General features: G+C 72.3%; 112 protein-coding genes, 2 rRNA genes and 1 pseudogene (1 of these 115 cut by a window edge). 58 read left to right on the top strand and 57 right to left on the bottom strand.

Translation table 11 applies throughout. The features are described 5' to 3' along the window. The 11 genes from DTB53_RS07415 to DTB53_RS07365 form a co-directional block, all read right to left on the bottom strand. On the bottom strand, positions 1 to 741 hold the 5' end (the start) of the coding sequence (locus DTB53_RS07415; RefSeq protein ID WP_012380311.1) for a DoxX family membrane protein. 903 nt of this gene lie to the left of the window's left edge; only the first 741 of its 1644 coding nucleotides appear in the window; it begins with the start codon at positions 739 to 741; its stop codon lies beyond the left edge, outside the window. A gap of 211 nt (positions 742 to 952) precedes the next feature. Next, positions 953 to 1909: a 23S rRNA (guanosine(2251)-2'-O)-methyltransferase RlmB gene (gene rlmB, locus DTB53_RS07410; protein ID WP_003968193.1), complete on the bottom strand. Its 957-nt coding sequence runs from the start codon at positions 1907 to 1909 to the stop codon at positions 953 to 955. Between the two features lie 95 nt (positions 1910 to 2004). Beyond that, entirely contained in the window at positions 2005 to 3405 is a 1401-nt protein-coding gene (gene cysS / locus DTB53_RS07405; RefSeq protein ID WP_012380310.1) for a cysteine--tRNA ligase, read from the bottom strand. Between the two features lie 135 nt (positions 3406 to 3540). Continuing rightward, complete coding sequence (locus tag DTB53_RS07400) at positions 3541 to 3945, bottom strand: PPOX class F420-dependent oxidoreductase (RefSeq protein WP_003968191.1); 405 nt, start codon at positions 3943 to 3945, stop codon at positions 3541 to 3543. Between the two features lie 50 nt (positions 3946 to 3995). Then, positions 3996 to 5366 (bottom strand): MFS transporter, encoded by a 1371-nt coding sequence (locus DTB53_RS07395; protein ID WP_106431776.1) that lies wholly within the window; start codon positions 5364 to 5366, stop codon positions 3996 to 3998. 107 nt (positions 5367 to 5473) lie between these two features. Continuing rightward, positions 5474 to 7195, bottom strand: coding sequence for an ABC transporter permease subunit (locus DTB53_RS07390; protein ID WP_012380308.1), 1722 nt, complete (start codon positions 7193 to 7195; stop codon positions 5474 to 5476). 4 nt (positions 7196 to 7199) lie between these two features. Further along, positions 7200 to 8726, bottom strand: coding sequence for an ABC transporter substrate-binding protein (locus DTB53_RS07385; RefSeq protein ID WP_012380307.1), 1527 nt, complete (start codon positions 8724 to 8726; stop codon positions 7200 to 7202). A 30-nt stretch (positions 8727 to 8756) separates the two neighbouring features. Next, positions 8757 to 9338 carry a GNAT family N-acetyltransferase gene (locus DTB53_RS07380; RefSeq protein WP_042498595.1) on the bottom strand — a complete coding sequence of 194 codons (582 nt, stop codon included), beginning with the start codon at positions 9336 to 9338 and terminating at the stop codon, positions 8757 to 8759. 305 nt (positions 9339 to 9643) lie between these two features. Next, a complete protein-coding gene (gene ispF, locus DTB53_RS07375) occupies positions 9644 to 10162 on the bottom strand; it encodes a 2-C-methyl-D-erythritol 2,4-cyclodiphosphate synthase (protein WP_012380305.1) in 519 nt (172 codons plus the stop codon). Next, complete coding sequence (gene ispD / locus DTB53_RS07370; protein WP_003968185.1) at positions 10152 to 10919, bottom strand: 2-C-methyl-D-erythritol 4-phosphate cytidylyltransferase; 768 nt, start codon at positions 10917 to 10919, stop codon at positions 10152 to 10154. Before ispD ends, ispF begins: the two co-directional genes overlap by 11 nt. 378 nt (positions 10920 to 11297) lie before the next feature. Continuing rightward, positions 11298 to 11780, bottom strand: coding sequence for a CarD family transcriptional regulator (locus tag DTB53_RS07365; protein ID WP_003953493.1), 483 nt, complete (start codon positions 11778 to 11780; stop codon positions 11298 to 11300). A 677-nt stretch (positions 11781 to 12457) separates the two neighbouring features. On the opposite strand from DTB53_RS07365, the gene DTB53_RS07355 reads away from it, so the two are divergent. Further along, positions 12458 to 13141 (top strand): hypothetical protein, encoded by a 684-nt coding sequence (locus DTB53_RS07355; protein ID WP_012380304.1) that lies wholly within the window; start codon positions 12458 to 12460, stop codon positions 13139 to 13141. Between the two features lie 105 nt (positions 13142 to 13246). Here DTB53_RS07355 and phoP read toward each other — a convergent pair whose 3' ends face one another. Together phoP and phoR are read right to left on the bottom strand one after the other, a co-directional pair. Beyond that, positions 13247 to 13918: a two-component system response regulator PhoP gene (gene phoP / locus DTB53_RS07350; protein WP_007446453.1), complete on the bottom strand. Its 672-nt coding sequence runs from the start codon at positions 13916 to 13918 to the stop codon at positions 13247 to 13249. 5 nt (positions 13919 to 13923) lie between these two features. Continuing rightward, positions 13924 to 15186: a two-component system sensor histidine kinase PhoR gene (phoR, locus tag DTB53_RS07345; protein WP_003968182.1), complete on the bottom strand. Its 1263-nt coding sequence runs from the start codon at positions 15184 to 15186 to the stop codon at positions 13924 to 13926. A 199-nt stretch (positions 15187 to 15385) separates the two neighbouring features. Between phoR and phoU the strand changes: the two genes are divergently transcribed. Both phoU and DTB53_RS36810 read left to right on the top strand, forming a co-directional pair. Beyond that, positions 15386 to 16063 (top strand): phosphate signaling complex protein PhoU, encoded by a 678-nt coding sequence (phoU, locus tag DTB53_RS07340; protein ID WP_003968181.1) that lies wholly within the window; start codon positions 15386 to 15388, stop codon positions 16061 to 16063. A 226-nt stretch (positions 16064 to 16289) separates the two neighbouring features. Beyond that, positions 16290 to 16439, top strand: coding sequence for a hypothetical protein (locus DTB53_RS36810; protein WP_003968180.1), 150 nt, complete (start codon positions 16290 to 16292; stop codon positions 16437 to 16439). Between the two features lie 78 nt (positions 16440 to 16517). Here the strand turns inward: DTB53_RS36810 and DTB53_RS07335 are convergent, their stop codons facing one another. Beyond that, entirely contained in the window at positions 16518 to 17846 is a 1329-nt protein-coding gene (locus DTB53_RS07335) for an MDR family MFS transporter (RefSeq protein WP_003968179.1), read from the bottom strand. 207 nt (positions 17847 to 18053) lie between these two features. Here DTB53_RS07335 and DTB53_RS07330 point away from each other — a divergent pair, with 207 nt between their 5' ends. The 3 genes from DTB53_RS07330 to DTB53_RS36805 all read left to right on the top strand — a co-directional run bounded on the left by DTB53_RS07330 (position 18054) and on the right by DTB53_RS36805 (position 20756). After that, positions 18054 to 18815, top strand: a complete 762-nt coding sequence (locus DTB53_RS07330) for a phosphoglyceromutase (protein WP_003968178.1) — start codon at positions 18054 to 18056, stop codon at positions 18813 to 18815. Between the two features lie 550 nt (positions 18816 to 19365). Next, positions 19366 to 20598 (top strand): class I SAM-dependent methyltransferase, encoded by a 1233-nt coding sequence (locus DTB53_RS07325; RefSeq protein WP_106431710.1) that lies wholly within the window; start codon positions 19366 to 19368, stop codon positions 20596 to 20598. 2 nt (positions 20599 to 20600) lie between these two features. After that, the gene (locus tag DTB53_RS36805; RefSeq protein ID WP_012380302.1) at positions 20601 to 20756 is read left to right on the top strand and encodes a hypothetical protein; all 156 of its coding nucleotides are present in this window, start codon (positions 20601 to 20603) and stop codon (positions 20754 to 20756) included. Between the two features lie 222 nt (positions 20757 to 20978). Here DTB53_RS36805 and DTB53_RS07320 read toward each other — a convergent pair whose 3' ends face one another. Together DTB53_RS07320 and DTB53_RS07315 are read right to left on the bottom strand one after the other, a co-directional pair. After that, positions 20979 to 21671: a hypothetical protein gene (locus tag DTB53_RS07320; RefSeq protein ID WP_236586345.1), complete on the bottom strand. Its 693-nt coding sequence runs from the start codon at positions 21669 to 21671 to the stop codon at positions 20979 to 20981. 73 nt (positions 21672 to 21744) lie between these two features. After that, complete coding sequence (locus DTB53_RS07315; RefSeq protein ID WP_042496826.1) at positions 21745 to 22488, bottom strand: class I SAM-dependent DNA methyltransferase; 744 nt, start codon at positions 22486 to 22488, stop codon at positions 21745 to 21747. A gap of 106 nt (positions 22489 to 22594) precedes the next feature. Here DTB53_RS07315 and DTB53_RS07310 point away from each other — a divergent pair, with 106 nt between their 5' ends. The 4 genes from DTB53_RS07310 to DTB53_RS07295 all read left to right on the top strand — a co-directional run bounded on the left by DTB53_RS07310 (position 22595) and on the right by DTB53_RS07295 (position 24006). After that, positions 22595 to 22837, top strand: coding sequence for a hypothetical protein (locus tag DTB53_RS07310; RefSeq protein ID WP_042496823.1), 243 nt, complete (start codon positions 22595 to 22597; stop codon positions 22835 to 22837). A 52-nt stretch (positions 22838 to 22889) separates the two neighbouring features. After that, positions 22890 to 23381 carry a YunG family protein gene (locus DTB53_RS07305; protein ID WP_236586346.1) on the top strand — a complete coding sequence of 164 codons (492 nt, stop codon included), beginning with the start codon at positions 22890 to 22892 and terminating at the stop codon, positions 23379 to 23381. 137 nt (positions 23382 to 23518) lie between these two features. Beyond that, positions 23519 to 23767 carry a hypothetical protein gene (locus DTB53_RS07300; RefSeq protein ID WP_003968171.1) on the top strand — a complete coding sequence of 83 codons (249 nt, stop codon included), beginning with the start codon at positions 23519 to 23521 and terminating at the stop codon, positions 23765 to 23767. Continuing rightward, complete coding sequence (locus DTB53_RS07295) at positions 23764 to 24006, top strand: hypothetical protein (RefSeq protein ID WP_003968170.1); 243 nt, start codon at positions 23764 to 23766, stop codon at positions 24004 to 24006. Before DTB53_RS07300 ends, DTB53_RS07295 begins: the two co-directional genes overlap by 4 nt. Before the next feature lie 45 nt (positions 24007 to 24051). On the opposite strand, the gene DTB53_RS07290 is transcribed toward DTB53_RS07295, so the two are convergent. Continuing rightward, complete coding sequence (locus DTB53_RS07290; protein ID WP_012380296.1) at positions 24052 to 24858, bottom strand: hypothetical protein; 807 nt, start codon at positions 24856 to 24858, stop codon at positions 24052 to 24054. A 243-nt stretch (positions 24859 to 25101) separates the two neighbouring features. Between DTB53_RS07290 and DTB53_RS07285 the strand changes: the two genes are divergently transcribed. Next, positions 25102 to 26136, top strand: coding sequence for a phosphotransferase family protein (locus DTB53_RS07285; protein ID WP_012380295.1), 1035 nt, complete (start codon positions 25102 to 25104; stop codon positions 26134 to 26136). A 54-nt stretch (positions 26137 to 26190) separates the two neighbouring features. On the opposite strand, the gene DTB53_RS07280 is transcribed toward DTB53_RS07285, so the two are convergent. Together DTB53_RS07280 and mshA are read right to left on the bottom strand one after the other, a co-directional pair. Beyond that, positions 26191 to 26703 carry a type III secretion system chaperone family protein gene (locus DTB53_RS07280; RefSeq protein WP_003968167.1) on the bottom strand — a complete coding sequence of 171 codons (513 nt, stop codon included), beginning with the start codon at positions 26701 to 26703 and terminating at the stop codon, positions 26191 to 26193. 42 nt (positions 26704 to 26745) lie between these two features. Next, entirely contained in the window at positions 26746 to 28137 is a 1392-nt protein-coding gene (gene mshA, locus DTB53_RS07275) for a D-inositol-3-phosphate glycosyltransferase (protein WP_042496821.1), read from the bottom strand. Positions 28138 to 28327: 190 nt separating this feature from the next. Between mshA and DTB53_RS07270 the strand changes: the two genes are divergently transcribed. The 3 genes from DTB53_RS07270 to DTB53_RS07260 all read left to right on the top strand — a co-directional run bounded on the left by DTB53_RS07270 (position 28328) and on the right by DTB53_RS07260 (position 32214). Further along, on the top strand, positions 28328 to 29113 hold the full coding sequence (locus DTB53_RS07270) for a methylase (RefSeq protein WP_012380293.1): 786 nt from the start codon (positions 28328 to 28330) through the stop codon (positions 29111 to 29113). A gap of 290 nt (positions 29114 to 29403) precedes the next feature. Continuing rightward, a complete protein-coding gene (locus DTB53_RS07265; protein ID WP_012380292.1) occupies positions 29404 to 30483 on the top strand; it encodes a C40 family peptidase in 1080 nt (359 codons plus the stop codon). Positions 30484 to 30807: 324 nt separating this feature from the next. Further along, positions 30808 to 32214: a PP2C family protein-serine/threonine phosphatase gene (locus DTB53_RS07260; protein ID WP_012380291.1), complete on the top strand. Its 1407-nt coding sequence runs from the start codon at positions 30808 to 30810 to the stop codon at positions 32212 to 32214. Here the strand turns inward: DTB53_RS07260 and DTB53_RS07255 are convergent. The 3 genes from DTB53_RS07255 to DTB53_RS07245 form a co-directional block, all read right to left on the bottom strand. Next, positions 32196 to 32531 (bottom strand): DUF2516 family protein, encoded by a 336-nt coding sequence (locus tag DTB53_RS07255; protein ID WP_003968161.1) that lies wholly within the window; start codon positions 32529 to 32531, stop codon positions 32196 to 32198. The two genes, DTB53_RS07260 and DTB53_RS07255, sit on opposite strands and share 19 nt — an antisense overlap. A 142-nt stretch (positions 32532 to 32673) precedes the next feature. Beyond that, entirely contained in the window at positions 32674 to 33372 is a 699-nt protein-coding gene (locus DTB53_RS07250) for a hypothetical protein (RefSeq protein WP_012380290.1), read from the bottom strand. A 35-nt stretch (positions 33373 to 33407) separates the two neighbouring features. Further along, entirely contained in the window at positions 33408 to 33896 is a 489-nt protein-coding gene (locus DTB53_RS07245) for a helix-turn-helix domain-containing protein (RefSeq protein ID WP_003968159.1), read from the bottom strand. 165 nt (positions 33897 to 34061) lie between these two features. Here DTB53_RS07245 and DTB53_RS07240 point away from each other — a divergent pair, with 165 nt between their 5' ends. The 5 genes and pseudogenes from DTB53_RS07240 to DTB53_RS07220 all read left to right on the top strand — a co-directional run bounded on the left by DTB53_RS07240 (position 34062) and on the right by DTB53_RS07220 (position 38987). Then, the gene (locus tag DTB53_RS07240; RefSeq protein ID WP_012380289.1) at positions 34062 to 34859 is read left to right on the top strand and encodes a hypothetical protein; all 798 of its coding nucleotides are present in this window, start codon (positions 34062 to 34064) and stop codon (positions 34857 to 34859) included. A 136-nt stretch (positions 34860 to 34995) separates the two neighbouring features. Further along, positions 34996 to 35850: an alpha/beta fold hydrolase gene (locus DTB53_RS07235; RefSeq protein ID WP_012380288.1), complete on the top strand. Its 855-nt coding sequence runs from the start codon at positions 34996 to 34998 to the stop codon at positions 35848 to 35850. A gap of 309 nt (positions 35851 to 36159) precedes the next feature. Further along, positions 36160 to 37181: pseudogene (locus DTB53_RS07230) on the top strand (peptidoglycan-binding protein). 190 nt (positions 37182 to 37371) lie between these two features. Further along, the gene (locus tag DTB53_RS07225; RefSeq protein ID WP_042496819.1) at positions 37372 to 38190 is read left to right on the top strand and encodes an HAD-IA family hydrolase; all 819 of its coding nucleotides are present in this window, start codon (positions 37372 to 37374) and stop codon (positions 38188 to 38190) included. Further along, positions 38187 to 38987: a phosphotransferase gene (locus DTB53_RS07220; protein ID WP_012380284.1), complete on the top strand. Its 801-nt coding sequence runs from the start codon at positions 38187 to 38189 to the stop codon at positions 38985 to 38987. Before DTB53_RS07225 ends, DTB53_RS07220 begins: the two co-directional genes overlap by 4 nt. 127 nt (positions 38988 to 39114) lie before the next feature. On the opposite strand, the gene DTB53_RS07215 is transcribed toward DTB53_RS07220, so the two are convergent. Both DTB53_RS07215 and DTB53_RS07210 read right to left on the bottom strand, forming a co-directional pair. Then, positions 39115 to 39750, bottom strand: a complete 636-nt coding sequence (locus DTB53_RS07215) for a TetR family transcriptional regulator (protein WP_003968152.1) — start codon at positions 39748 to 39750, stop codon at positions 39115 to 39117. Between the two features lie 19 nt (positions 39751 to 39769). Continuing rightward, entirely contained in the window at positions 39770 to 40555 is a 786-nt protein-coding gene (locus DTB53_RS07210) for a TetR/AcrR family transcriptional regulator C-terminal domain-containing protein (protein WP_012380283.1), read from the bottom strand. Positions 40556 to 40699: 144 nt separating this feature from the next. On the opposite strand from DTB53_RS07210, the gene DTB53_RS07205 reads away from it, so the two are divergent. Continuing rightward, on the top strand, positions 40700 to 41707 hold the full coding sequence (locus DTB53_RS07205) for an ATP-binding cassette domain-containing protein (protein ID WP_012380282.1): 1008 nt from the start codon (positions 40700 to 40702) through the stop codon (positions 41705 to 41707). Continuing rightward, entirely contained in the window at positions 41700 to 42536 is an 837-nt protein-coding gene (locus DTB53_RS07200) for an ABC transporter permease (protein ID WP_042496817.1), read from the top strand. Before DTB53_RS07205 ends, DTB53_RS07200 begins: the two co-directional genes overlap by 8 nt. 52 nt (positions 42537 to 42588) lie before the next feature. Here the strand turns inward: DTB53_RS07200 and DTB53_RS07195 are convergent, their stop codons facing one another. The 3 genes from DTB53_RS07195 to DTB53_RS07185 are packed head-to-tail and all read right to left on the bottom strand — an operon-like array spanning position 42589 to position 45557. Then, positions 42589 to 43839 (bottom strand): GNAT family N-acetyltransferase, encoded by a 1251-nt coding sequence (locus DTB53_RS07195; RefSeq protein ID WP_012380280.1) that lies wholly within the window; start codon positions 43837 to 43839, stop codon positions 42589 to 42591. Between the two features lie 24 nt (positions 43840 to 43863). Then, positions 43864 to 44850 (bottom strand): asparaginase, encoded by a 987-nt coding sequence (locus DTB53_RS07190; RefSeq protein WP_012380279.1) that lies wholly within the window; start codon positions 44848 to 44850, stop codon positions 43864 to 43866. Between the two features lie 50 nt (positions 44851 to 44900). Next, entirely contained in the window at positions 44901 to 45557 is a 657-nt protein-coding gene (locus DTB53_RS07185) for an RsiG family protein (protein ID WP_012380278.1), read from the bottom strand. Between the two features lie 115 nt (positions 45558 to 45672). Between DTB53_RS07185 and dtd the strand changes: the two genes are divergently transcribed. Further along, positions 45673 to 46122 carry a D-aminoacyl-tRNA deacylase gene (gene dtd, locus DTB53_RS07180; RefSeq protein ID WP_012380277.1) on the top strand — a complete coding sequence of 150 codons (450 nt, stop codon included), beginning with the start codon at positions 45673 to 45675 and terminating at the stop codon, positions 46120 to 46122. A 24-nt stretch (positions 46123 to 46146) separates the two neighbouring features. Here the strand turns inward: dtd and ygfZ are convergent, their stop codons facing one another. From ygfZ to DTB53_RS07165, 3 genes are all read right to left on the bottom strand, one after another. After that, on the bottom strand, positions 46147 to 47112 hold the full coding sequence (gene ygfZ / locus DTB53_RS07175) for a CAF17-like 4Fe-4S cluster assembly/insertion protein YgfZ (RefSeq protein ID WP_003968144.1): 966 nt from the start codon (positions 47110 to 47112) through the stop codon (positions 46147 to 46149). A 9-nt stretch (positions 47113 to 47121) separates the two neighbouring features. Further along, positions 47122 to 47643 (bottom strand): Fur family transcriptional regulator, encoded by a 522-nt coding sequence (locus DTB53_RS07170; protein WP_012380276.1) that lies wholly within the window; start codon positions 47641 to 47643, stop codon positions 47122 to 47124. 109 nt (positions 47644 to 47752) lie between these two features. Further along, positions 47753 to 48325, bottom strand: a complete 573-nt coding sequence (locus DTB53_RS07165; RefSeq protein ID WP_003968141.1) for a heme-binding beta-barrel domain-containing protein — start codon at positions 48323 to 48325, stop codon at positions 47753 to 47755. A gap of 337 nt (positions 48326 to 48662) precedes the next feature. On the opposite strand from DTB53_RS07165, the gene DTB53_RS07155 reads away from it, so the two are divergent. After that, positions 48663 to 49025: a DsrE family protein gene (locus DTB53_RS07155; protein ID WP_012380275.1), complete on the top strand. Its 363-nt coding sequence runs from the start codon at positions 48663 to 48665 to the stop codon at positions 49023 to 49025. Between the two features lie 22 nt (positions 49026 to 49047). On the opposite strand, the gene DTB53_RS07150 is transcribed toward DTB53_RS07155, so the two are convergent. From DTB53_RS07150 to DTB53_RS07120, 8 genes are all read right to left on the bottom strand, one after another. Next, positions 49048 to 49305 carry a DUF3099 domain-containing protein gene (locus DTB53_RS07150; RefSeq protein ID WP_030705814.1) on the bottom strand — a complete coding sequence of 86 codons (258 nt, stop codon included), beginning with the start codon at positions 49303 to 49305 and terminating at the stop codon, positions 49048 to 49050. Between the two features lie 172 nt (positions 49306 to 49477). Further along, entirely contained in the window at positions 49478 to 49765 is a 288-nt protein-coding gene (locus tag DTB53_RS07145) for a DUF1416 domain-containing protein (protein WP_003968135.1), read from the bottom strand. A gap of 51 nt (positions 49766 to 49816) precedes the next feature. After that, entirely contained in the window at positions 49817 to 50656 is an 840-nt protein-coding gene (locus DTB53_RS07140) for a sulfurtransferase (RefSeq protein ID WP_012380273.1), read from the bottom strand. A gap of 177 nt (positions 50657 to 50833) precedes the next feature. Beyond that, positions 50834 to 50914 (bottom strand): Ms5788A family Cys-rich leader peptide, encoded by an 81-nt coding sequence (locus DTB53_RS37945; protein WP_350751515.1) that lies wholly within the window; start codon positions 50912 to 50914, stop codon positions 50834 to 50836. Between the two features lie 267 nt (positions 50915 to 51181). Next, entirely contained in the window at positions 51182 to 51871 is a 690-nt protein-coding gene (locus tag DTB53_RS07135) for an LmeA family phospholipid-binding protein (protein WP_012380272.1), read from the bottom strand. Between the two features lie 200 nt (positions 51872 to 52071). Beyond that, positions 52072 to 53637, bottom strand: coding sequence for a hypothetical protein (locus tag DTB53_RS07130; protein ID WP_012380271.1), 1566 nt, complete (start codon positions 53635 to 53637; stop codon positions 52072 to 52074). A gap of 10 nt (positions 53638 to 53647) precedes the next feature. Beyond that, positions 53648 to 53902, bottom strand: coding sequence for a MoaD/ThiS family protein (locus DTB53_RS07125; RefSeq protein WP_003968131.1), 255 nt, complete (start codon positions 53900 to 53902; stop codon positions 53648 to 53650). Positions 53903 to 53976: 74 nt separating this feature from the next. Further along, positions 53977 to 54918 carry an alpha/beta hydrolase gene (locus DTB53_RS07120; RefSeq protein ID WP_012380270.1) on the bottom strand — a complete coding sequence of 314 codons (942 nt, stop codon included), beginning with the start codon at positions 54916 to 54918 and terminating at the stop codon, positions 53977 to 53979. 283 nt (positions 54919 to 55201) lie between these two features. On the opposite strand from DTB53_RS07120, the gene DTB53_RS07115 reads away from it, so the two are divergent. The 5 genes from DTB53_RS07115 to DTB53_RS07095 all read left to right on the top strand — a co-directional run bounded on the left by DTB53_RS07115 (position 55202) and on the right by DTB53_RS07095 (position 60550). Next, positions 55202 to 56008 (top strand): response regulator transcription factor, encoded by an 807-nt coding sequence (locus DTB53_RS07115; protein WP_069456016.1) that lies wholly within the window; start codon positions 55202 to 55204, stop codon positions 56006 to 56008. 24 nt (positions 56009 to 56032) lie between these two features. Further along, entirely contained in the window at positions 56033 to 57055 is a 1023-nt protein-coding gene (locus tag DTB53_RS07110; protein WP_012380268.1) for a LacI family DNA-binding transcriptional regulator, read from the top strand. 125 nt (positions 57056 to 57180) lie between these two features. Then, positions 57181 to 58284 carry a S1C family serine protease gene (locus DTB53_RS07105; RefSeq protein WP_012380267.1) on the top strand — a complete coding sequence of 368 codons (1104 nt, stop codon included), beginning with the start codon at positions 57181 to 57183 and terminating at the stop codon, positions 58282 to 58284. Between the two features lie 77 nt (positions 58285 to 58361). Next, entirely contained in the window at positions 58362 to 59099 is a 738-nt protein-coding gene (locus DTB53_RS07100; RefSeq protein WP_012380266.1) for a response regulator transcription factor, read from the top strand. Further along, on the top strand, positions 59096 to 60550 hold the full coding sequence (locus DTB53_RS07095) for a HAMP domain-containing sensor histidine kinase (protein ID WP_003968125.1): 1455 nt from the start codon (positions 59096 to 59098) through the stop codon (positions 60548 to 60550). Before DTB53_RS07100 ends, DTB53_RS07095 begins: the two co-directional genes overlap by 4 nt. Positions 60551 to 60672: 122 nt before the next feature. On the opposite strand, the gene DTB53_RS07085 is transcribed toward DTB53_RS07095, so the two are convergent. Further along, positions 60673 to 61605, bottom strand: coding sequence for a phosphatidylinositol-specific phospholipase C (locus tag DTB53_RS07085; protein ID WP_012380265.1), 933 nt, complete (start codon positions 61603 to 61605; stop codon positions 60673 to 60675). Between the two features lie 722 nt (positions 61606 to 62327). On the opposite strand from DTB53_RS07085, the gene DTB53_RS07080 reads away from it, so the two are divergent. Continuing rightward, the gene (locus DTB53_RS07080) at positions 62328 to 63002 is read left to right on the top strand and encodes a fascin domain-containing protein (RefSeq protein ID WP_042496814.1); all 675 of its coding nucleotides are present in this window, start codon (positions 62328 to 62330) and stop codon (positions 63000 to 63002) included. A 91-nt stretch (positions 63003 to 63093) separates the two neighbouring features. Here the strand turns inward: DTB53_RS07080 and DTB53_RS07075 are convergent, their stop codons facing one another. Next, entirely contained in the window at positions 63094 to 64203 is a 1110-nt protein-coding gene (locus DTB53_RS07075) for a PP2C family protein-serine/threonine phosphatase (protein ID WP_042496812.1), read from the bottom strand. A 230-nt stretch (positions 64204 to 64433) separates the two neighbouring features. Then, complete coding sequence (locus tag DTB53_RS07070) at positions 64434 to 65072, bottom strand: maleylpyruvate isomerase family mycothiol-dependent enzyme (protein ID WP_106431708.1); 639 nt, start codon at positions 65070 to 65072, stop codon at positions 64434 to 64436. A gap of 268 nt (positions 65073 to 65340) precedes the next feature. Between DTB53_RS07070 and DTB53_RS07065 the strand changes: the two genes are divergently transcribed. Beyond that, positions 65341 to 65802 (top strand): hypothetical protein, encoded by a 462-nt coding sequence (locus tag DTB53_RS07065; RefSeq protein WP_012380261.1) that lies wholly within the window; start codon positions 65341 to 65343, stop codon positions 65800 to 65802. A 21-nt stretch (positions 65803 to 65823) separates the two neighbouring features. Here DTB53_RS07065 and DTB53_RS07060 read toward each other — a convergent pair whose 3' ends face one another. From DTB53_RS07060 to DTB53_RS07050, 3 genes are all read right to left on the bottom strand, one after another. Then, positions 65824 to 66237 carry a hypothetical protein gene (locus tag DTB53_RS07060; protein WP_012380260.1) on the bottom strand — a complete coding sequence of 138 codons (414 nt, stop codon included), beginning with the start codon at positions 66235 to 66237 and terminating at the stop codon, positions 65824 to 65826. A 287-nt stretch (positions 66238 to 66524) separates the two neighbouring features. After that, on the bottom strand, positions 66525 to 66719 hold the full coding sequence (locus DTB53_RS07055; protein ID WP_042496810.1) for a DUF397 domain-containing protein: 195 nt from the start codon (positions 66717 to 66719) through the stop codon (positions 66525 to 66527). Between the two features lie 13 nt (positions 66720 to 66732). Next, positions 66733 to 67584 (bottom strand): DUF5753 domain-containing protein, encoded by an 852-nt coding sequence (locus DTB53_RS07050; RefSeq protein WP_012380258.1) that lies wholly within the window; start codon positions 67582 to 67584, stop codon positions 66733 to 66735. A 216-nt stretch (positions 67585 to 67800) separates the two neighbouring features. Between DTB53_RS07050 and DTB53_RS07045 the strand changes: the two genes are divergently transcribed. The 3 genes from DTB53_RS07045 (at position 67801) to DTB53_RS07040 (ending at position 70012) form a co-directional block, all read left to right on the top strand. Then, positions 67801 to 68253 carry an ATP-binding protein gene (locus DTB53_RS07045; protein ID WP_012380257.1) on the top strand — a complete coding sequence of 151 codons (453 nt, stop codon included), beginning with the start codon at positions 67801 to 67803 and terminating at the stop codon, positions 68251 to 68253. Then, a complete protein-coding gene (locus DTB53_RS36800; RefSeq protein ID WP_172595248.1) occupies positions 68250 to 68405 on the top strand; it encodes a hypothetical protein in 156 nt (51 codons plus the stop codon). The genes DTB53_RS07045 and DTB53_RS36800 overlap by 4 nt, the downstream gene beginning before the upstream one ends. A gap of 290 nt (positions 68406 to 68695) precedes the next feature. After that, on the top strand, positions 68696 to 70012 hold the full coding sequence (locus DTB53_RS07040) for an LAETG motif-containing sortase-dependent surface protein (RefSeq protein ID WP_069455799.1): 1317 nt from the start codon (positions 68696 to 68698) through the stop codon (positions 70010 to 70012). A 72-nt stretch (positions 70013 to 70084) separates the two neighbouring features. Here DTB53_RS07040 and DTB53_RS07035 read toward each other — a convergent pair whose 3' ends face one another. Beyond that, the gene (locus tag DTB53_RS07035; protein WP_012380254.1) at positions 70085 to 71080 is read right to left on the bottom strand and encodes a GlxA family transcriptional regulator; all 996 of its coding nucleotides are present in this window, start codon (positions 71078 to 71080) and stop codon (positions 70085 to 70087) included. A gap of 181 nt (positions 71081 to 71261) precedes the next feature. Here DTB53_RS07035 and DTB53_RS07030 point away from each other — a divergent pair, with 181 nt between their 5' ends. Both DTB53_RS07030 and DTB53_RS07025 read left to right on the top strand, forming a co-directional pair. Continuing rightward, a complete protein-coding gene (locus DTB53_RS07030) occupies positions 71262 to 71846 on the top strand; it encodes an isochorismatase family protein (RefSeq protein WP_012380253.1) in 585 nt (194 codons plus the stop codon). 184 nt (positions 71847 to 72030) lie between these two features. Then, complete coding sequence (locus DTB53_RS07025; RefSeq protein WP_042496807.1) at positions 72031 to 72534, top strand: GNAT family N-acetyltransferase; 504 nt, start codon at positions 72031 to 72033, stop codon at positions 72532 to 72534. Positions 72535 to 72649: 115 nt separating this feature from the next. Here the strand turns inward: DTB53_RS07025 and DTB53_RS07020 are convergent, their stop codons facing one another. Beyond that, the gene (locus DTB53_RS07020; RefSeq protein WP_012380251.1) at positions 72650 to 74473 is read right to left on the bottom strand and encodes a bifunctional metallophosphatase/5'-nucleotidase; all 1824 of its coding nucleotides are present in this window, start codon (positions 74471 to 74473) and stop codon (positions 72650 to 72652) included. A 256-nt stretch (positions 74474 to 74729) separates the two neighbouring features. Between DTB53_RS07020 and mshD the strand changes: the two genes are divergently transcribed. The 11 genes from mshD to pstB all read left to right on the top strand — a co-directional run bounded on the left by mshD (position 74730) and on the right by pstB (position 87049). Continuing rightward, positions 74730 to 75653, top strand: a complete 924-nt coding sequence (mshD, locus tag DTB53_RS07015) for a mycothiol synthase (protein ID WP_012380250.1) — start codon at positions 74730 to 74732, stop codon at positions 75651 to 75653. Between the two features lie 97 nt (positions 75654 to 75750). Then, complete coding sequence (locus DTB53_RS07010) at positions 75751 to 76170, top strand: GntR family transcriptional regulator (protein ID WP_042498583.1); 420 nt, start codon at positions 75751 to 75753, stop codon at positions 76168 to 76170. Beyond that, positions 76167 to 77078 (top strand): ABC transporter ATP-binding protein, encoded by a 912-nt coding sequence (locus tag DTB53_RS07005; protein ID WP_012380248.1) that lies wholly within the window; start codon positions 76167 to 76169, stop codon positions 77076 to 77078. Before DTB53_RS07010 ends, DTB53_RS07005 begins: the two co-directional genes overlap by 4 nt. Further along, positions 77075 to 78079 (top strand): ABC-2 membrane transporter-related protein, encoded by a 1005-nt coding sequence (locus tag DTB53_RS07000; RefSeq protein WP_012380247.1) that lies wholly within the window; start codon positions 77075 to 77077, stop codon positions 78077 to 78079. Before DTB53_RS07005 ends, DTB53_RS07000 begins: the two co-directional genes overlap by 4 nt. Positions 78080 to 78454: 375 nt before the next feature. Next, the gene (locus DTB53_RS06995; protein ID WP_012380246.1) at positions 78455 to 80704 is read left to right on the top strand and encodes an RNA degradosome polyphosphate kinase; all 2250 of its coding nucleotides are present in this window, start codon (positions 78455 to 78457) and stop codon (positions 80702 to 80704) included. Then, a complete protein-coding gene (locus DTB53_RS06990; RefSeq protein ID WP_012380245.1) occupies positions 80691 to 81995 on the top strand; it encodes a CHAD domain-containing protein in 1305 nt (434 codons plus the stop codon). Before DTB53_RS06995 ends, DTB53_RS06990 begins: the two co-directional genes overlap by 14 nt. Continuing rightward, positions 81992 to 82441, top strand: a complete 450-nt coding sequence (locus DTB53_RS06985) for an NUDIX hydrolase (protein ID WP_003968100.1) — start codon at positions 81992 to 81994, stop codon at positions 82439 to 82441. Before DTB53_RS06990 ends, DTB53_RS06985 begins: the two co-directional genes overlap by 4 nt. Before the next feature lie 384 nt (positions 82442 to 82825). After that, positions 82826 to 83962, top strand: coding sequence for a phosphate ABC transporter substrate-binding protein PstS (pstS, locus tag DTB53_RS06980; protein WP_003968099.1), 1137 nt, complete (start codon positions 82826 to 82828; stop codon positions 83960 to 83962). 199 nt (positions 83963 to 84161) lie between these two features. Further along, positions 84162 to 85154, top strand: a complete 993-nt coding sequence (pstC, locus tag DTB53_RS06975) for a phosphate ABC transporter permease subunit PstC (RefSeq protein WP_003968098.1) — start codon at positions 84162 to 84164, stop codon at positions 85152 to 85154. Then, positions 85151 to 86233: a phosphate ABC transporter permease PstA gene (gene pstA, locus DTB53_RS06970; RefSeq protein ID WP_003968097.1), complete on the top strand. Its 1083-nt coding sequence runs from the start codon at positions 85151 to 85153 to the stop codon at positions 86231 to 86233. The genes pstC and pstA overlap by 4 nt, the downstream gene beginning before the upstream one ends. Before the next feature lie 39 nt (positions 86234 to 86272). Beyond that, positions 86273 to 87049, top strand: a complete 777-nt coding sequence (gene pstB, locus DTB53_RS06965; protein WP_003968096.1) for a phosphate ABC transporter ATP-binding protein PstB — start codon at positions 86273 to 86275, stop codon at positions 87047 to 87049. 136 nt (positions 87050 to 87185) lie between these two features. On the opposite strand, the gene DTB53_RS06960 is transcribed toward pstB, so the two are convergent. Next, positions 87186 to 88184, bottom strand: coding sequence for an inorganic phosphate transporter (locus tag DTB53_RS06960; RefSeq protein ID WP_003968095.1), 999 nt, complete (start codon positions 88182 to 88184; stop codon positions 87186 to 87188). Between the two features lie 5 nt (positions 88185 to 88189). After that, entirely contained in the window at positions 88190 to 88810 is a 621-nt protein-coding gene (locus DTB53_RS06955) for a DUF47 domain-containing protein (RefSeq protein ID WP_003968094.1), read from the bottom strand. 320 nt (positions 88811 to 89130) lie between these two features. Here DTB53_RS06955 and DTB53_RS06950 point away from each other — a divergent pair, with 320 nt between their 5' ends. Beyond that, entirely contained in the window at positions 89131 to 89514 is a 384-nt protein-coding gene (locus DTB53_RS06950) for a metal-sensitive transcriptional regulator (protein WP_003968093.1), read from the top strand. Positions 89515 to 89556: 42 nt separating this feature from the next. Here DTB53_RS06950 and DTB53_RS06945 read toward each other — a convergent pair whose 3' ends face one another. Together DTB53_RS06945 and DTB53_RS06940 are read right to left on the bottom strand one after the other, a co-directional pair. Next, on the bottom strand, positions 89557 to 89760 hold the full coding sequence (locus DTB53_RS06945; RefSeq protein ID WP_012380244.1) for a hypothetical protein: 204 nt from the start codon (positions 89758 to 89760) through the stop codon (positions 89557 to 89559). A gap of 287 nt (positions 89761 to 90047) precedes the next feature. Then, positions 90048 to 90926 carry an SCO4651 family lipoprotein gene (locus DTB53_RS06940; protein WP_003968091.1) on the bottom strand — a complete coding sequence of 293 codons (879 nt, stop codon included), beginning with the start codon at positions 90924 to 90926 and terminating at the stop codon, positions 90048 to 90050. Positions 90927 to 91127: 201 nt separating this feature from the next. Between DTB53_RS06940 and DTB53_RS06935 the strand changes: the two genes are divergently transcribed. Continuing rightward, positions 91128 to 91418: a hypothetical protein gene (locus DTB53_RS06935; protein WP_030705857.1), complete on the top strand. Its 291-nt coding sequence runs from the start codon at positions 91128 to 91130 to the stop codon at positions 91416 to 91418. A 272-nt stretch (positions 91419 to 91690) separates the two neighbouring features. Here DTB53_RS06935 and DTB53_RS06930 read toward each other — a convergent pair whose 3' ends face one another. The 4 genes from DTB53_RS06930 to DTB53_RS06915 form a co-directional block, all read right to left on the bottom strand. Beyond that, positions 91691 to 92422 (bottom strand): phosphatase PAP2 family protein, encoded by a 732-nt coding sequence (locus DTB53_RS06930; RefSeq protein ID WP_012380242.1) that lies wholly within the window; start codon positions 92420 to 92422, stop codon positions 91691 to 91693. 455 nt (positions 92423 to 92877) lie between these two features. Then, on the bottom strand, positions 92878 to 93873 hold the full coding sequence (locus DTB53_RS06925; protein WP_030705859.1) for a C40 family peptidase: 996 nt from the start codon (positions 93871 to 93873) through the stop codon (positions 92878 to 92880). Positions 93874 to 94024: 151 nt separating this feature from the next. After that, positions 94025 to 94609: a hypothetical protein gene (locus DTB53_RS06920; protein ID WP_012380241.1), complete on the bottom strand. Its 585-nt coding sequence runs from the start codon at positions 94607 to 94609 to the stop codon at positions 94025 to 94027. Beyond that, a complete protein-coding gene (locus DTB53_RS06915; protein ID WP_042496801.1) occupies positions 94606 to 97038 on the bottom strand; it encodes an alpha/beta hydrolase in 2433 nt (810 codons plus the stop codon). Before DTB53_RS06915 ends, DTB53_RS06920 begins: the two co-directional genes overlap by 4 nt. A 718-nt stretch (positions 97039 to 97756) precedes the next feature. Here DTB53_RS06915 and DTB53_RS06910 point away from each other — a divergent pair. From DTB53_RS06910 to DTB53_RS06885, 6 genes are all read left to right on the top strand, one after another. After that, positions 97757 to 98065, top strand: coding sequence for a DUF8827 family protein (locus tag DTB53_RS06910; protein WP_003968086.1), 309 nt, complete (start codon positions 97757 to 97759; stop codon positions 98063 to 98065). A gap of 181 nt (positions 98066 to 98246) precedes the next feature. Continuing rightward, complete coding sequence (locus DTB53_RS06905; protein ID WP_012380239.1) at positions 98247 to 99116, top strand: DUF8175 domain-containg protein; 870 nt, start codon at positions 98247 to 98249, stop codon at positions 99114 to 99116. A 61-nt stretch (positions 99117 to 99177) separates the two neighbouring features. After that, complete coding sequence (locus DTB53_RS06900) at positions 99178 to 100437, top strand: hypothetical protein (protein WP_012380238.1); 1260 nt, start codon at positions 99178 to 99180, stop codon at positions 100435 to 100437. Beyond that, positions 100434 to 101984 carry an SCO6880 family protein gene (locus DTB53_RS06895; protein ID WP_003968083.1) on the top strand — a complete coding sequence of 517 codons (1551 nt, stop codon included), beginning with the start codon at positions 100434 to 100436 and terminating at the stop codon, positions 101982 to 101984. The genes DTB53_RS06900 and DTB53_RS06895 overlap by 4 nt, the downstream gene beginning before the upstream one ends. A gap of 186 nt (positions 101985 to 102170) precedes the next feature. Beyond that, entirely contained in the window at positions 102171 to 103598 is a 1428-nt protein-coding gene (locus DTB53_RS06890; protein WP_003968082.1) for an ATP-binding protein, read from the top strand. 1 nt (position 103599) lies between these two features. After that, the gene (locus tag DTB53_RS06885; RefSeq protein ID WP_012380237.1) at positions 103600 to 105216 is read left to right on the top strand and encodes a type IV secretory system conjugative DNA transfer family protein; all 1617 of its coding nucleotides are present in this window, start codon (positions 103600 to 103602) and stop codon (positions 105214 to 105216) included. Positions 105217 to 105331: 115 nt separating this feature from the next. Here the strand turns inward: DTB53_RS06885 and DTB53_RS06880 are convergent, their stop codons facing one another. Beyond that, positions 105332 to 105892 carry a GNAT family N-acetyltransferase gene (locus DTB53_RS06880; RefSeq protein ID WP_012380236.1) on the bottom strand — a complete coding sequence of 187 codons (561 nt, stop codon included), beginning with the start codon at positions 105890 to 105892 and terminating at the stop codon, positions 105332 to 105334. Between the two features lie 171 nt (positions 105893 to 106063). Between DTB53_RS06880 and DTB53_RS06875 the strand changes: the two genes are divergently transcribed. From DTB53_RS06875 to DTB53_RS06860, 4 genes are read left to right on the top strand one after another with little or no spacing between them, the layout of a single operon-like run. Beyond that, positions 106064 to 107038: an ABC transporter ATP-binding protein gene (locus DTB53_RS06875; RefSeq protein ID WP_012380235.1), complete on the top strand. Its 975-nt coding sequence runs from the start codon at positions 106064 to 106066 to the stop codon at positions 107036 to 107038. Further along, positions 107035 to 107901: an ABC transporter permease gene (locus DTB53_RS06870; RefSeq protein ID WP_012380234.1), complete on the top strand. Its 867-nt coding sequence runs from the start codon at positions 107035 to 107037 to the stop codon at positions 107899 to 107901. Before DTB53_RS06875 ends, DTB53_RS06870 begins: the two co-directional genes overlap by 4 nt. A gap of 18 nt (positions 107902 to 107919) precedes the next feature. After that, complete coding sequence (locus DTB53_RS06865; protein ID WP_012380233.1) at positions 107920 to 109239, top strand: sensor histidine kinase; 1320 nt, start codon at positions 107920 to 107922, stop codon at positions 109237 to 109239. After that, positions 109236 to 109901 carry a response regulator gene (locus DTB53_RS06860; protein ID WP_003968076.1) on the top strand — a complete coding sequence of 222 codons (666 nt, stop codon included), beginning with the start codon at positions 109236 to 109238 and terminating at the stop codon, positions 109899 to 109901. The genes DTB53_RS06865 and DTB53_RS06860 overlap by 4 nt, the downstream gene beginning before the upstream one ends. A 110-nt stretch (positions 109902 to 110011) precedes the next feature. On the opposite strand, the gene rrf is transcribed toward DTB53_RS06860, so the two are convergent. Further along, positions 110012 to 110128 (bottom strand): 5S ribosomal RNA (rrf, locus tag DTB53_RS06855). Between the two features lie 79 nt (positions 110129 to 110207). Beyond that, a 23S ribosomal RNA gene (locus DTB53_RS06850) occupies positions 110208 to 110812 on the bottom strand; the annotation flags it as partial.

Raw genomic sequence — 110812 nt, 5'->3', positions numbered from 1 at the left:
GGTGACCATCGAGCCGCGCTCGCCGCCGTCGAAGTAGACGGGGTCGCTGAGCTTGCCCATGCCGGCGTAGATGGAGATGAAGCCGAGGAGCACCCGCATGGGGAGCAGGACGACGCCCAGGTTCATCCGGTGGCCGGGGTAGTAGGCGTGCCGGACGGGGTCGCCCGTGCCGCGCCGGGCGCGGGATTCGGCGCTCTCGTCGGTTTCGTCGTGGTCGTCGGCGTCGCCGGGGGCGCGGGCCCCGTCGAAGTCGTCGGGCCCGTCGACCGGGTCGTACGCGCCGACGGCCTGTCGCATGGGCGGCAGCAGCGGGCCGGTGTGTCCCGGCTGGTGGGGGGCGGTCAGTACGGGGTTGGGCTGCGTCTCCTCCAGGAGCGGGATGACCTGCGTCGCGCCTGCTCCGTGCCCGCCTGGGGTCGCCCCGCCGAGTCCGGCGTCGAGGTGTCCCGCGGTGGAGTTGCGCACGGCCTGGAGGAGGCCTGTCGCGCCGGGGTCGCCGGGAGCGGACTTCCCGCTCCAGACGACCGGTGCCCGCCTGCGGCCTCCGCCGGCACCGCTCATGGCGGGGATGCGGGCCGTGTGCGCGGGGGCGCCGCGCAGCCGTGCGCGCTGGCCCGGGGCGAGCTGCACCCGGAAGCTGGCGTGGTTGACGATGACCTGCGCGGGGTCGCTGTCCACCTTGGTCATGCTCAGGGCGGTGGGTTGCTCGTCGTACCGCGGCGTTCTGGTGTCCACACTCATCTAACCGAGTGATGGGTGGTTAGGACACTGCCTTGACCGCACCGGATGTGTCCGAGACCCGTCAAGATCGGGCCAAACTCGGGCAACCTGGAACTGTGTTCGGCGTTCGTGTGTCGACTCGCCCGGCGGCCGGGCCGGTCACCGGGCGGATCGACGGGGTGCGGGGGCCGGTGCGGGGCCCGGACCGGTGCGCCGGTGGGGCCCCGTGCGGCTATCCGCGGCGGCGCGCCACCTCGTACAGCACGATGCCGGCCGCGACACCGGCGTTGAGCGACTCCGCGCCGCCGGGCATCGAGATCCGCACCCGGTAGTCGCAGGTCTCGCCGACGAGACGGCCGAGGCCCTTGCCCTCGCTGCCGATGACGATGACGACCGGGCCGGCCAGCTCCTCCAGGTCCTCCACCGTGTGCTCGCCGTCGGCGGCCAGGCCGACGACCGTGAGGCCCGCCTTCTGGTAGCCCTCCAGCGCGCGGGTGAGGTTGGTGACCCGGGAGACCGGCGTGCGGGCCGCCGTGCCGGCCGAGGACTTCCACGCACCGGCGGTCATGCCGGCCGCGCGGCGCTCGGGGACGACCACGCCGTGGCCGCCGAAGGCGGAGACCGAGCGGACGATGGCGCCGAGGTTGCGCGGGTCGGTCACCCCGTCGAGGGCGACGATCAGCGGGTCCTCGTTGTTGTCGTACGCGGCTGCGGTGAGGTCCTCCGGGTGCGCGTACTCGTACGGCGGGACCTGGAGGACGAGGCCCTGGTGGTTCAGGCCGTTCGTCATCCGGTCCAGCTCGGGGCGCGGGGCCTCCATCAGGTTGATGTTGCCGCGCTCGCCCGCGAGCTTGAGGGCGTCGCGGACGCGCTCGTCGTTGTCGATGTACTGCTGGACGTAGAGGGTGGTGGCGGGGACGCCGTCGCGCAGGGCCTCGTAGACCGGGTTGCGGCCGACGACCATCTCCGAGGTGCCCTTGACGCCGCCGCGCCGGGGTGCGGGGCGGCGGGCCGCGGCCTGCTTGGCCTGGGCGTTGGCGACCCGGTTCTTCTTGTGTCCCTTGCGGGCGGAGGCGGGCGGCGTCGGTCCCTTGCCTTCGAGACCACGGCGTCGCTGGCCACCGCTGCCGACCTGCATGCCCTTCTTGTTGGACGTGCGGCGGTTCCTGCGCTGGCTGTTCCCGGCCATGATCTACCTGTTTCGTTGCTTTCAGACGTACGTATGTATGGGGAAAGTGTGCCGCCCGGATCGCCGGGCGGCACATCCGCACTGCTCGGCGGTGCTCAGCGCGGTCCCAGCGTCCACCGGGGGCCGGCGGGGCTGTCCTCGATGACGAGGCCGGACTGGTTGAGCTGGTCGCGGATGGCGTCGGCCGCGGCCCAGTCCTTGCGGGCGCGGGCCGACTGCCGCTGGTCGAGGACGAGGCGCACGAGGGTGTCGACGACGCCGTGCAGGTCCTCGCCCCGGTCGCCCTCGCCCGCCCAGTGCGGGTCGAGCGGGTCCAGGCCGAGGACGCCGAGCATGGCCCGGACCTCGGCCAGGCGGTCGGCGGCGGCTTCCTTGTCGTCGGCGGCCAGCGCGCTGTTGCCCTGGCGGACGGTGGTGTGGATGATCGCCAGCGCCTGCGGCACGCCCAGGTCCTCGTCCATCGCCTCGGCGAAGGCGGGCGGCACCTCGTCTGCCGGGGGGACGACCTCCCCGGTCTTCTCGGTGACGCGCTGGACGAAGCCCTCGATCCGCGCGAACGCGGACTCGGCCTCGCGCAGAGCCTCCTCGCTGTACTCGATCATCGACCGGTAGTGCGGGGTGCCGAGGTAGTAGCGCAGGACGATCGGGCGCCAGTGCTTGACCATCTCGCTGACGAGGACGGAGTTGCCCAGCGACTTCGACATCTTCTCGCCGGACATGGTGACCCAGCCGTTGTGCACCCAGTACTTCGCGAACTCGTCGCCGTAGGCCGTGGCCTGGGCGATCTCGTTCTCGTGGTGGGGGAAGATCAGGTCGATGCCGCCGCCGTGGATGTCGAAGGCGGAGCCCAGGTACTTGTGGGCCATCGCGGAGCACTCCAGGTGCCAGCCGGGCCGGCCGCGGCCCCAGGGCGTCTCCCAGCTGGGCTCGCCCGGCTTCGTCGCCTTCCACATGGCGAAGTCGCGCTGGTCGCGCTTGCCGGTCTCGCCCTCGCCGGAGGGCTGGCGCAGATCGTCCAGCTCCTGGTTGGAGAGGGTCAGATAGCCGGGCAGCGAGCGCACGTCGAAGTAGACGTTGCCGTCGGCCTCGTAGGCGTGACCGCGCTCGATCAGGCCGCGCATCATCTCGATCATCTCGGGGATGTGGCCGGTGGCGCGGGGCTCGTAGGTGGGCGGCAGGCAGCCCAGGGCGTCGTAGCCGTCGTTGAACGCGCGCTCGTTCTCGTAGCCGATCGACCACCACGGGCGGCCCTGTTCGGCGGACTTCGCGATGATCTTGTCGTCGATGTCGGTGACGTTGCGGATGAACGTGACGTCGTAGCCGCGGTACGCGAACCAGCGGCGCATGATGTCGAAGTTCAGGCCCGAGCGGATGTGGCCGATGTGCGGCGCTGCCTGGACAGTGGCGCCACAGAGGTAGATCGAGACGCAGCCCGCGGTGAGCGGGACGAAGTCACGGATCTGCCGGGCGTTGGTGTCGTGCAGGCGAATAGTCACGCCTCAAGGGTAGTAGGCCCGCACCAGTGCCCCGCGACCCTTGGGGATCGCGGGGACAACTTTCTGGTACCGGGATGCCCCGGAACGGCCCTGGAGGGGCCCGGAGAGCGTTCTCGCGCCCCAGATGCCGTCGGCCTAGATGCTGCCGACGATCTTCCGCGGGGAGATGCGGACGACGACGCGGGGGTCGTCGGTGGCGGAGTTCGGGTTGAACTCCGCGTACGGCTTGCCGGTGTACTTCACCGACAGCTCGTCGATCAGCTCCTGCCCGCCGTCCGTCGTCAGCGTCGCCTCGCCGCGGATCTCGGCGTAGCTGTACGGGGCGTCGAAGGGCTGGACGACCACGGTGACGCGCGGGTCGCGGCGGAGGTTCTTCTCCTTGCGGCGGCCGACGGTGGTGGAGATCAGGACGTCGTCGCCGTCGCGCTTGACCCAGACCGGGGAGACCTGGGGGCTGCCGTCGGGCTGGATGGTGGCGATGTTCACGAACACGGGGCTGTCCAGCAGGTTCTTGAGCTCGGCGGAGAGTGCGGCGGTCATCGTTACGGCCTCCTGTGCGCTGCGGGTCGGTCCTTCGTCCAGTGCTGCTCCTACCCGGCAACCGCGCGCGTTCCCCGATCCTTCCCGCCCCGGCCCGCCGGAAGGGTGAAAGCCAGTGCCGCGCCCGCCAGCGGGACGGCCGCCAGCGCCGCCCACCGCACGGGGGCGGGCGCGTCGAGCAGTGCGCCGGTCGCCGCGCTCCCCGCGAGGACGGCGATCCCGGACACCGAGGACAGCGCCCCGGTGGCCAGCCCGAGCTGCCGGTCCTCGACCAGGTCGGGCACCAGGCCCCGGGCTGCGGGGACCAGCAGCATCTGGCCCAGGGTCAGCAGGACGACGAGCGCCGCGCCGGGCAGCAGACCGCCGGGGCCCGCCGGGGCGAGCGGCACGGCGGCGAACCCGGCGGCGACGGTGCCGAGGCCGGTGGCCAGGGCGGTGCGCGGGGCGATCCGGCGGGCGGAGAGACGGGTCAGCGGCACCTGGGCGACGACGACGAGCAGCGAGGAGAGCGCGAAAAGCCAGCCGAGGGCGGCCCCCGATCCGGTGGCCCGCTCCACCTCGACGGGCAGCGAGAGGTAGAGCTGGTTGTAGGCGACGAGGTAGCTGCTGTACGCGAGGCAGAGCAGCAGGAACGCCCGGTTGGTGAAGACCGCCCGCCACGGCGACCAGGCCCGCGGGGCCGTCCGGGTGACGGCGTCCGGCGCCCGCGCGTCCGCCGGCTCGCTCACGGGGGCGGCGCGCGGCATCAGGCGGGCGTGCCCGGCCAGGACGCCGACGAAGACGGCGGCCCCGGCGAGGCAGGCGGCCCGGAAGCCGCCGCCGAGCAGCAGGAGCAGGGAGCCGAGCAGCGGCCCGATGAACGCCCCGGCCTGCCCGGCGGCGGAGAACAGGGCGAGTACGTGGGCGCGCGGGGCGCCGGTGTCCCGTTCGTGCCGGACGGCCTCGCGGGCGGCCTCGGACTCGACGGCCGGGGAGAACAGGGCGGCGGCGAAGCCGATGAGGAGGACGGCGGCGATGACGGTGGCCGTGGATCCGGCGAACGCGAGCCAGCCGAATCCGGCGATGCGCAGCGTGCAGCCCGCCAGCACGACGGGGCGCGGGCCGTAGCGGTCGGTGAGGGCGCCGCCGACGACGAACAGGCCCTGCTGGCTGAAGGTGCGCAGCCCCAGGACGAGGCCGACGAGCCAGCCCGCCATGCCGAGGCCGCCGCCGAGGTGGGTGGCCAGGTAGGGCAGGACGGCGTAGAAGCCGATGTTGAAGGCGAACTGGGTGGCGGTGAGGAGCCGGAGGTAGGGGGTGGGGGCGCTCGCGAGCCGGGGGCGGAGGCGGAGGCGGGGGCGCTCCCCGGCGGGGGTTCCCGCGCGCGCGTCGGCGGGGGCGGGCTCGTCGGCTGCGGTGTGCGCGGGCTCGTGTGACGCCATGGGCGAAGGCTCGTCGGCCTTCGTGGGGGCGGGCGCGGAGGCTCCCGGGACGCGCTCGCCGGCCGGGGCGAGGGCGGGCTCGTCGGCCTTCGTGGGGGCGGGCCGGTTCACTTCGGTCCCGCCGGGGTGCGCCCGCGTACCGCCGCCGAGGTGAGGACGGCCAGGGCGCCCAGGACGGCGAGCGCTGCGGCGGGGGCGAGGACGGCCCACGGGGCACGTTCGGCGTACGGCATGTTCTCCGACAGCATCCGCCCCCACTCCGGCGCCGGGGCCCGCGTGCCGAGTCCGAGGAAGCCGAGGGAGGCGAGGGCCAGCGCGATGGCCGGGACGCGGAGCAGGGCGTGGCGTGCCACCGGCGGCAGGACCCCGGGCAGGATGTGGCGGCGCAGGAGGTGGGCCCGGTCCGCGCCGAGGGCGACGGCGGCGGTGAGGTGCGGGGCCGCCTTCTCCTGGGCGTGCAGGGCGGCGGTGTGGGCGGCGAGCGGGGCCCAGGCGACGGCGGCCACCGCGGCGGCGGCGCCCCAGGGGCCCGGTCCGGCGATGCCCGCGACGACGAGGCCGGCGAGGACGGCGGGGAGCGCGTTCGCCGTCTCGGTGAGCGCTCCGGCGCGGACGGCCCCGAGGAGCAGGCCGAGCAGCAGGGTGACGGCCCCCACCGCGACGGCGGCCAGCGCGGTGCGGGCCGCGCCGTGGCCGAGGCGGGCGAGGACGTCGCGGCCGAGGTGGTCGGTGCCGAGGGGGTGCGCGGCGGACGGGCCAGCGAGCCGGGCGGCCGTGTCGACGTGGAGGGGGTCGCGCAGGAGGCCCGCGACGGTGACGGCGACCAGGAGGCCGCCGAGGACGAGCGCGGCGACGGCGAGCGCGCGGCGGCCGGGCAGCCGGGGCGCGACGAGGGCGGGCAGCGCCCGGTCGGTGAGGGCGGGTCCGAGCAGGGCGCGGACGGCGAGGCGGGAGGCCAGCCCGGCGGCGACGCCGAGGAGCAGCAGGACGAGCACGGTCGCCTGGAGGACGGGCAGGTCCTGGGCGAGGGCGGCGGCCAGGGCGGTGCCGCCGAGGCCGGGGATCGCGTACAGGGTCTCGACGGCGACCGCTCCGCCGGTGAGTCCGACCGCGACCAGGCCGAGCTGGGGCAGCAGGCCCGGGAGCGTCCGGCGCAGGGCGTGCCGGGCGATGACGCGGCCCGGCAGGCCGCTCGCGGCGGCGGCCCGGGCCCAGGGTTCGGCGAAGGCGCCGGGCAGGGCGTCGTCCAGGAGCCGGCCGAGCAGCGCCCCGGCGGGGACGCCCATGGCGAGGGCGGGCAGCACGAGTTGGTCGGGGGCGCCCCAGCCGAGCGCGGGGAACCAGCCGAGGTGTACGGCGAGGACGGTGGCCAGGACGGCGGCGAGGAGGAATTCCGGCAGTGCGGCGAGCACCGCCGCGCCCGCTCCGGCGCGCACCCGGACGATCCGGCGCGCGGCCCCGCGCCGGAGGGTGGGGGCGCTCAGGGCGAGGGCGAGGAGTACGGCGACGGCGAGCGAGACGGCCATCAGGGTGAGGGAGTTGCCGAGGGCGGCCGTGACGTCCGGCCCGACGGGCTGGCCGGAGACCCAGGACTCCCCCAGGTCGCCCCGGAACAGCCCGCCGAGCCAGTCGCCCAGGACCTGCCACGGCCCGCCGTCGAGCCCGGTCTCGGCGCGGATCGCGGCGAGGGTCTCGGGTGTCGGGGCCCGGTCGGCGTACCGGGCGTGCAGGATCGTTCGGGCCGGGTCGGTCCGGGTCAGCCAGGGCAGCAGCCCGATCACCACGACGACGGCGAGCAGCGCACCGATCCGTCCGGCGAGGTACTTCACGCGGTCACTCGACGCGGGTGTCGGCGGTGATGAGGGTGCGCTCCATGGGGTCGAGGGCGACGCCGTGGACGCGGTTGTCGTCGTACCCCTGCACGAAGCGCTCGTGGACGAGCGGTACGAGGGCGTCGGAGCCGAGGATCGCGGCCTCGGCGGTCATCTCGGCCCGGTGGCGGGCGTCGGTGTCGGCGAGGGCGGCGGCCTTGTCGACGGCGGCGTCGACGGGCTTCGCGCAGAGCTGGGTGATGTTGAAGCTGCCGTCGCAGGTGAAGTCGGAGGCGAGGTAGGAGACCGGGTCGGCGGTGTCCAGGAGGGTGTTGCGGGCCTGGATGAACGCGTCGTACTTCCCGGCGAGGGCGTCGGCCTCCATCTGCGCGTAGTCGCGGACGACCTGCTTGACGGTGAAGCCGCGCTTCTCCAGCTGCTGCTGGACGACGGTGGCGGCCTCGGGCAGCTCGGGGCGGTTGGTGTAGGTGGCGAGGACGATCTCCTTCGTCTTCCTCACCTCGGCCGGGGCCGCCGCCTCCGCGCGGCCGGTGGGGGCGGTGCGCAGGTCGGCGGCCCAGGGGACGCCGGGGCCCAGCAGCCCTTGGGCGGCGTCGGCGCGCCCCTCGTAGACGCCGTCGACCAGCGCTCGGGGGTCGATGGCCTCGCGGGCGGCGGCGCGCATCGCCGGGTCGGCGAAGACGCCGCGTTCGGTGTTGAGGGAGAGGCCGTTGGTGCGGGCGGAGGGGAACTCGTGGACCAGGCCGTCGCCGAGCAGTGAGGCCTGCGAGATCGGTACGTACTCGGCGACGTCGACGTCCTTCGTCCGCAGCGCGTTGGCGCGGGCGGTGCCGTCGGCGACGAACTTGACGTCGGCGCCGGGGGCCTTCGCCTTGGAGCCCCAGTAGGTGTCGTTGCGCTCCAGGGTGGCGCTGACCGCGCCGTTGAGCTTGGCCAGGGTGAAGGGTCCGGTGGCGTGCCCGGCGGGGGCCACCTGTCCGCCGTCCTTTCCGTACGCGTTGGCGGACAGGATGCTCAGTGACGGGTTGGCCAGCCGCTGGGGCAGCAGCGGGTCGGCGTCCCGTGTCGTGATCCGTACGGTGCTCGCGCCCTCGGCCGTGGCGGTCAGGGTGGTGTCGGACAGCACGCGGGGCTTGGGGGACGCCTTCTGCGCGGCGGTCAGCGAGCGGACCACGGCTGCGGCGTCGAGTGTCGTCCCGTCCTGGAAGACGGCGCCGTCGCGGACCTCGAACGTCCAGCCCCGCTCGCCGTCGCGCTTCCAGGAGGCGGCAAGCGCGGGCTCGGCCTTCCCGTTCCGGTCGAGCCGGGTGAGTCCCTCGACGACGGCGAGCCGGCTCAGGGTCACGGCGTCGTCGCCGTACGGGGACATGGCCTGGGCGGGCGGGAAGGCCATGGCCACCTTCAGCCGCTGGTCGCCGCCGGAGTCCGTGGACGAGGTGCAGGCGGTGGCGACGGGCACGAGGAGCGTGGCGGCGGCCAGGGGCAGCGCGACGCGGCGGCGGGGAAGGCGGGGGCGGGAGGTGGGCATGCGACGACCTTATATGAAAACGATTGTCATCTAATGGGCGGGGGCGGTCCGGGCAGTGCGCGAGGTCCGGGCGGAGCCGCCGGCGGAGGCGGGCGCGGCCCCGGGCAGCGGCAGCTCGAAGTGGACGATCCCCTGCCCGCCCCCGGGCAGTGTCCGCTCGTCGCACACCTCGCGGGCCAGCGAACGCCAGAAGGGCTCGGCGCCCGGCACGGCGGGGTCGGTGTGCAGGTACAGCGCCTCGTAGCCCCCGGCCCGGGCGGCGAACTCCGCCAGCTCGCGCACCAGTCGCCGGGCCAGTCCGTGCCGGCGGTGCTCGGGGCGCACATAGATCCGGCAGAGCTGCGCGGTGGTCCCGGAGGGGAAGCGCTCGGCGACCCACGGGGGGTTGGGCGGCGCCTGGGGGCCCCGGTCGCGCACGGCCCCGGTGGCGACGATCTCGCCCCGGTGCTCGACGACGAGCAGGGTGCAGCGCTCCGGGCGGAGGTAGGCGGCCCCGGGGTCGATGATGTCGGCGTGCCAGCGGGGTACGTAGCCGGACTTCAGGTCGCGGTAGACGGTGTCGAGCATCACGGCCCGCGCTCCGCCGAGGTCGTCGGCGGTGGCGGTGCGCACGACGTATTCGACGTCCTCGGGGAACCCTGCGCGCTCGGGGAACCCGGCCCGTTCGACGTCTCCGGAGGTCCCGACGCGCCCGGCGTCTCCGTGGGTCCTGCCGGGTCCGGAGCTCCCGGGTGTCCCGGCGTGTGCGGCGTCCCCGTGGGTCCTGTGGGCGTCGGCCCGGTCGGCCGCCGTCCCCGCCGTCACCGTGGTCGCGCTGGTCGCCGGTGCCACTTCCGCCTCCTCCTGCACATCGCTTGCGTCTTCAGCGTACGTGCAAGTGATGTGCAGGAGGAGCGGGCCCGGGTGCCGCCCGGGCCTCAGGCGGTGCGGTAGACCAGGGCGGTCGCGAGGCCGGCGATGCCCTCGCCGCGGCCGGTGAAGCCGAGCCCGTCGGAGGTGGCGGCGGAGAGCGAGACCGGGGCGCCCACGGCCTCGGACAGCACCTTCTGCGCCTCCTCGCGCCGCTTGCCGATCTTCGGACGCGAGCCGACGACCTGGACGGCGACGTTCCCGATCTCGAAGCCCCCGGCGCGGACGATCCGGGCGGCCTCGGTGAGCAGCGTGATGCCCGCGGCCCCGGACCACTCGGGGCGGCCGGTGCCGAAGTGCTGCCCGAGGTCACCGAGGCCGGCGGCGGAGAACAGCGCGTTGCACGCGGCGTGCGCGACGACGTCGGCGTCCGAATGGCCGGCCAGTCCCGGCCCCTCGCCCTCCCACTTCAGGCCCGCGCACCACAGCTTGCGGCCCTCCTCGAAGGCGTGGATGTCGGTGCCGATGCCGACGAGCGGGATGACGGGGGCGGCGGGGCTTCCCGCGCCGGGGGTCTCAGAAACCATCGTTGGCCCTCCTGCGGGCGAGTACCGCCTCGGCCAGCACCAGATCGAGCGGCCGGGTCACCTTGAACGCCTCCTCGTGGCCGGGGACGACGACCACGGGCGCGCCGAGCCGCTCCACCATGCCCGCGTCGTCCGTGGCGCCCTCGCCGTCGACCGCGACCTCGGCGTGCGCGCGCACCAGCGTGTCCCGGTCGAAGCCCTGCGGCGTCTGCACCGCGCGCAGCCTGGCCCGTACGGGGGTGGCGAGCACCGGCTCCGGCTCCCCGGGCGTGCCGGCCGGCTCCACCTCCTTGACGGTGTCCGCGAGGGGCAGCGCGGGCACGACGGCGGGTGCTCCGTCCCGTACGGCCGAGGCGACGGCGTCGACCGTGTCGACCGGCACGAGGGGGCGGGCGGCGTCGTGGACCAGCACGGCGGAGATGTCCTCGGGCAGTGCGTCGAGGCCCAGGCGGACGGACTCCTGGCGGGTCTCACCGCCCGGCACCACCAGGTAGTCGGTGCGCTCGGGCAGCGCGTGCTCGTCGAGGAGGTGCTTCACCTCGGGCGCGCCGTCCGGCGGGGCGACGACCACGACGAGGGAGACGGCCCGGGACGCGGCCATGGCGCGGATGGCGTGGATCAGCATGGGCGTCCCGCCGAGCGCCCGAAGGGCCTTGGGCGTGCCCGGACCGAGTCGCACGCCCCGCCCGGCCGCGGGGATCACCGCGGCGGTACGGGGAGGGCGCGGCCGGTCGGTCGGGGGTGGCGTCGATGACATCGGTTGCACTCCGAAGGTCCGAGAAAGGTCCGAAGGTTCGGCAGGTTTGTTTCCACGACCGACATGGGTAGGGGCCCAGCGAGCCGGGCGTGACGCCCCGGGCTCGCACCGGGCCCCTTCCGTGACACCCGGTCGAGCGCGGGTCGCGCGGGGCGCTCACGCAGCACGGGGGCCGCCCTCTCACCGACGGCCGTCGCACACGCGGACGGACGTCCGCGGGCACGGGGCTACCGGCAGTCGGGCACCGGATGCGGTCCGGACATGCCGCAGCGCCCGACAACACAGCGTGAAAACGGCTGGTCAGCGGGCACCGCGGCACATTCATACAACTTCATCGAACCGGCGATCTCCGGCGGCACGAGCCGGAGTGGTCCGGTTTCAGGACGCGAGGACCTCGTCGAGCAGAGCCTCGGCCTTGTCCTCATTCGTGTTTTCCGCGAGAGCGAGCTCGCTCACCAGGATCTGGCGGGCCTTGGCGAGCATGCGCTTCTCTCCGGCGGAGAGACCGCGCTCGCGCTCCCGACGCCACAGGTCACGCACTACCTCGGCGACCTTGATGACATCGCCGGAGGCGAGCTTTTCGAGATTTGCCTTGTAGCGCCGGGACCAGTTCGTCGGCTCCTCGGCATACGGTGCGCGCAGCACCTCGAAGACCCGGTCCAGTCCGTCCTGCCCGACCACGTCGCGCACGCCCACGAACTCCGCATTGTCCGCCGGCACACGAACCGTCAAGTCGCCCTGGGCGACCTTGAGCACCAAGTAGGTCTTGTCCACGCCTTTGATCTGGCGAGTTTCGATAGCCTCGATCAGCGCGGCCCCGTGATGGGGATAGACCACGGTGTCGCCAACCTTGAACGTCATGTGACAGGTACCCCTTCCGTGGCTATCCAGAGTAACACGAGAATCGCATCTCCTGAATGGCGTTTTCGCAGGTCAGGGCATATCTCGGGGCTTGACAACAGCGACACGAACGTGCTGCGGAAGGCTTCCGGAAGACGGTATTCGCAGGTCGGAGCCACTGTGCGCCCGGAGCGAAACACCCGCGTCACATGGCCCCGATGCCTTACAGAAGGGGACGAAAGTCCCGTTTTGTCGGTTTCGAGATGACCATCATTCCGTACTCCGTTCGATGATCGCTCGCCCGTACGGGCGTAACTGTCCGACCGCAATGAAATTGATCAAGCCACATGGCGCCCGGTCCCTTTCCCCCGCGAAGCCGGGAATGGCGAAGAAACCACCACGCCGCCCCGGAGCGGGCAGAAGAATTGATCACCCGGATTATGTGAACGCCCCATGGCGTACCCGCCGGTAGAACACCGCTCGGCCTCTTCGGAGGACGCGCGGCCCCGGCCTCCCGGCGCCTCCCTCGCCACCGCCGGGCAAGAGCCGGAACGCGTAGGGGCGGGTCGGGTGCAGGCCGGGCGCGGCGGCTCGGTAGCCTAAGGCCGCTGACACACCCTTAGGGCGGCTTTACACCACCGCTCGACGACTGACGTCCGAAGTCCGCAGTCCGACTCGTTCAAGGAGTTGCCGCCGCCGTGAGCCGCAGCCTTCGACACGGCGCCCTCGCCGCCGCCGCCACCGCCATCTCGATCGTCTCCCTGTCCGCCTGCGCGGCGGGCAACAACGCCGAGACGCTCAAGATCAGGCCGGACAACCCGGCCACCACGGTGGGCGACATCAAGATCCAGAACGTGAACGTGCTCACGCAGCCCGAGGGCGGCGCGGACGGCCCGGCCGTCGTCGCCGCGACGCTGTTCAACGAAGGCACCGAGCGCGAGGTGCTGGAGTCGGTCACGCTGCCCGGCAGCAACGTCGAGGTGAAGCTCCAGGCCGCCAAGGGCAACGGCCCCATCGTGGTCCCGGCCGGCGGCCAGGTCACCATCGGCGGCAAGGGCAACGCCGCCGCCGTGATCGAGAACAGCGGCGAGGCGGCGCGCAACGGCGACGTCCAGCAGGTCGTCTTCAAGCTCAGCCGGACCGGCGACGTCGGCCTCGGCGCCAGCGTGTTCCCCGCCGAGGGCTTCTTCAAGGACTTCGGCCCCAGCCCGAAGGCGGAGGCGCCCGCGCCGAAGCCCACCCCGACGCCGTCGGCCGACGCGTCCGGCGACGCGTCCGGCGAGGGCGAGACGCCCGGCACGCCGGAGAGCGGCGCGGGCACCGAGGGCGCGCAGGGCGAGACCGGCACGGGCGACTCCGCCTCGGTGCCCGCGGCCGACTGACGCGGGACTCCGGCCCCGTAACGCCGAACGCCTGAGTACACCGAAGGGGCGCTTCCCGGCCGGGAAGCGCCCCTTCGGCACACACGGACCCGCCCGGCCCGCGGTCTACGGCTCGAACTTGTACCCCAGGCCCCGCACGGTGACGAGGTAGCGAGGCGCTCCCGGGTCGGGCTCGATCTTGGCGCGCAGCCGCTTCACGTGGACGTCGAGGGTCTTGGTGTCGCCGACGTAGTCCGCGCCCCACACCCGGTCGATGAGCTGCATCCGGGTCAGCACGCGGCCCGCGTTGCGGAGGAGCATCTCCAGCAGGTCGAACTCCTTGAGCGGGAGGTCGACCTTGCCGCCGGAGACGGTGACCACGTGCCGGTCCACGTCCATCCGGACCGGGCCCGCCTCCAGGGCCGCCGGGGTGACCTCCTCCGGCTCCCCGCGACGGCGCAGCACCGCGCGGATGCGGGCGACGAGCTCGCGGGAGGAGAAGGGCTTGGTGACGTAGTCATCGGCTCCTATCTCCAGCCCGACGACCTTGTCGATCTCGCTGTCCTTGGCCGTGACCATGATCACCGGGACGTTGGAACGGCTGCGGAGCTGGCGGCACACCTCGGTGCCGGGCAGGCCGGGCAGCATCAGGTCGAGCAGGACCAGATCGGCGCCGTTGCGCTCGAACTCGTCGAGGCCGTCGGGGCCGGTCGCCGCGATGGCGACCTCGAAACCTTCCTTGCGCAGCATGTAGGACAGGGCGTCGCTGAAGGATTCCTCATCCTCGACGACAAGCACTCGGGTCACGGAAGAGCCTCCGGGGCAGGGAAGGGGTCAAAGGTGTCGGTCTCGTACGGCCCCTCGTCGTCGCCGTTGACGATAAGCGGTCCGCCGGTGGTGCGCTCCCTCACGGCGCCCGTCTCGGGCAGCCGGAGGGTGAAGGTGGAGCCCTGTCCCTCGGAGCTCCAGACGGTGACCTCCCCGCCGTGCGAGGCGGCCACGTGTTTGACGATGGCGAGGCCGAGACCGGTGCCACCGGTGGCCCGTGAGCGGGCCGGGTCGACGCGGTAGAACCGCTCGAAGACCCGCTCGCGGTCCTTCTCGGAGATGCCGATCCCCTGGTCGGTGACGGCTATCTCGATGAGATCCCCGCCCGGCGAGGCCAGGCGGCGCGCGGCGATGCCGACGCGGGTGTGGGCGGGGCTGTAGTTGACGGCGTTCTCGACGAGATTGCCGAGCGCGCCGACGAGCTGGCCGCGGTTGCCCCAGACGGTGAGTCCCTCGGCGCCCGCGGAGGCCATGGTGATCTGCTTCGAGCCGGCCTGCTGGCGGCAGCGGTCGATCGCCTCGGCGACCAGCGTCTCCACCTTGACCGGCTCGGCGTCCTCCAGCGGGTCGTCGTTCTGTACCCGGGAGAGGTCGATGAGCTCCTGGACGAGGTTGGTCAGCCGGGTCGCCTCGATCTGCATCCGCCCGGCGAACCGCTCCACCGCCTCCGGGTCGTCGGAGGCGTCCATGACCGCTTCGGAGAGCAGGGAGAGCGCTCCGGTCGGGGTCTTCAGCTCATGGCTGACGTTGGCGACGAAGTCGCGCCGTACCGCTTCTATCCGGCGGGCCTCGGTGAGGTCCTCGACGAGCAGCAGCACCAGCCGCGAGCCCAGCGGGGCGACCCGGGCGGAGACCGCGAGGGTGTCCCCCCGGCCCGTGCCGCGCCGGGGCAGGTCCAGCTCGCCCTGCCGTATCTCGCCGTCCCGCCGGGTGTCCCTGGCCATGTTGAGCATGGGTTCGACGGCCAGCCGGCCCCCTCTGACCAGGCCCAGGGCGTACGCCGCGGAGCTGGCCTTCACCACGCCGTCGCTCTCGTCGAGGACGACGGCGGAGGAGCTGAGGACGGAGAGGACGGTGTCCACTCCGGGGGGCAGGGCCGCGTTGCCGTCCGGCCGCAGCGAGGTGCGCGTGGGCCGCTTCAGGTCGCGTTCGCTCCAGCGGAACGCCAGCATGGCGATCACACCGGTCAGCAGCCCGGCGATCGCTGCAGCTGCGGCGACCGCCGCGTTCACGTCCATGCTTCAAGGTTATGCGGGTGCGACGACTCCCTCCCAGCCGTCCGAGTGCCATCTCGAACACTCGTCGCCCAGAGTTCACCGAGGGGTAGGAGCCGGTTCACTTGGGGGGCCGGATACGGACGCGTTTCGGCCCCACCGTGTAACCGTGGGGGTCGGTCCGAGACCCCGGCCTCAGTTCGGAACTGGAGAGGGACTTCCCATGCGCGACGCTTACCACGAGGAACTCGATTCGATCGGAGAGGGCCTGGTGGAGATGGCCCGGCTGGTCGGCTCGGCGATCGGACGGGCGACCACGTCCATGCTCGACGCCGACCTGGCGCTGGCGGAGACCGTGATCGCCGGGGACCAGAAGGTCGACGACCTCCAGCACGACCTGGAGGCCCGGGCCATCGCGCTCCTCGCCCGCCAGCAGCCGGTGGCGACCGACCTGCGGATCGTGGTCACCTCGCTGCGGATGAGCGCCGACCTGGAGCGGTCGGGCGACCTGGCCCAGCACGTGGCGAAGCTGGCCCGGCTGCGCTTCCCGCAGGCTGCGGTCCCGAACGACCTGCACGCCACCATTCTGGAGATGGGCCAGCTCGCCCAGCGCCTGATGGCCAAGGCGGCCGAGGTCATCATCACCAAGGACGTCGATCTGGCCCTCCAGCTGGAGCAGGACGACGACGAGATGGACCTGCTGCACCGCACGCTGTTCCAGCACCTGATGGACGACCGCTGGAAGCACGGCATCGAGACGGCCGTCGACGTGACGCTCCTGGGCCGCTACTACGAGCGTTTCGCCGACCACGCGGTGTCGGTCGCCAAGCGCGTCGTCTACCTGGTGACGGGCGAGCACGCGGACGAGATCCAGGCGGTGACCCCGGTCGAGGGCGCGTAGCGGCGGCTCGGGCCGCCGGCGGCCCCGGTCGTGCCGGAGTGCCCACGGCGCACGCGGGTCGCACTTATGTTCCTGCGCGCGTGCGCCGTTGATGCGCCCGCGGGGGTGGGCATGCAATGGGGCGGGGACGGACGGCGCCACGGCCGTGAGCGGTGGGCCGTGCCGTACGTCCCCGGCGGCGGCGCACCGGCGTCCGCCGCCCAGTCGTATGCCCTGAGGAGGAACCATGGCCGATTCCCCCACGACCGAACCCCAGCAGGAGACCCCGACCGAAGTGGTGCGCCGGACGGTGCTCGGCGCCTGCGGCTGCGGGTCGGGCTGCGGGTGCGGCTGCCAGTCCGGCGCCCCGTGCCAGTGCGGCGGCTGCTCCGGCTGATCCGCGCCGCCCACGGACGCACGGCGCCCGCCCGGCTTCGGTCCGGGCGGGCGCCGTGCGCGTCACCGGTCGCCCCGGTCAGCCCGCCCGCTCCACCGCCGCGGCGGGTGCGGCCTCCGGCTCGGCCAGGTCCGGCCGGGCCTCGGCCGGTACGGGCGCGGGCTCGGGCAGCACGTCCGCCACCGCGTGCTCCTCGTGCGGCAGGTTGCGCATCAGCAGCCAGTAGCCGAGGCCGGCGACCGTGCCGATCACGGCGCAGGCGGCCCAGAGCCAGGCGGCGCCGTAGTGGTCGATGACGAAGCCGGACATCAGCGGCGCGACGAGCGCGGCCACCGACCAGGACATCGTGTACACGCCCTGGTAGCGGCCCCGGCCCTCGGCGGGCGACAGCTGGACGACCAGGCCCGTCTGCGTGGGCGCGTTGACGATCTCGGCGAGGGTCCAGACGCACACGGTGAGCGCGTACGCGGCGACCGACCCGGCGAAGGCCGTCAGCCCGAAGCCGTACCCGGCGAGCACCGAGGAGATGATCAGCAGCCGGCGCGGGTCGCGGTGCTGGATGAAGCGGGTGACGGGGATCTGGAGGACCACGATCAGCACGCCGTTGACGGCGATGGCGGTACCGAAGTCGGAGCTGGAGAGCCCGTCCGTGCCCATCGCCACCGGCAGCCCCACGTAGCCCTGCTGGAAGATCAGCGACACCAGGAACGACAGCCCCACGACCCCCATGTAGCGCCCGTCGCGCAGGACGGTCGTCAGCCGCACCTCGTCCTGGGGCCGCTTGCCGCCGACGGTCTTCACCACCGCTCGCGCGGGCCGCGACTCCGGCACCTTCACGAAGACGAGCACGGCGCACACGAGCGTCATCAGGGCCTCGCCGAGGAACCCCGCGCGGTAGCTGTACTCGGCGATGAACCCGGCTCCGGCGGAGGAGATCGCGAAGCCGAGGTTGATGGCCCAGTAGTTGAGCGAGAAGGCCCGGACCCGGTCCTTCGGGGGCACGATGTCCGCCATCATCGCCTGGACGGCGGGGCGGGAGGCGTTGCTCGCCATGCCGACGAGGAACGCGACGGCGGCGATGGCGACGGGGTGCACCATGAACCCGAGCACCGCCACCGACACCGCCGTGGAGACCTGGGCGATCAGCATGGTGGGCCGCCGCCCCAGCCGGTCGGTCATCACACCGGCGCCGAGCGAGGAGATGACCCCGCCGAGCCCGTGGAGGGCGGCGACGAGGCCGGCGTACGAGGCGGAGTAGCCCCGGTCCAGGGTCAGGTAGAGGGCCATGAAGGTCGCGACGAACGCCCCGAGACGGTTGACCAGGGTGCTGGTCCACAACCACCAGAACTCGCGGGGCATCCCGGAGACGGTCTCGCGGGCGGCTCTGCGCAGACCGGCGACGGACATAGGAATTCCCCCCACGGGACGTACGGAACGAGGCCTCGGGTAACACCCCCGACGACGTCCGAGACATTACGAAGCCCGGCTCCCCGCCCGCCACCGGATTGACGTCCCCCGTCAATCGTCGGGCGGCCGGGTTCTCCCGGCCGGGGGCCTTGTCCGCGTTGCGGGCGGACGCGCGGAGCCCGCACGGGTTCGATTACGCTCGGACTCATGGCCGACGCACCGTACAAGCTGATCCTCCTCCGCCACGGCGAGAGCGAATGGAACGCGAAGAACCTGTTCACCGGTTGGGTGGACGTCAACCTCACCGAGAAGGGCGAGAAGGAAGCAGTCCGCGGCGGTGAGCTGCTCAAGGACGCCGGTCTGCTCCCCGACGTCCTGCACACCTCGCTCCAGCGGCGCGCGATCCGGACCGCCCAGCTGGCCCTGGAGTCCGCCGACCGCCTCTGGATCCCGGTCCGCCGCTCCTGGCGGCTGAACGAGCGCCACTACGGCGCGCTCCAGGGCAAGGACAAGGCGCAGACGCTCGCCGAGTTCGGCGAGGAGCAGTTCATGCTGTGGCGCCGCTCGTACGACACCCCGCCGCCGCCGCTGGCCCGCGACGACGAGTTCAGCCAGTTCGACGACCCGCGCTACGCGACCCTCCCGCCGGAGGTGCGCCCGGACACGGAGTGCCTGAAGGACGTCGTCGTCCGCATGCTCCCGTACTGGTTCGACAGCATCGTCCCGGACCTCCTCACCGGCCGCACGGTCCTGGTCGCCGCCCACGGCAACAGCCTGCGCGGTCTGGTGAAGCACCTGGACGGCATCTCGGACGAGGACATCTCGGGCCTCAACATCCCGACGGGCATCCCGCTCTCCTACGAGCTCGACGCCGACTTCAAGCCGCTGAAGCCGGGCGGCACGTACCTGGACCCGGACGCGGCGAAGGCCGCCATCGAGGCCGTGAAGAACCAGGGCAAGAAGAAGTAGGTTCCCTGATCACGCCCCCGACCTGCGCTTACGGCGCGGGGCGGGGGCGTTTTCGTCTTCTCCGCCGAGTGCGCCGCACGGGCCGGATCGGCGTCCCGCGACCGCCACGACGCGGCCGACGCCCCGCGAGGCGCGGTGCCCCCTCGGGGCCGGGCGGCTCGGCGTGCTCTCATACCCGGCCAGGAGGGGTCCGCTCAGGAGGTCCGGCGGGAGCCGGCGGACGTCCGGCGAATCACACCGGCTCCGCGGTTTTAAGGCAGCCGCCTTTTCAGGGAGCCCCGTAGATCTCGGCCCGAAGGTCACGCCCCGGGCAGAAGGACAAACCGTCGGCTCGTCGAAACCCCGGGGCCGTGATCATTCGCCCCGAAAAGAGTCCCGTCCAAAGCCGCTCCACCGGCGCGGTTCCCGCACGGGGGACGGTGAGTGACGGTCTTGTCGCTCGCCAATGAATCCTCCTGGCGCACTCCGCCCTGCGCCTGCGTCAGGCACCGACCTGTGCCTCCTGCTATACACTGTCGCGACCACCCACGAACGCTTCGGCAGGGAACCAGTGACGCAGCAAAGCACACTCGATCTCGGTGTTACTTTCAGAGATAACAGGAATCAGGCCGTTCACAGCTGGTATCCCTACGTCGAAGGATTTTCCGCGGATTACGTTCGTCAGAAAATCGCCCGCCACGAAGGGGTCGCGAATGTCTACGACCCGTTCGGCGGTTCCGGAACGGTCCAGGTGGTCGCTTCTCAATCAGGGATTGATTCCTCCTACTCGGAGATCAATCCTTTCATGTCCTTCGTGGCGGAGACAAAGGTCAACGCGGCACGTACGGCCAGGGAGAACCAGTCCGAGTTCCAGGCGGCGGCGAAGCAGTTCCTGAAGCACCTGCGGTCCGACGGCCTGGAGCACGAGGCGAAGCTCGTCGACCTTTCGGCCTACCACGAAGCTTTCCCCCGGCGTGATTTCTTCGAGGAGGATCACCTCCGCACGCTGCTCGCCGTCAAGGACCTGGCCTGCCGTACGGGCGACGGCCGAGCCTGGCTGCGCGATCTCCTCCTGTTGGCCGTCGCGTCCAACGCGGTGGCCAGTTCCCATATGACCCGGCGCGCCGACCTCAGGCGCCGGCGGGCGAACGAGTACGTGACGCGCGTCGTCGACGTCCAGGGCCTCGTCCATTCTTCCGTGACGCAGATGATGCGCGATATCCAGATGATTCCGGATCGCACGGGCTCCATGACGAAGCTCTCGGAGGACTGTCGCGAAATTAGCCACGGCGAAGCGGGCCGCTTCGATCTGGCCATCACGTCACCGCCGTACCTCAACGGGACGAACTATTTCCGCAACACCAAGATCGAGCTGTGGCTCCTCGACTTCATCAAGGCCGAGAAAGAGCTTCCGGGGCTGTGCAGAAAAGCGGTGACGGCCGGCATCAACAATGTCAGCCGGACGCGCACCCTTGAGCACACCTACCCGAGCGTCGAAGAGGTGGCGTCGGCACTCGATGTGGCTTCTCCGGACAAGAGGATCCCCCTTCTGGTACGGCAGTACTTCTCCGATATGACGCAAGTCTTCCAGGCGGTGCAGCACAACCTGAAGACCGGCGGGGAGTTCATTTTCGACATCGGGGACTCCAAGTTCTACGGCGTTCATGTCCCCACGGACCGCCTGCTCGTTCAGGTGGCCGAGCACGTCGGATTCGAAGTGACGTCCGACGAGGTGATCGCCCGCAGGTATTCACGCGACCGCAGCGAGCTTCGTCAGGTCGAGATCATTTTCCGAAAGGCCTGACGGTGAAGCGCTCCGACCTGGAAGCCGCGATCGACGACTTCCAAGCAGAACTCCCCTACACCAGCGGCCCGTACGCGAGCCGAGCCTGGGGGCACAAGCTGCACTCCCTCTGCTCCTACCAGGGGAAATTCAAGCCGGCGACGGGAGTCCCGGAGTAGGCCCTGACACTGCGAACCTGATGAAGCTCCTGGTAATCCCTTTTCGATGCGTACGCGTCGTCCCGGGTGTGCTGCGCAAGGCGTCTCATGATGGCCGATCGTAAAACACGTCCGAGACCGGTCACGGGGGAGGCCGCGATGCGTCCGGCACCGTCGTCCGCGAGCCCGCCCACGCCCCCCTTTTCCGGGCCCGGATGCGCTGGGCTCGTTCGGTGGGGTCGGTCAGTCGGTGCCGCTCATGTCCACGACCTCGTCCTCGTCCGGGGGACGGACGTCCAGCGGCTCGTCGAAGGCGCTGAATGACGTCGTGTTGTGGAACGTGGCGTCCTTGTAGACGACTTTGAGGATGTACGGCTTGCCCTCGGTCGCCACGTGGAAGCCGAACTCGCCCTTGTTCTCCTCGTCGGCGACCTTCAGCAGGACGGCCGGCTTCCCGTCGATCTCGGAGGACTCGCCCTTGGAGGGTTTGCCGAACGAGGTGAAGTCATGGGTGCAGTCGGAGAGTTCGTCGCCCGGCCGCGACGCGCTGGAGAGGGCCTTGACCCACAGTTCCTGCTCGCCCTTGCCCGCGACCTTGCGGCCCGACTCCTCCATATGGGTCCGATTGGGGCGGACGTAGTCCGACCCGCCGATCCGGATCTGGTCGAGCCGGGCGCCCGAGGCCGTGACCGTCCGGTAGGCGCACGTGGCCTTGAGGTCGGTCACCAGGTGGCTGGACCGGTCCTCGCCCCCGGTCACCCTGGTGGCCGTCTCGATGGTCACCGACGTCAGATCGCTCATCGCGGCGTTCGCGTCGTCGAGCAGCTGAGCGGCCGAGGGCTCCTTGGACGCGCCGCCGTCCGAGCAGCCGGTCAGCGCGACGCCCATGACCAGGCACGCCAGGACCGCTGTCCCGGCGGTCGGTGTCTTTCGCACAGGAGTCCCCCGGGTCCGCATCGGATCATGCTACGGGGTGCCCCGCGGACGGGAGGCTCCGGGCTCCACCGCGTCAGGTCACCGGCTTGCGCCAGACCGAGATGTGCTGTTCCGCGTCGTCGGTGAACGGCGCCCCGTGCCAGTCCGCCACGCGCCGTTCCAGCTTCAGGCCGGCGATGCGGGCCATCAGGTCGAGCTCCGCCGGCCACGCGTACCGGTGGCGTGAGCTTCCGCGGCGGTAGCGTCCGTCGTCGCCGTCGCGGGTGAAGTGGTGCGAGACGAGCATCTGCTCGGCCAGGTCGAAGGTGTCGAAGCCGAGGTGCCGGTCGGACACGTCGAACGGCACCGCGACCTGGCCCGGCGGCAGGAACCGCAGCGGTGGCACGGCCAGCTCGATGACGAACCGGCCGCCGGGCGCGAGGTGGCGGGCCGCGTTGCGGAAGCACTCGACCTGCTCGTCCTGGGTGAGCAGGTTCGAGATGGTGTTGTAGACGAGGTAGACCAGGGTGAACTCGCCGGGGACGACGGTGGTGGCCATGTCCCCGATGGTCACCGGGAGGGTGTCCGCGCCGGCCTTGCGGCGGAGCACCGCCGCCATCGGTTCGGACAGTTCGATGCCCGCCACCGGCACACCGCGCGCCCGGAGCGGTACGCCCACGCGTCCGGTCCCGATGGCGAACTCCAGGGCGCGGCCCTCTCCGGCGAGTCCGGCGAGGAAGGCGAGGGTCGGTTCGAGGGCGGCGGGCGAGGAGTTCTCGGCCTCCTCCCCGTCGTAGCGGTCGGCGGTCTCTCGGCTCCACAGTTCGCTGCTCGTCACGAGGGACCACTGTGCCGGGCGGCCGGGGACCTGTCGACGCAATTGCCCGCGGTCCGGGCCCTCCGCTCGGGTGCCCGGCTGCCGCCCCGGTGCCGCGGGACCCGGAGTGCGACACTGGAGGCTCGACGACGGGACGGGGGCCGGGGTGGCGGACAAGAAGCGGTCGTACCTGGACACCCCCGGGTACACGGCGTTCCTCGGGGCCGTGGCGCTCTGGGCAGCGGCCAGCTCCGGAAACGAGCCCTATGTGCGGGTACTGGCCGGTGTCTCCGCCGCCGCTGCCGCGCTGCACCTGGGCTTTGTGCTGTTCAGGCGGGCTCGCGACCGCCGCTCGGCAGCCGGCCGCTGACGCGCACGGTCGGCGGGGCCCGCTGTCGGTGCCCCCTGCCACCATGGTCGCCATGGCGACCTATCTGCTCTCCGACATCGAACAGGCGATCCGCGGCAGTTGGGGCGCAGAGACCTGCACCCCGGAGTACCGGGACCGCTGGACGCCGGACAATCCGGCACGGGACCAGTGCGGGGTGACCGCCATGGTGCTCAACGACCTGCTCGGCGGGGAGCTGATCCGGGGCGAGGTCCATGTCGGCGGGGTGCGCACCGACTTCCACTGGTGGAACCGCCTGGGCCCGGGCGTGGAGATCGACCTGACCCGGGAGCAGTTCGGGCCGGAGGAGACCGTCGTCGGGGGGGACGTCGTGGTCAGGCCGCCCGTCGGCGCGTGGCGGCGGCTCCACGAGGAGTACGCGATCCTGCGCGACCGGGTCGCGGAGCGGCTCGGCCGGGAGCCGGCGGCGGACCCCGCGGCGGTGCCGTCCGAAGTCCCGGCGGTGTCGCCGGAGTTCTCCGCGACGGCGGCCCCGGCGGCGGTGGCGCCGGACAGCGCCGGCTGAGTCGTCCCGCTTCGCGGCCACCCGTTCCGTGCCCGATCCGTGACCCCCTCGGACCGGCCGAAGTGCCCCTCGTACGCACTACGGTGGGCCCATGCCGTCCGTGTGCTTCCAGGGCAAGGAGATCGGGGAGAGCGATCATGGGTGAGTCTCTGAAGACCTTCGTCGGCGGTGCCGAGGTGGAGGTCCCCAACAGCATCCCGGACATTCGCGCCGCGCTGCCCGACGAGAGACGCGAGGAGTTCGATCTCGCGATCAACGAGGCCGGGGTGCACGAGATCCAGGCCGTCATGCGGCACTGGATGCTGGAGGCCGTGCCCGACCCCGAGGCCGAGAAGATCCTGGACCGGCTGGCGCAGGACGAGGCCGAGAGGCGGAGCGTCGCTTGAGCTTCCGTATCTCCTACGCGCCGCCCGCCGACGACACCCTGGCCAAGATGCGCGGTGGTGAGGCCTTCCGGGACGAGATGGCCCGCACCCTGGGCGAGGAGCCGTACGGCCACGCCTCGTCCGCCGTCAAGAGCGAATGGGACCGGCGGGAGGCGACCGTCGCCGGGGCCATCGTCCTCTACTACGTCTCCCGGTCCGTGCTGACCGTCACCGTCGTCCGCCTCGTTCCCCTGCCCTGACCGCCCGGGGGCGGGCGGCGAAGGCAGGGGCGCGGGGTCCGTACGTCAGGCGAGCTTCTCGTCCTGCGCCGCCACGACCTCCGTCGGCACGTCGAACTTCACGTCGCCGCCCGCGGCGGCGAGGTTGAACGAGAAGAACGTCGCCACGGTGGCCTCCTTGCGCAGCGCGACCAGCTTGAACGGTGCGGTGTCGCCGTCGTCCTCGGAGGTGACCGTCCAGGCCGCGGCCTCGTCGCCGCCGGTGACCTTCTCCTCGCTGATCGAGGCGACCTTCGTCGGCGTTCCCGCGACCGTGGCGGTGAAGCCGCCCGCACAGTCCGCGGCGGCCTTCTCCAGCGCGGCGAACGCGTCCGGGCCCGCCGTCCCCTCGTAGGAGTGCAGTGCGACGAAGGTGGACGTCAGGTCGAAGGCCTCCATGAGCGCCTCCCCGGCTTCGCCTTCCGCCATGTCCTCCAGCGACTTCTTCTTGCCGTCGGCCTTCGGCTCGTCGATCACCTTGCGCTTGGTGGTGGCCACCGAGCCCTTCTGCGCCACCCCGAACATGGCGTGGGCGACCGGCAGACAGCCTTCCTTGTCGACCTTGACGCCGTCCGCCGGGACCTCGTCGGCGGGGCCGGCCTTGGTGACCTTGCGGCCCTGCACGTCGCCCTGGGCGAGGGTGGCCTTCTCCAGCTCGGCGGCGGTGAGCGCCTTGGCGGGGGTCTTCCGGTCCGAACTTCCGCCGCTCGCGGCGCCCTTGTCGTCCTTCCCGTCCTTCGTGGCGTCCGACGTGCCGCCGCAGGCGGTGGCCAGCAGGGCGAGGGCTGCCGCGGCGGCGGCGAGGGCGGTACGGCGTACGGCAGTGGCGTGCATGGTTCTACTTCCCGCATTCTCCGGTTCGGAAGCAACCGGCCTGTCCCGTCGGGCACTTCGGCTCGGTCCGGGACGGGCCGTCGCAGTGATCCACACCTTACGATCGAACCTGTGAGCGATGACCGGTCCCGTGGCACCCTCCGGTGATCGTGATTCCGCTGTGATCATCCTGTGAACGCACTGTGCGACACCGCCGTACAACCCCGCCCCCGCAATCCAGCCGCAGGAAGGGCGTCACCCCTTATGTCCGGCCAGGCCCCCGTCACGCCGCTCGCCCGCGTCCTCGACGCCCTCGGCGTCGGCGAACGCGATATCGCCTCGCGCACCACCCTCACCGGCGGCACCTACAACACCGTCACCCGGGTCACGCTCACCGACGGGCGCGACTGGGTGGTCAAGACGCCACCGCCGCACGCCACCGCCCTGCGGTACGAACGGGACCTCCTCGTCAACGAGGTCGCGTTCTACACCGCCGCCGCACAGGCCGGCGGGCCGGCCGTCCCCCGGGTCGTCCGCAGCGAACCGGACCCGGCCGCGCCCACCGGGGCCTACCTGGTGATGACCGCCCGCCCCGGCCGCCCCTGGCACGAGGCCGGGGTCGGGACGGGCGTCGCGACCGGGGCCGGCGGGGCGGCGGGCGCCGGAGACGGGCGGCGGCTGCGCGCCGAACTCGGCCGCCTCGTGGGCCGGTTGCACACCGTGACCGGCTCCGGGTTCGGCTATCCCGCCGAGCCGTTCGGGCCGCTCGCCCCCACCTGGCGTGCCGCGTTCACCGCGATGACGGAGGCCGTGCTCGCCGACGCCGAGACCTACCGGGCCCGCCTCCCGTACTCCGTCGGGCACATCCGTACGGTGCTGGCGGGGGCGTCCGGCGTCCTGGACGACGTCACCCGGCCCGCCCTGGTCCACTTCGACCTCTGGCCGGGAAACCTGCTGGTCACCGGGGATCCCGGCGCGCGCACCATCGGCGGGATCGTCGACGGGGAGCGGATGTTCTGGGGCGACCCGGTGGCCGACTTCGTCTCCCTCGCCCTCTTCGGGGACATCGAGCGGGACCGGGACTTCCTGGACGGGTACGCGCGGTCCGCCGGCGGGGCGGTGGAGTTCACGGACTCGCTGCGGATCCGCTACGCGCTGTACCGGAGCTACCTCTACCTGATCATGCTGGTCGAGACCGTGCCCCGCGCGGTCGGGCCCGAAGCCGCCGAGGAGACCCGGGAGTCGGTCGCGCCTCGGCTCGTCGCCGCCCTGGACGCCGTCCGGGGCGGCGGGGACTGACCGGCGCGTCCGCCGCCACCCGGCGCCCCGGGAGGAGGCACCGCAACGGGTCCGTCAGCCGTCGGACGGACGCCGGGTCAGATGACGGAACGCGTCCAGATTCCGGGTGGACTCGCCGCGCGCCACCCGCCACGCGTACTCCTTGCGGATCGAACGCGCGAAACCGAGCTCCAGGAGGGTGTTGAACGCCCCGTCCGCCGCTTCGAGCACCACGCCGAGCAGCCGGTCCAGCTCCTCGGGGGTGACCACCGCCAGCGGCAGCTTGCCGACCAGGTAGACGTCTCCGAGCGAGTCGATCGCGTAACTCACGCCGAACAGGCGGAGGTTGCGCTCCAGCAGCCAGCGGTGCACGTCGGCGTCGTTCTCGTCCGGGTGGCGGACGACGAACGCGTTGAGGGAGAGCGAGTGCTTGCCGACGATCAGCGAACAGGTCGTCGACAGCTTGCGGGTGCCGGGCAGCGTCACGACGTAGTTGCCGCGCCCCGGGCTCTCCCATGCGAGCCCGGCATCGTTCAGCGTCGCCTCGATGACCTGCGCCGCTGCGGTCTCGTCCGGTACGTCAGCCATGCTGCGAGCCTACGGCAGGACGGCGGGACGCACGGGTCGGGCTCAGCCGTGGTGCGCCCGCGCCCGGCGGCGGTGGTCGCTGAGCGCGGCCGTGTACACGTCGGCGGTCGCCGAGGCGGCCGTGTCCCAGCCGAACGACTGGGCGTGCGCCGCGGCGGCCGCCCCCATCCGCTCGACCAGCTCCGGCGCGTCCGCGAACCGCCCGAGCGCGCGGGCGTACGCCTCCGGCTCGTGGCCCTGCACCAGGAAGCCGCCGACTCCGTCGCGCACGGCCACCGGCAGCCCGCCCACGGCCGCGGCGACCACGGGGGTGCCGGTCGCCTGGGCCTCTATGGCCACCAGCCCGAAGGACTCGCTGTACGAGGGCATGACCAGCACCGACGCGGCACGGAACCAGTCGGCGAGCCGTTCCTGGCCGACCGGCGGATGGAACCGGACGACATCGGCGATGCCGAGGCGGGCGGCCAGTTTCTGGAGCCCCTCGGGCTTGGCGAGCCCGCTGCCGCTCGGGCCGCCGACCACCGGCACGACGATGCGCGAGCGCAGGGACGGGTCGCGGTCCAGGAGCACCGCCACGGCGCGCAGCAGCACGTCCGGGGCCTTCAGCGGCTGGATACGGCCCGCGAAGAGGGGGATCAGCGCGTCCTGCGGCAGCCCGAGCCGGGCCCGCGCGGCGGCGCGGCCGGACGGGGCGTTGCCCGGACGGAGCTCGTCGGAGCCCTGGGGGAAGGGGCGGAAGCGGTCCAGGTTGACGCCGGGGTGCACGACGGCGACCGCGGCCGGGTCCGCGTCGTAGAAGCGGACGAGCTCGTCGGCCTCCTCGGCGGTGTTGGCGATCAGCCGGTCGGAGGCGTTCACGATCTGGGTCTCTCCGATGACCCGGGCGGCGGGCTCGGGGGTGTCGCCCTCGGCGAGCGCGGCGTTCTTGACCTTGGCCATGGTGTGCATGGCGTGCACGAGCGGGACGCCCCAGCGCTGGGCGGCGAGCCAGCCGACCTGGCCGGAGAGCCAGTAGTGGGAGTGCACGAGGTCGTAGTAGCCGGGGCGCTGACCGGCCCAGGCCTGCATCACGCCGTGCGTGAAGGCGCAGAGCTGGGCCGGCAGCTCCTCCTTGGCGAGACCCTCGTACGGGCCGGCGTCGACGTGCCGGACGAGGACGCCGGGCGCCAGCTCGACCGTCGGCGCCAGCGAGCCGGTGGTGGCCCGGGTGAATATCTCGACCTCGATGTTGATCGCGGCGAGGCGCTTGGCCAGTTCGACGATGTAGACGTTCATCCCGCCCGCGTCGCCCGTGCCGGGCTGATGGAGCGGGGACGTGTGCACGGAGAGCATCGCGACGCGGCGCGGCTTGCGGGAGGCCCCGGAGAAGCCTCCGGGGAACCTGAGGCGCGCGGCCGTGCGGGTGGAGCCGAGCCGGGAGACGTACTGGCTCACCTCGTCGGTCCTCCTCGATCGGGGCATGCTGACCGGAGGGCACGGGGCTCCTCCGAAGGGCGAGAACAGTGGAATCCCACCTTTCATTTCCACTTTGCCAAATCATTACGTTGCCTGGCGGGGCGGCTCGCGGCGGCCGGCGGGGCGTCCGGCCGGCCGCCGGTCCCCGGACAGCCCTTAGGCTCGACCCATGCGCCAGCGCCCCATCGGCACCGCCACCCGCGGGACCACCCACCCGAACCGGCTGCGCCGCATGGACCGCTGGATCGCCGACGCGCAGGGCCCCGCCCTGCGCCGCGCCGATGCGCCGGTGGCCGTCGACCTCGGGTACGGGGCGGCCCCCTGGACGGCGGTGGAGCTGCTGGACCGGCTGCGCACCGCCGAGCCGCGCACCGCGGTGGCGGGCATCGAGATCGATCCGGAGCGGGTCGCCGACGCGCAGCCGTACGCCCGCGAGGGCCTCACCTTCGTGCACGGCGGCTTCGAGGTGCCGCTGGACACCCCGCCGCTGCTCATCCGGGCGGCGAACGTGCTGCGCCAGTACGACGAGGACCGGGTCGCCGAGGTCTGGGCGAGGCTCCGCGCCCGCCTGGCCCCGGACGGACTCCTGGTGGAGGGGACCTGCGACGAGATCGGGCGCCGGCACGTCTGGGTGGCGCTGGGGCCCGAGGGGCCGCGCACGGTCACCTTCGCGACCCGGCTCGGCTCGCTGGAGCGCCCCTCGGACCTCGCGGAACGCCTGCCGAAGGCCCTGATCCACCGCAATGTGCCGGGGGAGCCGGTCCACGCGTTCCTGCGGGACTTCGACCGGGCCTGGGCGACGGCCTCCCCGTACGCCTCGCTCGGCGCGCGGCAGCGCTGGATCGCCGCGGTGCGGGCGGTGTCGGCCGACTGGCCGGTGGCGGACGGGGTACGGCGGTGGCGGCAGGGCGAGATCACGGTGCCGTGGGACGCGCTGCGGCCCAACGGCCACTGAGACCCGGCCCGGAAGGGCGGAGTTCCTCCCTCCGGGAACGCCGCCGGGGCACCGTTCGTCCCCGTAGGGGGAGACGGTGCGGAGCGCGAGCCGCGCGGGCCGGGGGATTCATGGCGAAGTAGCCCTGCGGGGGCGGTATGTGACGCGTCAGGTACCGTCAGCCTCTGTTGCTTTACCGGACGACATGGCACGATCGCGACGTCGCTCAGAAGTTACTGACGGTAAATCAGATGTTTCGTTGTCGCCTTCGTCCGGAGGCGGGCCCGGAGTAACACCCGGAGGGGGAGCTCGTGAACCGACGCCACTGCGCCACTGCCGCCATCACGCTGGTCTGTGCGCTGGCCCTGCTGACGTCCACGGGCCAGGCCGTGGCCGCCCCGGTTCCGGAGCCCTCGCCCTCCCCCGCCGCCTCCGCCGGCGGGCCGCCCCTGTCCACCGCGGACCTGGAGAAGGTCCGCGATCAGATCGACACGCTGTACCGGAAGGCGGGCGCGGCGACGGACGCGTACAACCTCGCCGAGGAGCAGACGAAGAAGCAGTCCGGCGAGATCGTGAAGCTGGCCAGGGCGATCGTCGAAGGGCAGGCGCGCATCGCCGCCCTGAAGGACCAGGCCGGGGCCCAGGCCCGCGAGCAGTACCGCAACGGCGGCCTGCCGCCCGGCGCCCAGCTGGCCCTGAGCAACGACCCGAAGCTGTTCCTGGACGGGCTCAACAAGGTCCGCCAGAGCCAGCAGGCCTCCACGTCGCTGCTGGCCGATCTGACGCAGACCCAGCAGGACCTGGAGACGTACACCCAGGACGCCAGCGCCAACTGGGAGAAGCTGGAGACGACCCGGGTCAAGCAGGCCAAGGCCAAGAAGAAGATCAACGCCCAGATCAAGGCGGCGGAGAAGCTCGAAGCGCAGTTGGAGGAGAAGGAGCGCGACCGGCTCCGCCAGTTGGAGCGGGACGCGGCGGACAAGGCGCAGACCGCCTGGCTCTCCTCCGGCGCCGTCAAGGACGTCGGCGGCGAGGCGAGCGCGGGCGGCGCGGCCGCGGTGGCCTTCGCGACCGCGCAGATAGGGAAGCCGTACGTCTGGGGGGCCGAGGGCCCCGGTTCGTACGACTGCTCGGGGCTGACCTCGCAGGCGTGGCTGGCGGCGAAGCGCCCGATCCCGCGCACCTCGCAGGAGCAGTGGCGGCTGCTGCCGCGCATCGACATCCGGGACATGCGCCCCGGCGACCTGATCATCTACCACGCCGACGCCAGCCACGTCGGGATGTACGTCGGCGACGGCACGATCGTCCACTCCCCGCGCCCCGGCCGCAACGTCACGCTGGCGGGCGCCGGCTCGATGAAGATCCTCGGCGTGGTCCGCCCGGACCAGTAGGACCGACCGGGCGGACGCACGCCCCCGCGAGGGCCGGGGCCGTGGGCCGGGGGCCGTGTGCGCGACCACCGGGCGGGACCGCGTGAGCGGCGCCACGCCGTCGCCCGTGGGCGCGTGATGTTTGTCATGCGCGCTTCCTAGCCGTCGGGGCGGCCCATCGCGCCGGATCCGTGTCGGGACGCGGCTTATGGCGGCGCGTCCGGCGGGGGACGGCCCCGGTGCGCCATTCCGTTCCCCCACCGCGTACCGCTATCGTCCCCGACTGGCGGATCGTCGATCGTCGACCCGCCGCGCCCTCGGGGGGAGGGAAGGAAACCCGAACCGATGCCCGTACCCGTACCGCAGCAGCGATCCGTTCCCGCTGCGGAGACCTCGCACGGCGACCTCACCCTGCTGGTGATCGAGGACGACCCGGCGGGCACCACCATCACCGTTCCCGAGCTCTCGGCAGCGGCGGGGACCCGGGTCCGTGTCCGAACCGCCCGCAACCTCACCGAGGCCGCGCGGCTGCTCACCGACGACGTCGACTGCATCCTGCTGGACCTGGCGCTGCCCCTCACCGGCGGCGGGCCCGGACCCGGCACGCCCGGTGCGGACGCCGCGGCGGCGGGCGGCGGGACGGCCGGCGGCGGACCGCTGCCCGAGCCCGTCTCCGCACGCGCCGACGAGCTGGCGGCCCTCACCCACGTACTCCGCATCGCGCCGCTCCACGCGGTCCTCGCGCTGACCCCGCAGGACGACACGGAGCTGGCGGCCGAGGCGGTCCGGGCCGGGGCGCAGGACTACCTCTTCCGGGGCGAGCTGGACGCGCGCGTCCTGAGCCGCGCCATCCGGTACGCCGTGGAGCGCAAGCGGGCCGACATCGCCCAGCACCAGCTGACCGAGTCCCGGCTGCGCGCCCAGGAGAACGCCCGCCTGGAACGCGGTCTGCTCCCCACCCCGCTGCTGGACGGCTCCGGCCTGAGCTTCGCCGCCCGCTACCGCCCCGGCCGCAGCCGCGCCCTCCTCGGCGGCGACTTCTACGACGTCGTCCGCACCCCGGACGGCACGGTGCACGCGATGATCGGCGACGTCTGCGGGCACGGCCCGGACGAGGCGGCGCTCGGCGTCGAGCTGCGGATCGCCTGGCGGGCGCTGACCCTGGCCGGGCTGTGCGGGGACGAGCTGCTCTCCACGCTCCAGCAGGTGCTGGAGCACGAGCGGCAGAGCGAGGAGATCTTCGCGACGCTCTGCACCGTGGACATCGCACCCGACGGGCGACGGGCCGGACTCTGCCTGGCCGGGCATCCCGCACCGCTGCTCGCCCGCCACGGCCTGCCCGCCCGGCTGCTCCCGTACGAGGACGGCGGCCCGGCCCTGGGGCTGCTGCCGCGGGCCCGCTGGCCGCGCCGCCAGGTCGAGCTGGGCGGCGGCTGGAGCCTGATGATGTACACGGACGGGCTCATCGAGGGGCGCGTGCGGGCCGGCGGCAGCGAGCGGCTCGGCCAGGACGGCATGGTCGCGATGGTCAACGGCCGGCTGGAGCAGGGGCTGGCTGGCGAGGAGCTGCTGGAGGCGGCCGTCGCCGAGGTGCGGGAGCTGAACGGCGGCGAGCTGACCGACGACGTGGCGGTCCTGCTGCTGGGCCGCGATCCGGAGCGGATACGACGGCGGGGCGGCAGCGCACCGCGCTCCCGCCCCGCCTCACCCGTCGTCGCACACCCCCTGGGCGCTCAGCGCCCGCCGTTGTAGGGACCGTACGGACCGTCGCTGCTGGAGCCGCCGCTGCGGCCACCGCCGCCCGAGACCGCCTTGAGCGCGGGGCGCACGTCGACCATGAACACGATCGACGCGACCACACCCGCGAGCTGGAGGAAAAGCATCGGGATGAGCAGGTTCACGGCGACGGCGATGCCGAGAATGATCAGCCAGAAGGACTTCTTCTTCTTGTCGGCGGCGCGGTAGGCGTCCTCACGGGCGGTCGCCGCGAAGACGAACGCGACCACGGCCAGCACCAGCATCGCCAGATAGAGCAGCTGGAGGAGCGAGCCGAACGCTGAGAGCAACATGGTGTGTACCGCCTAGTGAGTGGATGAGCGCCCTGCGGCCGGAAGGGCCAAGGTACCGGGACAACGAGCCGGCCACCCGTAAAGGTGCCCGCCCCGCGCCCCGGTCACGCGTCCCGCGACCGCGTACCGGAGGGACCCGGGGTCACTTGCCGGCGGGCGGCGGGGTCTTCCGGGCCGCGGGCTTGCGCGGCGCGGGCGTCTTCTTGGCGGGCGCGGCCTTGGCCTCGGCGGACTTCACCGGGGCGGCGGGCTTGGTCGCGGCGGGCGCGGTCTTCGTCGCGGAAGCCTTGGCGGCGGGCGCGGCCTTGGTCACGGCGGGCTTGGCGGCGGGCGCGGGCTTGGCGGCGGGCTTCGCCGGGGCGGCGGGCGCGGCCTCGGGCCTGGGCTCGGCCTCGATGACGGCGGCGATCTCGACGATCTCCTCGGCCGTCTCCCCGCGCCAGGTGCGGACGGTCTGCTCACCGTGCTCGGCGACCTTCTCGTACGTCTCCCGGGCCTTGATCGCGTACTCGGCGGCCACGCCCACACCGCGGAGCGCCAGGTCCTGGGCGCTCTCGCCCAGCTTCTTCAGGTCGGCGGCGTCGAGCGAACCGAACACCTCGGTGACCTTCGCCTGCACGGTGGCCTGGGCCTCCTTGGCCTGCGTGGTCACCTTCTCCTGCACGGCCTTGGGGTCGGTGTTGCGCACGGCGTCGATCCGCTCGGGCGCCTCGGCCCGCAGCTGCTCGATCAGCGCCGGAACCTTGCGCGCCTGCTGCACGGCCAGGTCGGCCGTGCCGGCGGCGAAGTAGAGGGGGGTGGGGTCGGTGAGGGTCTTGCGCAGGTCATCGGTGATGGCCATGACTGTGGTCCTCCCGGATCATCAGAACCAGCTGTTCAGCTGCGAGGGTCGTGGTCTTCGGTGGCGTCCGCACCGGCGCCGTCGCCGTTGCGGGACCCGGCATCGCCGCCCGCGGCGGCTTCCGCGTCCGCGTCGGCCCTGTCCGCGTCGGCTTTCCCGTCCGCGTCGGGCCCGGGAGCGAATCCGTTCTCGCGGCGGAAGGAGTCGTAGATCTGGAGCAGCACGTTCTTCTGCCGCTCGTTGATCGACGGATCGGCCAGGATGACCGCCCGCGTCTCCAGCTCCTCCCGCTCCCGCTCGTCGAGGATCCCGGCACGTACGTACAGGGTCTCGGCCGAGATCCGCAGCGCCTTGGCGACCTGCTGGAGCACGTCCGCGCTGGGCTTGCGCAGACCGCGCTCGATCTGGCTGAGATACGGGTTCGACACCCCGGTCGCATCGGCGAGCTGCCGCAGCGAGAGCTGCGCTGCACGGCGCTGCTCCCGCAGGTACTCACCGAGATTGCCGACGTTGAGTGATGCCATGAGTCGATAGTGCAACACTCTTGCTAACTTTTGCAAGCACATGCTTGCAAAAGTGTCGTGCGCCACTGGTCCGGCCCGCACCCCGGCCCTCGGCGCGGGGCGTCCGGCCCCGGGACGGGGCTCGGGCCGTGAGCCCTGTCGGACCCGGGTGCCACACTTCGGGTCATGTCCCTCGCCGATCTCCGTCTCGACCAGTGGCGGTCCCTCGAACCGCACGCCGCACGCCGCATCGCCCAGGAGGCCGCACGCCAGGTGGACGGCCGCGTGACCGCCGTCGAGACCGTCGAGCATCTCGGCGCTCCGCTGCACCGGGTCCGGATCGAGCGGGACGGGCGGGAGTTCGCCCTGATACCCGGCGGCACGGTGGCCCTCGGGCTGGATCTCGACGCCTGGCGGCCCACGGCCGAGCAGGCCGCCGACTACGCGGAGAGCCTGGAACAGGGCTACGGCCACGGCCCCGATCTGCGGGCCCACCTCGCCCAGGTGCTCAGCCCGCGCCGGAGCGTCTGCCTGGCGACCGTGCTCATGGCCGTGCGGGACGAGAAGCTGACCGAGCCGCCCGCCGACATGCCGGCCGTGCTCTCGGCCCGCGGCCTGCGCATGCCGACCTCCGACGAGTGGGAGCACGCCTGCGGAGCCGGGGCGGACACGCTGTTCCGGTGGGGCGACGACATCCCCTCCGGTGTCGTCCCCTACGACGACGCCACCGGGCCGCACCAGCAGCCGAACGGCCTCGGCCTGCGCATCGCCTACGACACCTACAGCACCGAGCTGACGAGCGATGTCACCGCGGCCCACGGCGGTGACGGCGGCGAGTCGGTGTGCGGGGGGTACGGCTGGGTGCTGGGGTGGCTGCCCCTGGCGACGGCCAACCGCAACCCCTCGATGGCCGAGTTCGCCCACGGTCCGGACGGCGAGGACCTGTGCGAGGACTTCTCCACCCGGCCCGTGCTCGATCTCTGAACCACCGGCGAACGCCCGGGGTCCCCGTCGCTCCGGCGGCGGGGGCGGGGAGAACGGGGACGGGGGCGGGGACGGCCGAGTCGGGCGGGGCGGCCCCGGATCTTGTCCCGAAGATCGTTCTGTTGGAGGCTGAAGCATGCCTAATCAACCGACGTTCATCCTCGTCCACGGGGCTTTCGCGAATTCCTTCTCGTTCGCGCCGCTCCAGGCCGAACTCGGCCTGCTCGGCCACCGATCGGTCGCCGTCGACCTTCCGGGACACGGATTCGAGGCGACCTCGCCGGCTTCCTACCAGGCTCCCCAGGATCTCGACGCCCTCGCCACGGAGCCGGGAAGCATCAAGGGTGTCACGCTCGCGGACAACGCCGCCCGCGTGATCGAGGCCCTCGAACGGGCCAAGCGGAACGGGCCGACCATCCTCGTCTCCCACAGCCGGGGCGGAACCACGGCCACCGCCGTCGCCAACGCCCGGCCCGACCTGATCGACCGGATCGTCTACGTCTCCGCCTGGTGCCCGGTCGATCTGGAGGTGGGCGACTACTACGCCGAGCCGGAGATGGCCGACGTCGACGCGGGATCGCTGTCCCTCGCGCTCGTCGGGAACCCGGCCGAACTCGGTCTGCTGCGGGTCAATTTCCGTACGGCCGACCCGGCGGCGCTCGCCGCGTTCAGGCACGCCTTCGCCGCCGACCTCACCGACGACGAGTTCCGGGTCTTCCTCAACACCTTCCAGTGCGACGAGAACCTCGACGCCGGTACGTACGCCGACCGGGCCCAGGCCGCGACCTGGGGCCGGATACCCAGGACCTACGTCCGCCTGGCCGACGACACCAGCCTCCCGCCCGCCTTTCAGGACCGCATGATCCGCGAGGCCGACACGCTCACACCCGACAACCCCTTCGACGTCCGGACGCTCGCCGGCGGCCATCTGCGCTGGCTCGTCCACCCGAAGCCCGCCGCCGAACTGCTCGCCGGCCTCGCGGCGCTCTGACCGCCCGCCCGGCCGGGAAGCCGGTGTTCCGGCCGGGCACCGGAGTCGGCCGGCTCCGGCGGTGGGCGACGGCGACGGCGACGGCGACGGCGACGGCGACGGCGACGGCGACGGCGACGGTACGGAAATCGGTTCGCGCATACGCGTGTTGGGCCCCCCACTGGGCCCGTGGGCCCCTGACCGGGCAGCCGCCCGGACCTATCGTCTATGCGGGTAGACCCCCGTGCCCACCGATGCCGCCCATCCCGGAACCCACGCACCCGCCCAGCCGGGCGTCCCACGTGCTCGACCCGCTTCGAGGGAGACATGATGTGCCGATCCTGTGCGACCACCGCCTCTCCGGCCCATCCGTCGGCGCGAGCGACGGCGGAGGCACCCGGCCGCACACGGGTCGCGGACCACGGCCTGTCCCGCCGTCGGCTGTTGGCGGGCCTGGGGCTGGGCGCGCTCGCCGTGAACGTCCCGGCCGGCGCCTCCCCGGCAGCGGCAGCGGCAGGAGAAGCGGCAGCGGCGAAGAACGGGGCGTGGGCCAATCCCGCCCTGGGCCGGTTCCCGGCCGGGGGCCACTACGGGGCGCCCCGGGGCGGCGCGTCCCACGCCGGCCAGGACGTCAGCAACTCCACGGGCACCGCCGTCCACGCGGCGGCCGGGGGCACGGTCGTCCGCCGGTCGTGGGGAGGAGGGCTGCCGGGGGCCGGACCGGCAACGCCCTGGTGATCGCGCACGGCAACGGCCAGTACACGTACTACGGTCACCTCAGCGCCTACCGGGTCGCCCTCAACGCCAGGGTCTCGGCCGGACAGCGCATCGCCGACATGGGGGCCACCGGCAACGTGACCGGGCCCCACCTGCACTTCGAGACCCACTCGGGACGCCTCGGCACCACGGTGAACCCGGTCGCCTTCCTGGCCGCCAGGGGCGTGGACCTGTCCGGCGGCTGGTCGAGGATCGACCCGGGCGCGAGCGGCGCCACGGTCGTGGTGATCCAGCACCTGATGAACCAACGCGGTCACGGGCTGGCCGTCGACGGGAGTTACGGCTCCCTGTCCGTCGGGGCCGTCAAGCGCTTCCAGCGCTCCGCGGGGCTGGCGGCCGACGGTCAGGTCGGGCCGGCCACCTGGCCCGTGCTCGTGTACACGCTGCGGCAGGGGGCGAGCGGGTCCCCCGTGCGCGCCCTGCAGACCGCGCTGAACAGACGCGGTGCCCGACTCGCGGTCGACGGCGGGTTCGGTTCCGTCACGACGAGCGCCGTACGCGCCTACCAGAGCGGCAACCGCCTGGTGACCGACGGCGAGGCGGGCCCGGTGACCTGGCGGGCGCTGACCGGCTGACCGCCGCCGAGTGTGGGACCCGCGGTGACGCGTGAGGTCCCGCGGGCCGCCCGCGAGGGCGGCAGTGGTCGGCCGTGAACGGTCCGGCGGCCGTTCACGGCCGACCACGCAACAGCACCGACGCACTACAGTGCCACCGTCCCGAAACCGCACCACAGCGACGAAGACCGCGTCAGGAGTCCGGACAGGCATGCGTACGCGATCCACCCCCGGCGACGACGGCGTTCCGGCACCACCTCCCCCGGCCCCTCCGGCCCCTCCGGCCGCCGAGGGGCGCGCCTTCGACGCGGTGCTCTGCGATCTCGACAACGTCGTCCGCTTCTACGACACCGCCCCGCTCGCCGCCCTGGAGCGGGCCGCCGGACTGCCGGAGGGCGCCACGACGGACATCGCCTACGCGCCCGAGGTCGATCTCCCGCTGCTCCTGGGCCGGATCACCCCGGACGCCTGGGTGGCGGCCATCGCGGCGGGGCTGGCGGAGCGGGTGGGCGCGGACCGGGCCCACGCACTGGGGCGGGCACTCGCGGACGCGCCGTTCCGGGCCGACGAGGAGGTGGTGGCGCTGCTGCGCCGGGCCAGGACCCACGTCCCGCTGGTGATTGTCACCAACGCGACCCTCCGACTGGACGCCGATCTGGCCCTGTTGGGACTGTCCGACCTGGCCGACGCGGTCGTGAGCAGCGCGGTGGAGCGGGTGGCCAAGCCCGACCCGGCCATCTACCGCATCGCGGCGGCACGGGCGGGCGTACCACCGTCGCGGTGCCTGTTCGTGGACGACCGGCAGGAGAACGTCGACGCGGCCACCGCCCTCGGCATGACCGGTGTCCTCTACCGCGAACCGGACGACCTGCGGAGGGCGTTGGGGCCGTGCGCGCGGGAGGAGCGGCGCGCCGCGACCGCCCCCGGGGCCACGGGCGCGACGGTCGCCGGGGGCGGGGACGGAACGGTCGCCGGGGCGCCGGACGGGGCAGCCGGAGGGGCGGCGCGGTTCGCCGGGCGGGGGCGTTGAGCCCGGTGGACCGAGAGCCGGAGGTGCTGTCCGGCGGGCTGGTCAACGCCGGAGCCGTCGTCCGCCACGGCGACGCCGTCGAACGCCCCGCCCCACCGCACGCCGCCCTCCTGCACGCCCACCTCCGGGCCCTGCGGAACCGGGGCTTCGACGGCGTGCCCGTCCCCCTGGGGGGCGCCGCCCCCGAACACCGCGAGCGGCTCTCGTACATCCCCGGCGAGGTCGCCGTCGCCCCGCACCCGGCCTGGGCCTGGACGGACGGGGCCCTGCGCTCCGTGGGGGCGCTGCTCCGGCGCATGCACGACGCGGCGGCGGCCGTTCCGGTCGGCCGGGCGGCCGGCTGGCCCGGCGACCTGGCCGATCCGGAGGGCGCGACGGCTCCCGGTGCCGTGGTCTGCCACAACGACGTGTGCCTGGAGAACGTGGTGTTCCGGGACGGCCGTGCCGCCGCGCTCATCGACTTCGACCTGGCCGCGCCCGGCCGCCCGGTGTGGGACGTGGCGATGACGGCGCGCTACTGGGCGCCGATGCGGGGCCGCGCCGGGCTCGACCCGGCGCACCGCCTGCGCGTCCTGGCCGACGGTTACGGACTCGGGCGCGCGGACCGGGCCGCCCTGCCCCGGGTGGTCGAGCAGGCCACAGCGGTGTGCCGGGCCTTCGTCGAGCTGCGGGTGGAGCGGGGGGACCCGGCGTACGCGGCGGCCTACGAGGAGAGCGGGCGGGCGGTGTGGGACCGGCACCAGACCTGGCTGGCGGACCACCGCCGCGACCTGACCGCGGCCCTGCTCGCCGGCTGACCCCGCGAACCGGCCCGCGCCCCTCGACTCCCCGCCTCCTGAACGCGCGTACGCGGTTCAGGCGTCGGCTCCGCGACGGCGAGACGAGGTCGGCTCCGGCTCCGGGACGACTCCGGTGCCGTCGGGGTCAGTCCGGTTCCAGGCCCGTGCGCAACTGCACGAACGCCTGCTCGGCCGCCCGTACCGCGGAGGCGTGGACCCGGTCCGCGCTCTCCCCCGCGTCGATCCGCCGCCAGTTCTCCAACGCCAGGATGCGCAGGACGGCGATGATCTGGCCGGCCGCGAGCCGTTCGGGCAGTCCGTCGCCGAGGGCGCGGGCGAGTGCCGCCTCCGAGCGGCCCTGGTAGGCGTGCAGGCGGGCGACCAAAGACGGCGTTCCGTACAACAGGCGGAGGAACGCCAGCACTTCCGGTACGTCGCAGAGCCCGGTCACCGGGTCGCGCCGGTCGAGGCCGTCGAGGAAGTGGCGGCGCAGGGCGTCCAGCGGGCCCTCGCCGGGGGGCCGTTCGGCGACCACCCGGGCGGACTCGTCCTCGTGGTCGGCGAACCGGTGGAGGACCAGGTCCTCCTTGGCGGGGAAGTACCGGAAGAGAGTCGGCTTGGAGATGTCGGCCGCCGCCGCCACCTCCGCCACGGACACCTTGTCGAAGCCGCGCTCCAGGAACATGGCGATGGCCGCGTCGGAGACCGCCTGGTAGGTCAGCCGCTTCTTGCGCTCCCGCAGACCGGGCCCGCCGCCGGCTCTCTCTCCGCTCATGACCATGAAGCGTACGCCTCCGACCTCAAGCGGACTTGACCTCGCCGTCGGCCGCCCTGCGGATCAGCGCCTCCACCCCGTCCAGCAGCACGCCCATGCCGAAGCCGAACTCGTAGTCCGCCTCGTCCGGCGCGCTCATCACCCCGGTCTCCAGCTGCTGGGTGATCCCGGGGTGCCGTTCGGGGTCGACGAGCCGCTTGAGGGTGCGTTCGTGGGAGGCCGCCAGTTCCTCGGGGGTGATGCCGCGGGCGATGACGGCGGCGCTCAGATCGCTCGTCATCAGCGCCTCGCTGCGCACGAAGTTGGAGATCAGCAGGATCACCGAGGTCTTGTCGCCCTCGCCGAGACCGCTGTCCCGCAGCGCCTGGAGCCCCTGCTCCCACCAGGCGATCGAGTTGGGGGTCGCGGGCGGGCCGCCGATGGGGATGCGGAGCGCCCAGAGGTGGCCGTGGTAGCGCTCGCGCTGCGCGGCGGCCCATTCGGTGAGCGCCGCCCGCCACCCCGCGCCGGTCTCCAGGGCGGACAGGGGCGCCGGCGGGCCGATCGCCGCCTCCTGCATCAGGACGTACAGCTCGTCCTTGGCGGAGACGTACCGGTACAGGGACATCGTGGACGCGCCGAGCTCCTGGGCGACCCGGCCCATCGACACGGCCCCGAGCCCGTCGGCCGCCGCGACGGCCACCGCCGCGGCCACGATCCGCTCCAGGCTCAGGCCGGGTTTCGGCCCCTTGGCCGGGCGGTCCCGCAGCCCCCAGGCCGCCTCCAGGCTGGCCGGCAGATCACCGCCGCCCGAGCCGTTCTTCTCCGTCACCGCATCCCCTTCGCCCACCGTCCCGGCCGCGCCGCCGTCCTGCCGCCGGCGCGCTCGGCGCCCCCGTTCGCCTTGACCCCATCCTAGAGATGCGTAATGCTTACGCAGTAACGCGTATGGCATACGCAAAAGGAGATCCGAACCATGACCGGTCCGACCGGCACCACCGGCAGCCGCGGCGGCGGCACCGCCGACGGCTCCCACGCCATCGAGGCGTACGGCCTCACCAAGTCCTACGGAAAACCCGCCGTCCGGGTCCTCGACGGCCTCGACCTCCGGGTCGCGCGCGGCACCGTCTTCTCCCTCCTCGGGCCGAACGGGGCCGGCAAGACCACCACCGTGCGGATCCTCACGACGCTGACCGAGGCCGATTCCGGCTCCGCCCGCGTCGCGGGGTACGACGTCGTCGCCGAGCGGAGCGCGGTGCGCGGGTCGATCAGCCTCACCGGCCAGTTCGCCGCCGTCGACGAGACCCAGACCGGCGAGGAGAACCTGCGGATGATGGCCCGGCTCTCCGGGCTCTCCCGGGCCGGAGCCCGGCGCCGGGCCGGGGAGCTGCTGGAACGGTTCGACCTCACCGCGGCGGCCCGCCGCCCCGTCCGCACCTACTCCGGCGGGATGCGCCGCCGCCTCGACCTGGCCGCCGGACTCGTCGGCTCACCGGAACCCGAGGTCTTCTTCCTGGACGAACCGACCACCGGCCTCGACCCGCGCAGCCGCCACGGCCTGTGGGACGTCGTGAGGGAGCTGGCCGCGAGCGGGGCCACCATCCTGCTCACCACCCAGTACCTGGAGGAGGCCGACCGCCTCGCCGACCGCATCGCCCTGCTGAACCGGGGCCGGATCGTCGCCGAGGGCACCGCCGCCGACCTCAAGTCCCGCGTCGGCGGACACCGCCTCGACCTGGTCCTCACCAGCAGCGAGGCCTACCTCCGGCTGGCCGGGCGGGCCGTCCACCACTCCCCCGAGACCCTGACGCTCGGCCTCCCCACCGACGGCTCGGCGGCCCAGGTGCGCGCCCTGCTCGACGAGGTCGACCCGACGGGCCACGCGATCGAACGCTTCAGCCTGCACAGCGCGACCCTCGACGACGTCTTCCTGGACCTCACCTCGAACGCGCCCACCACCCCGGAGGCGTCCACCCATGTCTGACACCGCCCTGCGGCGCGGCACCCCGGCCCGGCACTCCGGCGGGCCCCCGCGCCACCCCTCCCCCGCCCCCGGGCTGCTCACCCACACCGCCGTCATGGCCGCCCGCGCGCTGCGCATCAGCAGCCGCAACACCGACGCGCTGATCACGTCGCTGGCCCTGCCGATCATGATGATGCTGATCTTCGTCTACTTCTTCGGCGGTGCGATCGACACCGGGACGGACAGCGACTCGTACGTCATGTACGTCGTCCCGGGCGTCCTGCTCCTGTCCGCCGGGTTCGGTGCCGCGACCACCGCGACCGCCGTCAGCGAGGACATGAAGGGCGGCATCATCGACCGGTTCCGCTCCCTGGACGTGGGCGCCACGCCGGTGCTGGCCGGACACGTGGCGGCCAGCACCGTCCGCAACCTCTGCTCCACCGCCCTGGTCTTCGGCGTCGCGCTGCTGATCGGCTTCCGGCCCGCCGCCTCCTGGAGCGGCTGGCTCGTGGTCGGCGCCGTGCTGGTGGCCTACATCGTGGCCCTGTCCTGGATCTCGGCGGCGATCGGCCTGCTGGCCCGGACCCCGGAGGCGGCGAGCGGCTTCACGTTCTTCATGTCGTTCCTGCCCTACCCGAGCAGCGCGTTCGTGCCGACCGAGAACATGCCCGACTGGCTGCACGGTTTCGCCGACCACCAGCCGATCACCCCGGCCATCGAGTCGCTGCGCGGGCTGCTGCTCGGCCAGGAGATGGGCGACACCCCCTGGATCGCGCTCGCCTGGGCCGCGGGGATGCTCGCCGTGGCGGTCGCCGCCTCGGGCACGCTGTTCCGGATCCGGACCCGCTGACCGCCGGTACCGGGACCGCGGTCCCGGTACCGGCCCCCGGGGCGGGCGGGGGTCAGAACACGTCCGGGCACCACGGCCGCCGGCCCGTACGGAACACGGCGTCCGCCGTCGTCGCCGCACCCGCCCGCGACTCCTCCGCCCGGCCCAGGTCCACCAGCCGCCGCACGGACTCGTCGCCCAGATACAGCGTCGCCAACTCGGCCACCCCCAGGACCAGATCGGCGCTCCGGGTGGTCGATACGCACCGGGCGCCCCCGGTCGAGGCGTCCAGCAGGAAGCGGCCCCCGGCCAGCCCGGCGTCGTCCCGGACCTCCAGGACGAGCGACGCCTCGGTGCCGTAGGTCCGGGCCTCCAGGGCGCGCGGCACGTCCAGCATCCGCAGCCACAGCCAGTCCGCGTTCGTGATCATCCGGGCCGCGCGCGGGTCGGGCAGCAGCAGCGGGAGCAGGTCGTCGGGGGCGCGGTAGCCGGAGCGGATCGTGGTGATCCAGTCGATCGAGCAGAGGTAGTGCCACAGGGCCCGCTCGGCCGCCGGGTTCAGCGCGATCATGTCCCGTACGGAGGCGGTGTTCAGCGGCTGCTTGGCGTCGCCCCACGTGTCGTCCGTGCCATACGTCATCAGGCCGTCGACCGTGCCGTCGGCGGCGCGGTGCACGACGTAGAAGGGTTCGGTCCACTTCTCGTGGGCCGAACTGGGCGCCGCCCCCGTCCGCTGCCGCCACCAGCGCTCGTCGCGGGTCACCACGCCGGGCTGCCGGGCCGCCAGCGCTCCATGCACCTCGGGCCCGAGCTTGCGGACGTCCGCGCCGTCCACCATCTCGATCCGGCCGCCGTCCGCCGGCTGCCCGGAGCGGCGCGCGTCGAGGCCGGCCCGGTACACGGAGACCTCCCACACGGAGGTCCAGGCGGCGGGGCCGAAGCCGTACCGTCCGTAGATCGGGTACTCGGCGGCGATCAGCGAGGCGACCGGCTCGCCGCGCTCCTTGGCCGCCGCCAGGTCGGTCGCCATCATCCGGCTGAGCAGTCCGCGCCGGCGGTGCGTGGGCGTCACCGTCACCCCGCTGATCGCGTCGGCCGCCACGGTGGCCCCGCCGACCACCGTCAGCTCCTGGGCGAAGGAGCGGAACGTCGCCACGCAGCGGCCGGCCTCGAAGGCCCCCTGCGTGCGGGAGAGGTCGGCGCCGGCGAAGCGGTCCGCGACGAGCTCCTCACTCGGTGTGCCCGCCGTGAGGAACCCGGTGCTCACCGCCCTCATCCACTCGGCGCTCTCGGACGGGGTGATGGTGCGGACATCAAGGCTCATCCCTCCACGCTAGGCAGGCGTCCCTCAGAATGTCGCGCGAATTTCCCCGACCTCGGCCGCCCCGCCGAGCAGCGGCGACCGTCCGATCCGGGCGACCACCGGGGCATCCACGCCCAGCAGCTCCAGGGCGCGGGCCAGCACCGGGCCGAGCGCCCGGCCCGCCCCGTCGTCGATCTTGAAGGCGAGGGCCCTGCCGTCGGCCAGGGCGACCGCCTGGACCGCCTCCGCGCCCATCTTGGAGAGCGTCCCCGGCACCTCGCGCATCAGCCAGGTGTCGGGGCGCCGGGTGCCCGCGACGTACTCCGGGTGGGCGCGCATCGCGTCGGCGACCCGGCGCTCGGCGCTCCCGGGCTCCGCCAGCACGAAGGAGCGGAAGGCGCGCGCCAGGCCGGTCAGCCCGATCGCCATCAGCGGGGCCCCGCAGCCGTCCGTGCCCAGGGCCGCGACCGGCTCGCCGGCGGCTTCGGCGACGACCTGCCCGATGAGCTGCTGGAGAGGATGGTCCGGGGCGAGGTACGTGGCGGTGTCCCAGCCGTTGCGGACGCAGACGGCGAGCATGGCCGCGTGCTTGCCGGAGCAGTTCATCGTGATCCGCTCGCGTACGTGCCCGGCGGCGAGGTAGGCCTCCGCCTCCACCGGGTCCAGCGGCAGGTCCGGCGGGGTCAGGAGGTCGCCCGGGCCCAGCCCGTGCTCGGCGAGCATCTTCCGTGCGAGGTCGAGGTGGAAGGGTTCCCCGGAGTGGCTCGCGGCGGCCAGCGCCAGCCGTTCGCCCGCGAGGTCGAGGCCGGCCCGCAGGATCGCGGCGGCCTGCATCGGCTTGTTCGAGGACCGGGGGAAGACGGGCGCCGCGGGGTCCCCGATCGCCCGCTCCACGCTGCCGTCGGCGGCCAGCAGGACCAGCGATCCCCGGTGGTGCCCCTCCGTGAACCCGGAGCGCACGACCTCGGCCAGGACGGGCGGGGCGGGGGCCGGGACGGAGGATATGGCGGACGGGGCGTCGGTGGACGTCATGGTGGCCTTCCGGGGACGGGGGTGCGGGACCCGCGCCCGGAAGGGTCGCTTCAGGCGAGCAGGTCGTCTACTTGTGCTTCCCCGTCACGGTACCTGCGGGCGATCTCCGCGCCGCAATCGTCTGCGGTGCGCTGGAGCTCGTGTCGGCGCCGGGAGACCTGCTGTTCGTAGCGGACGAGCCGCCCCATCGCCGTGTGCAGTTCCTCGTCCGTCCGGGCGTCCAGATCGGACAGCTCGACCTCGGCGAGGTTCTCGGCGGCGAGCTGCCGGAACTCGTCGCCGCGCGGCGTCGTCAGCGTGACGTGCCGGGCGGAGGTGCGGTGCCGGGACGGGGTGTCGGCCAGGATCTCCGAGAGCCGGCTCACCACGGCCGCGTCCTCCACCGGGGCCTCCGGGTCCCGGCGGCGGGCCAGTTCGGCGCGGAGGATGTCGATCCGGCCCTGCACCAGCCGGCGTACGTAGCTGAGGTCGGCCTCGTCGCGCTGGGCGTCGCGGCGCAGCGTCCGCAGCTCCGGCAGCCGCAGCCCGCCGATCCCCGCGTCGCCGCCGGCCTGCTCGGGCACGGCGGCGGCTGCCGGGGGCGTCGCGGGCGGCAGTACGGGACCCTGTCCCGGCAGACTGCGCTGTACGGGTGACCGCAGGGTGCTGGTGCGGTGGCGTGCGCCCGGTACGGCACCGGGAGATTGTCCGGCTCCATAGGTACTCATGCTGTTCCGTCCCCTCGACCGGTGCGTCGGCACACCGACATCGTGCATCGTGCCACTCCGCACGGTGCCGATGCAGGTGCTCTGTACCCGTTCAGCCCAAGATAGGTTGGTCTGTATGCGTGCAGTGGTGCAGAGAGTGGACGGCGCGAGCGTCTCGGTCGCCGGGGCGACGGACGACCCCTCGGCCCCCGGAGTCGTCGGGGAGATCGTCGGCGAGGGCCTGTGTGTGCTGGTCGGGGTCACCCATGACGACACCCCTCAGAAGGCGGCGCAGCTGGCCCGCAAGCTCTGGTCGGTGCGCGTCCTGGAGGGCGAGAAGTCCTGTTCGGACGTGAACGCCCCCCTGTTGGTGATTTCTCAGTTCACTCTCTACGGGGACGCCCGCAAGGGCCGTCGGCCCACGTGGAACGCCGCGGCGCCCGGCGAGGTGGCCGAGCCGCTGGTGGACGAGGTGGTGGCGCAGCTGCGGGCGCTCGGGGCGCGGGTGGAGACGGGCCGGTTCGGAGCGGACATGCGGGTCTCCCTGACGAATCACGGCCCGTTCACGGTGATCATCGAGGTGTAGGGCCGTCCGGGTCGCGCGGGGCGCCTACGGCTCGACCACCGTCTCCTGGGCCGCCGCCGTGTCCCCGGCGAGGAGCTCCGCGTCGACGGCCACGTTCCGCTTGACCAGGGCGAGGGCGATCGGGCCCAGCTCGTGGTGGCGGGCCGAGGTGGTGATGAAGCCGAGCTGGCGGCCCTCCTGGCCGTCGGCGGCCAGCCGTACCGGCGTCCCGTGTCCCGGGAGGTGCACCTCGCTGCCGTCCAGGTGCAGGAAGACGAGCCGCCGCGGCGGCTTCCCCAGGTTGTGGACGCGGGCGACGGTCTCCTGGCCCCGGTAGCAGCCCTTCTGGAGGTGGACGGCGCCGCCGATCCAGCCGAGCTCGTGCGGGATGGTGCGGTGGTCGGTCTCGAAGCCGACGCGCGGCCGGTGCCCCTCCACGCGCAGCGCCTCGTACGCCAGGATCCCGGCGGCGGGGCCGTGGGCGGCGGCGTACGTCTCCAGGTCGGCGCGGGGCAGGAACAGGTCCCGGCCCTGCGGGGTCTCCCGTACGACGACGCCGTCCGGGACCTCGGCGATGGAGCCGGCCGGGAGGTGGACGACCGCGATGTCGCCGGTGCGGTCGGCGACCTCGGCCCGGTAGAAGAACTTCATCGACTCCAGGTAGGCGATCAGCTCGCCCTGGCTGCCCGGCTCGACGTGCATCCACACGGTCGTGCCGTCGTCGACCAGGTACATCGCGTGCTCGATGTGCCCGTTGGCGGACAGGATGAGCGCCTCGGTGGCCCGGTTGGGGGCGAGGTCGGTGACGTGCTGGGTGATCAGCAGGTGCAGCCAGCTCAGCCGGTCCTCGCCGGTGACGGTGACGACGCCCCGGTGGGAGAGGTCGACGAAGCCGTTGCCGTCGGCCAGCGCGCGTTGCTCGCGGAACAGGTCGCCGTAGTGCGCGGCGACACCTTCGTCGCGGCCTTCGGCGGGGACGGCGCCGGGCAGGGACAGCAGGGGGCTCATCATGTGCCCAGCCTACGACTTGGCGGGGGCGTCCTTCGCCGGCGTGTTCGCACCGGTGCCGACGGCCCGGTCCGGGGCCCCGTCCGCGGACCCGCCGGCGGCCCCGTCCGCCGCTTTCGCGGCCGCGCACCCCGCACACCGGCCGAAGATCGCGAAGTGCTTCATGTCCGTCTCGAAGCCGAAATCGGCGCGCAGCTTCTCGGTGAAGTCGGCGACGACGGAGAGATCCGCCTCTATGACGTCCGCACAGTCGCGGCAGACCAGGTGGATGTGGTGGTGCCGGTCGGCCAGGTGGTACGTCGGGGCGCCGTGCCCCAGATGGGCGTGGCTGACCAGGCCGAGCTCCTCCAGGAGCTCCAGGGTCCGGTACACCGTGGAGATGTTCACGCCGGACGCGGTCCGGCGCACCTCGCACAGGATGTCGTCCGGAGTCGCGTGCTCCAGGGCGTCGACCGCCTCCAGGACGAGCTGACGCTGGGGCGTCAGCCGGTAGCCGCGCTGCCGAAGATCGGTCTTCCAGTCGGTGCTCACCACACGCCCAGTGTAGGACGGGGCGAGCACCGGGCAGCAGCCCCGGCCCCGGGCGGGATCCCGCGGGGAGATCCGCGCCGGGCACCGCCCCCGCGGCGTCCTCGTCGAACGCCTACTTGAAGAACGCGATGCCGTCGTCCGGCATGTCCGGGAGGTTGCGCGCCATCTCGGCGACCTCTTCCGGGGTGACGACCTTCTTCAGGTGCGCCGACATGTACGGGCGCAGCTCGACCTCGGGGGTGGCCTTCTCGCCGACCCACATGAGGTCGCTCTTGACGTACCCGTAGAGCCGCTTGCCACCGCTGTACGGGCCGGAGGCCGCCGTGCGGGCCACCGCGTCGGTGACCAGGTCGATCTGCGGCTTCTGGTCGGCGAGCTCGCCGTACCAGATCTCGATGACGCCCTGGTCGCGGGCCATGACGACCTCGACCTTGCGGTCCTTGTCGATGCGCCAGTAGCCGGTCTCGGTCTCCAGCGGCCGGACCTGCTTGCCCTCGTCGTCCAGGACCCAGGTGTGGGAGACGTACTCCAGGAAGTCGCGGCCGTCGTGGCTGAAGGTGACTTCCTGGCCGAAGTTGCACTTCTCGGCGCCGGGGAAGTCGGACACGCCGGCGCCCGCCCAGTTGCCGAGGAGGAAGGCCAGCGGGACGAGGTCCGGGTGGAGGTCGGACGGAATCTCGATCATGAGCGGCTCAGACGATCTGTGAGGGTGCGAGGAGTGGGCGGGGAAACCGTGGGAGCGGCGGAGGTCAGCGCTGGCCCTGGTACAGCTTCTTCACGGTGATCGCGGCGAAGGCGGTGACGCCCACGCAGACCAGGACCAGCAGGGCGGTGAAGAATGCCTCAAGCACAGGGGGCTCCTCGTGACGAGCGGGTGGCGGCGGTGACAAGCCGGTCCCAGCCTAATGGGTGGGGGCCCGGCCTTCTCGTTCAGGTGGCGCGGCGCGGGTTCCCTCTCCCGCGCGCACGGGTGACCCCCGGGCCGGGCAGGAGGCCGCGTGCGGACGATTAGAGTTCCGGATATGCCGAAGAAGCTTGTGATCAAGGTGACCGCCGGGCCCGAGGCCGCCGAGCGCTGCTCCCAGGCCTTCACCGTGGCGGCGGTGGGCGTCGCCAGTGGTGTGGAGGTCTCGCTCTGGCTGACCGGCGAGTCCTCGTGGTTCGCCCTGCCGGGCCGGGCCGCCGAGTTCGAGCTTCCGCACGCGGCCCCGCTGCCGGACCTGCTGGACTCGATCCTGGCGGGCGGGCGGATCACCCTGTGCACCCAGTGCGCGGCCCGGCGCGACATCGGTGAGAAGGACGTGCTGGAGGGCGTGCGGATCGCGGGGGCGCAGGTCTTCGTGCAGGAGGCCATGGCGGACGGCGCCCAGGCGCTCGTCTACTGACCGGGCGGGAGCCTCCCCCGGCTCAGTGGCGTTTCCTGCCGTCCAGCTCGTCCCACCACGCGTCGGACTCCGGGTCGCCGGAGGGGTCGTCCCACCAACGGTCCTCGGGGCCCCGCCGGTTGGCGACCATCGCGGCGACGGGCGGGATCACCATGGCGACCACGCACATGGCGATGGCGACCGGCATGGACCACAGGCGCACCACGGCCCAGGCGGACACGAAAAGCGCGACGCATCCGCCCATCATGAGGAAGTAGTTCCGCCTGCGTCGGGCGTACATGTCTCCAGCGTAGGACTCCCCGGGCCGCCCGCCCACCCGGTGGAGCCCCCCGTACGGCACGAAGGGCCGCACCCCGCGTCAGGTGGCGTCCAACCCCCTGGGGTGCGGCCCTTCGGCCGTTCTGCGTGCCGTACGGAACGCGTGCCGCGATGCGTGCCGTGACCGTCGCGGATCAGACGGCGATGGCGACCTCGGAGAGCCCGCCGGTCTGCGCGACGACCGTGCGGTCGGCGCTGCCGCCGGGAACCAGGGCGCGGAGCGTCCAGGTGCCCTCGGCCGCGTAGAACCGGAACTGCCCGGTCGCCGAGGTCGGGACCTCGGCGGTGAACTCGCCGGTCGAGTCCAGCAGGCGCACGTAGCCGGTGACGGGCTCGCCGTCGCGGGTCACGCTGCCCTGGATGGTGGTCTCACCGGGCTTGATCGTCGAAGCGTCGGGGCCACCGGCCTGTGCTCCACACATGGTTCTGTCCTTCTGGTCGGGTCGTGCGGGTCGGACGGTCGGAGGGTCGGACTACTTGGCGGGGCCGAGCTCGATCGGCACGCCGACGAGGGAGCCGTACTCGGTCCAGGAACCGTCGTAGTTCTTGACGTTCTCCTGGCCGAGCAGCTCGTGGAGCACGAACCAGGTGAGCGCGGAGCGCTCACCGATGCGGCAGTAGGCGATGGTGTCCTTCGCCAGGTCGACCTGCTCGTTCTCGTAGAGCGCCTTCAGCTCGTCGTCCGACTTGAAGGTGCCGTCGTCGTTGGCGTTCTTCGACCACGGGATGTTGCGGGCGCTCGGCACGTGGCCGGGGCGCTGCGACTGCTCCTGCGGGAGGTGGGCCGGGGCGAGCAGCTTGCCGCTGAACTCGTCGGGCGAGCGCACGTCGACCAGGTTCTGGCTGCCGATGGCCTTGACGACGTCGTCGCGGTAGGCGCGGATCGACTCGTCCTGCGGCTTGGCCTTGTACGCGGTGGCCGGGCGCGTCGGGACGGCGTCGGTCAGGTCGCGGGAGTCGAGCTCCCACTTCTTGCGGCCGCCGTCGAGGAGCTTGACGTTCTCGTGGCCGTACAGCTTGAAGTACCAGTAGGCGTAGGAGGCGAACCAGTTGTTGTTGCCGCCGTAGAGGACGACGAGGGTGTCGTTGCCGATGCCCTTCTCGCTGAGCAGCTTCTCGAAGCCGGCCTGGTCGACGAAGTCCCTGCGGACCGGGTCCTGGAGGTCCTTGGTCCAGTCGATCCGGATCGCGTTCTTGATGTGGTTCTTCTCGTACGCCGAGGTGTCCTCGTCCACCTCGACGATCGCGACCTGCGGGTCGTCGATGTGGGCCTCGACCCAGTCGGCGTCTACCAGGACGTCGCTGCGGCTCATGTTGTTCTCCTCCGGGGCAGTCTGCGGCGGGGTGGTGCGAGATGCGGAGTTGCTGGGTGCGGGTGTACGCGCGGAGGCACGGAACGCGGCGCGTACGGGGCACGGGGCCGGCGCCGACGGCGGTCGCGGGGCGACGGCCGATGGGCCGGGGGAAGCGGGACGGTGCGAACGCCCCGCTCAGAAGGGGCGACAGAGCATGGCGGCGACGCGGCACAGGTCTACTGCCCGCCGCTTCGTGAGATCCGCCTGTCGCTTCATGGGTCCGATCGTAGGGAGGTACGTACGGAGATGTCACCGTCGTGTCGCATATTGAGACACGATCATCCGTGATGCGAGACGGGGAAGGGGCGGGGGAGCTCGGTCTCCCGGGCGCGACTCCCCGAGCCTGCCCCGCATCTGCGGACCGGACGCGGACGTCTCACTATCCGGATCGACCGTGCCGTCAGCGGCGGCCGTGGCTCCTCCGGCACGCAGCGAGACCTCCGAGGCGGATCTCTGCCGTCAGGGAGACCTCCGAGGCGGATCTCAGCCCGTGAGGGAGACGTCCGCGCCGGTCACCGAGATCTCCAGGCCCTTCTCGGTCACCTTGACCTCCTGGAGCTCCAGCCCCTTGGGCAGCCCGTCGATCTCGCCCTCGAAGTCGGTCTTCTGACGGACCAGCCGCTCGACGCCGGGGAGGCCCTCGCCGGGCACCTTGTCCGCGCGCACCTTGATCGTCCGACCGTCGACGCGGGTCACGGTGGACAGCACGCTGCGCGAGATCGGGCGGCCGAGGAGCTCGACGCTGCCGGTGACCTTCGCCTTGCCGTCGCCGCCGTACTCCACGGCGACGCCGTCGCTGGCCGCCGCCGTCAGGTCCGCGTAGCTGACGAGCGCGGTGCCGGTGGCGCGGGCGGCCGTGGCGCTGCGGTAGCCGGAGCCGAGCTTCACGTCGCGCAGTTCGGCCCGGACCTCGCTGACGCGTATCGCGCGGCCGGCGGCGCTGGCCTCCATGCCGGTGAGGTTGACGTCGACCCGGTCGAGCCGCGAGGCGGCGAGCTGGGTGAGGAAGGGGAATCCCTTGATCGAGATCTCCGTGGTGGCGGTCCCGCCCCCGCTGATCGTGACCCGGTCCTCGGCCTCGGACTCGGCGAAGTAGACCGCCGCGCGGTCGACGGCGAGGAAGAGGCCGCCGAGCACCACCACCAGGACCAGCAGTATTCGCAGTGCGCGCATGTGTCGTTCCCCCCACCTGAGCCGATCGGTCCCCTGGCGCCCGTGAGCCTACTGCCGCAGGAGAGGGACGCCCTGGATCATCGACGAGCGACGGCCCCCGCCCGGTTCCCCGGGGGCTGCCCGCGCCTCCCGGCGGGCCGGCCCCCGGGGGCCGCCGGGGACGGAGGCCGTGCGGCGGCCGAACGGTGGCCGCGCGGCGGTCAGAGGATGGCGCGGCCGACCAGGTAGGCGGCCGGGGCCGCCATGGTCAGCGGGAGCGCCACCCCGGCGGTCATGTGCACGAACCGGGACGGGTAGTCGTAGCTCGCCACCCGCAGTCCGATGAGCGCGCACCCGCCCGCCGCGAGACCGAGCAGCACGCCCTTCGTCCCGAAGTCGGTCATGGCTCCGACGGCGAGGCCGGCACCCGCGCCCGCGAGCAGGGCCGCCCCGAGGGAGGCCACCGCGGGCAGCGGAAGGGACCGGACGAGCGTGGCAGCCGCGACCGCCGCCCCGCCGACCGTCACCGCGTCCGGGACCGCCGCGAGGAACCCGCCCGCGAGCACCGCGAGCGACGCCGAGACGACCGTGGCCATCAGGCCGTACATCCGCTCGTCGGCCCCCGCGTGGCTGCGGAGCTGGAGGACCACGGTGAGCAGCACCCAGACGCCCAGGGTGCCGAGCAGCGCGGCGGGGCCGTGCTCCCGGCCCGCGGCGAGCAGCGCGACATCGGCGACCAGGCCCCCGGCGAAGGCCAGCGCGATGCCCTGGCGGGCGGGCCACATGCCGTTGAGGCGGAACCATCCGGCGGCCGTCACCGCCTGGAGGAGCACCACCGGGACGAGCAGCGCGTACGGACCGATCGCCGCGCCCCCCGCGAGCAGCAGGCCGAGCACGGCGGTGAGCGCGGCGGGCTGCGTCCCCGGCGCGATGATCGGCGAACGCCCTTCCGCGCGGGCCCGCTGGGCGTCGGTGATCCGGGCGTTGCCCAGCGTCGTGGGCGCGCTGTAGCCCGTGTCGCCGGGCCCCGGCCGTACGGTCACGGGTTCGGCGGCGGGCCCGGGCGCGGGCGCGGCGGGCGTGGTGGCGGGCGCGGCCGGGACCTCCGGCGGCAGCGGGAAGGAGCCCGAGGCCCCCTGGGGCGGCAGATAGGCGGTGTCGGCCGCCGAGGGCGCGGAGGGCGCCGGGGCCGCGGAGGGCCCGTACGGCTGCTGCGGGTGCGGGTGCTGCTGGGGGTTCGGCTGCTGAGGCTGCTGCGGGTGCGGCTGCTGCTGACCCTGCGCCTGCCCGTGGTGCTGCGGCTCCTGGTAGAGCGGCTGGTGCTGCTGCGGCTCCTGGTAGAGCGGCTGGTGCTGCTGCGGCTCCTGGTACCGCTGCTGGTACGGAGTGTGCGGGTCGGGCGTCGCGTACGGACCGGGCTGCGGCTGACCGTACGGACCGGGCTGCGGCTGACCGTACGAGCCGGGCTGCTGCCGACCGTACGGATCGGGCTGCGGCGTCCCGTACGGACCCGACTGCCGCGGCTGCCCGTGGTCCTGCCCGTGCCCCTGCCCGTAACCCTGCCCCGGGCCCTGCGGCGGGTGCTGTTCCCCGTCCGGGCGGACGGTCGGCTGGTACTGCGTGTCCCAGGTCGGCGCCTGCCACGTCTGCGTCCCGCCCTGGTCGAAGGCGGCCGGGTCCTGGGGCGTGGCGGACTGCCCGGCCGTCCCGTCGGGCCAGTGCGGCGTCGCCGGCTGCTGCCGCTCGGGGTCGTACGGATACGGGTACTGCTGATCGCTGCTGCTCATGGCCTGCGGTTCACCCTCCTGCGAACGGCGGGAGCACCTCGACCGTGCCGCCCTCGGCAAGGCGTACGGTCTCATGCCCACGGGTCCCGACGGGGTCCCCGTCGATGAGGAACGAGCACCGCCGGAGCACCTGGCTCAGCTCGCCGGGGTGCCTTCCGCGCACCGCGTCGAGCGCCTCGGCGAGGGTCTCCGCCGCGTACGGTTCCTCCGCGGTGCCCGCCGCGGCCTTGGCCGCGGCCCAGTAGCGGATCGTCCCCGCTGCCATGGCGCCACTCCTTCGGGTCGGTTCGTCGCACGCCTCGTGCGTCAGCTCTCCATGATGGGTCACGCGCGGACGGGTCACGCGCGCGGTGCGGCCGTCGCCCAGTCGGCGATCCGGGCCAGCAGGGCGTCGTCCGCCGCGTTCTCGGCGTGGCCCATCCCCCGCTCCAGCCACAGCTCCGCGCCACCGGGCCCGGCCGCCTCCGCCAGCATCCTCGGGTGGTCCAGCGGGAAGTAGGGGTCCCGGTCGCCGTGCACGAGCAGCAGCGGGGCCGGGGCGATGAGCGGGACCGCGGCGACCGGGGAGAGCGGGACGGGGTTCCAGGCCTCGGTGGCGATGCGGGTACGGAGTCCGTAGCGCCCGACGAGGCGGCCCGAGGGCCGGGTGACCACCCAGTGCAGCCGGCGCATCGGCGCCGTCCCCCGGTAGTACCAGCGAGCGGGGGCGCTGACGGAGACCACCGCGTCCGCGTGCGCCCCCGGCCTCTCCCTGCGCCCCGCGCGCGCCGGTACACGAACGGCCGTACGTCCCGCCGGGGATTCCGCCGTCCACGGAGCGCTGTCCGGAGCGCGGTGCAGAGCGCCGTGCCGCAGCACCACCGAGCCGCCCATCGAGAACCCGACCGTCACCACCCGGGAGTGCCCCAGCTCCCGCGCCCAGGCCACCGCCGCGGCCAGGTCCAGCACCTCGCGGTCGCCGACCGTGGAGCGCCCGCCGGACCGGCCGTGGCCCCGGAACGAGAACGTGACCACGGCGGCACGCCGGGCGAAGACCCGCGCCGCGCGCCGGACGGCGGGGCGGTCGGCGGAGCCGGTGAACCCGTGCGCGACCACGATCGCGGGGGCCGCCGCGGGCCCGTCGCCCGCCGCGTCCCCGGGCGTCGCGGCGGCCGGCGCCCACGGTTCGTACACCGCCTCGACCGGCACCCCGTCATCCGTCCGCAATGTGGCGATGCGCGGGGGGCGCGTGAGCAAGGGAACAGAAGAACTCGGGAATCGACCCTCGGACGCGGAACTCATGTGGGTTATTCTGCTGCGAAGAGGATCCGGGCAATGCAGCCCCCGGGTCCTTTTGTGCTTTACCGGCGTTGTTACGGCGACGTTTCCACAAGCTCAGCGGTCCCGGGGCGCGGATCCGCTGTGTGAAAGCCGTATGACGCCCGACGCATGACGTACGAAGCAGTGCCGCATACTCCCCCGGGCCCGACCCGGGAGTGCCCCTCTCGCAGGGAACGAGGAGGACCGACGTAATGGGCGAGCGAACCGTGCACCACGATCGACCGAACCAGGCAGGTGGCCGGCGATGAGTTCACTGCTGCTTCTGACGAACGCACTCCAGCCGTCGACGGAGGTGCTCCCCGCCCTCGGGCTCCTGCTCCACAGCGTGCGGGTGGCGCCCGCCGAGGGCCCGGCCCTGGTGGACACCCCGGGCGCCGACGTGATCCTCGTCGACGGGCGGCGCGACCTTCCGCAGGTCCGCTCGCTCTGTCAGCTCCTGCGGTCCACGGGGCTCGGCTGTCCGCTGATCCTCGTCGTCACCGAGGGCGGTCTCGCGGCCGTCACCGCCGACTGGGGCGTGGACGACGTCCTGCTGGACACGGCGGGACCGGCCGAGGTCGAGGCCCGGCTGCGCCTCGCCATGGGCCGCCGGCAGATCACCTCCGACGACTCCCCGATGGAGATCCGCAACGGTGATCTCTCCGTCGACGAGGCGACGTACAGCGCGAAACTCAAGGGCCGGGTCCTGGACCTGACCTTCAAGGAATTCGAACTGCTGAAATACCTCGCCCAGCACCCGGGCCGGGTATTCACCCGCGCCCAGCTCCTCCAGGAGGTCTGGGGCTACGACTACTTCGGCGGTACGCGGACGGTCGACGTCCACGTACGGCGACTGCGCGCCAAGCTCGGCCCCGAGCACGAGTCGCTGATCGGCACCGTGCGCAACGTCGGCTACCGCTTCGTCACGCCGGAGAAGGTCGAGCGCGCTGCGGAGGAGGCCAAGGAGCGGGCCGCCGCCCGGCAGCGGGCCGCCGGCCCCGTCGCCCGATCGGAGCAGTCCTCTTCGGCCACGGCGACGGAAGAAGCCCCGGTGGAGGCTGCCAAGAGGTAGGTCCATCCGCGTAGACTGCGGCGCGTGGCCAAGGTGACGCGGGACGATGTGGCGAGACTGGCGGGGACGTCGACCGCGGTCGTCAGCTACGTCATCAACAACGGACCCCGGCCGGTCGCCCCGGCCACGCGCGAGCGGGTGCTCGCCGCGATCAAGCAGTTGGGCTACCGGCCCGACCGGGTCGCCCAGGCCATGGCCTCGCGCCGCACGGACCTCATAGGAATGATCGTGCCGGACGCCCGGCAGCCGTTCTTCGCCGAGATGGCGCACGCGGTCGAACAGGCAGCCGCCGAGCGCGGGAAGATGGTGCTCGTCGGCAATTCCGACTACCGCGACGAGCGCGAGGTCCACTATCTGCGGGCCTTCCTCGGGATGCGCGTCTCCGGGCTGATCCTGGTCAGCCAGGGCCCCAGCGAGCGCGCCGCCGCCGAGATCGAGGCCTGGGACGCCCGGGTCGTCCTGCTGCACGAGCGCCCCGAGGCGATCGACGACGTCGCCGTCGTCACCGACGACGTGGGCGGCGCCCAGCTCGCCACCCGGCACCTGCTGGAGCACGGCAACGCGTACGTGGCCTGCCTCGGCGGCACGGAGGAGACCCCGGCGGTCGGCGACCCGGTCGCCGACCACGTCGAGGGCTGGCGACGGGCGATGCACGAGTCGGGCCGCTCCACGGAGGGCCGCCTCTTCCAGGCCCCGTACAACCGCTACGACGCCTATCAGGTGGCCCTCGGGCTGCTGTCCGGCCCGGACCGGCCGCCGGCGATCTTCTGCGCCACGGACGACCAGGCCTTCGGCGTGCTGCGGGCCGCCCGCGAGCTGCGCATCGACGTGCCGGGCGAGCTGGCGGTGGCGGGCTTCGACGACGTGAAGGAAGCCGGTCTCACCGATCCGCCGCTGACCACGGTCCACTCCGACCGCCCGGCGATGGCGCGGGCCGCGGTGGACCTGGTGCTGGACGACTCGCTGCGGGTCTCGGGGTCGCGGCGCGAACGGCTGAAGCAGTTCCCCTCCGCGCTGGTGGTCCGGCGCTCGTGCGGCTGCGGGTAGCCCCCCGCGTCCGCCTGACCGGCCGGCCGTCGACCCCCGGCCTTTACAGCGGGCATACGCGGTTCTTCCGGGCTTCTCAGGACGTACTCAGGCCCTTCTCATCTTCGCCGACCAGCCTGGTGGACATGACGGAGAACCTTCGCCCCAGCGGCGCGCACCCCACGGACCAGGACCCCACCGCGTACCCCTACGCCTCCTCTCCCGGTACGGCGGGCGCCGCCGGTACGGAGAGCTCCCCCGGTACGGCGTACTCCCCGGGCGCGGCGTACGAAGGCGCCCCGGGCGGTTACCCGCCCCCGCCCCCGTACGCCCCCGCCGGCCGGCGCCGGGCCAAGCGCCCGGTGGCTCTGCTCGCGGCGGTGGCGCTGGCCGCGGGCGTGGTCGGCGGCGGCGTCGCGACCCTCGTCGGCCAGCTGAACGACGGTGGCTCCGGAGCCACCGGTTCCGGCGGCGCGGTCAACGGCACCACCGTCTCGCAGTCCAGCAAGGGCACCGTCTCGGGCGTCGCGGAGGCGGTCTCGCCCGCGATCGTGGAGATCGGCGCGGCCTCGTCGGCGGGCAACTCCACCGGCTCGGGCGTGGTGATCACCGAGGACGGCGAGATCGTCACCAACAACCACGTCATCTCGGGCGCACAGCAGATCCAGGTCACCCTCTCCACCGGCAGGACCTACACGGCCGACGTCGTGGGCACCGACCCCGACAAGGATCTCGCGCTCATCAAGCTGCGCGGCGCGAGCGGGCTGAAGACGGCCGCGCTGGGCGACTCCTCGCAGGTCAAGGTGGGCGACGAGGTCGTGGCGATCGGCTCGCCGGAAGGTCTGACGGGCACGGTCACCAGCGGGATCATCTCCGCGCTGGACCGGGACGTCACCGTGGCGAAGGACGACTCCGGCAGCTCGGGTCAGGGGCAGGGACAGGGCCGGCAGGGCGGCGGTCAGCAGTGGCCGTTCGAGTTCGGCGGGCAGCAGTTCAACGGCGACACGGGCGAGGAGACGACCACGTACAAGGCGCTCCAGACCGACGCGTCGCTCAACCCCGGCAACTCCGGCGGTGCGCTGATCAACATGAACGGTGAGATCATCGGCATCAACTCCGCTATGTACGCGCCGAGTTCCTCGGCGGCGGGCAGCGGTTCCGCGGCGGGCAGCGTGGGTCTCGGCTTCGCGATCCCGGTGAACACCCTCAAGGCCGACCTGGACACCCTGCGCGCGGGCGACGGCTCCTGATCCCGCGCACCGCCCCGGCCGTGCGAGGCTGAGGCACCCCCCGCAGACGGGTCGACACGAGAAGAGGACCAGCAGCGATGAGCCCCGCCGAAGACGATCCCCAGCGCATCCTGATCGTCGACGACGAGCCGGCGGTGCGCGAGGCGCTCCAGCGCAGCCTCGCCTTCGAGGGATACGGGACACAGGTCGCGGTCGACGGCTACGACGCCCTGGCGATGGCCGAGGCCTACGACCCCGACCTCATCGTCCTGGACATCCAGATGCCCCGCATGGACGGCCTCACCGCCGCCCGCCGCATCCGCGCCACCGGCTCCACCACGCCCATCCTCATGCTCACCGCACGCGACACCGTCGGCGACCGGGTCACCGGGCTCGACGCGGGCGCCGACGACTACCTGGTCAAGCCGTTCGAGCTGGACGAGCTGTTCGCCCGCATCCGGGCCCTGCTGCGCCGCAGTTCGTACGCGGCCTCGGCGGCGGGCGCGGACGCCCCCGACGACGACGTCCTCTCCTTCGCCGACCTGCGGATGGACCTGGCGACCCGCGAGGTCACCCGGGGCGAACGGCGGGTCGAGCTGACCCGCACCGAGTTCACGCTGCTGGAGATGTTCCTGTCCCACCCCCGCCAGGTGCTCACCCGGGAGCAGATCCTCAAGGCCGTCTGGGGCTTCGACTTCGAGCCGAGCTCCAACTCCCTGGACGTGTATGTGATGTATCTGCGCCGCAAGACGGAGGCGGGCGGCGAGCCGCGCCTCGTCCACACCGTGCGCGGGGTGGGCTACGCGCTGCGCACGGGCGGGAGCGGGGAGGCGTGAGCAGTGCGGCGCCCGTGCGGAGCGGGCGGGAGCGCAAGGGCGGAAGCCCGGTGCGCCGGTTCCGGGCGCTGCCGCTGCGCTCCCGGCTCGCGATGCTGGTGGCGACGGCGGTGGCGGTGGCGGTCGCCGCGGTGGCCGCCGCCTGCTGGCTGACCACCCGGGACCGGCTGACCGAGCAGCTCGACACGACGCTGTCCCAGGTCAAGCCGAACGAGAACGCGATCAGGCTGCTGACGACGTCCTGCACGAGCGGGCTGCCCGGCGACCTCCAGGTGGTGACCGGCCCGTACACCATCCAGCTGGTGCCGGCCGTGGGCGCGAAGCCGTGCACGGTGCCGGGCAGGTCCGCCATCCCGATCGACACCACCGACCGGGCCGTCGCCGCCGGGCTGCGCGAGGACGCGACGCACACCACGAGGGCCGAGGACGGTACGGAGATGCGGGTCCACACCTCGCCCGCCGGTCCGGACCGGCCGGGCCTCGCGGTCTCCGTGGCCGTCCCCATGGCGCAGGTCACCGATCCGCTGAACCAGCTGGCCTGGGTGCTGCTCGCCGTCTCCGGCATCGGCGTCGTCGGGGCGGGCGCGGCGGGGCTGTGGATCGCGCGCGCCGGGCTCCGGCCGGTAGACGAGCTGACCGAGGCCGTCGAGCACGTGGCCCGTACCGAGGACCTGACCGTGCGCATCCCGGTGGACGGCGAGGACGAGATCGCCCGGCTCTCCAGTTCGTTCAACTCGATGGCCGCCCAGCTCGCCTCCTCCCGCGACCGCCAGGCACAGCTGATCGCCGACGCGGGCCACGAGCTGCGCACCCCGCTGACCTCGCTGCGGACGAACGTGGAGCTGCTGGCCCGCAGCGACGAGACGGGCCGGGTGATCCCGCCGGAGGACCGCAAGGCGCTGATGGCGTCGGTGAAGGCCCAGATGACGGAGCTGGCCGCGCTGATCGGCGACCTCCAGGAACTGGCCCGCCCCGACGCGGCCGAGCCCGGCCCGCTCCAGGTGGTGGCCCTGCACGAGGTGACCCGCACGGCCCTGCGCCGCGCCCGGCTGCGCGGCCCGGAGCTGACGGTCACGGAGGACCTGGCCCCCTGGTACGTCCGCGCGGAACCGGCGGCCCTGGAACGGGCGATCGTCAACGTCCTGGACAACGCGGTGAAGTTCAGCCCGCCGCGCGGCACGATCGACGTGCGGCTGCACCGGGGCGAGCTGACGGTCCGGGACCGGGGCCCCGGCATCCCCGCCGAGGATCTCCCGCACGTCTTCGAACGCTTCTGGCGCTCCCCCACCGCCCGTCAGCTCCCCGGCTCCGGCCTGGGCCTGTCCATCGTGGCCCGTACGGTGCACCAGGCGGGCGGCACGATCGCCCTGCGCCCGGCCCCGGACGACGGCCCCGGCACGGTGGCGACGCTCACGCTGCCGGGAGCGCCGACGCCGCCGCCGGGGTTGTGACGCCCGGCGGGGCGGCCGTCAGACGACGGCGGCGCTCTCGATCATCATGTGGTGGGCGGAGTGGGCCGGGTCGGCGACGACGCACCAGCGGCGGGTCTCGGTGCTGACCGTACAGGCGGTCTTCACGCCGGATTGTGCCGGATCAGTGACTCGACCAGGCCGGACCGCTGGTTCGGGTAGTCCAGGGGGACGATGCCGAGCCCCGTCCACCCGGCGGTCTCCGCGCGTTCCAGGAAGGAGTGCACCTGCGGGTTGAGGCGGTCGGCGTTCCAGCGGGGCGGCATCAGGGCGGCGGTGGAGACGTAGTTCATGAAGAACTTGCCCGGCTGCTGGGCCGCCTTGCGGAACTGGGCCTCGATCTTGGGGTACTTGGCGAACGGCTCCGCCATGTAGTCGTCCTGGATGTCGAAGAGGGCCTGGTCCCCGTACCGCACCCCGGGCAGCCCGCCGTTGTCCGCGAGCAGCACCACCTTGCCCCGGGCCCCGCCGAGGTCGGGAAGCGTGGCGTCGAGGCGGAACAGGGAGCGCCAGCCGCGTACGTCCAGGTAGTCGTCGAAGACCGCCCGGAACGCCGCGTCGCTCGCGGACGAGTGCTCCTGCTTGACCCGCATCAGCACGGTCTCGGTCGGCCGGGCCGCCAGGAAGTCCCGGCAGGCGATGAGGACGTCGCCGAACATCATGTTCTGGAACGAGGCCCCGTGGTGGATCGCGAACGAGCCGTCGATGAGCCGGCACCGTACGTCGAGGAAACGGATCCCGCTGGTCAACTGCTGGGCGATGGTGGTGTTCTGGCACTCCGACCAGGGTCCGCCGAACCGGGCCCCCGAGTCGTGCGTGCCCGGGATCGTGAGCTGCCGCAGCGCGGTGCCGTCGGGCAGGGCGGCCATCCAGTCCTGGGTGCCCCGGACCGCTCGGCCGGCCTCCCGGGTGGCGGCGACGGCGGGCGCCGCGCCGATGATCGCGGTGGCGGAGACGGCGAGGGCGCCGGCCAGGAAGCCCCGCCGGGAGGGCCGGGACAGGGGCGCGGGCGTACGGGTGGGGCCGGGACAGGACATACGGGTGCCTCCGAAGGCTGTGGGGGAGCCGGACCGGACCGGGACCCCGAATTCTGTCGGGTGCACGTCATGCAGGGAAGGGGGCGGCCCCACCCGGGACCCTCTTCCCTCTCTCGCGACCGCCCGCGCCCCGCATCCGCGCGGAAAGCGGGGGGAGCGATGACGGGAGTACCGGCGAGGACGTGACGGGGCTGCGGGAGAACGTCGCCGTGCCCTTCACGACCGGGGTTTTCGCAGGGAATCCTTCCCCGGCACTTCACCTTCTGCGAGCACTCCTCAAGGACGGTGGCCTCGGCGGGTAATGCGGCGCGACGGACCGTACTCCCGGAACCGGCGAAACGCTCGGTCTCCCGCCCGGAACTCCCCGTTCCACACCTGGTGGATATCGCACCGCACCTCGATTCCGACCCGCCGGCTCAACGGGTTCGCCCGCCGAGGACCCCGCGATCACCTGCGGTTCGCCGCCGGAACACCCCGGACGGGGTGAACAGGAAATGGCGGAACGATGGACTCATCTCCCCCGGCATCAGAATTCCCGAAGTGAAAGGAAAAAGCTTTGCCCGACGCCGTGAACGGCCTTTACTGTGTGGCCACTTGGTCGATCAGCTCGACCGGACTCCACCTGGCGCATTCATGACCCCACGCGTTTGATGAATCAGGGACGCCCTGTTCTGCCCGGGGGAGTTCATTACGACGAAACGCGAGGAATACCCGTGCGACGCATGACCTCCGCCCTTCTTTCCCTCGGCGCCCTGCTGTCCGCCTCCGTACTGGCCGCCCCCGCGGCCGGGGCCGCTCCGCAGAGCGACCGCCCGGCCGCCGTGCCCGCGGGGTGGGAGACGGTGGACGGAGCCGAACTGGCTCGGATCACCGGGAGCAGCGGGAGAACCCTGGCCCCGTCGTCCCGCGTCCCCGCCGACCGCAGGGCGGCGACCCAGGCGGACGAGTCCGGCACGTTCGCCCTCCAGTCGATCCGCAACGGCAGGTTCACCGCCACCGAGAAGAACTACGCGGCGCCCAACACCGGCGTGCTGCGGGCGCGTTCCGCGGCGGTGACCGGCGCATGGGAGGGCTTCGCCTTCGAATGGCACGAGGCGACCGGGACGTACGCGCTGAAGTCCCTGGCGAACAACCGCTATGTCGCGGTCGAGGGGAACTACACCGGCAACTCCCAGAACGTGCTGCGCGCCCGGTCGACCGCGGCGGGCACCTGGGAGCGGTTCACCCTCTACTACAACGAGGACCTGGACCGCTGGGCGCTCCAGTCCGCGCTGAACGGCCGTTTCGTCGCCATGGAGAACAGCTACACGGGGTCGCTCCAGTACGCGCTGCGCGCCCGGTCGGCCGAAGTCACCGGCTCGTGGGAGCAGTTCGCCCTGTTCGAGATCGGGAGCTGACCCCGCCACCCCGGAGCCGCCCTTCGCCCGTTCGGAGCATGTGCGGGCGGGGCGGGCGACGGACGGGCGACGGCCGGGGGCGGGACGGCGGTCAGGACACCCGCGTCGACCCCGACCGCGCCGGGGGGACGGGGCCGTCGGCCGGGAGGTACTGGAACAGCAGGAAGGCGGAGTCGTCGTCCAGCGGCCCTTCGGTGAACCGGGCGACGTCCTCCCGCAGGCGGTCGAGCGCCCGTTGCGCGTCGGGGTCCGACAGGGGCTCCCCGGCGCGTTCGAGGACCGGGTAGAACGTGCCGGACGGGTCGCGCGCCTCGGTCAGACCGTCGGTGTGGAAAAGAACCCGGTCCCCGACGTCGAGCGTGATCCGGCGACGGCCGGGACCGGCGTCCGTCAGCGCGCCGAGGCCGAGGGGAGGGCCCGGGCTCCCGGGTTCCGCGAGCTCCAGCAGGCCGTTGGACCGCCTGACCAGCGGGGCGGGGTGGCCGTAGTTGAGGATGTCGACGGACCCGTCGTCGGCGATCTCGGCGAGCACCGCCGTCACGAAGCGGTCGCCGTCGGTACGCCAGTTCAGTGACCGCTCGATCCGCCGGCCCACCTCGTCCAGCGCGCCGACGTAGGGCGCGCTCTCCCGGAACGCGGCGAGCACCACCGAGGTGGTGCGGACAGCGGGCAGCCCCTTGCCCTGGACGTCGGCCACGATGATCCGCAGCCCGCCGGCGGGCAGGGGCATGGCCTCGTAGAGATCGCCCCCGATGTGGGCCGACTCGATCGCGGAGACGTAACTGACCGCGAGTGCGCCGTTGCTCGTACGGGCGGGCACCGCGCCGAGCAGCACCTGTTGAACCGCGTCGGCGACGGCTCGGACGCTGGTGAGTTCGTCCTCGGCGCGCAACCGGGCCGAGGCCACGAACCAGGCGGCGACCGTGAGGACGACGACGCAGACGACGGCGACCGAGAAGCGGATCGAGTCGATGCGCCCGTTGAAGGTGGCCGTCGCCGCGCACAGCACGAGGGCGACGACGGCGACGTGGACCACGCGGCGCCTGGGTCCGGCCGCCGCCGCGAGGGCGGGCCCGACCGCGAAGACCGGCATCAGCCCGTAGTCCTCCCCGGTGACGCGGTCCGCCACGATGACCGCGCCCATGGCCGCCCACGGCAGCCAGCGGTTGAGGCCGACGACGGCCGCACCGGGATTCCTCACGACGTCGCCCCTTCCCGGCGCTCGCGGCCCGCGGGGGGCACGCCTCCCGCTCACCGCACAGGTCCGTACGCACGGCATCGGACGAGGGCCGGTGTCAGGCGCGGTGGCGCCCCCGGCCGACTTTCACCGTACCCCTGTGACGTGCGTCGAGGCCCGGCCGTAGGCCCATCCGGCCCCCGGCCCGGCAACAGGCACCCGGCGTCCGGCACCGAGCCGAGGCCATCGGCCCGTCAGGCGCCACCGGCGAGCAGGCCGACCCCCGGTCCGGTCAGCTCCGCGACCGCCTGCCGGCGCCCGGACACGGCCAGGAGCAGGGACAGCACGGGGCCCGTCGCGTCCGGCCCCTCCCCGATCGACAGATCGGCGTCGGTCGCCGTGAGCCGTACGGTCGCCACCGTCTCCTTCGCACCCCCGAACGACTCCGGCGTCCGCGCCTGGAGCCGCAGGGCCCGGACCACCGCCTCCAGCGGGTAGGAACGGACCAGGCCCACGGCCCGGCGGATGTCCTCGCCGTGGACGACCTCCTCGACCAGCCGGGTGTCGAGCGGGGCCGGCGGTGCCGTCGTCCGGGACGCCACGCGGCGCAGGCGCTCCAGCGTCTCCTGCGGCGAGGCCCCGCGCTCGCGCTCCACCCCGCGCGCGTTCTGGAGGTCGAAGTCGAAGCGCGCCCGCGCCAGGCCGACGACGAAGCCGATACGGGTCGTGAGGGCGGTGTCGACCAGATGGGCGGCCACATCGTGCACCGTCCACCCGGCGCAGAGCGACGGCGTCTCCCACTGACCGGGCTCCAGCCGCGCGAGGTCCTCGATCAGCGCGGCACGCTCGGCGTGCACCATGCGCCAGATCCCGCGCTTCGCCTCGATCTTCACGGCTGCCTCCACTCGGACCAGGTGAACCCGTCTGCCGTATGAGACCCCGGGCACCGCCGAAACTCATCGCACCCGGGCCCGCCGGAAAAGGATCAAGAAAGGTGATCTTGTCCCCTTGTGTCATGACTTCGTAACAGCGCGCCGTCGGCACAACTCCACCGCGTCACGGCCTGTCCGACAAGACGTGACCCACACCACTGCGAGGAGTGGGGATCCGGGCGCCCGACCAGGCGTCACGCAACGACCGCACGAGAAACCGGGGAACGACATGACCATCATCCGACGCGCAACAGCCATCGGCGCCACCGTCACCGCCACCGCCTGCGCCGCGCTCGCCCTGGCCCCGGCCGCCGCCGCCGCGCCGAAGGCCGCGGCGCCCAAGGCCGCCGCGGCGCAGTACAACGGCGCATGCGGCAGCGGCTACTCCGTGGTGAACTCCGCGCAGATCGGCACCAAGGGCACGGTATTCCTCACGTACAACTCCGCCACCGGCAAGAACTGCGTGGTGACCGTCCGCACCACGCCCGGAAAGGCCGTGCACATGACGGCCTCGCTCGGTTTCGCCTCGCCCACCACGACGGTGACGGACACGGGGTACTTCACCACGTACGCCGGGCCGGTCTACCTCGACGCACGCGGCCTGTGCGTGACGTGGCGCGGCGAGATCTCCGGCGAGGTGGCGGGCAAGAACGGCACCAACTGCGGCACGCTGGCGGCCGACCGGCACTGAGCCCGCGCTGAACGTGCGGGGTCACCGGCGCGGGGCCCCGCACACGCAGCACCCCGGAGGCAGGACGGGCAGCAGGTGCCGGGCCGCCACGGCGAACGCGAGGTACGGGCGTACGGTCCACTCCGTCCAACGGTCCCCGTGCCCCAGCGAGAACCCGCAGGTCCGCCCCCGGTGCAGGGCGGCGATCGCCCGCACCCGGCCGCCTCCGTCGATCGGCTCACGGGCCTCCCGGCGCGCGTCGGGAGACAGGTCCTCCACGAGGGCCCGCGCCTCCGCCTGGAACAGCCGGACCGCCTCGGTCGCGGTGGACACGGAGTACCGCACGAAGGTGTCGGGGGCGCTGCCGCGCAACAAGGGGTACGTGGAGCGCTCGCACCAGTAGGCGTGAAGCGCGGAGCCTTCGGGGCGCGTCGGGTCGGGATCGGGGTCGCACATGGCAAGGGCCTCCTGACGTGACACCAGGAACGCCCCCGCCCACGGCCGGCGTGACGAGCTGCGGGAAGGGGCGCCCTGGATCGCTACTCCCCCAACGGGCGCAGACAGAGGGGGAGTTGACCGCGCACACAGGTGCGGCGGCACAGCAGGAAGCTAGCTAGCGCGTGATGCGTGCCCGTATCAAGTGTTTGACGTCTAACGAGTGATGCCGCTTTAACAAACAGGTGATACGCGTGAGCGGTCCCCACCTGCGCCGGTGGAGACCGCTCACGACCTATCACGCGCACTCAGGCCAAGTCGTCGAACTCGCCCTCCTTCGCACCGCCCAGGAACGCCCGGAGCTTGGCGCGCGTCGTACGGACGACCACGTCGGGGTTGTCGCTCTCACGCAGCAGGATCTCGCCGTCGCACTCGGCCAGCTCCAGGCAGTTGTTGCCTTCGGCCCCCGACGACTTCGAGGACTTGCGCCACTGAATATCCACGTACCTCACGCCTTCACACTTGTTGCGCGACCTCACGGATGAAGTCTCTCGACTTCCGCGGATCGAGGGACAGATCCTCGACCCGATCCATGGCCGCCCGATAGTTCCTCAGACGCGTCTCGGCGTCCAGGAAAGCGGGCCCGGTTGCCGTATCCGTCTGCACGGTATCCAGCTGGGGAACCGGACCGTAGACATAGTGCGTCGAACTTCCCGTTTCCGGAAAGCCGCCGGCGGCGAAGGGGACCACCCGGATGGTCACGTTGTCCCGCTCCGATTCGCGTAGCAAATGCGCCAACTGGCCGCGCGCGACGCCCGAGTCACCGTAGGTCATCCGCAGGGCCGCCTCATGGATGAGGAATGTGCAGTTCGGCGGGTTCTCCCGATCGAGAACATCGCGACGCTTGAGCCGATGGGAGAGCAGCCGCCTCCTGCGGGCCGGGGGCAGTTCCGGCACCGCCTCCGCGAAGACGGCTCGCGCGTAGTCCTCGTTCTGGAGCAGCCCCGGCATATACATGATCAGCACGGCTCGGATACCGACAGCATGGTGCTCAAGTTCGGCCAGGTCGAGCGATCCGCTGGTCAGGTCCTCTCGGTAGTCCTCCCACCAGCCCCGCCCCCGCTCCTCGGCCATGGCGGCAAGCGCCTCCACGTAAGCGTCATCGGGACACGCGTAGCCGCCCGCCCAGGCGCGCACCCGCTCACCGCTGACCCCGAAGCGTCCGGACTCCGTGTTGCTGATGGCCGTGCGGTCCGTACTGAGCAGCGTGGCGGCCTCGGCCAGGGCCAGACCCGCGTGCTGTCGCATCTTGCGCAGTTCCGTACCCACGCGGCACTGCCGTGCCGTGGGCGCCTTCCTCGGCGGCATCGACGATCTCCTCTGGTCGGCTCACAGTCTGGCTGGCGCTCCCACGGTAATCCATTCGGTCACTAATTTTTCCGGTGAGGTAGCACAAGTGATACGACCCGCTAGGGTCATCTCAGCACCGCGCTCCACCTCGGAACCCCCGAAGTGCAGCCGCATCGCCACGGGCCGGGCGCGGCGCACCCGTTCACCGCACCGGACCACATGGGGAGACCGACAATGACCGCTGCAACCCCAACTTCCGTACAACCGAACCCACTCGGCGGCGAGGCCTACCGGCTCACCCTGCCGAACACCGCGAGCGCCCCGCGCATCGCGCGGGACTTCGTCACCTCACTGTTGGAGGTCAGCCGGCACCTCGGACTGGTCGACGACGCCCGGATCTGTGTGACCGAACTGGTCACCAACGCCCACCGCCACACCGGTACACGCCTGATCCGGGTCCACGCGGCCGTCAACCGGAAGCGGGTCACCGTCACCGTCGCGGATGAAGGCAGCCCGCTCGCCGGTGCGCTCGGCGCACTGCGGGCAGGCCCGGAGGCGGAGGACGGGCGGGGGCTCGCCCTGGTGGAGAGTCTGGCGCTGGCCTGGGGGACGCGCGGCGGCGACCATCGGCGCCCCGGGCGCAAGGCCGTCTGGTTCACGCTGGGGCGACCGGAGCCGACGCGGTGAGCGTCACTCCGTGGAGCTTCGCGGTGGCGGCCGTTGTTCTCGGCGCGCTCGCCGCCGGGATCGCCCTCGCACCCGGGCCCACCGCGAGGGAAGCACCACCGATGGACTCCGTACCGCCCACCCGGCCCCCCGCTCCGGGCGGCCGGCCGTAGGAGTACAGAACGATGTGCTCCGCCCGCGCCCGCCGGGCGGAGCACCCGGGCACGGACAGCACGGCCGCATGGCTTTCGTCACAGCGAAAAGGCGGATTCCGAGAGCAACTGCACGCTTTGGTGACTTCTGTCCGCTCCGGGGGACGCCGCCCCGCCCCCGGAGCGGAAATAATCCCCCGGCGCCCTCACAGGATCCCCATACCATCGGCACAGGTAGCCCGCGTGATCGTTCCGCCGTGGCAGCCGTCCCCAGCCTGTTCTCGCCGTTCGGACCCGACCCAAGGGATCATGTGAAGATTCGCCGCGCTCTCGCCACCGCTGTCGCCGCCGCCGTGACCGCCCCCGTCGTGCTGCTCTCCGTCACCCCCGCGTTCGCGGACGCCAAGCCGGTGGCGCAGACGCAGAACAAGTCGAGCAAGCCGACCATCAAGGAACTGGAGGCAGCCGCCGCCGCGGCGCAGAAGGCGTACGAAGAGGCCGTCAAGGCGCGCGACGAGGCCCAGGCCACGGTGCGGAAGGCCCTTCAGGAACTGTCCGAGGACAGCCACCCCCTCGTGGCCGCCGCCAACGCCGCCAAGGCCGCCGCGAAGGACGCCGCCGACGCGAAGGACGCCGCCGACAAGGCGGTGGCCGAGGCGAAGAAGGTCATCGCCGAGCTGCCCGCGGACGCCTCCGAGGAGCAGAAGACCGCCGCGGCGACCGCGCTCTCCGAGGCCGAGGCGACCGCGACCGCGGCTGCCACCGCCAAGACCGCCGCCGACACCAAGGCCGAGGAAGCCCGCGAGGCGGTCACGGACGCGCGGATCGAGGCCGCTCGCGCCGCCGGCGCGGCCGACAAGGCCCTTGAGGACGCGCTCGCCGCGAAGATCGCCGCCGACGCGGCGCTGGCCAAGGCCATCAAGGAGGCGGAGGAGGAGGAAGAGGGCGAGGACTGCGTGCCCGGGGACGACCTCACCGCCGTCGTCACCGGCCTGCCGAACGAGCTCGTCGCCGGCAAGACCACCGACTTCACCCTCCGGATGACCAACGACTCCGACCGGCAGATGGAGGAGGTCATCGCCTACGTCGGAGTCCACGCGACCGACCGGTCCGGTCTCAAGGACACGGGCAAGTTCTTCCGCCTCCAGTGGTCCTCCGAGGCCTCCCCCACGTGGAAGAACGTCAAGGACGACTACATCGACACCATCGGCGCACTGAAGGCCCACACCCGGACCGACCTGAAGATGCGCCTCACCCTCGACAAGGCCACCCCGGCGGGCAACGGTGTCGCCTTCGTCGCGGCCGACTTCTACAACGAGGACGGCTCCTGCGGCGGGACGCCCGGCGCGGACATGTACGAGTTCGACGTCAAGGCCGCCGGCAGCAAGCCCGGCAAGACCGAGGACGCCAAGCCCAAGCCCGCCACGACCACGAAGCCCGGCTCCGGCCACCAGCCGCAGGGCTCGACGTCGGGCACCCCGGCGAAGACCGGCACGGACGGCAGCCTCGCCGCCACCGGTTCGTCCTCCGCCACCACCTCGATCGCCCTCGCGGGCGGTGCGGCCGTGCTGCTCGGCGCGGCGGCGGTGTTCGTGGTGCGTCGCCGGAAGACCGGTTCCGACGCCTGACGGTAACGCGGGGAACGTGTGTCGAGGGGGCGGTGGGCCGATGCGGCCCGCCGCCCCCTTCGCGCTGCGCGTTCAGCCCGTGGGGGAGGTCCGGAACCTGCGCCGGTACTCCGTCGGCGTCGCGTCCAGCCGTCGCCGGAAGGCGCGTACCAGGGTGTCCACCGTGCCGAAACCGCAGACGGACGCGATGCGTTCGAGCGTGGCGTCGGAGGACTCCAGCTCGTTGCGCGCCTTCTCGACCCGGACGGACTCGATGTAGGCGTGCGGGGTCGTGTTCAGCTCGGTCCTGAAGATCCGGGTGAGGTGGCGGTCGCTGACGTGCGCGTGGGCCGCGAGGTCGGCGACGGTGAGCCGGCGGCCGAGGTGGCGCAGGATGTGGTGGCGGAGGTCCTCGATGCGTCGCGTCGCCGAGATCTGCTCCAGCGGAACGCTGAACTGGCTCTGCCCGCTCGGCCGCTTCAGGTACATCACGAGCTGACGGGCCACCCGCAGGGCGACGGCCTCGCCGAGATCGTCGGCGACGAGGGCGAGGGACAGGTCGAGGCAGGCGCTGATCCCGGCCCCGGTCCAGACGTCGCCCTCGCGGATGAAGATCGGGTCGGCGTCGACGTCGATCTCCGGGTGCGCGGCGGCCAGTTGCGGTGCGGTCGACCAGTGGGTGGTGGCCCGCCTGCCGTCGAGCAGTCCGGCGGCGGCCAGCAGATGCGCCCCGACGCAGACGGAGGCCACCCGCCGGCTCCGCCCGGCGAGCTCCTTCACCCGCTCCACCAGCACGGGGTCGACGAGGGCGTGCACCCGCCGATCGCCGTCGACCTCCACCGAGCCGGGCACGACGAGGGTGTCGATGCTCCGCCGGGCGGCCTCGTCGAAGGTGAGGTCGGGGAGGACCCGGACCCCCGCGCCGGTGGTCACGGGGTCCAGGGAATCGGCGGCCAGGACGACCTCGTAGCCGTCCGCGTCCTCGGCCTCGCGCCGGGCGAGCGAGAAGACCTCCGGCGGACCGGTGACGTCGAGCAGATCGACTCCCTCGAAGAGGACGATGACGACGAGTCGTCCGACGGTGCCCATGCCCCCGACCTCCCTGATCAGCCGTACGTCCGGTGGCGGTCGCCGCCGACAGCGCGACGGCGCATGTCGGTATCTGCATGTTAGACGTCATTGCGGACATCATCGGCCGGGCCTAGCGTCGGGAACAGCTCGCCGGACGAGCGCATCCCTCCCCGACGTACGAACCCGAGGCGGTACACCCATGTCCCGAACCACCCTGCGCGAACTCAACGGCTTCGACGCGGCCCCGGCCGCGCTCGCGGGCTCCACGCTGATCCTGGTCGACTACCAGAACACCTACACCCGCGGTGTGATGGAACTCGACGGCTGGCGGGAGTCGCTGGACTCCGGCGCGCGCCTGCTGGCCCGGGCCCGCGCGGCGGGGACCGGCGTCGTCCACGTCATCAACGACGGCGGCGAGGGGACCCCGTACGACATCCGGGCCGAGATCGGGCGGATCCACCCGGCGCTCGCCCCGGTCGCGGGCGAGCCGGTCGTCGTCAAGACGGCTCCGGACGCGTTCCACGGCACCGACCTGGGCGATCACGTACCGGAGGGTGGGGACGTGATCGTCGCGGGCTGGATGACGCACATGTGCGTGGCGTTCACGGCCCAGGGCGCGTTCCTGCGCGGCAACCGCCCCACGGTCGTCGCCGACGCCTGCGCGACCCGGTCCCTGCCGGTCGGCGGAACCGACCTCGACGCCCGCCAGGTGCATGACGCCGCGCTGGCCACCGTCGGCGACCTGTACGGGGTGGTCGTCCCGACGCAGGAGTCCCTGAAGTAGCGGCCCCGGAGGCCCGGGAGAGCCGGCAGCGGCGAGCGGAGGCCCCGGAAGGCGTGCCACCGGACGGAAGTCCGGCAGGGGTGCCCCCGGCGGGACCGCTGACGGCGGCCCGGGCCGGAAATCCAGGCGCGCCCCCTCCGTACCGCGTGATACACCTCCCTGCCATGACCGACCTGGTGACGCCATGACCGACCTGGTGACCGAACGGCTCGTCCTGCACCCGATATCCGTGGAAGAGGCCGAACGGATGGTCACGGGCAGGCCGGACGCCGAAACGTCCTGGGAGCCCGGATTCCCGACCGCGGACGACGTGTCCGTGGCCAGGCGCTTCCTGGAACGCTGCTCGGTCACGGGCGATCCCCGGCCGTTCGGCCCGTACGCGATCCGCCGCCGCTCGGACCGACGGGTGATCGGCGGCGTGGACTTCCACAGCCCCCCGGACGAACACGGCCACGTGACGATCGGCTACGGCATCGTCCCGTCCGCCCGGGGAAAGGGCTACGCCTCCGAAGCCCTCCGTGGCCTCCTGTCGTTCGCCCGGGCCGGCGGCGTCGTCTCGGTGAAGGGCGACGCCGACCACGACAACATCGCGTCCCAGCACGTGATGACGGCGGCGGGCATGCTTCCGGTCGGGGAGGACGCACGCGTCAGGTACTTCGCCGTCACGTGGGCCGGTACGGCGACGTGACCCCGGCCCGCGGCGGGGCGGACCGCTCGGACGGGTCGGTCCGGCCTCCCGCACGGGTGGCGACGGAAAAGGGGCGGCAGGCCCGAAGGCCCACCGCCCCTTCGTCCGGGCGGAGTTACTGGATGACGGTGATCCGGTCCGTCGCCGGCGGGGCCAGCGGGGCGGTGGCGGAGGAGTGGGCCGCCAGGTAGGCGTTGAACAGGTCCAGGTCGGAGGCGCCGACCAGCTTGTTCGTGCCCTGGCCGAGGGCCGGGAAGCCGTCGCCGCCGCCCGCGAGGAACTCGTTCATCGCGACGCGGTAGGTGCGGGCCGGGTCGATCGCCGCGCCGTTCAGCCTGATGGTGTCGGTGACCACGCGGGCCGCACCGGTCTTCGTCAGGTCCAGGGTGTAGGTGAGGCCCCTGGAGACCTGGAGGATCTTCGGGCTGGCCTCGTTGGGCCCGCTGACCTGCTGCTGGAGCGCGCTGACCAACTGGGCGCCGGTCAGGTCGACGACGTTCATCATGTTGGTGAACGGCTGCACGGTGAACGCCTCGCCGTAGGTGACGACCCCGTCGCCCTCACCGCCGGACGCCTTGTGCACCAGGTCCGCGCGGATACCGCCCGGGTTCATGAACGCGACTTCCGCGCCGCCCTTGTCGGCCGGGGCGAGCCCTTCGAGCTGGGCGTCGGCGATGACGTTGCCGAGCGGCTTCTCGGGCGCCGTGGAGCCACGGCCATTGATGTCCGCGCTGATCCAGCCCTGCGGCTTGCCCGCGATCGGGGCGGCGAGCTTGTTCCAGCGGTCGATCAGGCGCGTCATGTCGGTGGCCTTGGCCTGGTCCCGGGTCACGACGTGGTTCGCGGACTTCACCGACGTACGGACGATGTCGTGGGTCCGGCGGTCGTAGGTGAGGGTGGTGTCCGTGTACAGCTTGCCGAACGACGACGCCGAGGTGACCATGCGCGGCTTGCCCGACGGGTCCGGGACCGTGCACACGTACGCCTGGTGGGTGTGGCCCGTGACCAGGGCGTCCACCTTCGGCGTGATGCCCTTCGCGATGTCGACGATCGGGCCGGAGATGCCGTCGCCGGCGCCGGGGCTGTCGCAGTCGTAGTTGTACGAGGTGGAGGCCGGGGCCCCGCCCTCGTGGATCAGCGCGACGATGGACTTGACGCCCTTGCGGTCCAGCTCGCGGGCGTACTTGTTGATCGTCTCGACCTCGTCGTGGAACTTGAGCCCCTTGACGCCGTTCGCGGTGACGATGTCCGGGGTGCCCTCCAGCGTCACCCCGATGAAGCCGATCTTGACACCGTTCTTCTTCCAGACGGTGTACGGCTTCAGCAGGGGCTTGCCGGTCTTCTCCTTCGTCACGTTGGCCGCGAGGTAGGGGAAGTCCGCTCCCTTGAACTTCTTGCCCTTCTCGTAGCAGCCCTCGACCGGGTGGCAGCCGCCGTTCTGGAGGCGGGCCAGCTCGGCCGCGCCCTCGTCGAACTCGTGGTTGCCGACCGCCGAGACGTCCAGGTCGAGGCCGTTCAGCGCCTCGATCGTCGGCTCGTCGTGGAAAAGGCCCGACAGCAGCGGGCTCGCGCCGACCATGTCGCCGCCGGCCGCCGTGACGGAGTACGGGTTGCCCTGGCGCGCGGTGCGCAGCGAGGTCGCCAGGTACTCGACGCCACCGGCCGGGATCGCCTTCACCGTGCCGTCGGGCTGCGTCTCGGAGACGTTGCCCGCCGAACCGGCCGGCGGCTCCAGGTTGCCGTGCAGGTCGTTGAACGACAGCAACTGCACGTCGACGGTACGGGGCTTGTGGCCGTTCCCGTGGCCGTGGCCATGGCCGTCGCCCCGGTCGTGGGCGCCGGCCGGCATCGCGGCGACGAGCGCGCCCACGGTGGCCAGTCCGGCCGCGGCGGCGAGCACCCGCCGTGTCGCACGGTTCTTCTGCGGAGTCGCTGACATCGGTCCCCTTGTGTGTCAGTGCTGTCGGTGGTGGCAGTCGTGTCGCTGGTGTCACGTCTGGGATCCTGCGAGCCGCAGCCTAGAGTCAACGCGCGTAGCGCAACAGGTGTTCGGGGTTACGGACTGGTTGCCATCCGGCCACATGGCCGGTCAGCACCCTCCAGGACCGCACACGGGCGCGCCTCCCGCCCCGTCCGCGGCCCCGCGAACCCGCCGCGCCCCCGCCGGGCGCACCGCTCGCCGTACGCTCGGAGGCATGACGACTGACGCACCCCTCCCCGCTCCCGGACGCGAGGTCCACACCCTCGACGCACTCGACTCCGCGCAGGCCGAATCCGTCCTCGCCCTGCTCTCCGAGGCCGCCCGGTCGGACGGTCGGCAGGCGGTCTCCGAGCAGGGCAGGCTCCGGATCCGGGGCGGACACCGCGACGGCGTACGGCACTTCCTCCTCACCGTCGACGGGGCCCTCGCCGGCTACGCCCAGCTGGAGGACACCGACCCGGTCGAGGCCCCGGCCGCCGAGCTGGTCGTCCACCCCGACCGGCGCGGCCACGGGCACGGCCGGGCGCTCGGCGCGGCCCTCCTCGCCGCGACCGGCAAGCGGCTGCGGGTCTGGGCGCACGGCGGCAGCTCCGCCGCCCGTCACCTGGCCCAGGTCCTCGGCCTCTCCCTCTTCCGCGAGCTGCGCCAGCTCCGGCGGAGCCTGGTCCCGCTCGACCTCGCGGAACCGGTGCTCCCGGAGGGCGTCACCGTGCGGACCTTCGAGCCGGGCCGCGACGACGCCGCCTGGCTCGCCGTGAACCGCGCCGCTTTCGCCCACCACCCCGAGCAGGGGTCCCTGACCCAGCAGGACCTGGACGACCGCAAGGCCGAGCCCTGGTTCGACCCGAAGGGCTTCTTCCTGGCCGAGCGGGACGGGGAGATCGTCGGCTTCCACTGGACGAAGGTGCACGCCGAGGAACGGCTCGGCGAGGTGTACGTCGTCGGCGTGCTGCCCGAGGCCCAGGGCGGCGGCCTCGGCAAGGCGCTGACCTCGATCGGCCTGCACCACCTGGCCGCCGAGGCGCTGCCCACCGCGATGCTCTACGTGGACGCGGACAACACGGCGGCCGTGACGGTGTACGAGCGCATGGGCTTCACCACGCACGAGGTGGACCTGATGTACCGCACGGAGTCCTGAACCCTCCGTCAGACGGTCCCGGGGCGGCGTCACTTGACGCCGCCCCTTCTTTGCACCACCCTTTCACTACTCAATTAGTGAAAGGGTGGTGCAGCGCATGACAGCCGAATCCGCAGCGGTCGAGTTCCGCATCGACCGGCGCAGCGGCGTCGCCACCTATCTCCAGATCGTCCAGCAGACGAAGCAGGCCCTGCGCCTGGGCGTGCTCGAACCGGGCGACCGGCTGCCGACCGCCCGCGAGGTCGTCGAAGCCACCGCGATCAACCCGAACACCGTCCTCAAGGCCTACCGCGAACTGGAGCGCGAAGGGCTCGTCGAGGCCCGCCGGGGGCTCGGGACCTTCGTCCGCAGGACGCTGGGCGGCGCGGCCGACGCGACCGCCGCCGACGCCCCGCTGCGCACCGAACTCGCCGACTGGGCCCGCCGGGCCCGGGCGGCCGGGCTGGAGAAGGACGACGTCGGCGCACTTTTCACCGCCGTACTGGACAGCACGTACAAGGGGGACGAGGAACGATGAACGGCGTCGCGATCGAGGCACGAGGCCTCGCAAGGACCTACGGGCGCGGAGGAGGCGGACACCGCGCCCTGCACGACTGCTCCTTCCGGCTGCCCGCCGGCCGCGTCTGCGCCCTCGTCGGGCCCAACGGCGCGGGCAAGTCGACCCTGTTGAACCTGGCGGCCGGGCTGGACCGCCCCGGCGCCGGAACCCTGTCCGTCCTCGGCTCCCGCGACCCCGCCGCCGTGCGCGGCCGGATCGCCCACGTCGCCCAGGACAAGCCGCTGTATCCCCAACTCACCGTCGCCGACACGCTCTGGGCGGGCGCCGAACTGAACCCGGGCCGCTGGGACCGTGCCACCGCCGACCGGGTCGCCGGGACACTGCCGGGCACCGCCCGCGTCCGCGCCCTCTCCGGCGGGCAGCGCACCCGGCTCGCGCTGGCCCTCGCGCTCGGCAAGCGGCCCGAACTGATGCTGCTGGACGAGCCGATGGCCGACCTCGACCCGCTCGCCCGGCACGAGCTGATGGGCGTGCTGATGGCGGAGGCCGCCGAGCACGGCACCAGCATCGTGATGTCCTCGCACATCCTCACCGAGCTGGAGGGCGCCTGCGACTACCTGCTGTTCGTCGACGGCGGGCGCGTCCGGCTCGGCGGTGAGGCCGAGGACATCGTCTCCGCCCACGCCCTGCTCACCGGCCGGGACGGGGACCTGGCCCCGCACACCGTCGTCGAGTCCCGCACCACGGGACGCCAACTCACCGCACTGGTGAGGAAGGAGGGCCCCGTGGACACCACCGCCTGGTCCGTCTCGGAACCGTCCCTGGAGGAGCTGCTGCTCGCCCACCTCCGCGCCCCGGACGCCCCGCCGCTGCTGACGCCGAGCGCCGTCCCCGGCGCGGTCCGCGAGGCGGTGGCGTCCGCGTGAGCAGCACCCTCACTCCCCCGAGGCCCGACGCCGCCACCCCGGCCGCCACCACCCCGCGCGGGTCCGTCCGGGTGCTGCTGCGTCTGCACCGCAAGGCCCTGTGGGCGGGGGCCGCCCTGCTGGTCCTCGGCATCGGCGGCGTCGTCGCGCTGCGCATATGGATGGCCTCGGCGAAGGAACGGTGCGCCGACGGCGACATCACCCCGTGCGGCGGCTCCGTCTACCAGGCCAGCTACGCCCGCACGTCCAGCGAGACCTTTCTCGCCGAGGGCGGTACGGCGCTGCTCCTGCTGGCGGTGCTCGTCGGCGTCTTCGTGGCAGGGCCCCTGATCGCCCGCGAGCTGGAGAGCGGCACGTTCCGGCTGGCCTGGGCGCAGTCGGTCTCCCCCGCCCACTGGCTCGCCGCCCGGCTGGCGGTGCCCGCGGCGCTGACGGTCGTCGGGATGACGGTCCTGGTCCTGGTCTACCGCTGGGGCCTGTGGGCGTTCCGCGGCTACCCGTACTCCTATCTCACCCGGCCGTACGACTCCGGCATCTTCCCCGGAACCGGGCCGGCCGTCCTCGGCCACGCGCTCCTGGCCGTGGCCGTGGGCGCCCTGTGCGCGGTGCTCGTACGCCGCACGCTGGCGGCCGTCTCCCTCACGGTCGTCGTCCTCGGGGCGGTGGGCCTCGCCCTGGCCACGTGGCGGCACCTCCTCTGGCCGACCGTCCTGCGGACCGGCCCCGATCCCGTGGACATCGGAGTCGACGCCTGGGATGTGGACATGGGCATGATCACCGCGTCGGGTGAGCGGCTGCGCTGGGAGGACTGCTACAGCGCCGACATGACGCAGGACATCGCCGCCTGCATGCGCGACCGGGGCGCCGTCGGCCACTTCGCCGAGTACCACCCGCTCTCCCACTACTGGCCCCTCCAGCTCGTCGAGACCGGCGTCCTGCTGGCCCTCGCCGCGCTCGCCGCGTTCGCCGCCTTCCGGGTCCTGCGCCGCCTGCACGGCTGAGCGGACCCGTCCCGCACCACCCGCCGTCCGGGCCCCGCGAGGGGTGGGCCCGGACGGCGGGCACGTACGCACACCCCTGCGAACCCGTACACCCCCCGGGGGAAAGCCCCCACACTCCGAACACGTACAGTGACGGCGAGTCCCATCCGCAGGCACACCGCTTCCTGTACGTCATGTCGCCGTTACCGGCCATTCAGACGCCCTTGCGACCCTCACGGGATGCAGCCAGCTGTGCCCGCCCCCCGCCGCAACGGGAGAGCCCGGGGAGACTCCGCTCAGGGCTCCTCCGGGCGTGACCCGGGGTTTCCCGGGCCTTCCGCGATCTTTCCGGGCTCCGACGCGCCTGAGAAGCGCTCAGCGCGGAACAATAGGTCCATGAGCCAGCAGCCCAGCTCCGAGGTCCCGGTCCAGCCCGCCGCCCAGCCGTCCGTCGGTTCGCTCGCCGCGCACCGGCCGCACGCCACCCCCGCGTCCAACGGGGTGGGCTTCTCCACCGCCGCCGATCTGGGGCCGGACCTGGACGCCGACGCGGACGCCTACGAGCCCGACCGGGACGGCGACGAGCTGCCCCAGGGCCGCTTCCTGGACCGCGAACGCAGCTGGCTCGCGTTCAACGAACGCGTCCTGGAACTGGCCGAGGACCCCGCCACGCCCATCCTGGAACGGGCCAACTTCCTCGCCATCTTCGCCTCCAACCTGGACGAGTTCTTCATGGTCCGGGTGGCCGGCCTCAAGCGCCGCATCGCCACCGGCGTCGCCACCCGCTCCGCCTCCGGCCTCCAGCCCCGCGAGGTCCTCGACCTCATCTGGACCCGCTCGCGCGAGCTCATGGCCCGGCACGCCGCCTGCTACCAGCAGGACATCGCCCCGGACCTGTCCGACGAGGGCATCCAGCTGATCCGCTGGCCGGACCTGACCGAGAAGGAGCAGGCCCGCCTGTTCACCTTCTTCCGGCAGCGCGTCTTCCCGGTCCTGACCCCGCTGGCCGTCGACCCCGCGCACCCCTTCCCGTACATCTCCGGGCTCTCCCTCAACCTCGCCGTCGTCGTCCGCAACCCGGTGAGCGGCCACCGCCACTTCGCCCGGGTCAAGGTCCCGCCGCTGCTGACCCGCTTCCTGGAGGCCTCGCCCCAGCGTTACGTCCCCATCGAGGACGTCATCGCGGCCCACCTGGAGGAGCTGTTCCCGGGCATGGAGGTGCTGGCGCACCACATGTTCCGGGTCACCAGGAACGAGGACCTGGAGGTCGAGGAGGACGACGCGGAGAACCTCCTCCAGGCGCTGGAGAAGGAGCTCATGCGCCGCCGCTTCGGCCCGCCGGTCCGCCTGGAGGTCGAGGAGTCCATCGACCCGTACGTGCTGGACCTGCTGGTCCGCGAGCTGAAGGTGTCCGACGCGGAGGTCTACCCGCTGCCCGGCCCGCTCGACCTGACCGGCCTCTTCGCCATCGCCTCGCTGGACCGGCCCGAGCTGAAGTACCCGAAGTTCGTCGCGGGCACCCACCGGGACCTGGCCGAGGTGGAGTCCGCCTCGGCGCCCGACATCTTCGCCGCCCTGCGCGAGCGGGACGTGCTGCTCCACCACCCGTACGACTCGTTCTCCACCTCCGTCCAGGCGTTCCTGGAACAGGCCGCGGGCGACCCGGACGTGCTGGCCATCAAGCAGACGCTGTACCGCACCTCCGGCGACTCCCCGATAGTGGACGCCCTCATCGACGCCGCCGAGTCCGGCAAGCAGGTCCTCGTCCTCGTCGAGATCAAGGCCCGCTTCGACGAGCAGGCCAACATCAAGTGGGCCCGCAAGCTGGAGGAGGCGGGCTGCCACGTCGTCTACGGACTCGTCGGGCTGAAGACCCACTGCAAGCTCTCCCTCGTCGTCCGCCAGGAGGGCGACACCCTGCGCCGCTACTCCCACGTCGGCACCGGCAACTACCACCCCAAGACGGCCCGGCTGTACGAGGACCTCGGCCTGCTCACCGCGGACCCGCAGGTCGGGGCGGACCTCTCCGACCTGTTCAACCGGCTCTCCGGCTACTCCCGCCGCGAGACCTACCGCCGCCTGCTGGTCGCCCCGAAGTCCCTGCGCGACGGGCTGATCGCCCGGATCAACAAGGAGATCGCCCACCACCGGGCGGGCCGCCCCGCCTACGTCCGGTTCAAGGTCAACTCGATGGTCGACGAAGCGATCATCGACGCCTGCTACCGGGCCGCCCAGGCGGGCGTCCCCGTCGACATCTGGGTGCGCGGGATCTGCGCGATCCGCCCCGGCGTCGCCGGGCTCTCCGAGAACATCCGGGTCCGCTCCATACTCGGCCGCTTCCTCGAACACTCCCGGGTCTTCTCCTTCGGCAACGGCGGCGAGCCCGAGGTGTGGTTCGGCAGCGCCGACATGATGCACCGCAATCTCGACCGCCGGATCGAAGCCCTGGTCCGGGTCACCGACCCCGCCCACCGCGCCGCACTCAGCCGACTCCTGGAGACCGGTATGGCCGACACCACCTCCTCCTGGCACCTGGGCCCCGACGGTGACTGGACCCGGCACGCCACCGACGCGGACGGCCAGCCGCTGCGGCACGTCCAGGAAATGCTCATCGACGCCCGGAGGCGCAGGCGTGCGACGCCCTGACCAGCAGACGACGACCCGGCCGACGCCGGACGCGGCCCCCGGCCCCACCCCGGACACGCCGCCCGCCGAGGCCACCCGCCCGGGCCCGGGGGCCCTCCCCTCCGGGGCGGGGGCACAGCAGCCCACCGACAGGATCGGACCGGGGGCACAGCACCTCGCCGACGCCACCGGACCGGGGGCACAGCACCTTCCCGGCGGCACCGGCGCGGCGCGCCGCCCGGACCCCGCCGGCAGCCGAGCCGACGGGCACCGCCCCACCGGCTCCCACCCCGCCGGTTCCCACCCCGCCGGAGCCCGGCCCACCGGAGCCCGCTCCGCCGGGGACCTGACCACGGAGGCGGCCCTCGCGCCCTACCTCCGGGGGCAGGCCGCGGAGTTCCTGCGGAGCCTGCGCCTGCACCACGAGCACAGCGCCCCCGCGGACTCCGGCGGCCAGGACGCCGCGGCCGCCACCCGCGCACTGCGCCGCTCCGCCCGCCGGATCAGCGGCTGCCTGCACACCTTCCGGGCCGCGCTCGACCCGCTCTGGGCCGATCAGCTCCGCGCCGAACTGGCCTGGCTCTCCGGCATCCTCGCCCGCGAACACGCCTACGCGGACCGCCTCACCCGGCTCGTCGAGGCCCTGCACCAGCTCTCCGGCCCCGCCCTCCCCGCCGCCCGGGGCGTCCGGGCCGCCGGGGACGGCGCCACCTCCGACGCCCAGGGCCGCGCCGCCCTCGGGGTCGGCGCCGCACGGGCGGGGGCGCTGCTGGAACGCCGCCTCACCCTCGCCCGGACCCGGTCCCACTCCGCGGCCCTCCAGGCGCTCGGCTCCTCCCGCTTCCACGCCGTCGCCGACGCCGTCGCGCTCCTGGCCTCCGACGTCCCGCTGGCCCCGGGCCCCGCCGGCCGGACCGCCGAGGCCCTCCTGGAGCCCGCCGAACACGCCGAGCAACGCCTCCTCACCGCCGTGGCCGCCCTGCCGCCCGCCGACACGGAGCCGTACAACGAGGCGCAGGACGCGGCGTGGCACCAGACCCGCCTGCTGCTGCGGCTGCACCGGTACGCCCACGAGGTCGTCCTCGGCGCCACCGACCCGGCCCTGACCGGCGCGGGCCACGCCCTCGACCTGCACCGGGACGCCGTCGAGGCGGCCGGGGCGGCGGCAGCGGCGGCCCGCACCCCCCGGATCGCCCCGGCCACGGCGTACGCGCTGGGCGTCCTCCACGCCGACCAGCGCCACGAGGTGGAGGCGGCGCGGGCGGTGTTCCGGGAGACCTGGCCGTACACCGTGGCGCTGAGCGCCTCATGAGCGCGGGCCCCCGGGCCACCGGTCCCGCGAAGCACCGCACCGGCACCGTCCGGGCCGCGGGCTGCGTGCTGTGGCGCCGCGCCCCGGGCGGGAGGGGGATCGAGGTCTGCCTGGTGCACCGGCCCCGCTACGACGACTGGTCCTTCCCGAAGGGCAAGCTGAAGCGCGGCGAGGAGCCACTGGCCGCCGCCGTACGGGAAGTGCTGGAGGAGACCGGCCACCACTGCGCCCCGGGGGAGCCGCTGCCGACCTCCCGCTACCCGGTGGACGGCCGGCCCAAGGAGGTCTCCTACTGGGCGGCCGAGGCGACCGGCGGCTCCTTCACCGCCAACGCCGAGGTGGACCGCATCCTGTGGCTGGCCCCCGACGCCGCCCGCGTCCGGCTCACCCAGCCCCGCGACGTCCGGCAGCTGACCGCCCTGCTGGACACCCTCGCCGCGCCCTGAGCCCGGCCCCGGCCCGCACACCCGTCCCCGTACCGCTTCACGCACCGGCTCGCGAACCACTACACGGATCGGCTCACGGACCGGCCACCCGCCCGGCTCACGGACCGGTCCACGGACCGGTCCGCCGTCCGGACCCGCGCCCGATCCCGGCCCTGCCCCCGCCCGCCCCTTCCCGGGCACCGCCCGTTCCGCGCCCCCGACCGGCCCGCACCCGCCTGCCCGACACGGTTCACCTGCCGTTCACTCTCCCCCGTCGGCGGCTTCACCTGTTCTGCCTAATTTCGGACGTACACGGTGCGCGGCGACAAGCCACAGCACCGCTCCTCATCGCACGCCGTCGTAGAACGAACTGACCACGGCGGCTCCTGGAAGGAACACCCGAAAGTGAAGCTTCAGCGCAAGAACCGGCTTCGTGCCACCGCGCTCGGTGCCCTCGCCGTCTCCGGCGCCCTGGTCCTCACGGCGTGCGGTTCGGACGACAACACCGGCGGCGGTACGACCGGGACGGGCGAGAAGACGACCGCCGCGTCCAACGTCGACTGCGGCAAGGCCAAGGGCCAGCTGCGCGCCTCCGGCTCCAGCGCCCAGAAGAACGCCATGGACCTCTGGGTCAAGAACTACATGGCCGCCTGCTCCGGCGTGGAGATCAACTACAACTCCTCCTCCTCCGGCGAGGGCATCGTCGCCTTCAACCAGGGCACCGTCGGCTTCGCCGGCTCCGACTCGGCGCTGAAGCCCGAAGAGGTCGCCGACTCCAAGAAGATGTGCAAGACCGGCCAGGGCATCAACCTCCCGATGGTCGGCGGCCCCGTCGCGATCGGCTTCAAGCTGGACGGCGTCGACAGCCTCACGCTGGACGCCCCGACCCTCGCCAAGATCTTCGACAGCAAGATCAAGAAGTGGAACGACCCGGCGATCGCCAAGCTGAACGACGGCGTCGAGCTCCCGGACAAGGCCATCCAGGCCTTCCACCGCTCCGAGGACTCCGGCACCACGCAGAACCTCGGCAAGTACCTCGGCGCCGCGGCCCCGAACGACTGGAAGTACGAGGCCGAGAAGAAGTGGCCGGCCCCCGGTGGCCAGGCCGCCTCCGGCTCCTCCGGCGTCGCCGCCCAGGTCAAGCAGGTCGACGGCGCGATCGGCTACTTCGAGCTCTCCTACGCCAAGTCCCAGTCCATCCCGACCGTGGACATCAACACCGGCGGCGCCGCCCCGGTGAAGGCCACCTCGGAGAACGCCTCCAAGGCCATCGCCGCCGCCAAGATCAAGGGCACCGGCAAGGACCTGGCGCTCGACCTCGACTACACCACCAAGGCCGAGGGCGCCTACCCGCTGGTCCTGGTGACGTACGAGGTCGTCTGCGACAGCGGCAACAAGCCCGAGACGCTCGACACCGTCAAGTCCTTCCTCTCCTACGCCGCCTCCGACGACGGCCAGAAGATCCTGACCGACGCCGGCTACGCGCCGATCCCGGCCGAGATCAACGCCAAGGTCCGCGAGACCATCGGCTCCCTCTCCTGACACCCGGGGCGGCCGGGCCCACCCGGCCCGGCCGCCCACCGGCGCGACCCGTCGACGGCGCCCCGCGCCACCGGCGTGACGCGTCACCGGCAGGCCGGCCCGGCGCACCCCTCCGGACCGGCCCGCCTCCCGCCCACTCTCCATCCGGTGCACCGCCGCCAGGGGAGCACACCGCTCCCCCACACAGACCGGAAAGACCATGGCTTCCACCACACCGATAGACACGCCACCGGCGCCGCCGGTCCCGCGGCCCAGCCCCCGGTCCACCGGGCGCATGGGCGACAAGATCTTCCTGGGCCTCTCCCGCGGCTCGGGCATCCTGCTGCTCGTGATCATGGCGTCGATCGCCGTGTTCCTCACCTACCGCTCGGTGCTCGCCATCTCGAAGGACGAGGGCAACTTCCTCACCACCTTCGACTGGAACCCGGCCGGCGACCCGCCGGTCTTCGGCATCGCGGTCCTGCTCTTCGGCACCGTCGTCAGCTCGATCATCGCGATGGTCATCGCGGTTCCGATCGCTGTCGGCATCGCCCTGTTCATCTCGCACTACGCGCCGCGCAAGCTGGCCGCCCCCATCGCGTACGTGGTCGACCTGCTCGCCGCCGTGCCGAGCATCGTCTACGGCATCTGGGGCGCGCTCGTCCTGGTGCCGTACCTGGAGGGCCTGAACCTCTGGCTCGACCAGTTCTTCGGCTGGACGTACATCTTCGAGAAGACCGAGGTCGGCGTCGCCCGCTCGCTCTTCACCGTCGGCATCCTGCTCGCGATCATGATCCTGCCGATCGTGACCAGCGTCAGCCGCGAGGTCTTCCTCCAGGTCCCGAAGATGAACGAGGAGGCCGCGCTCGCGCTCGGCGCCACCCGCTGGGAGGTCATCCGCCTCTCGGTGCTGCCCTTCGGCCGCTCCGGCATCATCTCCGCCTCGATGCTCGGCCTCGGCCGCGCGCTCGGCGAGACGATGGCCGTCGCCACGGTCCTCTCCCCGAGCTTCCTCATCTCGCTGCACCTGCTCAACCCGGGCGGCGGGACGTTCGCCCAGAACATCGCGGCCAAGTTCGGCGAGGCCGACGCGTTCGGGCGGGACGCCCTGATCGCCTCCGGCCTCGTCCTCTTCGTCCTCACCCTGCTGGTCAACGGCGCGGCCCGGCTCATCATCGCCCGCCGCAAGGAGTACTCGGGGGCCAACGCATGAGCCACGCACCCACCGGCGTCATCGAGCGCCCCACGCCCGCATCGCCCGGTCCCAAGAGCAGCCTCGGCAGCCGCTCCCTGCCCCGCCTCGCACCGCTCGGCTTCGCCGTCGTCTCGGTCGCGCTCGGCGTCGGCGTCTCGCTGGCCGCCGGCTGGGAGAGCCGCATCCAGTGGGGCCTGATCTCGGCCCTGCTGTTCCTGGCCATCTCCTACGTCGCCACGACGATCGTCGAGAACCAGCGCCAGGCCCGCGACCGGCTCGCCACCAGCGTGATGTGGGTCTGCTTCCTGGTCGCCGTCGTCCCGCTGGCCTCGCTGCTCTGGACGACGATCGTCCGCGGCTCGGAGCGCCTGGACGGCTACTTCCTCACCCACTCGATGGCCGGTGTGCTCGGCTCCGAAGCCAGCGGCGGCGTCTACCACGCGCTGATCGGCACCCTGGAGCAGGTCGGCATCGCCACGGTGATCTCCGCCCCGCTCGGCCTGCTGACCGCCGTGTACCTGGTCGAGTACGGCAAGGGCTCGCTGGCCCGGGCCGTCACGTTCTTCGTCGACGTCATGACGGGCATCCCGTCCATCGTGGCCGGTCTCTTCATCCTGTCGATCATGCTGATGTTCAGCCTGGAGCCCTCCGGCCTGATGGGCGCGCTGGCCCTGACGATCCTGATGGTCCCCGTCGTGGTCCGCTCCACCGAGGAGATGCTCAAGCTCGTCCCCAACGAGCTGCGCGAGGCCTCCCTCGCCCTCGGCATCCCGAAGTGGCGCACCATCCTGAAGGTGGTCCTGCCCACCGCGATCGGCGGCATCACCACGGGCGTCATGCTCGCCATCGCCCGTATCGCCGGTGAGACCGCGCCGATCATCCTGCTGGTCTTCGGCAGCCAGCTGATCAACACGAACCCCTTCGAAGGCGCCCAGTCCTCGCTGCCGTTCTACATCTACGAGCAGTACCGGATCGGCGAGGCCGCGTCCTACGACCGTGCCTGGGCCGCGGCCCTGGTGCTGATCGCCTTCGTCATGATCCTGAATCTGGTGGCCCGCGGCATCGCCCGCTGGAAGGCCCCGAAGACCGGTCGCTGACGCGGCCACAGCGACCTCCCGAAAGAAGCAGTGATTCCCATGGCCAAGCGCATCGACATCAGCGGCCTCAACGCCTTCTACGGCAGCCACAAGGCCATCGAGGACATCTCGATGACCGTGGAGCCCCGCTCCGTGACCGCCTTCATCGGCCCCTCCGGCTGCGGCAAGTCCACCTTCCTGCGCACCCTGAACCGGATGCACGAGGTGACCCCCGGCGGTCGCGTCGAGGGCAAGGTGCTGCTGGACGACGAGAACCTCTACGACGCCAACGTCGACCCGGTCACCGTGCGCCGCACGGTCGGCATGGTCTTCCAGCGGCCCAACCCCTTCCCCACCATGTCGATCTTCGACAACGTGGCGGCGGGGCTGCGGCTGAACGGCAGCTACCGCAAGAGCGAGCTCAACGACATCGTGGAGCGGTCCCTGCGCGGCGCGAACCTCTGGAACGAGGTCAAGGACCGCCTCAACAAGCCCGGCTCCGGCCTCTCCGGCGGCCAGCAGCAGCGCCTGTGCATCGCCCGCGCCATCGCGGTCGAGCCGCAGGTCCTGCTGATGGACGAGCCGTGCTCGGCGCTGGACCCGATCTCGACGCTCGCCATCGAGGACCTGATCGGCGAGCTGAAGGAGCGCTTCACGATCGTCATCGTGACGCACAACATGCAGCAGGCGGCCCGCGTCTCGGACCGCACCGCGTTCTTCAACCTCGCGGCGGTCGGCAAGCCCGGCCGGCTCATCGAGATCGACGAGACGGAGCGGATCTTCTCCAACCCGTCGGTCCAGGCCACCGAGGACTACATCTCCGGCCGCTTCGGCTGAGCCACCCCACAGACAGCCTTGCGGTGCTGCATGGCGGTGCCACCACAAGGCGAAAGGGTCCGCCCCCGTTCTCGTACGAGAACGGGGGCGGACCCACACGTGTAACCTGCCCCGCCGGATCACGCGCACCGGCGGCTCAGCCGAACAGCAGGAAAACCGCTCCGTAGCTCAGCGCGGCGACCAGCGCCGCGGCCGGCATGGTGATGAACCAGCCGAGGATGATGTTCTTCGCGACGCCCCAGCGGACCGCGCTCACGCGCTTGGTGGCCCCGACACCCATGATCGCGGAGGTGATGACGTGCGTCGTCGAGATCGGCGCGTGGAACAGGAACGCCGAACCGAACATGATCGAGGCGCCGGTCGTCTCCGCCGCGAAGCCCTGCGGCGGGTCCAGCTCGATGATCTTGCGGCCGAGGGTCCGCATGATGCGCCAGCCACCCGCGTACGTACCGAGGGAGAGCATCACGGCACAGGCGATCTTGACCCAGACGGGGATCTCGTCGTTGGGGCCCTCGATGTCCGCGATGACCAGGGCCATCACGACGATGCCCATCGTCTTCTGCGCGTCCTGGAGGCCGTGGCCGAGCGCCATGCCCGCCGCCGAGACCGTCTGCGCGATCCGGAAGCCGCGCTTGGCCTTGTGCGGGTTGGCCTTCCGGAACATCCACATGATGCCGACCATCACCAGATAGCCGACGATCAGGCCGATGAACGGGGAGAGGAACATCGGGATGACGATCTTCTCCAGCACGCCGGACCAGATGACGTCCGTGCCGCCGGCCAGCGCCGCCCCGACCATGCCGCCGAACAGGGCGTGCGAGGACGAGGAGGGGAGACCGTAGTACCAGGTGATCAGGTTCCAGATGATCGCGCCGACCAGCGCCGCGAACAGGATCCCCATCCCCTTCTGCCCCACGGGCGTCGCGATCAGGCCCTCGCTGACGGTCTTGGCGACCCCCTGGCCCAGGAAGGCGCCTGCGAGGTTCATCACCGCGGCCATCGCCAGAGCCGCACGCGGGGTCAGCGCCCGGGTGGAGACCGAGGTGGCGATGGCGTTCGCCGAGTCGTGGAAGCCGTTCGTATACGTGAAGCCGAGCGCGACACCGATGGTCACGATCAGCGCAAAGGTGTCCACGAGGTTCAGGACTCCTTGACCGCGATGGTCTCCACGGTGTTGGCGACGTGCTCGAACGCGTCAGCCGCCTCTTCCAGCACATCCACGATCTGCTTGAGCTTCAGCACCTCCATGGCGTCGTACTTGCCGTTGAAGAGGTGGGCCAGCAGCTTGCGGTGGATCTGGTCGGCCTGGTTCTCCAGCCGGTTGACCTCGATCCAGTACTCCGTGAGGTTGTCCATGGTCCGCAGCCCCGGCATGGCCTCGGCGGTCAGTTCCGCCGCCCGGGCCAGCACCTCGATCTGCTGCTCGACACCCTTGGGGAGCTCCTGGACCTGGTAGAGGACGACCAGGTCGACGGCCTCCTCCATGAAGTCCATGATGTCGTCGAGCGAGGACGCCAGGTTGTAGATGTCCTCGCGGTCGAACGGCGTGATGAAGGAGGAGTTCAGCTGGTGGAAGATCGCGTGGGTGGCATCGTCCCCCGCGTGCTCCGCTGCCCGCATACGCTCCGCGATCTCGACTCGGGAGGCAGAATCCGCCCCGAGCAGTTCCATCAGGAGTTTCGAGCCCGTGACAATGTTGTCCGCGGATGCGGAGAACATGTCGTAGAAGCTCGTCTCCCTGGGGGTCAGACGAAAGCGCACGTGGGGTCCTCGGGATGCTCTGGATTCGGTCAGGCTGATGCTAGGCGCATCATCCGGCCACGGCTAACCGGCGTTCTTCAGTGTCGCCCATCGAACAGGCCGATCAGCACGGACCCCCGGTCACGGTTCGGCAGGATTCGTTACGATATACCCGGCAGGGGTATCCATGGGGCACGGTGCGACGGGTGCGGTACAGGGCGGCGGAACCGTCCGGTACGGCCCCCACGGGACAACAGCGGGTCAGGGGTTCCGCATTTCCGCCCTCCGGCGGGGACACTTACCCGCAGGGACACTCAGAGGACAGCAACGGGAGGACGCAGATGACGACGACCGGGACCACAGGGACGGAATCGGCGGGCGTGGCGGCCCCGGACGCGGGGGAGGCCGCTTCTGTGGACATCGTCACCGACCACGACCGCGGCATTCACGGCTACCACCACCAGAAGGACGAGCACCTCAAACGGCTCCGCCGCATCGAGGGCCAGATCCGCGGCCTCCAGCGCATGGTCGACGAGGACGTCTACTGCATCGACATACTCACCCAGGTGTCGGCATCCACCAAGGCGCTCCAGTCCTTCGCCCTCCAGCTGCTGGAGGAGCACCTGCGCCACTGTGTCGCCGACGCGGCCGTCAAGGGCGGCGAGGAGATCGACGCGAAGGTCGAGGAGGCCACCAAGGCCATCGCCCGTCTGCTCCGCACCTGAGGCGCCGCCCCGTGAGCGGTGGCGGTGCGGAGGGAAGGGGCGTCACCCCCGGCGAGCGGCCTGCCGGGGGACCGCCGCCCAGCACTCCGCACCGCGCACGTCGAGCACTTCGTCGATCCGGTCGGGACTGAGGCGTTCCTCGCCCGCCGCCGACGCGGCGATCATCAGCTCGCCGCACAGCTCGATCTCGGCGAGGGCCACACAGTCCTGAGCGTTCGGAGCGCTGAGCGCCACCACCTGCGTCACCTCATCTCTGCCGTCTTCCGGCCGTCACAGGCCCCTGGCACACCGGCCTCCCAGCCTAGGCAACGCGACACCGACCGCGCATGGCACGGACGGACCATTTCACGCCCCCTCCCAACCGACCCCACCCCCGGCCCGACCCGGCCGCCCCCATCGGCCCGCCCCGGACACACCGCACGATCCCGTCCCGGAAGCCTCGCGGCGGCCCGATCCGGACGCGCCGCCGCACCGCGGCCTGTCCCGGCCGTCGGCGCCGACGCCGCCCCGGCCGTCCCGTCGCCCCGCCACCCTCACCCCTGCCGGATCTCGCCGGTGTAGATGGCGTCCTCGTCCGGCAGCGTCACGGTGACCGGCAGCCCGAACCCGTACAGCAGCAGCGTCGACACCACCGACACCTCCGGGCCCTCGGCGGAGCCCGGTCCGTCCGCGGAGAAGGTGAACCGGTGCCGCACCTTCCGCAGCCGGCCGTCCTCGTCCAGGTAGGCGTCGAACGGGACGGTGTCCTTGCTGAACCCTTTCGCCGCCGCGCTCAGCGCCCCGCGCGACTGCGGCGACGCGGCCCGGGCCGCCCGGCCCAGATCCGCGACCCCCCGGTAGTGGTGCACCGCCACCCCGGCCAGCTCGGACTTCCCCGCGTAGCTCACATCGGCCGCGCCGCGCAGCAGTTCGGCCGCCGCCATCGGGTCGGTGACCCCGCCGGTGAGGAGGTTGCCGTCCTTGAGGGCGGTCGTGTCGATCCTGACCCACTTGTCGTCGGGCACCCCGGCGCCGCGGTTCTTCATGTACAGCGCCCCGGGGGCCAGCAGCTCGGTGATCGGCCGGTGTCCGTCCCCGCCCGCGGCCTCCTCGGGCAGCACCACCTTCAGCCGCCCCAGCTGCCGGCGGAAGTCGTACGAACCCTGCCCCCGGATCGTCACCCGCGTCCCGCCGGCCGCCGTCTCCATCGACGTACGGGTCTCGGCGCCACCCGCCTCCACGAGGACGTCCGCCGCCTGACCGAGGAGATCGAGCGGACGGTCCGCGGCCACGGAGCGCCGCCCGGAACCGTCGCTCGCGCCGCTCCCCGCCTCCCCGCCGAGACACCCGGCGCTGACCGCGATCACTCCGGCGGCGGCGAGGGCGCGAACGGTACGGGCCCTGCCTCCGTCCCTGTACTGCTGCACCACCATCGCCTGCCAACCCCCAACGACTACCGCCCGGCCCGAGCCCTCACCCGCCCCGCATAACGACCGCCGCCGCCCCCCGTCACGCGCCCCCGGTGCGTCGCGGCGCGGCGGAGGAGCACGGAGTGCGACGCCCCGGGCTTCCCTCCCAGGGCGGAAGCCCGGGCTCGGCCCCCGTTCGCCGCCCGTGGCCAGTACCGTGGTCGGGTGCATGAGGATCCCCCCGCCACGGCCCGCACCACCGCCCCCCGCACCCGCGCCCGGACGGCCCCGGCTCCCCCGGCCGTCCCCTTCGCGGTCCTGGCCCCCGTCGCCCCGGGGCCCGTGTCCCCCTCCGCCTCCGCTCCCCCACCCGGTCCGCCGCCCGGGCACAGCGCCACGACGATCGAACGCGGCTCGTTCTGTCTGGCCCGCTGCACCTGCGGCTGGTCGGGGCCGGCGCGCAGGTCCCGGGACCTGGCCCGTACCGACGCCGCGAAACACGTCTCCACCCCCTGAGACCACCCGCCCGTCCGCCCGTCCGCCGGACCTGGTCAGAGCACGATCCCCCGGACGCTCGGAGGCGTCCGGGGGATCGGGAGAACCGTGCGATCAGCGGAAGGGGAGAGGCGGCGGGGGGAGAAGGTCCACGGGGACAGGACCGAGGCCGACCGAAGCCGACCACGATCCACGAAAACCGACGGACCCGACAGGACCGACAGAGCCAACGGGACCGACGGACCCGACAGGACCAACGGGACCGACAGGACCGACGGAACCTATGCAGCCCGTCAGGCGGCCAGGTCCTTCTCCCCCGGGTCGCCCCGGCCGGAACCGGGGCGCGGCTCGGGGATGCCCATCGCCTCGCCGTGCTCGTCCGCGTACGCGACGGGCGCGCTCTTCGACCGGACGAACCAGCCCACCCGCGGCGAGCGGGAGACCGCCGCCATCAGCGGGGTCAGCAGCGCCATGGCGAGCGGGGCCAGCAGCAGGGTGACGGCCGTACCGAGGGCGAACCCGCCGATCACGTCGGTCGGATAGTGGACGCCCATGTAGATCCGGCTGAAACCGGCGAAGATCGCGAGGCCGATCGCGTAGAGGCCGAACTTCCGGTTCGCCACGAAGATGCCGACGGCGATGCCCATGGCCAGGGTGGAGTGGTCACTGACGAACGAGAAGTCCGTCTTGCCGTGGATCAGGACCTCAAGGCCTTCGTGGTCGTTGAACGGGCGGGGCCGTTCGACGAAACCGCGGATCGGGACGTTGATGAGGATCGCGATGGCGGCGGCGAGCGGCGCCCAGACGATGGCGGCGGCAGCCGTCACCGAGTCCTCGGCCGTCCCGCGCTTGCGCATGCTCCACCAGCACCACAGGCCCAGCAGCACCAGGCCGAACATGATCCCGTACTCGCCGACGAACTCCATGACCCGGTCGAACCAGGTCGGAGCGGCCTTCGCGAGACCGTTGATGTCGTAGAGCAGACTGACGTCCGGGTTCGACCCGTCGAGTTCGAGTCCAGCCATCTGCTGCGGCCCCTTGCCTTGTCTGCTTCTTCTGCTGCGACGCGCGTCCTTGCCCGCCGCCGTGGTCGAACCCCCGTGTCCGGTGCTGTCCGCTACCGCACTGCACAGCATCGCCGTACTGCATCACCGCATCGCCGTACTGCCTCACTACCGCATCACCGCGACGCGTGGTCGGTGCGCATGCCGTTCCCGTCCCCTGTCCAGGGAACGGCCCGCCAGTCGTGTGCGTTCCGCTCTCCACCGAATGATCACCATGACGTTATCGAAGAGTGACTCGTCATCGCAGCTCAGGGCCCAGGCTTCACGGAGAGTTCCGACCGCGGCCGACTGTCCGTCAGCGCCCGTGGCCGCTCCGGAAGCCCCGGAGTCCCCGGCCTCCCCGGCCCGAACACCCGCACGGGAGACGCGGACCGACACCGGGCAGGGTGCGGGAGCCGGTATCGGGGAGACATCCGTCACCCTGTGGGGAGATCTGTCGGAAGGGCGGCGGCGCCGTCCTTGGTGACCCGTGTCGCACCGAAGTAGTCCGGCGTATCGATCTTGTCGAACCGGATGACCGCTCCGGTGAACGGCGCGTTGATCATATAGCCGCCCCCGACGTACAGCCCGACGTGCCGGATCGCCCGCGAGTTGGTGAGGTCGTCGGAGAAGAACACCAGATCCCCCGGGAGCAGCTCGTCCCGCGAGGGGTGCGGCCCCGCGTTGTACTGGTCGTTGGCGACGCGCGGCAGTTCGATGCCGACGGTCCGGTACGCGGCCTGGGTCAGCCCCGAGCAGTCGAACCGGCCCTGCTGCTCGGGCGTACCGTTGCCGCCCCACAGATACGGCGTGCCGAGCTTCTTCTGCGCGAAGTAGATGGCCCCGGCGGCCTGCCGGGAGGGCGCGACACGGCCGACGGGCCGGGCGAAACTCTTCTCCAACGAGCGGATGATCTTGACGTAGTTCTGCGTCTCCCGGTACGGCGGGACGCCGCCGTACTTGATCACCGCGTAGGCGCCCGCGTTGTACGCGGCGAGCATGTTGCTCGTCGGGTCGCCCGGCACCTTCTTCACGTACCCGGCGAGCTCGCAGTCGTACGAGGCGGCCGAGGGGATCGCGTCGGCGGGGTCCCACACGTCCCGCTTGCCGTCGCCGTTGCCGTCGATCCCGTGCGTGGCCCACGTACCGGGGATGAACTGGGCGATGCCCTGCGCGGCGGCGTGGCTCTGCGCCCGCGGGTTCCAGCCGCTCTCCTGGTACAACTGCGCCGCCAGCAGGGCCGGGTTGATGGCGGGGCAGAGGTTGCCCCACTTCTGCACCAGCGGCTGGAACCGCGCCGGGACCGCCCCCTTGGCCAGCGCGACGGCACCGCCGCCCCCCGACCCGGCGAGCCCGGCGGCGGCGGAGTACGTACCGACGACGAGCAGCGCCAGGAAGCACATGACCATGCCGACGCCGATGCCACCGAACACCCAGAATTTCCGCACCCCTCAACCATCCCCCATCGGGGCGCGCTTCAGAGCCCTTTTCGACGGTGTGTACGAGTCATCCGCGGCACACCACCGGCGCACCCGAAGCACACGGGGGCGTCGACGGCTCACCGGCATCAGGGGTGACGCGCGCTCAGTCGCCCGTACCCGACCAGAAGTCGGACCGGACGTTGGGCCGGGGCAGCGGGTAGACGTCCTTGTAGGAGGGGCCGTTCGGCTCGCTGGTGGGAGCGGCGACCTTGGACTCCTTCACACAGGGGCTGTCGGCCTCCAGGAAGGCCTGGCCCTTCCCACGGAAGGAGACGCTGACACCGAACCCGTTCTTCGTGACCGCGTAGACCGCAGGGAACTTCTCGTCCTTGTTGACCGCCTTGATCCGGTAGTCGTTCTTCCGCCAGAACGTCTCCGCACGGTCCAGGAACGTCTGGCGGAGCTCGGGGGAGACGACGGTCATGACGGCCCGTCGGCGGGTCACCCCGCAGGCACGGGTGGTGGTCGGCCCGTGCGCCCACCGCACATCGGGGTCGATGCCCTTCAGGACCGCGTCCAGCATCGCGTCGGACTGCTCGGCAGCCTCCTGCATGTCCATCCCGCGCTCCTTTCCGGTGCTCACGCCGCCGTCGCGCGCGCCGGCGTCCTCACTCCCGCACCCGGACAGCACGACCCCCAGGGCAAGGACCACCGCGCCGAGGGGCAGAGCCCGCTTCGCTCGACTCACTTCGGTTCCTCCATCTTGAGCCGGTCGGCGTTGCCCGACACGATCAGGGCGATGCTGTCCGCGGACACGGCATCGCGTTCCGGGCTGAAGTAGTTCGAGTGCGAGTCCAGACTGATTCCGCTCCCGCTGACGAGCGGCGGACCGTCCGCCACCGGGAAGCGCCGCGCCCCGAACGCCTTGCTCGCCGGATCCTTCCCGAACCACAGGTCGTCGTCACCCGGATCGGCCAGATCGCCGGCCAGATAGGCGCCGCCGGGGCCGCCGAGGGCCAGCCCGATGCCGCCCACCACCACCTGGGTCTTCGAGGGCAGCTTGGTCACCGGGTCGTTGGCGGCGGCGCCCACGAAGACGTGCTCGCTGCCGACGCCGAGGTCCACGGCGTGGTCGACGCCGACCCCCGGGCTGCCCACCAGGATGATGTCGTCGACCCCGGGGATCCCGCCGGGCCGGGCCGCCGCCGCGCCCACGGTCCTGGAACCGTAGGAGTGCCCGATGGCCGTCAGGTGCGGGTCCTTGTTCTGGTTGGTCACGGAGATCCCGTCCATGAAGCCGCGGTAGGCCTCCCCGCCCTTCTCGGCGCGCCCGGTGCCCATGACGGCGAAGTAGCCGGCCACCCCGTCCTTGTCCGGCAACTGGGGCGCGTCGTACCCGAGCCAGACGATGGACGCCGTGGACTCGTCGTACCCCTGCGCCCCGATCGCGGTGTCGCGGGCCCGCCCGAGGTCGTTCTTGGCGAACTCCTCGTCGAGCGAGGTGTTGAGCCCCGGCACGTACGCCGACACGTGCTGGGAGGCGTCCGGATTGCCGAACGAGACGATGGCCCGCCCGTTGCCCTCGTCCCCGATCCCGATGAGGTACATGGGCGGCTTGCCGTTCTCCTTCAACTGCCGGTCGATCTCCCGCAACCCGGCCAACTGGTCCCGGGCCTTGTCGGTGTCGACCCCCTCCAGCCTGTCGATCAGCGCGGGGAGGTTCCTGCGGTTGGCGGCGTCCCGCGCGAGGACCGGGATGCCGTCGAGATTGCCGATCCGCTCCGGGACGAGCTCGATGTAGCGTTCGCGCTCCTCCGGAGAGAGCCCGTCCCACCAGGCCTTGTTCCCGGCGGGCGTCGCGTTCTGCGGGATCCGCCCGCTGAGGTGCGCCCGCTCGGCGTCCCGCACCTCGGCGTCGACCCGCGCCCCCGAGCCGGGTATCGCCAGCCCGGCGCCGGCGCCGCCGACCGCCTTGTTCCAGTCCCAGACGGCGCCGACGAAGTCGCCCCGGTCCCACTTCTCGCCCGCGCCCCGGGTGTCGCGTTCCCACTGGTCGACGATGCGCTGACCGCTCTCGCCCGGCCGCAGGACCGCGTCCACGACCCCTTGGACGTCACCGCCCAGCCCGTCCCCGAGGAACCCGTCGAGGAACCCGCCGCCGTTGGGGCCCGGGGGTCTACCCGCGTCGACCGGCACGATGGCATCGCTCGGAGGGAAGGCGTCGCCGCCCTGGGGGCCGCTCTGGTCGCCGCCTTGGGGGCCGCCTGAAGTGCCGGCGCCGCCCGTGCTGCCGGAGCCGCCGTCGCCGGCGGTGCCGCCGCTGTCTCCCCCGGTACCGCCGTTGCTTCCGGTACCGCCGGTACCGCCAGTGCTTCCGGTGGTGGCGGTCCCTCCGACGTCACCGGTGTCACCGGATCCACCGCTGGTACCGGTGTCACCGCTGGTACCGGTGCTGCCGGCACCACCGGTGAGGCTGGACTCGTCACCGCCGCCCCCATCGGCGCCGGCACCGCCGTCCGTACCGCTGCCCGGACCGCCGGCGCTGTCGCCGCCCCCGGTGCCGCCGTCGGCATTTCCGCCACCGGCCACGACGTCGTGCCCCGGCGCCGGGCACGAGCCACCGGTGAGCTCGCAGATCGCGCTGCGGATCTCCGCGGTGAGCTGCCTGCCGGTCCCGGTGGCGGTCAGCCCGCCGACGAGCGCCACGACCACGAGCACGAGGCCCAGGTACTCCATCGCGGTCTGCCCGGTGTCGCGCCGCAGCTTCATCATCCGGGCGAAGCTGAACAGCCGTTGCTCGGCCCGCTGCTCCGGACCGCTGCGGAACCATCGGCGGCTCTCCGGCCGGCACAGCAGCACGATGGCGGCCGTCGGGATCACCAGCCGGGCCACACCCCCCGCCCCGGCCCCGCCGCTCAGCTCCGCGAGGGCACCGAGGACGATCCACGCCTGAACGGCGAGAAGCCCGTACCAGACCCGGACCCCGCCCTTGCGGACGTACAGCGACAGCACGAAGGCACCGATTCCGGGCAACGACGCGTAGAGCAGCAGCCCGAGGAGGTACCCGTCGACCGCGTCCACCGAGGCCGCCGTGGACAGGGCCCTGATCGCGCCCACCAGGGTGGCCACGAAGAGGACGTGAAGGAGGATCAGCACCGCCTGCAACGCCCGGGGCATCAGCTGCCCCGAACCCGCCTCGGCAGCGCTTACATCGACGCCGACAGGGACCGCGCTTCTTCGTATGCCGGACAAGAGCAGTCCCCTACCTCGTGAGTGGGCGGAACGGGCGACAGATCAGTCACTCCGCGTATGCGACCACACGGGCGGGGGCCACGACATGGGCCCCAGGACCCAATACCGGGCTCAAAGCCCCTACGCACCGGCTCAGTTGAGCCAGCACGCCCTCATCACGACCCTGTCACCGCCGCTCGGGGGCGCCTGCGGGTCAGCAGCCCGGGCGGACGCCGGGGTGAGGGCGGTGAACTCCCACCCCCTCCCATCCACCACGGCCGGACTGCCCAGCCTCGGTGACTCCCCCACACGCTCCCCCGACGGCACCTGACAACGCATCGAACAGGAGGCCGACCGGCGCACCGACGGCTCTCGAACGGCGCATACGAACACGCCGTGCCCCGTGAACGCTGCAACCGCGTCAGGAACCCATGCCCACCGTCGTTGCTCCTGGTCACACCCCGTGATACACAGAGTAACCAGGTATGTGCGCGAAAGGCCGGCCGAGCCGCAGGTCAGGGCGGGCGCCCCGGTCAAACGTGCGAGATCCGGGTAAAGAGACCCGGGAAGGCGTCGTGCGAGCGCGGTTTCATCAGCGAAGATAGAAGGCGACCCGTGCCGGACGGCACGGGCAGCGAACTACCCAACAGGGGCGGTGACTTACATGATCCTGGCAGCAGAGAAGGGCGACATCACCACCATCATCGGCGGAATCGCTCCGGACTGGGGGCCGTTCGGGACGCTGGGCAACGAGGCGCGCATCATGATCGAGGTGGTGATGGCCATCGCCATTCTCCTCTGCCTCGGCATCGCGATCTGGGGCGCGGCGAAGCAGCGCATCGGAGCGACGGCACTCCGCGACACGTTCAGCGCGGAGCAGGGCAAGGGGCTGATCGTGGCAGGGCTGACAGGGGTCTTCATCATCGGCTCCCTGGGCACCCTGTTCACCATCGTCTACGGAATGGCCGTCTGACCCGCCGCCGGCCGTCCACCTCCGGGCCCCTCCGGCCCGCTCCCCACCGTCCGCCCGTCGTGCCCACCGGCTGAGGTTGCGTTTCCCTGATGTCGAGTCACCACACCGCGCTCAAGCGGCAACCAGCACAGCTACCGTCGCCCTGCGCGGAACCGCACACGACCGAGGGAGCGAACGCGGCATGAGTCCCGGTGACGAGCACGACTACCGCGGCAAGGACCAGGGGGGACGCCCGGACGACCCGTACAGCACCCTCGGCGGCACCCGTCAGACCCGCACCCGTCTCCCCGACGGCGACGGCGGACTCCCGCACGCGCGCCGCCCGGTCCGCAACTCCCGCTCCCTCGTGACGATCACCGGTGTCGTGGTCCTCCTCATCGCTGCCATCGCCTTCGCCAACCGCGGCGGTGGCGGCGACGAGGACGCCGCCTCGGGCGCGAAGAAGCCGGGAACCGCGGGAAGCGCCCCCACCGCACCGACCGGCACCAAGCCCGTCCAGGGCAAGAACGGAACCATCGCCTCCGGCTTCGCCCAGGACGAGCAGGGGGCGCAGAGCGCCGCGGCGAACTATGCGGTGGCGTTGGTTTCCGCAGAAATCCTCAAGCCCGAGAATCGATCGGCGATCGTCGACCAGATCTTTGTCGCAGAGAAGGCGAGCGGCCTCAAGGAAAAGTTTGACCAGGCGTACGGTAAGGACTTTCTCGACAAAGTAGGCCTGGATGAGAACGGCTCCGCCCCTGACGGGCTGACATACATTTCGAGAACAGCACCGGTCGGAACCAAAGCGATCGAGTACACGGCGTCAAGCGCCACCGTCGAGGTGTGGTGCACCGGCGTGTTCGGTATGGCCGGAGTCAGCTCGACCAACCCGGTGAGCAGCGACTGGTTCACGATGTCGCTGAAGCTTCGCTGGGTGGACGGCGACTGGAAGGTCGAGAGCTTCGGTCAGAAGGACGGCCCTTCTCCCGTGAGCATGGATCGCACTGCTTCGAGCGCAGATGAAATGGCCTCGGCAGTGGAGGAGTTCGGGGGGTTCACCTATGCCCGCTAAAACGCGACGGACAGTCACAGCCACTGTTCTGCTCACCGGAGCCCAGACCGCCATGTTTGCCATGGCGGGCAAAGCGGTCGCTGCTCCCACGCCTACACCTACACCATCCGGTCAAGAGCGGTGCGACCTGATCGTCGGCCCCGCCAAGGACTACTGCGAAGGCGGCGAAGGAGCCGGTTCACGAACCCAGGACGTCCCTTCCACCGACGCCCTCGACCCCCTCTCCTCCCTGGCCCGAGGCTGCGCCGACGCCGCCTCCTGGATCGTCGGCAAGCTCAGCGAGGCCGTCGAGTCCACGGCCAACGTCGACTTCACCAACCCCAAGTTCCTCCAGCAGTACGCCGTCATCTTCGCGGCCTCCACCATCCTGACCCTCGTCCTCTGGCTCCTCGCCGTGGCCAAGCGGGCCATCCGCGGCGTCCCGCTCACCACCGCGATCTCCGAGGCCGTGGGCTTCCTCTGGCTGACGGTCCTCGCCTCGGCCTTCACCCCGCTGATCCTCTACACGATCGTCTCCGCCACCGACGGCGTCACCGAGGTCATCTCCTCCGCCACCGGCGGCCAGACCGACGTCTTCTTCGGTTCGTTCGCCGAAGCCCTCAAGAAGGGCGAGGACATCGGCGGCGGACCGATCATGCTGATCGTCGTCTCGCTCGTCTCGATCCTCGCCGCCGGCATCCTGTGGCTGGAGCTCGTCATCCGCGCCGCCCTGCTCTACGTCGGCGCGCTCCTCGGGATCGTCGTCTACGCCGGCCTCGTCGACAAGAACATGTGGGGCCACGTCCGCCGCTGGGCCGGCATCATGATCGCGGTGATCATGGTCAAGCCGGTCATCGTCATCGTCCTCGGCCTCGCCGGAGCACTCTCCACGGGCGACGGCCCCGACGCCTTCTCCGCCGTCGTCTCCGGCCTCTCCATCATCCTGCTGGCCATCTTCGCCTCCGCCATGATCTACCGCTTCGTCCCCGGCTTCGGCGACGAGATCCAGGGCGCCCGCACCAACCGCAAGCAGGCCACCGACGGCTCCCAGGCCGCCGCCATGATCAGCTCCCCGGCCGCCCTCGTCTCGCAGGGCATCAAGACCCACAGCGGCCGCAACGACCAGAACAGCGGCGGAGGCGGAGGCGCCCGCCCCGCCAACCCGGCCAGCGGCGGTGTCGCCGCCCACAGCTCCCGCACCACCGGCGGAGGCGGCGGCGCCCCCTCGCCCCGCAGCGGGTCCGCACCCACCTCCGGGACCCCCCACAGCAGCCGCTCCTCCCGAGGCGGAGGCGGCTTCGGCAGCACAGGCAACTCGAACACAGGAGGTGGAGGGCGTTGACGACCCAGTCCCACACGATGACGCCCCGCCGCACGTATCTCATCGGCCGCGCCCGGCCGAACGCGATCGTCGGCAAGAACCGCGAGACCGGAGAGATCGCCCTGATCATCGCCGGGGCGTTCCTCGGCATGATGAGCGGACTCCTCGTCCCCGTCCTCTCCCTCCGCATCGTCTGCCTCGTGGGCTTCCCGATGCTGGCGCTCGCCATCGTGTACGTCCCCTACAAGGGCCGCACCTTCTACAAGTGGTTCGAGATCAACCGCAGCTTCAAACGCTCCCTCCGCCGCGGCACCGCCTACCGCTCCACGGCCATGGAGGCGGGCGTCGGCTCCGACGGCCGTGAGGTCGAGATCGGCCCGCCCCCCGGCATCGGCCGGATCAGCTGGCTCGCCGCCCCCTTCGGCCCCGACGAGATCGCCGTACTCCTCCACGCCGACCGCCGTACCGTCACCGCGGCCATCGAGATCGAGGGCCCCGGCGTCGGCCTCCGCGACAGCGAGGACCAGGAGGCCCTCGTCGACCGCTTCGGCACCCTCCTCAAGCACGTGGCCAACGGAGACGGCTTCGTCACCCGCCTCCAGATGCTCGCCCGCACCCTCCCCGCCGACCCGGACGCCCACGCCAAGGACGTCGCCCAGCGCGGCGACAAGGCGTCCCCCGGCTGGCTCCAGGACTCCTACGACCAGCTCCAGTCCATGGTCTCCACCTCCAGCGAGCAGCACCGCGCCTACCTCGTCGCCTGCATGCACTACAGCCGTGAACTGGCCGCCGAGGCCAACGCCATGGCCCGCGCCGCCCGCCCCCACGGCGGTCGCAAGCTCGACCGCGACGCCGGCCTCGCCGTCGTCATGGCCCGCGAGCTCAACGACATCTGCGCCCGCCTCGCGGAGGCCGACATCCGCGTCCGCCAGCCGCTCGGCCAGAGCCGCGTCGCCTCCCTCGTGCACTCCATGTACGACCCCGACCACCCCATCGACCACATCCAGGCCATGACCAAGCGCAACGCCTGGCCCGCCGAACTGGACGCGGTCGAGCCGACGTTCCTCCAGGCCAAGACCCGCGAGTCCACCACCCGCGCCCCCTGGTGCCACGCCACGGCCTGGGTGAAGGAGTGGCCGATGACCCCCGTCGGCGTCAACTTCCTCGCCCCGCTCCTCGTCCACACCCCCGACGTCATCCGTACGGTCGCCGTCTGCATGGACCTCGAACCCACCGAGGTCGCCATCGAACGCATGCTGACCGAGAAGACCAACGACGACGCCGAGGCCAGCCGCCAGGCCAAGATGAACCGCACCGTCGACCCCCGCGACATCGCCGCCCACGGCCGACTCGACCAGCGGGGTGAAGATCTCGCCAGCGGTGCGGCCGGAGTCAACCTGGTGGGGTACATCACGGTGTCGTCCCGTTCACCCGAGGCCCTGGCCCGCGACAAGCGCACGATCCGCGCCTCGGCGGGCAAGTCGTACCTCAAGTTGGAGTGGTGCGACCGCGAGCACCACCGGGCCTTCGTGAACACACTGCCGTTCGCCACGGGCATCCGCCGCTGACGCACGGAGCCGTCGGCGGCACCGCTGGGACGCGGTGCCGCCACGAAGCCCGAGCCCGACCTCCCCGCCCCGCCCCGCCCCCGCCATGTCCCCCACACACGGCACGCCCGGAACAACACCCCCGTACCGCACACCCGAACCGCACACCCGAACCGCACACCCGCGACAAGAGAGGGCGCCCCCACCATGCGAGACCCCCTGTCCGCATTGTCGGATGCCTTCACCTCCTTCCTCTTCGGCAAGGTGGAGACGACCCGCCTCCCCGTCCGTACGTCGACGGGCCAGGCCCAGGCTGTCTACCTCCCCACCGCCGCCCCCGGCCTCGGCGACTCCGGCGTGATCATCGGCCGCGAGGTCTACAGCGGCAAGGGGTACATCTACGACCCCTTCCAGCTGTACGGGCAGCAGCTCCCCGCCCCCCACTGGCTCGTCCTCGGCGAGTCCGGCAACGGCAAGTCGGCGCTGGAGAAGACCTACGTCCTGCGCCAGCTCCGCTTCCGCGACCGCCAGGTCGTCGTCCTCGACGCGCAGGGCGAGGACGGCGTCGGCGAATGGAACCTCATCGCCCAGGAGCTGGGCATAACCCCCATCCGCCTGGACCCCACCGCAGCGCTCAACGGCGGCATCCGCCTCAACCCCCTCGACCCCTCCATCACCACCACCGGCCAGCTCGCCCTGCTCCGTACGATCATCGAAGTCGCGATGGGCCACGGCCTCGACGAGCGTTCCGGCTTCGCGCTCAAGGTCGCCCACGCCTACGTCACCGCGACCATCACCGACCGCCAGCCGGTCCTGATGGACATCGTGGAGCAGCTGCGCCACCCGGAGCCCGAGTCCGCCGAGGCGATGAACGTGGACATAGACGATGTACGGGCCTGGGGCCTGGACGTCGCCCTCGTCCTGGACCGGCTCGTCGACGGCGACCTGCGCGGCATGTTCGACGGCCCGACCACCGTCGGCATCGACCTCGACGCGCCGCTCATCGTCTTCGACCTCTCGCACATCGACCGCAACTCGATCGCGATGCCGATCCTGATGGCGATCGTCGGCGTCTGGCTGGAGCACACCTGGATCAGGCCCGACCGCAAGAAGCGCATCTTCCTGGTCGAGGAGGCGTGGCACATCATCAACTCGCCCTTCGTCGCCCAGCTTTTCCAGCGTCTCCTGAAGTTCGGACGCCGCCTCGGCCTCTCCTTCGTCGCCGTCGTCCACCACCTCAGCGACGTGGTGGACGGGGCCGCGGCGAAGGAGGCGGCGGCCATCCTCAAGATGGCCTCCACCCGCACGATCTACGCCCAGAAGACGGACGAGGCCCGAGCGACCGGCCAGGTCATCGGCCTGCCCCGCTGGGCCGTCGAGATCATCCCGACCCTCACCCCCGGCATCGCCGTCTGGGACGTCAACGGCAACGTCCAGGTCGTCAAACACCTGATCACCGAGGCCGAACGCCCCCTGGTCTTCACCGACCGCGCCATGACCGAGGGATCGACTCCGGACGCGGACGACCTGCTCCCCGAGGACATCCGCGCCGCCGAGCTGGAGGCGGAGCAGCGGGCGGCCCGCATCGAGCACCAGCAACGGATGAACGAGTCGTCAGAGTCAACGGTGGCATGACATGGCACGCCAGGCACCACGGGGCCGGGGCAACGGTCCCGCTCATCACGGCGGACACGACGACCGGCCCCAGGGCGGCGGCATCCCGGACGGCCTGCTGATCGGCCTCCTGGGGCTCCTCCTCGCCGCCACCCTGGTCGGCTGGACGGCCACCGGCCTCGCCGGACTCCTCGCCCACGGGGCGTGGCCGGACGGCGTGACGTTCACCCGGTCCCCGCTCGCCCTGCGCGAACTGGCCACCGCCCCCCAGGACCTCGCCGCGGCCTGGCCCGGGACACCCCCGGCCCAGCTCTCCGGGTACGGCCTGTTCTGGGGGCTGTTCATCGGCGAACTGATGGTGCTGGTGGTCCTCGTGGTGTTCACGCTCGGCGTCGTGGCCCGTGGTCGTGCCGTACGGGAACGGCGCCGCGAGGAACGCACCCTCGAAGCGCCGGAGAAGCAGCCCCCCGCACAAGCCCCGTCCCAGCACCAGCCCCCATCACCAGCACCAGCACCGACCCTGACGAAGGCCCACCCCGCCACGGCCGCGAGCCCACCCGCGGCCTCAGTCACCCCCACGGCCCCCGCTCCCCCCGAAGCCCCGGCACCCCCCGGGGCCGCCCAGGAGCCCCCGGCAACCGCCCCCTCCGACACCCCGCTCCCTCACACCCCGCCCCTCCCCCTCCTCCCCTCCCCCCGCGCCCCCCTCCTCGTCTACGCCGCCGCCCCGGAGCGCCGCCCCACCGTCGTCCGGGCCGTGCACGACGCCGAGGGCCCCGCCCTCGTCGTCACCTCGGACCCCACCGTCTGGGCCGAGACGAAGGACGCCCGCGCCAAGCTCGGCCCGGTCCTCCTCTACGACCCGGGCCACCTCTGCGACACCCCGGCCCGCCTCCACTGGTCGCCCACCGCCGGCTGCGAGCTCCCCGACGTCGCCGCCGCACGCGCCGCCGCCCTGCTCGCCCCGGTACGCCCGCAGGCCCGGATCGACGCGGCGGTGGCCGACACGGCGCAGACCCTCCTCCAGTGCTGGCTGCACGCCGCCGCGGTGGACGGCCGTCCCTTCCGCCAGGTCCTCCGCTGGGCCTCCGGCTCCGGCGCCCACGAACCGGTACGCCTCCTCCGTACGCACCCCAAGGCCGCCTCCGGACTCGCCGGGCTGCTGGAGTCCGCCCTCACCGCCTATCCCGAACGCCGCGAAGTGGCCCAGGAACTGACGGTACGGGCGTTCGCCGCGCTCTCCACGGTGCACATCCGCGAGGCCTGCACGGCGAACCGAGCGGATTCCCTCGCGTTGGAATCTTTTGCGGACGAAGGGGGAACGCTCTATCTGGTGGGCGAATCCATCGAGGATCCCCGCTCCCGCCCAGGCGCGATGCCCCTCCTCACCGCGCTCGCCGCAGACGTGGTCGAGCACGGCCGCCGCATGGCCGCACGGTCATCCGACGGTCGGCTCGACCCACCAATGACGCTCGTCCTCGACGACGTCGCGGCCGTGGCGCCCCTGCCCCAGCTCCCGGAACTGCTCGCGACGGGCCGGCACCGGGGCATGCCCGCCCTGGTGCTGCTCCGCTCCCGGGAACAGGCACGGGCCCGCTGGCAGGACCGCCTGCGCGCCCCCGCCCCGGGCGTCGGCTGAGGGCCGGTCCGTCCCCCGGTCCCCGGCGGGCGCACGGCCCACGGAGAGCCGGCCGGACGTCAAGGGCCCGGGAGCACCGCCAACGGCTGTCCCGCGGCTCCTGGCGGGACAGTCCTCAGCCGTCCCGCCCGAGGACGTACTCCAGCTCCAGCTCACCCCGGTCCCCCGGGGCCGGAATCCGCTGCCCGGAGGGGACGAACCCGAACCTCCGGTAGAACGCGGCGGCCCGCGGATTCCTCTCGTGCACATAGAGGCGCACCCGCTCCAGCCGGGGCGAGGAACGCGACCACGCCCACGCGACGGCCTCCCGGAACAGCGCGTCCGTCACCCCGGTCCCCCGTACCTCGGGACGGACGAACACACCGACCAGGTGCGCCTGTTCCATCGCGGGCGCCTCCCCGAAGCGCACCTCGTCCGCCGGACTCTCGACGAGCACGGTGACCGACCCCACCCACACGCCTTCGGGCGACTCCGCGACGAACTGCCGGACCCGGCCGCCCCCGCCAGCGGCGGAAGCGGCAGCCCGGTCCTGCCAGTAGGCGTCCGGTTTCGCCGCGGCCTCCTCGTACGACTCCAGGAACGCCACCGGCGCCGCCGGGTCCCTCAGAGCGTCCAGCCGCAACTGTCTGACCTGCGGCCATTCCTCGGCCCGCACCGCGCGCGTCACATAATCCATGCCCCGATCCTCACCCCCTCCCGCCCGACGTTCAACCGACTAACCCCACCCCCGGCCCCGCCACCCCCGCCCCGACCCCCACACGCCGTCGTACCGCGGTACTACGCCCCGGGCCCACGTCCAGCCCCCGGTCGGACGACCCGCCCGCGCCGCCTCCGTAGCGTCGACCGCATGATCAAGGCACACGGACTCACCAAGCGGTACGCCGGCCGAACCGTCGTCCAGGACCTCGACTTCACCGTCCGCCCCGGCACGGTCACCGGCTTCCTCGGCCCCAACGGCGCCGGGAAGTCCACGACGATGCGCATGCTGCTCGGCCTCGACGCCCCGACGCGCGGCCGCTCCACCGTCCACGGCCGCTCCTACGCCGCCCACCCCGCGCCCCTCACCCAGGTCGGCGCCCTGCTGGAGGCCCGGTCCGTCCATCCGGGCCGGTCAGCCTTCCACCACCTGATGGCCCTCGCCCACACCCACGGCATCCCCCGCCGCCGCGTCGAGGAGGTCATCGACCTCGCCGGGCTGACCGCCGCCGCCCACCGGAGGGTCAAGGGCTTCTCCCTCGGCATGGGCCAGCGGCTCGGCATCGCCGCCGCTCTCCTCGGCGACCCCGCCACGGTCATCCTGGACGAACCGGTCAACGGACTGGACCCCGAAGGCGTCCTGTGGATCCGCACCCTCCTCACCTCCCTCGCGGCCGAAGGCCGTACGGTCCTCGTCTCCTCCCACCTGATGAGCGAGATGGCCCTCACCGCCGACCACCTGATCGTCATCGGCCGCGGCAGGCTCCTCGCCGACACCACGGTGGCCGAGCTGATCCGCTCCGCGGGCGGGGCGTCCGTCAAGGTCGTCACCCCGCAGCCGGACGGTCTGAGCGCACACCTGACGGGCCCGGGGGTGACCGTCACCGCCACCGGGGCTCCCGCCACCGATGCCCCGGTCCACGAACTCCGGATCCGAGGGGTGGACGCGGCGTACATCGGACGCGTGGCCGCCACGCACGCGATCACCCTGCACGAACTCACACCGCAGACCGTGTCACTGGAGCAGGCGTTCATGGACCTCACCCAGGAATCGGTCGACCACCGGCCACAGCAGAAGCCCCCGCCGCCTCCCGGCCCCTCCCCTCTCACCGGAGCAGCAGCATGACCACCACCCACCCCGCCCCCGCGTCCCCCGGCCCGAACCCGGGCCCGAACGCGAGCACGCCGTCGACACCGCCCTCCCCCGCCGCCGCACCGCCCGCGCGGTACCGCGTCACCCCGACCCGGGTCCTGCGCTCGGAATGGCACAAGCTCCGTTCCCTGCGCTCCTCCTGGATCACCGTGGTCTCGGCGATCGTCATGGTCCTGGGCGTCGGCCTGATCATGGGCGGGACATACACCTCCGGCGGCGGTGACTCCGACGTCGACACGGTCGTCCTGACCCTCTACGGCAGCATGCTCGGCCAGTTGTGCCTGGTCGTCCTGGGCATCCTGATGACCGCCGGCGAGTACGCGACCGGCATGATCCGCTCCTCGCTCACCGCCGTGCCCGCCCGGCTCCCCGTCCTGTGGGCCAAGGCCGCCGTGTTCGCCACCACCGTCTTCACGGTCATGTTCGCGACGGCCCTGGTCACGTTCGCAGCCGCCCAGGCCTTCCTCCACGACACCGACCAGGCCGCCTCGCTCACCGACCCGGGCATCCTGGGCGCCCTGGCGGGCAACGCGACCGCCCTCACCCTGATGGGCCTGCTCGCTCTCGGCCTCGGCGCACTGCTGCGCTCGGTGCCCGGCGCGATCGGCGCGTTCATCGGCGGTGTCATGATCCTGCCGGAGATCCTCGGGATGCTTCCGTACGAGGCCGTGGAGCGCGCCATCAGGTACTTTCCCACCCAGGCCGCCGGCGCCCTGGGCTCCGCCACCCCCATCCCGGGCACCATCTCCCCCGGCCCCGCGCTGCTCGCCCTGTCCCTGTGGGCGGGCACGACCCTGGCCGCGGCGGCCCTCACGCTCGACCGCCGCGACGTCTGACCCACGAGGAGCGACCAGGTGACGGACCACCCCCGGGCCGCCGGCACACCCCAGGCCCCCGACGCCGCCCCGGCACCACCCCCGCCCGTCGGCACCGGGGGCACGGTGGCCCCCCTCACCCGGATCATCCGCGACGCCCTGGACCGCCTCCGCGCCTTCGACCGACGGCGGCCACGGGTCTGGGACGCGGCGGTGACCGGGTTCTGGGTCGTGGCGGCGGTGCTCGACTACACCTCCGGCGGGTGGCGGACCGTCGCACGGGACGACGTGACGGCGCCCGAACCGCTGGTGCTCCTGATGAGCGTCTGCTTCTCGCTGCCGCTGCTGTGGCGTCGCGGCCACCCCATGGCCGTACTGCTGGTGATGGCGCCGGCGTCCCTGGTGAACATCTGGACGGGCGCCGTGGTCCAGGCCGCGCTGCTCCAGCTGATCCCGGTGTTCCACATCGTCCTGCGCTCCTCGTTCCGTACGGTCGGGGCCGCGGCAGCGCTGTTCGTCGCCCCGGTTCTGGCCATCGGCGTCCGCATCCCCTCCGCCTGGGGCCAGGAGGTGGTCTCGTACGTCTGGGGCCTGGTCTTCGTCGTCCTGCTGGGGATCGCGGTACGCACCCGGCGCGAGTACACCGAGGCCCTGGTCGAGCGCGCACACCGGCTGGAGCGCGAACGCGACCAGCAGGCCCGGCTCGCCGCGGCAGCCGAACGCACCCGCATCGCACGGGAGATGCACGACATCATCGGCCACAACCTGTCGGTCATCACGAGTCTGGCGGACGGCGGGGCCTACGCGGCCCGGAAGAACCCGGAACGCGCGGGCCAGGCGCTGGAGGCCATCGGCGCCACCAGCAGGCAGGCCCTGTCCGAGTTGCGTCGCCTCCTGGGCGTCCTGCGCGACGCCGGAGCCGAGGCCGGACGCGCTCCGCAGCCGACGCTCGACGAACTGGCCCCCCTCATCGAACGCGTACGCCGGGCGGGCCTGCCCGTCCACCTGGAGCTCGAAGGCGACCCCCGCGCGCTGTCGATCACCCCGGGCCGCCAGCTCACCGTGTACCGGGTGGTTCAGGAGGCCCTGACCAACACCCTCAAGCACGCCACCGGGCCCACGTCCGCGACGGTCACGCTCACTTGCTCGCACACCCACCTCGACGCCCGCATCACCGATACGGGCACCGGAGCCGGCCCGGCCGTGGACGCGGAGGACGCCGTGCCGCCGACGCAGGGCATCATGGGCATGCGGGAACGCGCCGCGCTGTACGACGGCACCGTCGAGGCAGGGCCGCTGCCGAACGGCGGCGGCTGGCAGATACGACTCCGCCTTCCCCTGGAGGACACGCCCCCGTGACGACCGTACTCATCGCGGACGACCAGCCGATGCAGCGCTTCGGCTCCCGCATGCTGCTGGAGAGCCAGGACGACATGACGGTCGTCGGCGAGGCGGCCAACGGCAACGAAGCCGTCGGCCTGGTCGCCCGCCACCGGCCGGACGTCGTCCTGATGGACATCCGCATGCCGGGCCTGGACGGCATCGAGGCGACCCGGCGCATCATCGCGTCGGGAGCGGGGACCCGCATCCTGATCGTCACGACGTTCGACCTGGACGAGTACGCCTACGACGGTCTGCGCGCCGGGGCCAGCGGCTTCCTGGTCAAGGACGCCCTGCCCGAGGAGCTCCTCGCCGGCATCCGCGCGGTGGCCGCGGGCGACGCCGTGGTCGCCCCGACCCTGACGCGCCGTCTCCTGGACGCCTACGTCCACCATCTCCCCGCGACACCCGGCGCACCGGCCGCGGCGGACCCGCGCATCACGGCGCTGACGGAACGGGAGCGGGAGATCCTCACCGTGATCGGCCAGGGCTGGTCCAACTCGGAGATAGCAGCCCGCCTCCACCTCGCCGAGTCCACGGTGAAGACGCACGTGACCCGCATCCTCGCCAAAACCGGCGCGAGGGACCGGGTCCAGGCCGTGATCCTGGCCTACGACACCCGCCTCGTCACCCCGATGTAGGCGGCCCGCGGACGGTGCGCAGACATCCGGGCATCCGGAACGTCCGACAAAAGGCCCCGGAACGCAGAAAAGCCCCGCACCATACGGTGCGGGGCTTTCCCGGAAAAATTGTTCGGCGGCGTCCTACTCTCCCACAGGGTCCCCCCTGCAGTACCATCGGCGCTGAAAGGCTTAGCTTCCGGGTTCGGAATGTAACCGGGCGTTTCCCTAACGCAATGACCACCGAAACACTATGAAATTAACCAACACCGGACAACAACACGGCCGTTCGTTATTTCAGAACCAACACAGTGGACGCGAGCAACTGAGGACAAGCCCTCGGCCTATTAGTACCAGTCAGCTCCACCCGTTACCGGGCTTCCACATCTGGCCTATCAACCCAGTCGTCTACTGGGAGCCTTAACCCTTCAAGAGGGTGGGAATACTCATCTCGAAGCAGGCTTCCCGCTTAGATGCTTTCAGCGGTTATCCTTTCCGAACGTAGCCAACCAGCCATGCCCTTGGCAGGACAACTGGCACACCAGAGGTTCGTCCGTCCCGGTCCTCTCGTACTAGGGACAGCCCTTCTCAATATTCCTACGCGCACAGCGGATAGGGACCGAACTGTCTCACGACGTTCTAAACCCAGCTCGCGTACCGCTTTAATGGGCGAACAGCCCAACCCTTGGGACCGACTCCAGCCCCAGGATGCGACGAGCCGACATCGAGGTGCCAAACCATCCCGTCGATATGGACTCTTGGGGAAGATCAGCCTGTTATCCCCGGGGTACCTTTTATCCGTTGAGCGACAGCGCTTCCACAAGCCACTGCCGGATCACTAGTCCCGACTTTCGTCCCTGCTCGACCCGTCGGTCTCACAGTCAAGCTCCCTTGTGCACTTACACTCAACACCTGATTGCCAACCAGGCTGA

Origin of the sequence: Streptomyces griseus, assembly GCF_900460065.1 — a bacterium.
Taxonomy (GTDB): domain Bacteria; phylum Actinomycetota; class Actinomycetes; order Streptomycetales; family Streptomycetaceae; genus Streptomyces; species Streptomyces griseus.
The sequence above is the reverse complement of the archived record's forward strand: the minus strand, read 5'-3'. Positions and strand labels throughout refer to the sequence as shown.

What these genes read in the sequence shown, in the direction of transcription:
- rlmB (WP_003968193.1), bottom strand. Translation starts at nt 1,909, where the DNA reads ATGGCCGGGAACAGCCAGCGCAGGAACCGCCGCACGTCCAACAAGAAG.
- DTB53_RS07400 (WP_003968191.1), bottom strand. Translation starts at nt 3,945, where the DNA reads ATGACCGCCGCACTCTCCGCCGAGCTCAAGAACCTGCTGGACAGCCCC.
- DTB53_RS07395 (WP_106431776.1), bottom strand. Translation starts at nt 5,366, where the DNA reads ATGGCGTCACACGAGCCCGCGCACACCGCAGCCGACGAGCCCGCCCCC.
- DTB53_RS07385 (WP_012380307.1), bottom strand. Translation starts at nt 8,726, where the DNA reads ATGCCCACCTCCCGCCCCCGCCTTCCCCGCCGCCGCGTCGCGCTGCCC.
- ispF (WP_012380305.1), bottom strand. Translation starts at nt 10,162, where the DNA reads ATGGTTTCTGAGACCCCCGGCGCGGGAAGCCCCGCCGCCCCCGTCATC.
- ispD (WP_003968185.1), bottom strand. Translation starts at nt 10,919, where the DNA reads ATGTCATCGACGCCACCCCCGACCGACCGGCCGCGCCCTCCCCGTACC.
- DTB53_RS07365 (WP_003953493.1), bottom strand. Translation starts at nt 11,780, where the DNA reads ATGACGTTCAAGGTTGGCGACACCGTGGTCTATCCCCATCACGGGGCC.
- phoR (WP_003968182.1), bottom strand. Translation starts at nt 15,186, where the DNA reads ATGGACGTGAACGCGGCGGTCGCCGCAGCTGCAGCGATCGCCGGGCTG.
- phoU (WP_003968181.1), top strand. Translation starts at nt 15,386, where the DNA reads ATGCGCGACGCTTACCACGAGGAACTCGATTCGATCGGAGAGGGCCTG.
- DTB53_RS36810 (WP_003968180.1), top strand. Translation starts at nt 16,290, where the DNA reads ATGGCCGATTCCCCCACGACCGAACCCCAGCAGGAGACCCCGACCGAA.
- DTB53_RS07335 (WP_003968179.1), bottom strand. Translation starts at nt 17,846, where the DNA reads ATGTCCGTCGCCGGTCTGCGCAGAGCCGCCCGCGAGACCGTCTCCGGG.
- DTB53_RS07330 (WP_003968178.1), top strand. Translation starts at nt 18,054, where the DNA reads ATGGCCGACGCACCGTACAAGCTGATCCTCCTCCGCCACGGCGAGAGC.
- DTB53_RS07305 (WP_236586346.1), top strand. Translation starts at nt 22,890, where the DNA reads ATGGCGACCTATCTGCTCTCCGACATCGAACAGGCGATCCGCGGCAGT.
- DTB53_RS07300 (WP_003968171.1), top strand. Translation starts at nt 23,519, where the DNA reads ATGGGTGAGTCTCTGAAGACCTTCGTCGGCGGTGCCGAGGTGGAGGTC.
- DTB53_RS07290 (WP_012380296.1), bottom strand. Translation starts at nt 24,858, where the DNA reads ATGCACGCCACTGCCGTACGCCGTACCGCCCTCGCCGCCGCCGCGGCA.
- DTB53_RS07285 (WP_012380295.1), top strand. Translation starts at nt 25,102, where the DNA reads ATGTCCGGCCAGGCCCCCGTCACGCCGCTCGCCCGCGTCCTCGACGCC.
- DTB53_RS07280 (WP_003968167.1), bottom strand. Translation starts at nt 26,703, where the DNA reads ATGGCTGACGTACCGGACGAGACCGCAGCGGCGCAGGTCATCGAGGCG.
- DTB53_RS07270 (WP_012380293.1), top strand. Translation starts at nt 28,328, where the DNA reads ATGCGCCAGCGCCCCATCGGCACCGCCACCCGCGGGACCACCCACCCG.
- DTB53_RS07260 (WP_012380291.1), top strand. Translation starts at nt 30,808, where the DNA reads ATGCCCGTACCCGTACCGCAGCAGCGATCCGTTCCCGCTGCGGAGACC.
- DTB53_RS07255 (WP_003968161.1), bottom strand. Translation starts at nt 32,531, where the DNA reads ATGTTGCTCTCAGCGTTCGGCTCGCTCCTCCAGCTGCTCTATCTGGCG.
- DTB53_RS07250 (WP_012380290.1), bottom strand. Translation starts at nt 33,372, where the DNA reads ATGGCCATCACCGATGACCTGCGCAAGACCCTCACCGACCCCACCCCC.
- DTB53_RS07245 (WP_003968159.1), bottom strand. Translation starts at nt 33,896, where the DNA reads ATGGCATCACTCAACGTCGGCAATCTCGGTGAGTACCTGCGGGAGCAG.
- DTB53_RS07240 (WP_012380289.1), top strand. Translation starts at nt 34,062, where the DNA reads ATGTCCCTCGCCGATCTCCGTCTCGACCAGTGGCGGTCCCTCGAACCG.
- DTB53_RS07235 (WP_012380288.1), top strand. Translation starts at nt 34,996, where the DNA reads ATGCCTAATCAACCGACGTTCATCCTCGTCCACGGGGCTTTCGCGAAT.
- DTB53_RS07225 (WP_042496819.1), top strand. Translation starts at nt 37,372, where the DNA reads ATGCGTACGCGATCCACCCCCGGCGACGACGGCGTTCCGGCACCACCT.
- DTB53_RS07215 (WP_003968152.1), bottom strand. Translation starts at nt 39,750, where the DNA reads ATGGTCATGAGCGGAGAGAGAGCCGGCGGCGGGCCCGGTCTGCGGGAG.
- DTB53_RS07205 (WP_012380282.1), top strand. Translation starts at nt 40,700, where the DNA reads ATGACCGGTCCGACCGGCACCACCGGCAGCCGCGGCGGCGGCACCGCC.
- DTB53_RS07200 (WP_042496817.1), top strand. Translation starts at nt 41,700, where the DNA reads ATGTCTGACACCGCCCTGCGGCGCGGCACCCCGGCCCGGCACTCCGGC.
- DTB53_RS07195 (WP_012380280.1), bottom strand. Translation starts at nt 43,839, where the DNA reads ATGAGCCTTGATGTCCGCACCATCACCCCGTCCGAGAGCGCCGAGTGG.
- DTB53_RS07190 (WP_012380279.1), bottom strand. Translation starts at nt 44,850, where the DNA reads ATGACGTCCACCGACGCCCCGTCCGCCATATCCTCCGTCCCGGCCCCC.
- DTB53_RS07185 (WP_012380278.1), bottom strand. Translation starts at nt 45,557, where the DNA reads ATGAGTACCTATGGAGCCGGACAATCTCCCGGTGCCGTACCGGGCGCA.
- dtd (WP_012380277.1), top strand. Translation starts at nt 45,673, where the DNA reads ATGCGTGCAGTGGTGCAGAGAGTGGACGGCGCGAGCGTCTCGGTCGCC.
- ygfZ (WP_003968144.1), bottom strand. Translation starts at nt 47,112, where the DNA reads ATGATGAGCCCCCTGCTGTCCCTGCCCGGCGCCGTCCCCGCCGAAGGC.
- DTB53_RS07165 (WP_003968141.1), bottom strand. Translation starts at nt 48,325, where the DNA reads ATGATCGAGATTCCGTCCGACCTCCACCCGGACCTCGTCCCGCTGGCC.
- DTB53_RS07155 (WP_012380275.1), top strand. Translation starts at nt 48,663, where the DNA reads ATGCCGAAGAAGCTTGTGATCAAGGTGACCGCCGGGCCCGAGGCCGCC.
- DTB53_RS07150 (WP_030705814.1), bottom strand. Translation starts at nt 49,305, where the DNA reads ATGTACGCCCGACGCAGGCGGAACTACTTCCTCATGATGGGCGGATGC.
- DTB53_RS07145 (WP_003968135.1), bottom strand. Translation starts at nt 49,765, where the DNA reads ATGTGTGGAGCACAGGCCGGTGGCCCCGACGCTTCGACGATCAAGCCC.
- DTB53_RS07140 (WP_012380273.1), bottom strand. Translation starts at nt 50,656, where the DNA reads ATGAGCCGCAGCGACGTCCTGGTAGACGCCGACTGGGTCGAGGCCCAC.
- DTB53_RS37945 (WP_350751515.1), bottom strand. Translation starts at nt 50,914, where the DNA reads ATGAAGCGACAGGCGGATCTCACGAAGCGGCGGGCAGTAGACCTGTGC.
- DTB53_RS07135 (WP_012380272.1), bottom strand. Translation starts at nt 51,871, where the DNA reads ATGCGCGCACTGCGAATACTGCTGGTCCTGGTGGTGGTGCTCGGCGGC.
- DTB53_RS07130 (WP_012380271.1), bottom strand. Translation starts at nt 53,637, where the DNA reads ATGAGCAGCAGCGATCAGCAGTACCCGTATCCGTACGACCCCGAGCGG.
- DTB53_RS07125 (WP_003968131.1), bottom strand. Translation starts at nt 53,902, where the DNA reads ATGGCAGCGGGGACGATCCGCTACTGGGCCGCGGCCAAGGCCGCGGCG.
- DTB53_RS07120 (WP_012380270.1), bottom strand. Translation starts at nt 54,918, where the DNA reads ATGAGTTCCGCGTCCGAGGGTCGATTCCCGAGTTCTTCTGTTCCCTTG.
- DTB53_RS07115 (WP_069456016.1), top strand. Translation starts at nt 55,202, where the DNA reads ATGAGTTCACTGCTGCTTCTGACGAACGCACTCCAGCCGTCGACGGAG.
- DTB53_RS07105 (WP_012380267.1), top strand. Translation starts at nt 57,181, where the DNA reads ATGACGGAGAACCTTCGCCCCAGCGGCGCGCACCCCACGGACCAGGAC.
- DTB53_RS07100 (WP_012380266.1), top strand. Translation starts at nt 58,362, where the DNA reads ATGAGCCCCGCCGAAGACGATCCCCAGCGCATCCTGATCGTCGACGAC.
- DTB53_RS07085 (WP_012380265.1), bottom strand. Translation starts at nt 61,605, where the DNA reads ATGTCCTGTCCCGGCCCCACCCGTACGCCCGCGCCCCTGTCCCGGCCC.
- DTB53_RS07080 (WP_042496814.1), top strand. Translation starts at nt 62,328, where the DNA reads ATGACCTCCGCCCTTCTTTCCCTCGGCGCCCTGCTGTCCGCCTCCGTA.
- DTB53_RS07065 (WP_012380261.1), top strand. Translation starts at nt 65,341, where the DNA reads ATGACCATCATCCGACGCGCAACAGCCATCGGCGCCACCGTCACCGCC.
- DTB53_RS07060 (WP_012380260.1), bottom strand. Translation starts at nt 66,237, where the DNA reads ATGTGCGACCCCGATCCCGACCCGACGCGCCCCGAAGGCTCCGCGCTT.
- DTB53_RS07050 (WP_012380258.1), bottom strand. Translation starts at nt 67,584, where the DNA reads ATGCCGCCGAGGAAGGCGCCCACGGCACGGCAGTGCCGCGTGGGTACG.
- DTB53_RS07045 (WP_012380257.1), top strand. Translation starts at nt 67,801, where the DNA reads ATGACCGCTGCAACCCCAACTTCCGTACAACCGAACCCACTCGGCGGC.
- DTB53_RS07035 (WP_012380254.1), bottom strand. Translation starts at nt 71,080, where the DNA reads ATGGGCACCGTCGGACGACTCGTCGTCATCGTCCTCTTCGAGGGAGTC.
- DTB53_RS07030 (WP_012380253.1), top strand. Translation starts at nt 71,262, where the DNA reads ATGTCCCGAACCACCCTGCGCGAACTCAACGGCTTCGACGCGGCCCCG.
- DTB53_RS07025 (WP_042496807.1), top strand. Translation starts at nt 72,031, where the DNA reads ATGACCGACCTGGTGACCGAACGGCTCGTCCTGCACCCGATATCCGTG.
- DTB53_RS07020 (WP_012380251.1), bottom strand. Translation starts at nt 74,473, where the DNA reads ATGTCAGCGACTCCGCAGAAGAACCGTGCGACACGGCGGGTGCTCGCC.
- mshD (WP_012380250.1), top strand. Translation starts at nt 74,730, where the DNA reads ATGACGACTGACGCACCCCTCCCCGCTCCCGGACGCGAGGTCCACACC.
- DTB53_RS07010 (WP_042498583.1), top strand. Translation starts at nt 75,751, where the DNA reads ATGACAGCCGAATCCGCAGCGGTCGAGTTCCGCATCGACCGGCGCAGC.
- DTB53_RS07005 (WP_012380248.1), top strand. Translation starts at nt 76,167, where the DNA reads ATGAACGGCGTCGCGATCGAGGCACGAGGCCTCGCAAGGACCTACGGG.
- DTB53_RS06995 (WP_012380246.1), top strand. Translation starts at nt 78,455, where the DNA reads ATGAGCCAGCAGCCCAGCTCCGAGGTCCCGGTCCAGCCCGCCGCCCAG.
- DTB53_RS06985 (WP_003968100.1), top strand. Translation starts at nt 81,992, where the DNA reads ATGAGCGCGGGCCCCCGGGCCACCGGTCCCGCGAAGCACCGCACCGGC.
- pstC (WP_003968098.1), top strand. Translation starts at nt 84,162, where the DNA reads ATGGCTTCCACCACACCGATAGACACGCCACCGGCGCCGCCGGTCCCG.
- pstA (WP_003968097.1), top strand. Translation starts at nt 85,151, where the DNA reads ATGAGCCACGCACCCACCGGCGTCATCGAGCGCCCCACGCCCGCATCG.
- pstB (WP_003968096.1), top strand. Translation starts at nt 86,273, where the DNA reads ATGGCCAAGCGCATCGACATCAGCGGCCTCAACGCCTTCTACGGCAGC.
- DTB53_RS06950 (WP_003968093.1), top strand. Translation starts at nt 89,131, where the DNA reads ATGACGACGACCGGGACCACAGGGACGGAATCGGCGGGCGTGGCGGCC.
- DTB53_RS06940 (WP_003968091.1), bottom strand. Translation starts at nt 90,926, where the DNA reads ATGGTGGTGCAGCAGTACAGGGACGGAGGCAGGGCCCGTACCGTTCGC.
- DTB53_RS06930 (WP_012380242.1), bottom strand. Translation starts at nt 92,422, where the DNA reads ATGGCTGGACTCGAACTCGACGGGTCGAACCCGGACGTCAGTCTGCTC.
- DTB53_RS06915 (WP_042496801.1), bottom strand. Translation starts at nt 97,038, where the DNA reads ATGCCCCGGGCGTTGCAGGCGGTGCTGATCCTCCTTCACGTCCTCTTC.
- DTB53_RS06910 (WP_003968086.1), top strand. Translation starts at nt 97,757, where the DNA reads ATGATCCTGGCAGCAGAGAAGGGCGACATCACCACCATCATCGGCGGA.
- DTB53_RS06905 (WP_012380239.1), top strand. Translation starts at nt 98,247, where the DNA reads ATGAGTCCCGGTGACGAGCACGACTACCGCGGCAAGGACCAGGGGGGA.
- DTB53_RS06900 (WP_012380238.1), top strand. Translation starts at nt 99,178, where the DNA reads ATGGCGGGCAAAGCGGTCGCTGCTCCCACGCCTACACCTACACCATCC.
- DTB53_RS06890 (WP_003968082.1), top strand. Translation starts at nt 102,171, where the DNA reads ATGCGAGACCCCCTGTCCGCATTGTCGGATGCCTTCACCTCCTTCCTC.
- DTB53_RS06885 (WP_012380237.1), top strand. Translation starts at nt 103,600, where the DNA reads ATGGCACGCCAGGCACCACGGGGCCGGGGCAACGGTCCCGCTCATCAC.
- DTB53_RS06880 (WP_012380236.1), bottom strand. Translation starts at nt 105,892, where the DNA reads ATGGATTATGTGACGCGCGCGGTGCGGGCCGAGGAATGGCCGCAGGTC.
- DTB53_RS06875 (WP_012380235.1), top strand. Translation starts at nt 106,064, where the DNA reads ATGATCAAGGCACACGGACTCACCAAGCGGTACGCCGGCCGAACCGTC.
- DTB53_RS06870 (WP_012380234.1), top strand. Translation starts at nt 107,035, where the DNA reads ATGACCACCACCCACCCCGCCCCCGCGTCCCCCGGCCCGAACCCGGGC.